The following is a 115,343-nucleotide window of genomic DNA, read 5'->3' as shown; positions in this document are numbered from 1 at the left end:
TCGCAGACGAATATCCAAATAGCGACCACTGACCGTGCGCTCAGCGTAAACCGATGTTGTCCCGGGTACATCCGTCATCAGTGTTTCTAGCTGCTGGCCTATGGCCTGAATCTGATTTAAATCATCGCCGGCTATCTTAATGCCGACCGGGGTTTTGATACCGGTGGCGAGCATATCAATGCGAGTTCGAATCGGCATGACCCAGGCGTTACTCAACCCCGGGAAATGCACCTTACGATCCAGCTCTTGTTTAATATCATCCAGGGTAACGCCTTCTCGCCACTGCTCCCTTGGCTTAAGCTGAATAAAGCTTTCGATCATGGTCAAAGGTGCAGGATCGGTAGCGCTATCGGCGCGGCCAATTTTACCCAGCACATTTTCGACCTCTGGTACTGAACCAATTAAGCGGTCGGTTTGCTGCAATATTTGCCGCGCTTCAGCCACCGATAAGCCCGGATAGGTGGTGGGCATATACATTAAGTCGCCTTCATCCAGGGGCGGCATAAATTCCGACCCTAATTGTTTCATTGGCCACCAGGCTGACAGAGCCATAACGATCACCAGCAACAAGGTGGTTTTAGGAAAATGTAATGCTTGTTTTAACACCGGCGTATAAAGTGCCGTTAATAGCCGATTCAGCGGATTACTTTTTTCTGCCTTAATCGGCCCGCGCACTAAATAGCCTATTAATACCGGCACTAAGGTAATGGCCAACATTGCCGCAGCGGCCATGGCATAGGTTTTGGTATAGGCCAAGGGGGCAAACAAACGCCCTTCTTGGGCTTCCAGCATAAATACCGGAATAAAACTTAAGGTAATAATCAGCAAGCTGAAAAACAGCGCTGGGCCTACTTGTTGTGCACTGCTAATCACGCCTTGCCAACGATCAGCGTCCGTTTTGGGCGGGTAGCGCTCCAGGTACTTGTGATAGTTTTCAATCATCACAATGGCACCATCCACCATGGCACCGATGGCTATGGCAATCCCCCCAAGAGACATAATATTGGCATTAATGCCTTGCCAGCGCATAAACACAAAGGCCGCCAAAATTCCCAGTGGCAAACTCAATACAATCACCAATGACGAACGCAGATGAAATAAAAACAGCGCGCACACCAGCGCCACCATCACAAATTCCATGCTGAGTTTGTTCCATAAGTTATTCACCGCCCGATCGATAAGCGCAGTGCGATCGTACACTGGCACAACCTCTACGCCCTCTGGCAAAGACGATTTAAGCTGCAGCAGCTTGTCTTTTACCGCGCTAATAACGGCCCTAGCATTTTCACCCGAACGCATCACAATAATGCCGCCAACCACTTCGCCATGGCCGTTTAGTTCAGCAATGCCACGGCGCATTTGCGGCACTTCCAACACGTCGGCAATATCACGCACCAGCACTGGTAAACCCTGGTTATTGTGGCTGACACCGATATTTAATAAGTCGTCGGCAGTGCGAATCAGACCATGGCTGCGCAACATGTATTCTGCTTCGGCCAGCTCAACAACAGACGCCCCAGTATCCTGATTGGCCTGCTGTAATGCGGTAATGACCTTAGCCACCGACAAACCGTGGGCCATTAGCCGCTGTGGTTTGAGTCGCAATTGAAACTGGCGTTGCATACCACCCAGAGCCGCCACTTCAGAAACTCCCGCCACGGTTTGCAGCTCGTAGCGTAAAAACCAATCTTGTAAATCGCGCAAATCGGCCAGGTCATGCTGACCACTGGTGTCTTGCAGTGCATATAAATACACCCAACCGACACCACTGGCATCCGGACCTAAGGCCGGTTTTACCCCTTCAGGCAAAGCATCGTTAGCTTGGTTTAAATACTCCAGCACCCGCGAACGCGCCCAATACAAATCGGTATTGTCATCAAAAATAACGTAAACAAAGGAGTCACCAAAAAACGAATAGCCGCGTACAGTTTTGGCACCCGGCACCGACATTAATGCTGAGGTTAACGGGTAAGTCACCTGCTCCTGCACCACCTCGGGAGCTTGCCCTGGATATGGCGTGCGCACTATGACCTGCACGTCGGATAAATCAGGAATGGCATCCACCGGTGTGGTGCGCAGCGCCTGTAAGCCAATCACCACCAAAATCGCACTTAACAGCAGTACCAATACCCGTTGCTGCACCGAGGCTTCAATGATGCGCTGAATCATGCTTTGCTCCTTGATCTTTTGCTGGCTGAGCCGCGTGATTCATATTGGAGTGATCCATGTTCGAGTGATCCATGCCCGAATGATCCATGTTCGAATGATCCATGTTCGAATGATCCATGTTCGAATGATCCATGTTCGAGTGATCCATGTTCGAGTGATCCATGTTCGAGTGATCCATGTTCGAGTGATCCATGTTCGAATGATCCATGTTCGAATGATCCATATTCGAATGATCCATGCCCGAATGATCCATGCCCGAATGATCCATGCCCGAATGATCCATGTTCGAATGATCCATCTTCGAGTGATCCATATTCGAGTGATCCATGCCTGAGTGATCCTGCTTGGCGTAGCGCAATAAATCCGAATCAATCATGGATTCTGAATCAATCAGGAACTGCGCCGAGGTCACCACCACATCGTTAGCACCGAGGCCTTGCAGCACCTCCACGGCCGTATGGCTGCGCCGGCCAGCCACTACAGCCACCGATTTAAAGGTATCGTCAGCCAGCCTCACCACAGCGCGCGTTTGCACACCGTCGTCAATCAATGCCTGGGCCGGAATTTGCAACACTGGCTCACTCTCAGAAACCCAACGTGCCTCAACCCAATCGCCGGGCATCAAACCATGCTCGCCGGAAATACTGGCTTGAATGCGTTGCCGTCCTTGCTGGTTGGCCAGCGGCGCAAGGGAGTGCAGCTCGGTATTTTGCCAATCGCCCGATGCGCTGCGTACCTGCAACTCGGCTTGGCTCAAGTCCGTTGCCAATGCTTGGCCAGCCACCTGAACCTGCAGCCACACCCGGCTCGGGTCGGTAATACGCAGTAAGGTTTGACCCGGGCGAATTTGCTGCCCTAACGCCAGCGGCATATCCAGCAGCAAACCCGCTTGCGGCGCTGTAATGGCGACCTGCTGCTGAATCTTGCCTGCGCGGCGTACGTTTTGAATCCATTCGCTGCTCATGCCCAACGCCCGCAGGCGTTCACGCGCGCCTTTCAGCATGGCTCCGCGCGCACTCAACAGCTCCTGTTGGGCGGTGACCAACTCAGGGCTATAAATGCTCAGCAGTGGCTGACCTTCGCTAACGCCATCGCCGGCAGCATTGACCGATAGCGACTCAACCCAACCAGAAAAGCGCACCTGCACCGCTTGGGTGGCTTGCGGATGGGGCAATACTTCCGCCGCGAATAAGCGTTCGTCGCGCCAAGGTGCGCGTTTAACGGGCTGCTGCGTCAGTGCCAACTGATTGGCCAGCTGAGCAGAGATCTTTACGCTACCAGCAGAGTTAGAGGCCGCATCATCTGGGTACACAGGCACCAACTCCATGCCCATCGGCGATAAGCCCGGCTGATCGCGGCGGAAGTTTGGATCCATGGGGGCCACCCAATACAAAGGCTGCGGCTCCGATGGAGCACTGTCGGCTTGGGTCGTGGGTTGTGGATAAAAGCGCTGCACCGTCATGGCTAAGGCAGCTCCCACCGCCATGGCTAACATGGTGCGCACAAGGGTACGTTTTTTCATGGCAAGCGCTCCTTATTAGCGTCAGTCGATGGCCGGGCAAACGAAAGGGGGTGGGCATCAAACAACGTCTGAGCCGATGCAATGGGATAGTTATTGTGGAAGTAATTGAGATCGTTGCGACTGAGCCAGAGATCGCGCAATAAGGCCAACGACTGCAATTCGGTATTACTTAACTCCAGTGCTGATTGCACCAGTTCAGCCAGCTCGCTGCGGCCCTGACCATAGCTCGCTAAGTGCAGCTGATATTGCTGCCGCAAACTCGGCAACAACTGTTGCTGCAGATGCTGCCAGCGTTGCGTGAAACCACGAGCGTCGGCCTGACGCGTGGCATAGGCCAAACTTAGGCTGCGCTCACTGTCTTGCAAGGCTGCACTGTCAGCAGCTTGGCGAGCGATGGCGGCGCGCACTTGTCGACTGCTGCGCTCGCCCATCGGCAAGGCCAAGGCCACACCGACGGAGGCAAAGTCACTGCGTGCCATATCCTTGTTGCTGCGCCAGCCGTAGCTAGCATCCAAACGCCAACGCGGCCCTTGCTGTTGCTGTTCAAAAGCCACTCGATTGGCACTGCTGCGCTCAGCCAACTGTGCCAGTTGCCACTGTGGATGCTGACGCCAATCAGGCTGTTCTGCCTCGCGCTTAGAGCCCTCAGATAAGCGCTCTAGCGGCGCTAGCTCAGCCACGTCGGCTTGCAGCCAGTTAGCCAGCTGCGCCTGCAACTGTTGCTGCTGTTGGCGCAAGGTCAATAACCGCTGCTGCAAACGCTGCAATTGCACATCAATGGCCACCACATCCTGCTGACGTGCTTGGCTGCGACCACTTTCATAACGCTGCAGCACCACTTGACGTAATTGCTGCCAACTTTGCTTCTGCTCAGTCAGCTGTTGCTGGGCTTGCCACGCCCAACTGGCTTTGATCCATAAACGTCCTACTTCGCGGCTTAGCCATAGCCGCCGCAACTGTTGCTGCCACTGGGCTTGCTCGGACTGAAGCTGAAAAAACTGTTGCTGCAAGCTGAAGCTATCGCCGCGCGGTAACCATTGCTGCACACCGAGCATAACTTGTGTCATGGGCTCTTGATCTAACGCCCAATCATCCACCGGCACATTGGCCAGTTTGAGTGACAGTATGGGGTCGTCCCATGTGTCTGCGCCGTGCGCCTGTTGCGACGCCGCATCGCTGAGCGCCTGCCAGCGCTGCGCTTGAAAATCTTGTTGCTGGGCACGGTTAAGTGCCTGCTCATAGCTCAAAGGAGCGGCCTGAGCGCTTAAAGCGCTCAGCAATAGCCAGGCAGTCGTTAGCCACCGGCTGATATCTTGAAGTGTCATCATTGGTCTCTGACCCGTTTGAATTCAAACTGAAATAAAACAAACAGGCAGGCGTATAAGCACTATAACAACGGCCTGTACCGACAGACACGAGTCACGGCAAAAAACGCCTGCAGCAGGTCAGAGAATCGGAGGTCGGTAAAGGCTGGCTAAGGCGCCTTTGGGCATCGCTTGAGAATGAAACAAGGGAGACATGCGTTTGCCTGGCCAGTTTGAAGACAGTGGCATGGCGGTGGCCATCGCGCTGGAGCATAAACCATTGCAATGGGGGCAGTCAGACTGGCAATCATGGTCACTGCCGCAGTGATCAGACATCATAGCAATGTCTGCTTGCTGCTCCATGTTGTGACAAGGAGCGACGTCATCGTTGCTTTGCACGCCACTACTGAGATCAGCAACAGGCAATAGCGGCATAGACCAAGCCGCCAACGCCTGAACGTTAAACGCCAGCGCCAGCAAGGTCAGTAGCAGCAACTGCATGCCTGTCTGTCTGAAATGGGCACAGTGCAAAGCACAGTCTCCGATATGAAGTCGTTATAGGATACGCAACGGCTGCATTAAGTTCCAGCCAGTTGCGAGACCCACTATGACGTAATCCAAGGCGCCAGCCATGACAGTGCCGAGTGCATTTTTGCTGCACCAAAGATGTAGGCAAACACCAATATTGCTAAACCGTAAGCCACCAGGCGCTGGCGCTTAATGGCCACGGTGGCGATGCCAATGTAGGCGATCAAACCCAGTACTTTGGCCGTTAACCAGTGCTGCTGCAAAGGATACTGATCGATCACAAAGCACAGCCAGATAGCAAATACCAACAGCGCACTGTCGATCAGGTGCGGCGGAATGCGCAGCCACAGCTTGTGCGCCAACGAAGGTCGCCAATAAAACAACCAAAAGCGCAGGTTAAATAGAATAAAACTCAAATACGCCAAGCCCATATGGCTGGCTTTAATCGCGGTGTAATCCATAAGAAAACGTGTAAACCTTGTGTTGTTGCAATAACAGATGCTTGAGCGACCAAGTGTAAACCCTGATGCTGAGCAACCCTATCGCTGCGACGTTTTTTACACTTCCAGCCAAAACGTGACTGGGCCGTCGTTGGTGAGTGAGACTTTCATATCAGCACCAAAGCGCCCGCTGGCAGTGCTCACTTCATGCTTAGCTAGCTCAACAAATTCATCGTATAGGGCTTCTGCTAAAGCAGGCGCTGCACCTTTGGAAAAGCCTGGACGTGTGCCTTTACGGGTATCCGCCGCCAAAGTGAACTGGGACACTACCAGTAGCTCGCCGTTAATATCCCGCAGGCTGCGATTCATACGTCCTTCATCATCAGAGAAAATGCGATAGCTCAGAACTTTATCCAACAGCTTTTTGGCCTTATCACCGTCATCATCTTTTTGCACCCCTAACAACAGCAAGATGCCATGGCCAATAGCACCGACGGTTTCATTGTCTACCACCACTTGCGCGCTACTAACGCGTTGAATCAATGCAATCATCTAACTTCTCCTGATCTAGTGTCCTGTTGTTGAAAAGATCCCGATATTTCCTGTAAACAGCGCCTTGTACTGACGCTTGTCATTCGCGCTGAACCTATACGAACTTCTGACTCAGGACACTCGGCAGCATAAAGAAACGTCGCTCAACAGCAAAGAAGGTGATGAGTAGTTAATTGATGGCGATGTGTACCAGTTACTAGAGGCTGACCTAAGATATGTGACACACTGAAGGAATCAGTTTTAGGAGCATTTTCATGGCCATCAAGGCATGCTATCGGTTTTTGCTAATCGGACTTCTCACCTGCAGCTGGCAGCCCGTCAGCGCAGAGACCGAGGTGTTTGTGTCACGAGACAAAAACGGTAATCTCATTTTCAGTGATCGTCCCAGCAAAAACTCCGAAAAACACAAGGTAAAAGAATTACCGACCATGCCCGCTCTAGTGGTACCAGAGAAGTCTGCAGAAACGCCTAAGACCCCAAAAGAAGATATTTTCGAATACACCAGTCTGGCAGTGGTGACACCAACGGATGGCGCCGTCTTACCGCGCGGTTCTGCCGGAAATTTGACCATCAGTGGTGTCTTGAGCCCAGGGCTACAGCCCAAACACTCCGTGGTGCTGGTCAGCAAAGGCGACGTAAAGCAACGTGGCAGGCAGACATCTTTTACACTAAGCAATCTGCCTCGCGGCGAGCACACCTATCAGCTGCAAGTTCGGGATGCAAAAAACAAGGTGCTGATTTCCAGTCAGGAGATAACGGTACACGTACAGCGAACCTCTGCACGCTAACTTGCACCAATATAGACCCGAAGGGTTTCTGAATAGCACCACATTGGTGCAGAAAACATAATAAATAGGTGCTACTGTTCCGCTCTGTGGCATCAAGCAGGCCAACGAGCGCTACAATTGTGCATGACTCTTACTGAGCTGGCTTGGTTTTTGCTGATGCCCTTTAACAGAGGGAGAAACATTCATGCTAGCCAGTCCAGTCATCAGCCAGCGTTTGTTAGAACATTTAAACACCGGCGTGCTACTGCTGGATGCTGAGCTGACCGTTACTTATATGAATCCGGCGGCCGAGGCCCTACTGGAGATGAGCGGAAAGCGGGGGCTTGGCGTGCCCTTTTGGGAGCTGGCCGTCGAAGCTGACAAAGATCGTGAGGCCCTGGAAGAGGCCATTACCACGGGCCACAGCTACACCAAACGTGAAGCCACCATCATGTTGCACAATCAGCAGCAGATCACCCTCGATTACAGCGTCAGTCCGGTCTCTCATCCAGAGACGCGCCTGCCAACATTATTGATTGAACTGCAAGGCCGCGATCGCTTAATGCGCATCAGCCGCGAAGAGCAATTGATTGCCAAGCAAGAAACCACACGCTCACTGGTACGCGGCTTAGCCCATGAAATTAAAAATCCGTTGGGTGGTATTCGCGGAGCTGCCCAGTTATTAGAACGCGAGTTACCCTCAGAAAGCTTGCGTGAATACACCCAAATTATTATTGAAGAAGCCGACCGTTTGCGCGATTTGGTCGATCGTCTGTTAGGGCCAAGACAAATACCTAAACAAGAAGACGTCAACGTACACGAAGTGTTAGAGCGCGTGTGCCAGCTGATTGATGTTGAGTCCCATAACCGCATTCGACTGAAACGAGATTACGACCCCTCGATTCCGGAACTGTTAGCCGATAAAGATCAAATGATTCAGGCGTTGCTCAATATTTGTCGCAATGCCATGCAGGCCATGCTGGAAAACCATGTTGACCAGCCCACTTTGAGTTTGCGTACCCGAACCGTGCGCCAATTTACCATCGGCCATAATCGCCATCGGTTAGTGGCGCAGATTGATATACAAGACAATGGTCCTGGCATCCCTGAGCCACTGCAAGAAAACCTGTTTTACCCTATGGTCAGCGGCCGTGCCGATGGTACTGGATTAGGCTTATCCATTGCCCAATCCATCATCAATCAATGCAACGGCATTATCGAATTTGAAAGCCAGCCCCATAACACCACCTTCTCCATTTACCTACCGTTGGAAAATCTATGAGCACTGTCTGGATAATTGACGACGATAAATCTATCCGCTGGGTATTGGAAAAAGCCTTATCCCAGGCCAATCTAACTACCCGAGTGTTTGAGCAAGCCGAACCGGCTTTAAAACAGCTGCAACACGAACATCCAGACGCCATTATTTCTGATATACGAATGCCTGGTATGGATGGCCTTGAATTGCTGCGCCGGGCACACGAGGCGCATCCGGACTTACCGGTGATTATTATGACGGCACATTCAGACCTAGAAAGTGCCGTATCTTCCTACCGCCAGGGGGCTTTTGAGTATTTGCCAAAGCCCTTTGATGTAGACGATGCCGTTGAATTAATCCAACGTGCCATCGCCCACTTTGCCGAGCTCAATGCGCAGCAACCTCACACGATTGATGACGATGATAATCCTGAAATCATTGGTGAAGCCCCAGCCATGCAGGAGGTTTTCCGAGCCATCGGCAGACTGTCGCAGTCGAACATCACTGTATTAATTAACGGTGAATCGGGCACAGGTAAAGAACTGGTGGCCCATGCGCTGCATAAACACAGCCCACGCTCTGCCAATCCCTTTATTGCTCTCAATATGGCCGCGATCCCCAAGGACTTGATTGAATCCGAATTATTTGGCCACGAAAAAGGCTCGTTTACCGGCGCTGGCGGACAACGTCGTGGGCGATTTGAGCAAGCCGACGGCGGCACGCTGTTTTTAGATGAAATTGGCGATATGCCGGCAGAAACCCAAACCCGGCTGCTGCGTGTATTGGCTGATGGTGAGTTTTACCGAGTGGGCGGCACTACGCCGATCAAGGTCAATGTGCGCATTATTGCCGCGACCCATCAAAACCTTGAAGGTCTAGTAAAAGAAGGTCGTTTTCGTGAAGACTTGTTCCACCGGTTAAACGTGATTCGTGTGCATTTGCCACGTTTGGCCGATCGGCGGGAAGACATTCCACGTTTATTAAGCCATTTTCTCAAACGCGCCGCCGAAGAATTGGATACCGAGGTTAAAAACCTTAAGCCAGATACTGAAGAGTTTTTGTCGTCTCTCGATTGGCCTGGCAACGTGCGCCAGTTAGAAAATACCTGCCGCTGGATCACAGTCATGGCCTCTGGGCGCGATGTGATGGTTAGTGATTTACCGCCCGAGTTACTGGAGCAAAAAAGCACCACTCAAACTTCGGGCAACTGGGAGCAAGCACTGCGCTACTGGGCTGATCAACAATTGGCCCAAGGCACCACTCAGCTGCTGGATTCTGCCGTGCCGGCATTTGAGCGCATTATGATAGAAACCGCATTAAAACATACCGCAGGCCGTCGCCGCGATGCGGCTAATTTATTGGGCTGGGGGCGCAATACCCTGACGCGCAAAATTAAAGAGCTGGATATGGATCACTCTACCCACGAAGAGGAAGAACACGAGCAATAACCTACAGAATCTCAAAATAATTCTGCCCGGCCCTGCACGAGAGCAACGGCTTTTTTCTCATCCAGAGCGGGCATAGAATTATTCAGAGCTTTCCTACGGAGTTTCTCGCCAATAAATAATCCGATCGTGGCCACGATAAATGCCAACCGTGGCCGTACCGGTTGGGTCATCCAGGCTGCCATCACCGTTATAATCATCTTGCAGCCACAAAGGCGCATCGTAGGTCACCAACACATTGCCAGTATTGGGACTTGGCGCATTGAGTATCAATGCACTCGCATCTCGGCCAGTGTTTAAAACGCCTGCGGTATTTTGCAACGAGGTAAAAGCAGCCGGTATTAAAGAAGCATTACTGGATACGTAAGCCGTACAGCTATCATCGGTATTTTGCTCAAAGATCCCAGCAGCACTAAAAAATTCACTGCGCATTGGCATGGCCAAATTTTGGGTTTCTGGGCCATAGGTGTCTTCCAGCCATAAGCGGCCATAGCGCATTTCAAAATTGGCTTGCGGATTAAAGCTTAAATCCGATATTGGCCTTGTATGGCCGACACCATCTGAATCGTCAAAGTCAGCAATAGTTACCGTGAGATCTGGATTAAAGGGGGCTACTCTAGCTAACAGGATTTTTGTGTAGCTAATGGTGTCGGTATTTGAGAACACATTTTCGAACTGTCCGGATGGCACGGTTCCGGTAGCATTTAAAACACCAGCATTAAATGTCTCACTCACAGCCAGGGCATTGCCATCAGTGCCCAAGTTGGAATTATCAGTGCCGATAGATTGAGGTAAGAAATCGCTCACCGTCAACTTGTTAAAACCACTCAATGAATAATTCCGTGTGGTATCACCCTCAGCATTCACTGCAGTTAAGTCGATGCGGGGTTGCGTTAACCAGGACAGTGATTCGCCAATATAACTAAAACCTCCGCAGGTCGCTGCCAGCTCACCTGGCGTAACGGAAGTCACAAAGCGATGGGGTATTTGCCGGCCAAAAGGCAAACTGGTAACGCCAGGCTCAAAACTGCTGCCGGAAGACACATCGACACCTAGATAGCTGCCTCCATCAATTGCCGTGTCCAATTGGAAAACACCCACCTCGGAAATGCGCACATCATTTAATGTCAGGGCTCCACCCAAGCTATGACCATAGCTGGTAGGTGATAGTGTTCCAGGTACGCCGCCATCAGACACACTGGGGGCGATTACAGAATGATTAATCGTCATAAAGGAAGCAAAGTTATCGGTAACACTATTACCGCTGCAGTAGTCACTATCGCCATCATATGCTACAGGGGTAATCGTGACTGGGAAGTTTTCGCCTGCGATGCCAAATACCGGGCAACTACTATCCGCATCGATACAGCTGGTGCTGGTAGCTACACAAAAACCGGCTGGCACACTGACAAACTGATCACTACCATCCATTACTAATCCAGCATCGTCGCCGCTGCCGGTATAGCGCGCCGATAAACTCATCAAGCCAGCATCCTGATAATTCAGCGGAATTTGCGCCTCCCCTGAGCCATCAAAACTTAAGGTAATATCGGCGGCCGTCGCAAAACTTTTGCCTATATTGCTAAAGCCAGAGCCATCATCCAGTTGAACCGCTAAGGTGCCGCTATTCGGGTTCACATAACCCGACCACAGCGCCACGGTTTTATCGACGTTGGCAAAAGCTGGCACGCAAGCTTTGGTATCTGTGGCTGTTTCTACTGCAGCAATAGTCGCCGTCACCGGCAAATTGGCGGTCATATTCGGCACAGTGACCAGCAGGCCCGAATCTAAAAACGATAGCGAACAATCAGTACTTAATGCGCCGCCGTTAATACTGCATAAATTCTGAGTAAAGGCTTGGGTCGTTGGGTCTGAGCTAATGACTTCTAAATCTACCGTAGCGGCCGTCGTCACAGCCAAGCTCACCGTGGCCTCTCCACCTGTGATGGTAAAGGTATCGCCTCCTACCCAACCACTCGGGCCTAAGGTCACCTCCACCGGGTCGGTGAATAACGTACTGCAATCGGCGTTAGCACAGGCACGAATAAGGATGTTCTCTTTCGGAGTGCAGGTCAGGCCACTCCCTGAATAATAGAACTCAAAGTGATGCACTAAGGCTCCCACCGGCTCTAAATCAGCTGCACAAACCTCTAAATTGTCCAATTCATGCACGTTGCGTGAGCCACCGGTTGAGCCTGTAAACGACAGCAACAAATTTTGAGGTATTGCTGCTTGGCCCGGCTGGGTTTCAACATCCACCGGCCCAATAATATTATTAAAACCCGTGCCAGTATTGCGCTGTACCGTCACCCAAGTTTGGCCTGCATTGCGCGCATCAATAACAAAGCGATAGCGATGATTAGGGCCACCAACGTTGGCAGGTGCATTACGCTGATCGATGCCCGGGGTGAGTCCACCACTGTTATCAATAAAGCGATAGCCACTTTGGCCAGAGCCACTGCCACGCAAGGTCACGCTGTCAGGAACTGGGCCACTGCCGCCCTGACGGCCTTCGGTGGGATTGGCAAAGTTGCCGTATTCATCAATACCAATACCGACCCAGCCGCCGGCAAAACCGGCATTCGTTCCCAACAGCTGGGAGTACCCCAAAGAACCGCCAAAGCCGCCGGCTTGCGGGGTAATAGATGCATCGGAAAACACCACGGCAATACCGTCAGCCCCAGACCCACCCAAGGTGGACCAGGCGTAATGATCGTATTCGATGGTGACAATATTATTGTCAGCGGGAAATAATCGCTGCAGCGATGCCGCTGTAGATTGGTTATTTAAATCCTGAGTTAAACGCAAACGGCTGTTAACAATACGTGGCGCAAAACCTCCCGATACCGCCGAGGTAATCCAGTCAGCCCCCAATGCACCACGGTTAAAATCATCAAAAAAACACTCCAGCGCTTGACCGGCCACTAAACGCACATCGTCTATATGATAATAATCGAAGGAGCCTGTGTTGCCGTTGGTTTGGCGAAAGCGCAACTGAAAACTCGCCGCCAGCGCCGCCGCTGGCAAGTTTAACTGACGACTTTCACTGAATCCCTGTGGATTACCCCCCGGCAGTCGTGCCAGCTCAATCCAGCTGCCAAAACCAGTGCGATACTCTAATACCAGATCTTCATTGACTTCAGGGTTTTCGCTGGGTGTCCAAGCATCGTTGCCGCGGGCCCACCAAAAGTCTACGGTCACACTGGCATAGCTGCTTAAATCCAGAGTCTTTAGGGTCGATTCCGGACGCCCACCAAAGGTGCTCATGGAAGAACTACCACTGTTCGCCGTCGCTGTGGTAATCACGACACTGCCGGTACCACTGACGGTCCAATCGGAACCTAATAATGGGCGCTCAAATTCATCACAAAAAATTACCCCAGCTTCGGAGCAATACGCTGATGGAGGTGTTCCGGTTTCGGTAATAACGACATCGTCTACATGCCAATAATCAAAATCTTGACCACTGCCACCGCTAAAACGAAAGCGAATGGCGCCGCCTAAAAATAATGCGGCTGCAGGTAAGGTATAGGTTTCTGTAGCGGATTCACCGTCCGCTCCGCTCCCCGGAAACTGGTCTAACTGCACCCAGGTGTTGCCGGCGGTTAGATATTCAACAAATAAGTCTTCATTGGTTTCTGGACGATTATTAAAGGTATTAGAGCCGCGTCGCCACCAAAAGCTCAGCTCAGCTTCGGGCACGTTTAAATCTAACGCTAATGTGCGCACACTCACCGCTTGCCAGCGTAAAAACATGCTGCGAGTACCGGAGCTGGAGGTATCTGTGTTGATACCTGCAGCAAAAGCATCGGTGGTGCTCCAGTTGGGCGATAAGCTGCCACTTTCAAAGTTGTCACTGAAAATAATATCGCCTGGCGCAGCCACTACAGACAGAGATAAACAACACAGTAATTGAAATATCAGCCCCTTCATTGTGCCCGCACCTCTATGATCCGCCGCGCCTGATCGGCACCGCTGCCACAACGACCGGTTGAGCGCAGAGTAAACACGGTCTGCACGCCATCGGTGACTGAGCTGCAATCAACGCTGGCCTGACAACTGCGCAAACCATTAACGTTATAGTTTTGGCTGTAAAAAGGTGATGTGGCACAAGCACGACCGGCACTGCCATCAGGGGGAAATAAAAGATTCATCGCCACTTGAGCGCCCGACTCGGCGGCATAAAAAGCGCGTTGAGAATTCACCTGTACCGATACCGTGGCACTGGAGCTTGATTGCAACTGAGATAAAGCCGCAATAATTAGCGCCAAAGCAGTAATGACAAAAATCGCCAGCGGTAAGGCTATCCCTTTCTGTAGCTGCAGTTTAAGGTACATTGCGAAATTGCACCTCCTGCACCACATCCAGAGTTTCCTGATTGGCGCCATCTTGCAACTGGTATTCAAAGGTCGCTACGCCATTGCGTAGCAGCGTCGGAGGGGTCACGCGAAAGGTCAAAGAGTTATTGCTTAATCCGGCACCCATCACTAGCCGCCCGGCAGCCTCAGTGGCGGGTAAAGCCGCTACCACAGTGCCGCTATTCGACAGGGTGCCATAATTTTTGAAGTGATATAAAAAATCACCTTGCTGACAAAACGCCTCGGGGGTATCCACCAAGAAAAAACGCCGACTGGGTGAATCCACAGGAAAAGTATGACTCGCCGCTAAATTAACCGTCACGCTATTGCCAGCGGGTAAAGTAGCGACCCCAGCCGTTAATGGCCCTGGGTTTGCTAATGCATATAAATTGCCACCCGGAAGCGGATACACCGCAACGCGCCCACTTTGCGCACTACCATAGGACAACGCTGTAAAAGAGTTGCTCGCCGCGCCCACGGTTAAATTGGTATAGCGGCTGGCGGCGACGATGGGCATCCATTCAATACATCTGCCGCCTGAAAATACCCGCACACTGCCCGGCAAGGCATCCCGCAAAGCGCGACTAATTTGATGATTAATTAATGCCGCATTGGCTGCCAGTCGCTGACGAGCACCACTGTCGACCAGGGTTTGCACCGACTGCTGAATAATGGTCACGCTGATGGCCGCCACTATACCTAAAATCATCAGCACAATCACAAACTCAACCAGCGTAAAACCACGGCGCATTAGAAATTCCCCCGATACACGCTGAAGGGGCTTTGCTGACCATTTGGCGCCGTGACGGTAACGGTAATACGTTTGGCGCTGCCATTGCTGCCAACGGAGTTATCGCATACCACAGTTACAGCCACGGCAAACCGGTTGTAGTTAGTGTCGGCAGGTAAATCAATTAACGAAGGCGGTGACTCATTTAAGCCGTGAAAATCATCGACATCGTCAAACTGGCCACGACTTTCACCGTCGTCGGTAATACGACAAGCACCGTTATAGGGGGGAACGCCGGTAGGATCACTGGCTTCATCAAAACGGCGAGCAAGAATTTCATCTAAATACAGCTGTGCCAGCTCTAACGAGCGACTTTGCACCATAGCATCGGCACTGCGACCGGCGAGTAAGGAAAAACTGGAAACACCAGCCAATAAGGCGATGCTGATGACGACAATGGCAATGACTAGCTCCACCAGAGTCACACCCTGATGGCTAAAACTACTGGCCTTTAAGCTGCTCATTTAAGCCACCGCTTAAGGCTGACAATTGCCGGAATATGCATAACCAGAAGAGGCCAAGCACAATCCATGACTGGACCCTGAGTTAAATACCAGTTGCTCACGCGACGGTACACTGCCTTGGGCAGAAAAGTTCTGTACCCAGCTAGCACCATTGCCCAGGTTAGCGCCATTAACGGATAAACTGGCCTGATCACGATCATACTGCTGCCGTTGCACCTCTTGCTCTTGAGCTGTGCCCGGTGCTAATACCGTCACCAGCTGCCAGTCAGTTGCTGTTTGACTGAGCGTCAGCCTGACCGGTAAGCCATTGGATAGCGCCGTCAGCTGTGCCTGCTGCACTACAGCCAACAGCTGATCACGCACCGCCAGCGCCGATAGCGCTGACGGATTTAAAAACAAGGCACTGGCAGAGAGGGTTAATAGGCCGATTAAAATAATCGTCATTACCAGCTCTACCAAGGTAAAGCCTTGTGAATTCACTGCTATTAGCAACCAGTAGTCGTAACTGCCACCACGGGAGCGCCACCATTAGCGGCGGTATAAGTTGCAACACAGTTCGCTTGTAGCGTGTAGGTGATGGTATCACCGGCCGCAGCACCACCACCGCTTGCAGTGTAATCACCGGCAGCGACTTGAGAAGCCAAGGTAATACCCGCGGCATCAGCAGTAGGGTAACCTCCCACCATGGTGATCGCTTGGCCTTCTAATGTCACATTGGCATTCGCTGCTAGGTTACCAGCCAGCTGTGCCGCATGGGCAATATTGGCAGCTGAGCGCAACGCACCGGCTAAGCCCTGAATGCTGGCACGGCGGGCATCACCACCCAGATCCGCAAAGCGTGGCAACGCAAAGGCAGCCAGAACACCGAGAATCACAATCACCATGATCAGTTCGATCAAAGTAAAACCTGCTTGCTTTTTCATATAGTCCGACTCCTATGTTATCGGAATTGCCATGATATGCGCCCAGTATGGACGCTGTAATGTAAAAAACTTTGCTTCCCTGATTGCTGCAGCCAAGCTTCTCCTACCTTGGCTAACTCTACCGAGCCGGCTGCTATCGGCTGAGTGGCGCCGGACTTTACGCTGGGCAGTGGTAAGTTATCTACGGCCAATAAATACAAACAGCCTTGCTGATCGGCCAACACATGTTGCACCCGAACCACAGAACTCACCCCTAAATCCACCAACCAGCCTTCCATCACCGGCGCATCGGCAAGTAGGCCCTGCCATACATGAAGACAGCTCTGCGGGCTCAGGCCGGGCTCTCTGTTTGCCGACGTGGCCAGCTGATCAGGCCAGGTCGAGTTCACGCCTGTGTGCTCTAACAATTGCCAATCTATTGGCCAACCCGCCGGCGACATACGTACCGCGTCTAGTTTTGACGCTTTTGGCCAGTTATCTAAAGCCTGCTGTTGTGATTTGGCAACAGCAACTGTCGTATTAGGTCTAATCCTACCAGCCCCCGTATCTACCGCGCTATACAGATCGACCAGCGGTAATATCAGCCAGCTTGGGCGGTCAGCTTGGGCCCACCAGCTAGCACGCAGCGTCAAAATTACGGCGCGAAAACGACTGGCCATAGCCAGTACTTGCAAGCGCTGTGCCTCTTCCAATAAAACCAGGGTACGGGGGACAAATATGGCCAGTATTAACGCCAACACAATCAGCCCTATCATTAGCTTTAACTGGCTATATCCACGACGTAGACGCCCTAAATAACGGCTCATACCAGCATAACGGCCTGAATGATGGCCATATTGATCACCATCAAACAGCCGTGGCATTAGCCCCGCCCCATAGCAGCGCCAGCTAAGTCCCAAATTGGCAAGAACACCCCAAGGGCCAATACCAAGACCATGGCGCCCAAAAATATTAATAAAATCGGTTCTATGGCATCGGCCAAACGCTTCAGTTCGTAGTCGACTTCCTGCTCATAAAAGTCAGCGACTTCGTTTAGTAACCTCTCGATGGCACCGGTTTCTTCACCCACCGCCAGCATTTGCAACACCAATGGAGTAAACATACCAGTGGTGGCGGCCGTGCTGGTTAAACGTTCACCGCGTTCTATTCCGCTTCGCATATTGCGAATGGCAACGGCAATATAGCGATTACCAACACTGTCGGCGACCACCGACATGCACTGCAAAATCGGCACACCCGCGCCCATCATCATGGCAAACGAACGAGAAAAACGTCCCAAGGCAATACGCTCAAAAATACTGCCCACCAAGGGAATGCGCAGACGGACTTTATCCCACCAAATACCGCCATCATCGCTACGCACATAGATACGCAACCCAACAATAGTGACAAAAAGACCGACCAACATATGTGGCCAGTAGTTGAGGAAAAAGCTCGACGTTGCCATTAGGATGCGAGTGGCAAATGGCAAATCGGCACCAAACTTTGCAAACACGTTGGCAAAGGCAGGTATCACAAACAAGTTAATCACCACCATGGCAATAGAAATGGCACTGATCACCATAATCGGATAACGCAATGCCGATTTCATTCGTTTGCGCGTTTCTCGTTCTAATTCTAAGTGATCAATCAGCCGCAATAACGCATCGTCCAGCTGACCGGTATTTTCTCCGACTTGAATCAGGTTGACGTAAATGGGGGAAAATATCTGTGGATGGCGGCGAAATGCTGTCGACAGCTCGGTGCCTGATACCAGTGATTGACTGATATCACGCAGCGTTTGCTGCAAAAATGGGTTATGAGAAGACTCTGCCAGGCCATTTAATGCACGAATAATAGGGATACCGGCTTTGGTTAACGCATACAGCTGACGCGTGAACAAAATCAGTTCATCAATGCTCAAGTTGCCCTGCCACCAGCGCGATTGGCCTGGCTCAGATTTTTCTACCACGCGTTGTTCAGTCAGTGCCGTGATGACAATGCCACGATCGCTCAGCGTATTGAGCGCCACACTCTCGCTCGGCGCCTGAAGCTGACCTTCAACTTTATTACCGCTGGCATCACGCCCCTGATACTGAAAATCCATAGTCAGTCATCCAAGGTTGCTGAAACACGGAAGACCTCATCTAATGAAGTCACACCCTGGCGAGCGTAATCTAATGCACATAACGCCAGAGAACGAAAATGTGGTGCCCGACTGGCGGCCTCGGCAAAGCCATGACTGTCTTGTTTACGCAACGCGGCGATTAACTCTGGTGACATTTCCAACAGTTCGTAAATACCGATCCGCCCTTGGTAACCGGTATTGTGGCAATGATGGCAGCCACGCCCTTCAATATAAGTATGTTCTGGCGCACTGCTATCTAACGCCATTAACCAGGTCTTTTCTTGCTCACTCAATTGGTGTGGTTGCTGACAATTAGGGCATAAACGTTTGACCAAACGCTGAGCCAGTACAGCACGCAGCGATGACGCCACTAAATAGTGATCCAGGCCCATATCCAGCAAACGATCAGCAGCCGAGATAGCATCATTGGTGTGCAGAGTCGATAACACCATATGGCCAGTCATGGAAGCACGTAGGCCAATTTCTGCTGTTTCTTGGTCACGCATCTCGCCCACCAGCACAATGTCTGGGTCTTGGCGCAACGCCGAGCGCAATACCGTCGCAAAATCCAACCCAACACGGCTGTTAATTTGCACCTGGTTAATACGTGGTAAACGGTACTCGATCGGATCTTCTGCGGTAATAATTTTCTTTTGCGGCTGATTTAGCCGTGTCAGTGCCGCATAAAGTGTGGTGGTTTTACCACTACCGGTTGGCCCCGTCACCAAAATTAAACCATGGGGCCGGGTAATTAATTGCTCAAAGTGACGACGAATAACGTCTGGCATGCCCAGGGCTGACATTTCCAAAATACCGGCACTTTGATCCAACAGCCGCATAACCACGGACTCGCCAAACTGCACTGGCATGGTCGATAAACGCACATCAATATTGCGATTTTTCACTCGAATATTAAAGCGTCCATCTTGCGGCAAACGTTTTTCCGAAATATCCAAGCCCGACATAATTTTCAGCCTGGATACCAGTGCCGAGGCCACGCGTTTTTCCTTCATGACCTGCTCTTGCAGCTCACCATCGACCCGTAAGCGAATTCGTAACAGGCTTTCTTCCGGTTCAATATGAACGTCAGACGCTTTAATCTGCACGGCATCTTCAAACAGGCTTTGCAATAGCCGCACCACAGGTGCGTCACTGGTGTCTGGACCTACACCCAGCTCATTGATATCAAAATCGCTGCTGCTCAGTTCACCTTCTAATTCACCGGCAATGCTGGCCATTTGCTCCTGGCGCCGATAAGTCATATCCAGCACCGACAGCAACTCACGCTCACGCACAAAGGCGGGATAGATAGTGCGCTTTAAAATACGCTGCAGATCATCGATAACCATCAAATCGGTGGGATCGGACATACCCACCAATAAACCATCCTGCTCCTCTGCCAACACCAAGCAGCGATAACGTCGGGCCTGGGATTCTGGCAGTAGATGAATTAAATCGTTGCTTAATCGAAAGCGTGCCAAATCCACAAATGGATAAGAAAAGTAGTCCGCTAGGGTCTGCAACAACTGCTCTTCGCTAACGTAACCTAAATCCGACAGCGCCCGGCCCAATTTTTTGCCGGTACGTTTTTGCTCAGATAACGCCGTTTTTAATTGTTCTTCACTAATCAGCTGCTTTTCCAGCAGCAAATCCCCGACCCGTACACGCTTTCTTGGGTTGGCTGGTTGAATATCCTGGCTCATGGTGACGTCAGCTCCTTAGCCTGCTGTTGCAGCCAGCGCCTTTGCTGCTGACTCAGGCCACTATACTGCTGCAGCTGCAGTAGCAACTGGCGGGCAGCCTGGGGTTGATTGGTTTGTCGGTATAAGTACAGCAGCGCCATGGGCCAGCTTGGCTGCTGTGGCTGGCGCTGCATTAACTGCCGATAAACAGGCAATGCCAGCTGATACTCACCGCTCATATGCAGGCCGGGTGCCGCCACAGACAACCAGGATACGGCGTTAATATGTCGGTATTGCAAGTACAGCGCTTTTACGTCTGACCACAGCTGCTGCTCGACCAAAGTGCGCAGATAGGCACTGCGATAACGAACCAACTGCGCCGCCGAATCGTCGGCTTGTAGCAAGGGTTGTAACTGCTGCTGGGCGTCGCTCCACTGCTGTTGCTGCATTAAATCCAACGCTTGGCGAAAACGCTGCTGATAAATATTGTTTGTCGGGGTGACTGCTACGGATGCCACCGCCTCCGGGCGGCTAGCAGTGTTATTTGAGCGGGTTTCATTGAGCGCGAGATTTTGCTGATGGGCGCTGTGGTTATTAACCATTAAATCTGCGGTGATGGGTGCTGGCTGTTCTAAATCTTCACTGTTCGCCACCTCATCAAAGGCCACGTGAGGTTGCTCGCCAGCTCCAGCATTAGCATCAGGCATGACCCTAATCACCTCGGGTCTGGCCTGGACATCATTCACAACCACAGGCTGTTCAATACTCAAAGCTTGAACCGTCTCAGTTGAGTTCGTTCTAGCCGGCTTATCTGCAGGAACATGCTCAGGGTTTTGCGGTTGAAGCGATAAATCTGAACCAGCCTGACCTGATGTACTCTCAACTGTTGCCTTAACGCTACTCACCGGCGCCGCGTCAGCGACGCTAACATCATTCACCTTGTCTGCGACAATAACGGCTGCTGCAGGCGCGGGGGATTTATCCGCCTGCAAAGGCAACTGCTGCAACGCCAATATCATCAGCAATGCCACCACCAACACAGTTAAAGCGATCACCCATGGCAACATAGGCTGTGCTGCGCGGGTCGATGGCGCGGTCAATCCCGCAGGCAACGGCGCAGCTTGCGCGTCACGCTGATCAATATCACGCAATACCTGATGCACCAGACTCATAACACCACCGCACAAGCCAACAGCACTAACAGCGCCCACCAAATAGGAGCGGGCGCGACACGTTTAGCCGATTCCGTATCCGCCGCCGCTAATGCAATATGGTGGCGCTCAATCAGATCAGCGCCCTGGCCATAGCCTGCTAATAGAGATTTGGCCGCCAGTACGTTGACTAGCCGTGGAATACCGCCACTGACTTGCCATAAATACTCCAATGCATCGCGAGCAAAGAGTTGCATGCCACGATAACCGGCTTGAGACATACGCTGGGCGATGTAATCTGCCAGCATGTCGGTTGAAGCCAGCGCGCTTAAACGGGCACTGGTGGTAATGCGCTGCAGTAATTGGCGCAGCTGTGGCTTTTGCAACACTTGATCCAGTTCGGGCTGACCAAACAGCACGATTTGCAGCAGTTTTTGCTGCTCGGTTTCTAAATTGGACACCAAGCGTAATGCTTCCAAAGTAGCCAGCGGCATGCTTTGCGCTTCATCCACTAATAGCACCACAGATTTGCGTTGCTGAGCCCAGTTTAATAAGCACTGCTGTACCGCCTGTTGTAACGCAGGCAAGGACATGTCTTGTGCCTCTAGCGCCAATTCTGCAGCCAGTGCATGCCATAAACCGTCGGCCGTTAACTGCGGATTAGGCAGATATAAAGTAATGCAGCCCTGCTGATGCAAATCGTTTAACAAGCGCCTGCATAATAAGGTTTTACCCGTTCCCACTTCGCCGGTAACTTTGACAAAACCCTCACCGGAGGCCAGTGCGTACAGTACCAATTCATAAGCCTGACGCTGTGACGGCAGGTCAACATAAAAATCGGTATTGGGCGTCAGCGTAAAAGGCGCCTGCTGTAAGCCAAAATGTTGCTGACACGATTGATTCAGCTGAACTAAGGCCGTCATCATTCCTCCGGCAGCATCATGCCCGAATAGCGACGATTAAAATATTCCACTTGCTCAGGTCGCATAGCACCGCCGACAATGCGCGGCTGCAATAAAATAACGAGCTCACTTTGACGCATTTCGGTGCGGTTTTGGCGAAACAGCCAGCCCAACACCGGAATATCACCGAGCAGCGGCACGCTGGCCACGGTTTCTATTTTTCGGTTTTGCATCAGACCACCAATAATCACCACCTGGCCAGACTGGGCACGAATAATAGAGTCTGTTTCCCGCACTGTGCTGTAAGCCAGCGGCAGCTTGTATTCATCCTGGCGCAGTTCAACAATTTTGGTGCGCTGCTCAACCTCGGTAATGGTTGGATGCACATGAAGAATAATGTCTTCTTGCTCACCGATTTGCGGCGTCACATCCAATGCCACCCCAGAAAAGAACGGAGTTAATTCAATTTCTGGAGTTTCTGTATTGCCGGTGGTGGTGGTGGTGGTTGAGTTGGTAATGCCGGTAACAAAATATTCGTCACTGCCCACTTTAATCACGGCTTTTTGATTGTTGACCGTCGCAATGCGAGGACTGGACAAAACGTTGACATCTCCCTGGGTTTCTAACAGCTGCAAGGTTCCAGAAAAATCACCAACATCCAGGTTTAAAGAAAAAATACCTTCGATAAAATCTGGATTGCTAAGGGCGGCGGAACTGAGCGAGCCAGCCCAAGAATCACTATTGCCCTGCGAGGCAATGGTCGACCAATTAATGCCCGATTGAAAACCGTCGTCGAGGGTGACTTCCACCACCTTGGCTTCGATCAGCACCTGTTTACGTACACTTAATTCGGCTTTTTCCAGGTACTGTTGAATGTGCGTTAAGGTCGCTGGCATGGCATTGACGACCACCATGCCGGCATGGGCATCGACCACGACCCGGGCGTTGTCTTCCTGCGCCACCAGAAGCTCAAGGGTGGTGCGTAAATTGTTCCAGAAGCTACTGCCACTGACGGTTTCCACCTCGGTGCTGTTAACCGTGCTAGTGCGCGTTTCAGTGGTGGTGGAGTCGTCATCCTCGGTGGTATCAATTGAGGTCACTTGGCCGCTGCTGACGTTCATACCCGAACGCCCCATACGCTGCACGTTCAAATAATTAATGGGAAAAATTCGGGTTTGCGGCCGCGGTGGCAAAATACGAATGCCATAATCACTGCGCACAAAATCGTAGCCATAAACATCACGTACCGCAGCCAAAGCCTGCTCCAGCGTGACATTGCTTAGGTTAAGTGTGATTTCACCATCCACTTGCGGATGTACGATCAGGTTTTCGCCACTGCCATCAATCAAGCTGTTAAAAAATGCACGTGCCGGAACCGAAGTCGCGACCACATCAAAGCGAGCACTGTCTTCTTCAAGAGACTGTAATGGCGGCAATAACTGCTGCAGCGGCAGAGGCTCAGTCGCCTCCTTTGAGGCAGGCTCAGGCACCGACAGTAGCGGTGGTCGTACTGGCTCAGATTCCGATTGAGGTTCCAGCGGCTGCATGGCACAGCCGGTTAGCAAGGTGCCTAACAACACGCTGGTCAAAGAATAAGTAGAGTTCATCACCGTTGCTGTCATGCGTTACTGCACCTTCATTTTGGTGGTGGCGAGCAGTTCCAGTCGCTGTGACTGCCCAGCCTGTTGAAGTATCACGTGGGTACGCCCGATATGCGCCAAGGTCGCTCCCGCGACCCGATCGCCTAGACGCAGCACTTGCTCATTAATAACGGCTTTGGGATTATCGTCACGCCAGATAATTTGCTGCAGTACCAACGCATCAGTAGAACTGGGCGCACCAGAATACGCCTGCCATGAGGGCGGCCGAGTAGGATCCAGCGCCAAGGCTGGCATGACCAGCAGTCCTAACAAACACCACAATCTAGCCACCGAGCACCTCCTCTTGGGAGCTTAGGGTATACACCTTCAGTGTTACCTGACCTTTAGGGTAGTCACTCACCTTATAATCCAGCATTTGCCAGTACAGGCGCCATGGCGATTGATCTAAGCGCTCTAAGTAGGCTAGCAAGCCTGGGTAAGTCGCCGTCAGAGTGAGCTGTAAACCATGGCGATAGAGGTGCACATCTTCATACTGTTGACCTAAATCCACACGCTCACGAGTGCTATTGCTTAGCGCCAATAGCTGCAACCTCGGGTCGGCCTCAAGCAAATCACGCAACACCGACAGCATTTGTTGCGGACTTACCAGAGCGTCGGTCAGTTGCTCAATGCGCTGACGCATTTGTGCCAGTGACTGCTGTTGCTGTTCGATATCTAGCCGGAGCGCATCATTGGGGTCGATGCGTGGTCGCTCTTTTAATTCCTGCAATTGTTGCTGCAGTTGCTCAGCTTCACTTTGCAGCAACTGTTGATCGGCACTTAGGCGCTGATAATCACGCCACGATGGTTCGATAAATAACCACAATAAAAAAATAATCAGCAGGGTATGCAGCGTCACTTGCAGCAAACGTTTTTCGCGCAAGGACAGCGCCAGATAAGCCTGGATCAGACGATCGACCTTTGGATGCTGCCACCAGGTCATCCGTTATCTCCTTCTACATCTATTGCGTCACTGGCCAGTTCAAACTGCAACCAGGGCTGCTGCTCGACCTCTTCAATCTGAATATGGCGAAATGCTTTACCGCGATAGCCTGGTTGCTTCAGTAATGCCGCAACGTAAGCCGACAGCTGCTGCGGTTGCTGCAAATAACCGCTTAATGCTAACGATTCACCGCCTTCGGCAATACGCACCGTTTGCAGCCACACTCCCTGATTGGCCACTGCTCCTAAGCCATGCAATAAGCGGGTAAAACTCTGACTTTCTTCCAACTCACCCCGACTGAGGTAATTAAGCACCGCCTGAGCGGCGATGGCTTGTTGCTGCAATTGCTGCTGTTGATTTAATAAATCCTTGTCTTCAGTCAACGGCGGCAAACTGTCTTCTAGCTGCTGCAGCTGCTCGGATAACTGCAACCTTTGTTGCTGCCAGTGCTCTAGCTGCTGCTGTTGTGAACTCGCTAGCCACCACATCAAAATCGCCAGCAGCAGCGACACCGCAGCGCTAACGGCAAGGCTAACCAACAAGCGTTGTACTGGCCGTGGCAAGGTCGGTGGATGAAACTCTGCCACATAAAAGTTGATCCGTTGCTTGACCTCAGGCGTCATGCTGCAAGCACCCTCCCAAAGCCGTGAGCAAAGATGCCGACAATGCGCTGTTGTCGGCCAGCTGGTTGTATTGACTGTCAAGGGACAGCTGTCGCACTGGAATATTTACCGCGGCCTCTAACAAGGGCAAGGTTTCTTCCAACGCGCCCTGGTCTGGCCTCAATACCCAGATTTGCCCGATACTGCCCATGCCAATCTGACTTTCGTAAAAATCCATCGAGCGCTGCAGCTCCAACGACAAACGATCGAGCTGACTGTCGGTTTCTAACGCAAACTCTCCAGGTGCCGTCACCTGTTGCAAATCAGCGTAACCAATCGCCAGTGGCCGCACTAAATACAAGGCACCGTCGTAATAAACGTACAAAGCACCGTCGTGGGCATCGAGACGCAGTAGCGCCACACTTTGCTCAGGCAGCTGGCCAGCCACTAGCTGTAGCAAGGTAAATTCCGGAATCGATATGGCCTGCAGCTCAAGTTCATGATGCAAGCACCAATCAACCATATTACGCACATAATCACGACGCACGGCACTGACAAACGCCATATCCAATCGGCCACGATAAGCATCGGCCGGTAGCCTTGTGGCTTGGATCACCATGTCTTCAACCGGCGTGGCAAGCATATCCTTGATGCGAAAACGCATGGCATCACTGAGTTCTTCATCGGGAACCTGTGCGGATTCCAGCAAATGCAACTCGTAGTCTTGATGATCAAGGCTGATGTAGGTATCACAGCCCTGCCAGCCGTGCTGTCGCAGCCAGGCTGCTAATCCATCAAGGCCTACCTCGCCGGCTTCCGGCCGGTAGCAATGGGTCACGGCTTCACCATCAAAGCGCACGCAATGGGCCTGCCCCTGATGCAGTTCAATGCCAAGACAGCCCGTTGTTGCTGATCGTTTACCCGACCAGGGCCAGAGTTTTTTCCAAGTCACTCAGTACCTGCTGCGTTCAAAATCGCCTTACGGCTTGTCAAGAGTGCTATCGAGACACCCTCAGTGTTATAACCATTCAGTCTGTCAGTTTAGACCAGACAACTCACGCCATATGGTCTTATATCTAGAACATGACTATTGTGTCAGGCACACAGATCAAGACTAAGCCTTACAATGTGTTTTTTTGTGTAACCTCTTCACCGACTTTTGCTAACAAACCGTTTCCTGAGTATTCAACACCATGTTCAACATCGTCTTGTTTGAGCCCGAAATCCCGCCTAATACCGGCAACATTATTCGCCTATGCGCTAACACCGGCTGTAGCTTACATCTGATTGAGCCGTTGGGCTTTTCCCTGGAAGAAAAAGCGCTGCGCCGCGCAGGACTGGATTACCACGAATGGGCTCAGGTAAAGGTGCACAGCAACTGGCAAACATTTATTGAACAGCAACAGCCGCAACGCATTTATGCGCTAACCACCAAAGGCCAGCGCTGCCATGCTGAGGTGCAATTTAACCCCGGGGACTATTTGGTTTTTGGCCCAGAAACACGCGGCTTGCCATTGGATATTCGCCAACAGCTGCCCGCTGAGCAATGGCTGCGACTGCCCATGCTGGGCAATAGCCGCAGTATGAATCTGTCCAATTGTGTGGCGGTTATGGTCTATGAGGCTTGGCGTCAAAACGGGTTCGATGGTGCCAGTTTTACCCCTAATCCAGAGAGTTAAGCTGATGCGTGCTACCTGCTTGATGTTGTGCTGCGTTGCACTGTCGCTGCAGGCAGCGCCCCAGCCCATCGCCTCGGGTTTTGGCGTCGTTTGGTCACTGTTACCATTGGATGATCACAACGTGTTAGTCGCCGAACGAGCGGGAAAGTTAACTCTGCTGAATATCAGCTCAGGCCGGCGCCAGGCTATTGCCGGACTGCCGGAAATACATGCACAGGGCCAAGGTGGACTGATGGATCTAGCGCTGCTAACGACCGCAGCCAAGCCAAATACCACTGCCAAGCTGTGGTTGTATTTCACCTTCAGTCAGCCGCATCCCCAGGGAGCAGCCACCGCCCTAGCCCGTGCTCGTCTTGATCTCACAGGGTTAACGCTGATCAATCTGCAGCGGTTATTAATCAGCGACTCCGTTAGCGATAGCAATCGGCATTTTGGCAGTCGCATTGCACTGACCGATCAACATGTGTTTTTTTCCATCGGTGATCGTGGTGAGCGCGCCAATGGCCAACGCCTCGACACTCATGCCGGTAAGATTCTCAGGCTGAATCTGGATGGCAGCATTCCGCCAGACAACCCGTTTGTTGCCAACCCAAAGGCTCTGGACGAGATCTGGAGTTATGGCCACCGTAATCCGCAAGGGCTGGTTTATGACAGCCAACAACAGACGTTATGGTCGATAGAGCATGGGCCACGTGGCGGCGATGAATTAAATCGCATAGAAAAAGCCGGCAACTATGGCTGGGCTCGGGTGTCGTTTGGGAAAGAGTATTGGAATCCTAGCTATGTCGGTGAGTACCGCCAGCACCCCGATATGCTTGACCCTGTGTACAGTTTTACCCCATCTATCGCGCCAGGGTCTCTGTTGCTGTGGCACAGCTCCAACGAACGCACCCTGTTATTGTCCGGTGCATTAAAATTGCGCCATCTAAACCAACTCACTGTCGAGCACGAATCGTCATCGGTTACCGAGCAGCGCTGGTTGGAAACACTCGAGCTGAGAATTCGTGCCCTCGCCAAACACCCGAGTGGTGATTTGCTGTTCGCCAGTGATGAAGGCATTCTTTATCGCTGGCAGCTGCCGTCAAACAAACTGCCGTTAACAAGCCATAACGGCGATTCAGAACATTCCTTGCGCTAAGTTATTGAGGCGAATTTGCCGCACAGTCACAGTCGCTGCGCCGTTGCAGCTGCCAACGACGCCAATCGCTGTTGAGGGCATCGTAGCTAAACAGATGGCCAACCGGCGCAGGCAGCCCCAGTAGCAGCTTCAGCGTTTCCACTGCTTGCATGCAACCAACCACCCCGACGACGGGCGATAAAATACCACTGGTTGCACAGCTGGCCGTATTGTCATCTAGCTGTGGATAAAGACAGCGATAGCAAGGAGACTGCGCATCGCGTGGATCAAACACCGCCAACTGACCGCTCAGGCCGATGGCAGCCCCTGATACCCAAGGAATTTTCTTTTGCCGACAAGCGCTGTTAATGGCGTAGCGCACAGCGGCGTTATCGCTGCAATCAACCAGCACATCGACCTCCGACAGCTGCTGCAGTAGCCAGGGCAGGTCCGCTGCGATTGGGTGGGTGATTACCTCAACATCGGCATTTATACGCTTAAGTTCTAACCTGGCGGAATCCACTTTGGGTTGGCCTAGTGTGGCATCACTGTGGGCCAGCTGGCGCTGTAAATTCGACAACTCGACACTATCTGGGTCTACCAGGCTCAAGCGACCGACACCACTGGCGGCTAAATATTGCGCTACCGGACAACCCAATCCGCCGATGCCAATCACCATGACATGGGCATCCAATAAAGCTTGCTGTCCATCTACATCCACCTGGGGCAATAACAGTTGGCGAGCGTAGCGCAGTAATTGCTGATCATTCATGCGAATGTTGCTGCCATTGGCCGCCACTGATGCGATCCTGACCTGCCAAATCACAACGCGTTTGCAGCGCTTTAAATCCACCCTGCTGCAGTAACTGTTTAACCGACTCGGCCTGCTGCCAGCCATGTTCCAGTAACAGCCAGCCCTGGGCAGATAAAAATTCCGGAGCCTGGCGAATGATCTGCTGCAAGTCAGCTAGGCCGTGCTGCTCTGCGACCAACGCGGAACGTGGCTCAAAGCGCACATCACCTTGCTGCAAATGGGGATCATCGGCATCGATATAAGGAGGGTTACTCACGATCAGATCAAAGCGTCCACTGAGCGCCGCAAACCAGTTGGATTGCAGCACAGTCACGTTCAAATCGAGCCGCTTAGCATTGCTTGCCGCCAAAGCCACCGCATCGGCCTGGGCATCGACGGCGCTAATTTGCCACTGCGGCCGCTCACTGGCCAATGCCAACGCTATAGCCCCGGTTCCAGTACCCAGATCCAACACCCTGGCATTGTCTGGCAGGGCCAGTTGCAGCGCCCACTCCACCAAAGTTTCGGTATCTGGGCGCGGAATCAGAGTACTGGCATTGACCTGCAACGGCAGCGACCAAAATTCGCGTTCGCCGAGTAAGTGTGCCACCGGTGCACCTTGCTGGCGCTGCTGCAAGAGCTGCTGGGCTTGCTGTTGTTGTTGCTCAGTTAACTCACGATCCGACCAGGTATACAGCCAGGTGCGATCGCGCTTTAACACATGGGCCAGCAGCAGTTCACTGTCCAGCCGAGCACTGTCAGATTGCACTAGCTGGTCACGAGCCCAACGCAGCCATTGCTCGATCTGCATCAGTGATTGCCAGCCATTTCTGCCAATAAGTTCGCCTGATGTTCCTGAATAAGCGGCTGCAGCACAGGGTTCAAATCGCCCTGCATAATTTCATCCAGCTTATACAGGGTCAGGTTGATGCGATGGTCCGTTACCCGCCCCTGTGGATAGTTGTAGGTGCGAATGCGCTCGGAACGATCGCCTGAGCCGACCAAACTTTTACGCGTCGCCGCTTGCTCGGCTTGGGCTGCTTGCAGCTGAGCATCGCGCAGGCGAGTGGCCAACAACGCCATCGCCTTAGCACGGTTTTTATGCTGCGAACGTTCGTCCTGACATTCAACCACCAACCCCGTGGGTAAATGGGTAATACGGATGGCCGAGTCGGTTTTGTTAACGTGCTGACCACCGGCACCCGAGGCGCGAAAGGTGTCGACGCGCAGATCGTTTTTGTTGATATCGATTTCTTCTTCTTCGCCCACTTCAGGCATGACAGCCACGGTACAAGCTGAGGTATGAATGCGCCCCTGGCTTTCGGTTTCAGGCACCCGCTGAACACGATGGGCACCGGACTCAAACTTCAGCTGTGAATACACATCGGTGCCAGAAATGCGGCTGATAATTTCTTTATAACCACCATGCTCACCGTCGCTGGTGCTGACAATCTCTACCCGCCAGCCACGCAGTTCGGCATAGCGGCTGTACATACGATACAGGTCGCCGGCAAAAATGGCAGCTTCATCACCACCGGTACCAGCGCGGATTTCGACAATCACGTTGCGACTGTCGTCCGGGTCTTTTGGCAACAGCAGGATCTCGATGTCCTGGGACAACTTCTCTAACGCTTGTTCCGCCGCTTGTTGCTCTTCGACACCCATCGCGCGCATATCGGGATCGCTGTCGCTGGCCAGCAGTTTGGCTTCTTCTAGGTCAGCTTGGGCCTGCTGGTAGGCATCAAAGGTTTGAGCCACGGTTTCCAGCTCGGCGTATTCCTTTGACAGGCTACGAAAACGGTCCTGATTGCTGGCCGCTTCCGGCTCTGACAGCAGGTGTCCAACTTCTTCGTAGCGATCACGCAGGTGTTCGAGCTTACTGATTATGGAGCTTTTCATGATGTTATTTGTCTTCCACGGAGGTAACGGGACGATCGAGGCGGTACAGCTCACGGGTCCAGTCGAGAACTTCAAGCCGACCTTCTGCGCCGGCTTTGCGCAGCGCCACCGTCGGCGCATGCAACATTTTATTGGTATAGCTGTGGGCAAACTGGCGCAACACACGTTCCGGATCGGCACCGGTTTGCAGTTGCGCCAATGCTTTTTCTAACAGCGCCTGCTGCACATCGACCGCTTGCTCACGCAATTCACGCACCGTCGTCACCGCATCCAGCGTCTTGAGCTCACGCATGAAGTGATCGACACCCGATAAAATTAGCTCTTCGGCTTGCTGAGCGGCGTCTTCACGAGAGCGCACATTTTCTTCGATGATGTCGCGTAAATCATCCACGGTATATAAGTAGACATCGGCTAACTCAGCGACTTCTGCTTCAATATCACGCGGCACCGCGATATCGACCATAAACATCGGACGATGACGGCGCTGGCGCTGCGCCTTTTCCACCGCGCCTTTGCCCAGAATTGGCAACGGGCTAGCAGTCGACGAAATGACAATATCCGCTGCCGATAACACCACCGGAATATCTTCCAGCAGCACGGCGTCGGCGTGAAACTCTTCTGCTAAGTGCTGGGCACGAGCCAAGGTACGGTTGGCCACGGTAATCTGCTTAACGCCAGCCTGTACTAGATGGCGCGCCACTAATTCTATGGTTTCACCGGCGCCAATCAGCAATGCATGACTGCGAGATAAATCAGCAAAGATATGCTGCGCCATGCGCACGGCAGCAAAAGCCACCGACACGGGATTTTGGCCAATGGCGGTATCGGTGCGGACCCGTTTGGCAATGGTAAAGGTTTGCCGAAACAGCCGGCCTAACTCGGTACCGACGGTGCCTTGTTCTTGAGCCACGGCATAAGCAGACTTCATTTGACCAAGAATTTGCGGTTCGCCCAGCACCAATGAATCTAATCCACTGGCCACCCGCATGGTGTGCTGAACCGCCTGCTCGTGCTGCAAGCAATAACAAGCAGGGTGCAACTCCTGTGACGAAATGCCGTGATATTGCGCCAACCAATGCACAATGTCGTCGGCCTGCAGCTGCTCTGCACTACAATAAAGTTCGGTGCGGTTACAGGTCGACAAGACGACGACTTCGTCGACGGCCGGCATGTCAGATAGCTGCTGCAGCACCTCCGGCATCCGTGCAGGATCAAACGCCACCTGCTCGCGCACCGATACCGGTGCGGTCTTGTGATTGATGCCCACTGCCCAGATCGCCATACTGCTGCCAGTTGCTCCACGGTAAAAGGCGCCGATTATAAAGTAGCCGTGCGTCCTTGCCCACGACGAAAACTTTGACTTGAATCGGCATCTAACTGTAAATACACCCACTTTCTAAATAATGCGAATGTCTATGGCCAATTTGTTCTACCGCTCTACCCGCCACCTATTGCGATGGGTCGCTACCCTAGCGGCACCCGTGTGGATTGCAGGTTGCGCCAGTGTTGCTCCGGTCAGTGAAGCGCCCAGCGCAGAAACAAAGCCTGACAAGGTAGTACCGGTAGAGGTTCAGTATCGTCCTATTCCTGCCAATACCTTATATGCCTTATTAGTGGCCGAGTTCGCCGGTCAGCGACAACGCTTTGATATCTCTCTGCACAACTATATGTTGCAGGCTCGGCAAACTCGTGACCCGGATATTGCCGAACGCGCCAGTCGCATTGCCAGCTATGTTGGCGCTAACGAGCTGGCAGCTGAAGCCACTGAGATTTGGCTGACGAGCGCTCCAGATGATCCTTCAGCCCATCACGCCGCCGCCCAAGCGGCCATAGAACAAGGCCGTCATCAAGCAGCACTACAGCATTTACAAGACTTGCAACGTTTGGCCGGCATTAGCCAGTTTGACTACCTGGCAGCCAATGCCAACCAGCTACCGGCAGAAGAGCAAAAGCTGTTATTAGGACAATTACAGCAACTGCATCAACAGTGGCCTAACAATGCCAACCTGACCTACGCCATCGCCATTATGCATCAGCATCTAAAGGATTATGAGCAAGCGCTAAGCAGTATGGATAAGGCGCTAAAGCTGCAGCCAGATTACTCCAGTGCAGCCATGCAAAAAGCCCGTCTATTGGCACAAATCCAACGCACCGACGAGGCAGTTACTTGGTTAGAGCAACAGTTACCTCAGTTTCCAAACAATAAAGGCATGTCGGTATTGTATGCACGGCTGCTGCTAGAGCAACGGCGTATGGAAGAAGCACGGTCGGCTTTTCGTGACTTACACCAGCGCTATCCAGATGACGAAGCCTTGACCTTATCCTTGGGTTTGATCGAGCAAGAATTGCTGGCGTTAGATGAAGCCACAGCGTTACTGCAAAGCTTGCTTAATAGTCGTCGCTACAACAACGAAGCGCACTTTTATCTCGGCAAGCTGGCCCTTGACCAGCAAGACGTTGACAGCGCCTATGAGCATTTCAGCCAGGTAAAGGACGGCCGTGAGTTTTTGCCAGCACAATTGCAAGCAGCAGAAATCAAACAACAGCTGCATGGCCTCGACCAAGCCCGTGCTTATCTAGATCAGCGCCGCGCTCAGTGGCCAGATAAAACCGTCGATTTGGTGCGCATAGAAGCTGAGTTGTTATCTCAACATGGCGATATTGATGAAGCCATTGCTCTGCTGGGCCAAGCCTTAACCCTGCAGCCTGATCACATCGATCTGCGTTATACCCGCGCCATGCTGGCCGGACAGCTGGATGATATTGCCCTGTTGGAGCAAGATTTGCGGTTTATTATCGCGCACCAACCAGATCATGCCGAAGCGCTGAACGCCCTAGGCTACACCCTAGCCGATAAAACCGAGCGTTGGGAAGAGGCTTACCAACTGATTAAACAAGCCATGGCGCTGTCAGAAAACAATCCAGCCATTATCGATAGCCTGGGTTGGGTGTACTTCCGCATGGGGCAGCTGGACAAAGCCCGACACTATTTGCAGCAAGCCTTTGATCTGATGCCAGACCATGAAATTGCCGCTCACTTAGGCGAGCTATTGTGGATCAGTGGCGAAAAAGAACAGGCCATTGATGTCTGGCGTCAAGGTCTGGAGCAAACGCCAGACAGTTCCTTTATTGAAGAAACCCTGTTGCGATTAAACGTCGAGCTGTAAGTATGTTGCGCTGTATTGTCATTCTGACCCTGCTATTAAGCGGCTGTGCCAGCCTGTCTCCCTCTGCCAGCAACGATGGATCAGCAAGCTGGCACGTGCGCGGCAAGCTATCCGTCACCACGCCACAAGACTCTGTGACCGGTTATTTAACCTGGGAGCAGCAACAAGATGCTTATGACTTATTTATTTCTGGGCCGTTAGGACAAGGGGCCTCGCGCCTGACCGGCAACCAGCATAAAGCCGAACTGACCTTACCAGGTTGGAAACAGCCGCAACGCGCCGCCTCGGCGGAGCAGTTGCTAAAACACTATATGGGTTGGTCGTTTCCCGTCAGTGATGTGCGCTATTGGGTGCAAGGCCAAGCTAGCCCAGCAAGCGACGCCGATGCGCAGCGTGATGAGCAAGGCCGGCTGATCACATTGAAGCAGCACGGCTGGTCAATTCGATTTAGCCGCTATAGCCGCTATGGCCAGCGCTGGCTGCCAGGACTCATCAAGGTCAGTGGTCATCAGCATAAATTTATCTTTGCCATCAAGGAGTGGACGTTGCGTGGCTGACTGGTTATCTGTGCCGGCTCCGGCCAAGTTAAATTTGATGCTACATATACTGGGGCGTCGCGACGATGGTTACCATGAGCTACAGACCCTGTTCCAGTTTCTTGATTACGGCGACGAGCTAGAGTTTCGCCGACGCGATGATGACCAGATCACCCTGACACCTGCCATTGATGGCGTCGATTTTGAAGACAACCTTATCGTTCGAGCTGCTCGGGCTCTGCAAGGGCTGAGTGACAAACCCTGCGGTGCCGATATTCACCTGCACAAAGTATTACCGATGGGCGGCGGACTGGGAGGTGGCAGTTCAGATGCGGCCACAACCTTGCTGACACTAAACAAATTGTGGCAATTACAGCTGTCATTAGAACAACTGGCAGAGCTGGGTTTGCGTTTGGGCGCTGACGTACCTGTGTTTGTTCATGGCCAAGCGGCCTTCGCGGAAGGGGTGGGCGAAATTCTCACACCCACGCCTGAGCTCGATGAACCCTGGTATTTGGTGGTGGTTCCGCAAGTCCATGTTAATACAGGGAAAATTTTTTCAAATAAATGTTTGACACGTGATACGCCCGCCATTAATATTCGCACCGCGCTGAGGCGAGAGGGAAACAACGACTGCCAAGCAGTTGTTTCAATGCTCCACCCTGAAATAGGTAAAGCATTGAATTTGCTAAATATTTTCTCTCCTGCTAAGCTAACCGGAACTGGAGCTTGCATCTTTTCAAGGTTCAGATCCGAGCTAGAAGCCATCAAGGTTTCTAAGCAACTGCCGGCCGAGTATTCGACCTTTGTTGCGAAAGGTATTAACCATTCGCCAACACACAAGGTACTGTTCGGACCGTCTTAAAAGTTGGGGTGTCGCCAAGTGGTAAGGCAACGGGTTTTGATCCCGTCATTCGCAGGTTCGAGTCCTGCCACCCCAGCCACCTTCTTCTATGCTTTCCATCATTGATTCATTACATCGAAGAGGCTGCTTGTGTCTAAGTTGATGGTCTTTACCGGTAATGCCAACCCGGAGCTCGCTAAACTCGTCGTTGAACGTCTGGATATTCCGCTGGGTGAAGCCACTGTTGGCAAATTCAGTGACGGCGAAACGACGGTCGAGCTGGATGAAAACGTTCGTGGTAAGGATGTCTTCATTCTGCAACCTACCTGCGCCCCTACCAATGACAATCTGATGGAAGTGCTGCTGTTGTCTGACGCACTGCGTCGCGCATCAGCCAGTCGTATCACCGCCGTTGTGCCTTATTTTGGTTACGCTCGCCAGGATCGTCGTCCACGTTCTGCCCGTGTACCTATCAGTGCTCGCGCAGTAGCCGACATGATGTCAGGCGCTGGCATTGACCGCGTACTGACGGTGGATCTGCACGCTGACCAGATTCAGGGTTTCTTCGACATTCCGGTAGATAACGTTTACGGCTCACCTGTGCTGCTGGATGACCTGGAGCGCCAGAACTACGACAACATGACCATCGTTTCTCCGGATATTGGTGGCGTTGTTCGCGCTCGTGCATTTGCAAAGCAACTGAATGTTGACCTGGCCATCATCGACAAACGTCGCCCTAAGGCCAATGTGTCAGAAGTTATGAACATCATCGGTGATGTCAACGATCGTACCTGTGTACTGGTTGATGACATGGTCGATACCGCTGGTACCTTGTGCCAGGCCGCCAAAGCCCTGAAGAACTTTGGTGCGAAAAAAGTTGTCGCCTACTGTACACATCCTGTACTATCCGGCCCCGCTGTTGAGCGTCTGTCTGATACCGAACTGGACGAACTGGTGGTCAGCGATACCATCCCGTTGTCCGAAGCCGCCAAGGCAACCGGCGTTATTCGTCAATTGACGATCGCTGGACTGCTGGCTGAGTCAATTCGACGCGTCAACAATGAGGAATCCATCAGCGCCATGTTCCGCTGATCGACCTCGAAAGATTTTTTGAAACCGCCTGAACTGGTCGCAAGTTCAGGCGGTTTTGTATTCAACCTAGAGGAAAACACCATGTCAGAATTTACTCTGAATGCAGAAATTCGCGAAGACTCAGGGAAAGGTGCGAGCCGCCGCCTGCGTCGCGAAAACGGCGTACCAGCCATCGTTTACGGCGGCAAAGCCGGCAGCAACGATCGCAAGCCACAATCGATCACTTTGAAAGCCAACGAACTGGCTCGCGCTTTGGAAGAAGAAGCGTTCTACAGCTCTATCATTACCCTGACTGTGGGTGACAAGTCTGAGCAAGTGATCCTGAAAGATCTGCAACGTCACCCTGCTAAAGACCTGATCTGGCACGCTGACTTCTTGCGTGTGACTAAGTCCACCAAGATCAAAGCACACGTTCCACTGCACTTCATCAACGAAGAAAGCTGTGTTGGCGTGAAAATGGGCGGCGGTAAGATTGCTCACCAGCTGACCAACCTGGACATCATCTGTTCAGCCGGCGACCTGCCTGAGTTCATCGAAATCGACATGGCAAACGTTGAAGTGGGTACTGTTATCCACTTGAGCGACCTGAAACTGCCTAAAGGTGTTGAGTCTCTGGCGCTGTCACACGGTGCAGATCACGACACCTCTGTGGTAACTGTTATCGCTCCTAAAGGCAGCGCAGCAGAAGAAGAAGGTGAAGAAGCGGCTGAATAAGCCCCATCTCACTGACAAAAAGCGGGGCTGGTCCCCGCTTTTTTGTGTCTGAAATAAAGGTAACACTCTGATGGCAAATTCGATTCAGCTGATCGTTGGCCTCGGCAATCCTGGCGCAGAATACGAGCACACCCGCCATAATGCCGGTGCTTGGATGGTAGAACGCTTGGCCCGCGCCAACGGTATTACTCTAGCTGCCGACAAAAAATTCTTTGGCTTATGTGGTAAAGGGCGCATTGGCAATCAAGATTGTTTTCTGCTGCTGCCCACCACCTTCATGAATCGCAGCGGTCAGGCGGTAGCGGCGCTGGCCAATTTTTATAAGCTAAAGCCCGAACACATACTGGTCGTTCACGATGAACTCGACCTGCCACCCGGCGTAGCCCGCTTTAAGCAAGGCGGCGGACACGGTGGTCAAAATGGCTTACGTGACATCATCTCTAGCCTAGGAAACAGCAAAGACTTTCATCGTTTACGCATTGGCATCGGCCACCCTGGCGATAAGAGCCGCGTCACCGGCTATGTACTCGGCCGCGCCAGTAAAGCGGAGCAGCAGAGCATGGATAACGCCATTGAAGAAGCCATGTGCGTGCTTCCCGACGCCATGACAGGTGATATGGCCAAAGCCATGAATCGACTTCACTCCTATAAAGGGTAAAATACCCGCAATTTTTTCGCCGTAACGCAGTTTCGACACAGGATACAACTATGGGTTTTAAATGTGGCATCGTTGGTTTACCCAACGTCGGCAAGTCCACCTTGTTTAACGCACTGACGAAAGCGGGCATTGATGCAGAAAACTTCCCTTTCTGCACCATTGAACCCAATGCTGGCGTGGTGAACATGCCAGACAAACGCCTGGATGAACTGGCGGCCATCGTCAATCCTGAGCGCGTGGTTCCGACGGCGATGGAATTTGTCGATATTGCGGGTTTGGTAGCCGGTGCCTCCAAAGGTGAAGGTCTGGGCAACCAGTTCCTGGCCAACATTCGTGAAACCGACGCCATTGCCCACGTGGTGCGCTGCTTTGAAAACGATCAGGTGATTCACGTCGCTAACCATGTCGACCCAGCCGCCGATATTGATGTCATCAATACCGAGCTGATTCTGGCCGACCTAGAATCGTGTGAGAAGCAGTTGCAACGAGTAGTCCGCGTTGCCAAAGGCGGCGATAAAGACGCCATTGCCCAAAAAGCCCTGCTAGAACGCCTGATTCCGCACTTTGAGGAAGGCAAAACTGCTCGCATGCTGGACATGAGCGATGATGAACTGAAACTATCACGTCAGTTCCACCTGCTCACCACCAAGCCCACCATGTACATTGCCAACGTTGATGAAGACGGCCTAGAAGGCAATGCCTACGTCGATAAAGTGCGTGAGATCGCCGACAGCGAAGGCGCTTCCGTGGTGGTGGTGTGTAATAAAATCGAGGCCGAAATCGCCGAATTAGACGACGAAGACAAAGACGAATTCCTGGCCGATATGGGCATGGATGAAGCCGGTTTGGATCGTGTTATTCGCGCTGGCTACGAGCTGCTGGGTTTGCAAACCTACTTCACCGCCGGGGTGAAAGAAGTACGTGCCTGGACCATTAAAATTGGCTCCACCGCGCCACGTGCAGCAGCAGCCATTCATACCGACTTCGAGCGTGGCTTTATTCGCGCTGAAGTGATTGCCTACGACGACTTCGTCAGCTGCAAAGGTGAAGCCGGTGCCCGTGATGCTGGCAAATGGCGCTTGGAAGGCAAAGACTACATCGTTAAAGACGGAGATGTCATTCACTTCCGCTTTAACGTCTAACCGCCAGGCGCAGTGCGGCTGGCCTGCACTGCGCTTTGCTGCAACACCCTGTTGCTAAAAGCACGCTCGATCCACTCTGCAAAGCCCGTTATCATGCGGCTTTTGCGTACCTACCATGCCCCTCGCTCTATTACTTGCCCTGCTGACGGCCATCGCCCCTTTGGCCATCGATATGTACCTGCCGGCCATTGCCGCCATGGCCACCGATCTCAACAGCGATATTCATCAGGTTGAACTGTCTGTCAGTGCTTTTCTACTGGGCTACGCCGCTGGTCAATTACTCGGCGGGCCACTGTCTGATCGTTATGGCCGCAAACCCATTATTTTGCTTGGCCTGATGCTGTATTTGCTCGCCTCCATCTACTTGGTGAGCGTTACCGACCTTACCACGCTACTCTGGTGGCGCGCGGTACAAGCCATCGGCGGCGGCCTGGCCACGGTCAATAGCCCAGCGGTGGTGAGAGATCGATGCCAAGGTGACGACATCGCCCGTACTTTGTCCATGGTGGCGATGATCATGATGTTGGCTCCACTACTGGCACCGGCCTTGGGCTCCGTCATTATTCATCTCGGCGATTGGCGAGATATTTTTGTCGTACTGGCAGTGTATGCTGCGGTAGTGATGGTGATTGTGGCTGCCACGCTGGAAGAAAGCCATCCAAAGGATCAGCGCGTTCGGCAATCGCCTTGGCAAAATTATTGGCAAGTGATCAGCGAGCCATCGTCACGGCCTTATATTTTGGCCCTGGCATTTGCTTTTGCCACCATGTTTGTATTCATTACCGCCGCCCCCTTTCTGTACCTGGAGTACTATCAGCAACCCCCGGCTCAGTTCGCCTGGCTGTTTGGCGCCAATATCATCGTGATGATGACGCTAAACCGCTTGAACGTTTGGTTGCTGCCCAGACTGGGTAGTCATCGTTTATTACAAGCAGGCACCGCCTTGCAACTGAGCACCACCACCCTATTGGCACTGCTCAGCTGGCTCACCACCCCGCCACTGTGGCTGGTATTGCCATTGATTATGCTCAGCGTCGGATCTCTCGGACTCATTGCCGCCAATGCCATTGGCATAGTGCTTCACAACTTCCGTGCCATCAGTGGCTCAGCCACGGCACTGATTGGTGTTACTGAGTTTGTAATAGGCGCGCTATTCGGTTGGATCTGGGCTCTGCTGCATGATGGCAGTGCTCGTCCCATGATGAGCATGATGATGCTCTCTGCTGCCCTGGCCTGTGGATTGGTCTGGCTTGGCAATCGGCGCCAGCATTATTCCACTAACGCAACAAACTGATCCTAATGCTTGGGACTGATTTGTTTTGCATCTCTCCTAGCTCAGGAGCAGAATGAACATTCAGTCACAACTAAGCAGTATGGAATGGATAAACGCCAGTGCATTCTGGAAGCCACCGCCGAGCTAATCGCCGAGCATGGCCTTCAGGCTTGCCCCATGTCCGCCGTGGCCCGCCAGGCCGGCTGTGGTGCAGGTACCATCTATCGTTACTTTGAAACCAAGGACGAACTGGTACAGGAGTTATATCTTGAGTTGGTGAGGCGCATGACTCAGCGCTGCCTTGATCCATACGACGCCAGTGCTTGCGTAAAACTGCGGTTTTTCCAGTTCTGGGGCAACTTTTACCGCTATATGCGCACCAGCCCCAGAGACTGTGCACTGTTAGAGCAGATGTCAGCGTGTCCAGCCATTACTGAGGCCACCATAGAGCGTGCCAGCAGTGAGCTACACCAAACGGTCTATAGCATTCTGCACGATGGCCGACAGCAGCAAGTGCTAAAAGCACTGCCAGAAAAGGTACTCAGCACCTTTGTCTACGGCGCCCTGTCGACCTTAGCGAAGAAGTACCACACAGCGCCCAATCTGATGGGCGAAGAGCTGGAAGTGGAACAGCTATTGACCATGTGCTGGGACGGCATTAAAGGCTGAGCACACCTTGGGACCAATTGGTCTCATACTAAAAATAGAATGAACATTCACTCAAGCAAGGTAGGATACAACATGGCAACAACTCAGACTGCCCAACTGCACGCACCCACTGCTGCACATCCTGCAGCCTCTGCGCAAACAGCCGCTCGTCGTCTTAATACTGGGTATTTTGATGTGCTGGCCGGTCTGGCATTGTCACAAAAGCGTGAACGCCAGCGCCAGCAGCAAGACAGCTAACACTATTTAAGCTAGCGTCCCCCTTTTCCCTGAGCAACGACTAACGCCACTCGGGGAAAACGGGCGCAAGCTTTTTGTTGACCGCCCCCTCAATCAGGGGGGCTCATCCGTCCCTTAACGCGTTAACCATCCATCTTCACGCCTGCAGTGAGCACTATTCAACTCATAACAGCGTGATCGAAACAGTGTTAATGCCTGACCTCAGAGTCGCCCTGGTCTGAGCTGGCAAAATAGGACGGTAAAACGTTCAGCCGGCTCATCACTAGAACGCTGTGGTCAGGAATGGTGTCACCGCTGTCGGTATCTATGCCATCCAGCAAAATGCAGGTGGCATCGATCGAATCGAGAGCGACCACCACCGCCAGCGGAAAGCCATTTTTGGTATTCAGTGCCACTAGATCGCCGATTTCCAATTCGTGGCGCTCGGTATTGAAATCATCGGCTTCCAGCTCTTCACCTGGTCTTGGCGTGCGAAAGCGTGCCAGAGCCACCAAGTGAATAATGCCTTGCACCACATCATCGGTCAGGTCGAGCACGAGCTCTGACTCGTCTGATAGGTCCATGACCCTATCCACGAGTGTCATAAATAAATCGTTATCGTCATCAGACCAGCGCAAATCCACCGGATCTGGGGAGCGCCGTTTGGCTTGAATGGTAACGTCGGTGGGGAATTCGGCCGATACTTGGCCATCATCGTCAGGCATCAACAAACTGATGACATCGAAGTCGTTGGTCTGTCCACTGATGCGCCAAAATAGTGGTTGCATCGCTGTAGTCATGAGCAGGCTCCTTGTCCATAGTCGGAATGCTGGGGTGGCCTGGTTGGCCGCGATGATCGACCTCCTCGCAACGAATGCATGCCCGATGTATAGCAGGGCCATGCAGGCATGACAAGGCATTCCTGCTTGAATGGTCTACAAACCATGGACAAGCGAGGCAAATACTGGCGAAGAAGTAGTCAGCAATCGTATAATGTTGCGCCTTTTTACCGGCTCTGCCGTGATTCACCGAACTACGCAATGACAGGTGTTATGACAACAGTGAGCAAAAAACTCTACATTAAGACCCATGGCTGCCAGATGAACGAATACGATTCATCACGTATGGCCGATATGCTGGGCGAAAGCCATGCCATGGAGATCACGGATAATCCCGATGAAGCGGACGTGATCCTGCTCAACACCTGCTCTATCCGCGAAAAAGCGCAGGAAAAGGTGTTTCATGAGCTGGGCCGCTGGAAGCACCTGAAAAGCAAGAATCCGGATCTCAAAATCGGCGTGGGCGGCTGTGTTGCCAGCCAAGAAGGCGATGCCATTATTCAGCGCGCGCCCCATGTTGATATGGTGTTTGGTCCACAAACCCTGCATCGCCTGCCAGACATGGTCAATAAAGCCAGCAATGCTATTCAGGTGGTGGACGTTACCTTCCCAGAAATCGAAAAATTCGATCATCTACCCAAACCTAAGGTTGAAGGCTGCAGCGCCTTTGTTTCGGTGATGGAAGGATGTTCCAAGTACTGCACCTTCTGCGTGGTGCCTTACACTCGCGGTGAAGAAGTCAGCCGGCCATTAGCCGATGTACTGGCCGAAGTCGAAGCACTGGCTGAGCAAGGAGTACGTGAGATCAACTTACTCGGTCAGAACGTTAACGCCTACCAAGGTGATACCTTAGACGGCGATATGGCGGACCTGGCTGAGCTGATCACTCAGGTAGCCGAGATAGAAGGCATTGACCGTATTCGCTTTACCACCTCACATCCACTTGAGTTCAGTGACAGCCTGGTTGATGTGTACGCTGAGGTGCCTGAGCTGGTCAGCCACTTGCACCTGCCGGTACAAAGTGGCTCCAACCGTATTCTGGCAGCGATGAAACGTGGCCATGAAATCGATCTGTATATCGACAAGATCGAGCGTCTGCGCAAACTGCGCCCGGATATCTCCATTTCATCGGACTTCATTATCGGCTTCCCCGGTGAAAGCGAAGAAGACTTTGCTGACACCATGAGTCTGATTGAACGCATTGGCTTTGATACTTCCTTTAGTTTTATCTACAGCCCTCGTCCTGGCACACCAGCGTCCAATCTTGACGATGACACGCCAGAAGAAGTTAAAAAGCAGCGTCTGCAAATTCTGCAAAGCCGTATTGTGCAGCACGCTCAGCAAATCAGCCGCCGCATGGTAGGCCGTGAAGAAGTCATCTTGGTCAATGGCGTATCGAAGAAGGACCTCGGTGATTTGCAAGGTCGGACCGAAAACAATCGCGTGGTCAACTTCCCATGCACCGACCACAGTCTGATCGGCAAGTTTGTCAAAGTCCGTATATTGGACGCTTATGCGAATAGTTTGCGCGGTGAAATCATCGACGCTAACAGCGCCTACTAACCAGTCATACCGAGGATACCCTTGAGTCAGCAACCCGCGAATGAAGCCGCTGTCACCCGGTTCACCTTAGAGCCGGATGACGCGCTGCGCTTGTCCAATCTGTGTGGCCATCTGGATGGTCACCTGCATCAGATTGCTCAGCATTTTCATCTGGAAATTTACAACCGTGGCAATCAGTTCAGTCTGGAAGGACCAGCTGGCGCCGCTAAGCGCGCAGCTCGGCTGATACAACGACTGTACAAAGAGACCCACAAGGGAACTGAGATCACGCCTGATTTGATCCACCTGTTTTTGCAAGAAGATGCCAGCCACCAGGCTCAAGCGCGCAGCGGTCGTCAGCAATTGGGCAATAGCATTCGTACGCCCCAGCTGGAAGTGAAAGCCAGAAGCCCCTCGCAAATCGATTATCTCGATCGCATTCGCCAGCACGACCTTAATTTTGGCATCGGCCCAGCCGGTACCGGTAAAACCTTTATGGCCGTTGCCGCTGCGGTCGAGGCACTGACCCGCGACGAAGTGAAACGCATCTTGCTGGTGAGGCCGGCGGTTGAAGCCGGCGAAAAACTGGGTTTTTTGCCCGGCGATTTGGCGCAAAAGATCGACCCTTACCTGCGTCCTTTGTACGACGCTCTGTACGAAATGTTAGGGTTTGATCAGGTCGCCAAACTGATGGAGCGTAACGTCATTGAAGTCGCGCCGCTGGCATATATGCGAGGCCGCACTCTGAGTCACTCGTTTGTCATTCTCGACGAGAGCCAGAACACCACCAAAGAACAAATGAAGATGTTCTTAACCCGTATCGGCTTTGGCTCTAAAGCAGTGATTACCGGTGATGTTACTCAGGTGGACTTACCGCGTGGTGTTTACTCTGGCTTAAAGCACGGCCTTAACGTGCTAGACGGCGTCGAAGGCATCGGTATCACCCGCTTTGGTAATCAGGATGTCGTGCGCCATCCGCTGGTACAACGTATCGTCGATGCCTATGACCGTCACGAGGCTGAAGAGCAACAACAACAGCGTGAACGTCGCCGCCAAGAGGATGACTCATGAAGGCGATGCTAGATCTGCAACTGGCAGATAACCTCAGTTCACGCTACCCACTGCCCAGCGAGGACGACATTCAACGCTGGGTAGAAGCTGCTTTACAGCAGGATTGCCAGCTTGAGCAGCCGGAGCTAACGGTGCGTTTAGTGGATGCCGATGAGAGTCAGCAACTTAACCACCAATACCGTGGCAAGGACAAGCCAACCAACGTGTTGTCTTTTCCTTTCGAAGCACCACCTGAGGTGCCCATACCACTACTGGGCGACCTGATTGTTTGCGTTTCTGTGGTAGAAGATGAAGCAGATGAGCAAGGCAAAGCCTGCGCTGCTCATTGGGCACATATGATAGTGCATGGCTGCTTGCATTTACTGGGGTACGACCATATAAAGGATGATGAAGCGGAGATAATGGAAGGCCTGGAACGCCAGATTATGGCAACACTGGGTTTTTCCGATCCATACCCTGATGAGGCCTCATGAGCGAAGACCGATCGAGCAGCCAGCCTAAGAGCTGGCTGGAAAAACTGACCGACCTGTTCTCTGACGACCCACAAAGTCGTCAGGACATCAAAGAAATTGTTCGCGAAGCTGCCAAACGCAGCATTGTCGACACTGAAACGCTGACCATTGTTGAAGGTGCCCTGCAGGTTTCTGACATGCAGGTGCGCGACATCATGATTCCACGGGCGCAAATGACGTCTATTGGCATCGATGAAGCATTGGCCGATGCGTTGCAGAAAATCACTGAATCGGCGCATTCACGTTTTCCTGTACTGGGCGATGACCATGACGAAGTGGTCGGTATTCTGCTGGCCAAAGACCTGCTGCCGCTCATTTTGAATGATCAGCGTGATGACTTTCACCTACGTGACGTGTTACGCCCCGCGACCTTTGTGCCAGAAAGCAAACGACTCAATGTATTGCTGCAAGAGTTTCGCGCGACCCGCAATCATATGGCGCTGGTGGTGGATGAATTTGGCGGCGTTGCAGGCCTGGTCACCATCGAAGATGTGCTGGAGCAGATCGTCGGTGAAATCGAAGACGAACATGACTTTGACGATGACGACAGTCTGATCAAGGTGATGGACGATGGCACCTGCATGGTTAAAGCGCTGACGCCGATCGACGATTTTAATGAGCACTTTAAGGCAGACTTTGCCAACAGTGAGTTCGATACTATTGGCGGCATAGTAGTGCATCATTTTGGCCGCGTGCCAGAGTGCAACGAAGCCATCAATATTGATCGCTGGCAGTTTAAAGTGGTCAACGGCTGCAGTCGTCGCATCAACCTGATGCAAGTGACAGCCTTAGAACCCGCCGACGAATCCGAAAGCGAATAACCCTCCTTAGCCCTGGAATAGCAACATGATGCGCCGCTGGAGCGACACCTCCTGGTTAAACTATTTGGTGTTAGCCGCTGCCGGCGCACTGTTTCCCTTAGCCCTAGCCCCGCTGTTTTGGTGGCCGCTGGGCATGGTCAGTGTGGCCGTGCTGTACCTGCAGCTGAACCGCTGTAGCTCTGCCCGCCAGGCTTTTAACCATACCTGGTGGTATGGACTGGGCCAATTTGGCGCTGGTGTGTCCTGGATCTACGTCAGCATGCATGACCACGGCGGCACCCCCGCCTGGCTTGCTATACCTTTGGTCGGGCTATTTGCTGGCTTCCTTGCCACCTTTCCTGCCATTTGGATGGCTGCAAGACAACGCTGGTTAGGCCAGACGTTCGCCTGGCTCACCTTTCCCGTGTTCTGGTTTCTGCATGAATGGTTTCGCAGCTGGTTTTTGACCGGCTTTCCCTGGTTATTTGTCGGTGATGGCCACCTATATAGCTGGCTTGCTGGCTGGGCTCCTGTCATCGGTAGCTATGGCTTGTCAGTTATTCTGATAGTGACAACCACCGGATTAGTGAGCGCTATTCAACGGCGTCAGCCAGCCTACGCCCTGGTACTGGTGTTATGGCCGATAGGGCTATGGCTGCAGGGTCAGCAATGGACTGACATCAGTGGTGAGCTCAAAGTCAGCGCGGTACAGGGTAATATTCCACAGCAACAAAAGTGGAAGCGTGAACAAGTGGCTCCAACGATGGAGACTTATTTTTCGCAAACCCGGCAACACTGGCAATCAGATGTCATCTTATGGCCAGAAACTGCGATGACGGTGCTCTATGACCACTTCACGCCCTATATGGAAGCTCTGGCTAACGAGGCGAGGCACCACAACAGCACGATTATTACCGGTATTCCCTATCGCTATCCGGTGGGAAGCTCGTTGGCCGGTGAGTATCACAACAGTGTGATAGCGATAGGCAACGGCGAAGGCATGTACCATAAACAGCGACTGGTGCCATTTGGCGAATACGTGCCGCTGGAGCAATTGATTCGCGGCTTAATTCCATTTTTTGATTTAGAAATGTCGAGCTTTCTGGCGGGCGCGCCCAATCAGGCACCGTTGCGAGTGCAAAAGCAGCAGGGCAATGAAGAGCAGCTGTTTTTGTTAGCACCCTATATTTGTTATGAAATTGCTTACCCAGACTTGGTCAACCGCAGCGCACGCCAAGCCGATATGCTGATTACTGTCAGCAACGATGCTTGGTTTGGCGACTCATTAGGGCCCAAACAACACCTGGCATTGGCGCAAATGCGCGCTATAGAAACACAACGTTATGTACTGCGCGCAACCAATACCGGCATCACCGCCTTGATCGACCACCATGGCAAGGTACTGCAACGCTTGCCTTATGAGCAAACGGCAACGTTAACGGCGACGGCACAGATGCGTCAGGGCACGACGCCTTACATGATGCTGGGCCTGTGGCCGCTGTTTGGATTTAGCGCGCTGATCATCATGCTGGCAGCATGGCAGAGGCGCTCTCCGGCTCACTCAGCAGTGCTTTCAAACTGACAATATTGCGCCCATTTTTTAACGGTGACTGCAGCAGCAGAGGCTTTGCTGGACGCGAGGCCAAATCCTTACGCAGTGGTTGGGTCAGCTCATCGATGTAGAGCTGATAATCATCAATCAGGCTATTGAGCTGCATGCAATCGGCTCCTGAGCGCATTAAAAAACCCACCATACGTTGCATATGGGCAGTGACATCAATCAGCTCATACATGCGGCTCACCAGCTGCAATCGAATACGACGTGAACTGATGGCTGAGGCTTGCAACACTTGGTTGCCAGTCGCAGCCATTAATTGATCAATAATGGCCACTTCCTGCTGAGCCAACTCATTGAGCGGTTTGGCCGCTTGTACATCCTCATGGAGCTGGCGAATCATCTCCATCATGCGCTCATCCTGCTCAGAGGGGCCTACCATAGCGCGCTTTTCCAGTGCTAACTGCACTGCGGTTGGTATCGCCCGATTAAACAGCTCCAGCCCCGCTAACAATAATTCGCTGCCCAATTCCAGCTCTGGAATACGGTACAGATTATCAAGAAAATCCAGCCCCACCTCGGTGCGATAATCGGCGACGATAATTCCTGACCCTTGGGTGCTACGCAATGCGTTCATACGCCCTAACATCCGCAGTGCCATGCGCAGTGAGGTTCGGTCGACATCCAGAAGCTGAGCCAGCTGACGCTCGGGTGGGAGTTTGTCTCCAGCGTGCAAGTCTTCAATAAAAATCAGTGCAATCAACAGATCGGCGATTTGGTCCGGCAGTGTTTTAGCCATGGCGAGATTAATCTTTTATTATTGTAATTGCCTGCTAGTGTCGAAAATTGCCGGCATCAGCGCAAGCTTTGCAATGAGAACAATAGCGAACTATTTGCTCAGAGACCTTGTTACCAACTGGAGATAAGTGTGGCCCGACTGCTATTCAGACTCAACGATGTCGAGCAAGAAGAAGCCGATGCGGTACGCGAGCTAGTGGCCGATTTCGATACTTATGAAACCCATGCGGGTCGCTATGGGCTGTCGGTGGCGGCCATTTGGCTGAGAGACGAAGCTGAATATAATGCCGCGCGAGCCCTGATCGATGAGTACCAGCAACAACGAGAAGAGCAACAGCGCGCATTGTTCGAACAACAGCCCTACCAGCCCTGGTGGCAACGTCTGCAACAACGGCCAGCAGAACATATCGCAGTGCTGGTTGCGATTGCATGCGTACTGGCCATTATGCTGTGGCCGTTTAGGGGTTGGTAATCGCCAACCGCTGTTGAATGGCCTTCACTATATCCACATTCGCGGCGGGAAATTGATAGTCGGCAAGCTTTTCAGCTTGCACCCAACGCACTTCCTGTCCCTCAGCACCATGAGCCAATAACGCGTCATTAACGCCCACCTCGACCCAATAAACATCCAGTAATACATGTTTATCCGGATACTGATGGGGTATCTGCAACAAAGGAGTCATAGCTTCTGGCCGCACGGGCAAAGCCATTTCCTCGTCCAGCTCACGTACCAGCGCCGCTGCAACGCTTTCACCAGACTCAACCTTGCCGCCAGGAAACTCCCACAAGCCGCCCTGATGTTTATCATCAGGACGCTTAGCGATGAGAATTTCGCTGCCATTCACACAAGCCACGGCGACCGCAACATGAACTTCTTTCATTAGGAGCGATAATCCGCGTTGATGGAAACATACTCATGGGATAAGTCCGACGTCCATAAGGTGTCGCTGTACTGCCCACGTCCCAACTCGATGCGCACACAGAATTCAGCACCAGCTAACACTGCCGCGCCAGCTTCTTCGGTGTATTCAGCACAGCGGCCGCCATCGGCGACAATTTGCACATCTTCCAGGAAGATTTGGATGTAACTGACATCCAAATCCTTCAAACCAGCACGGCCAACCGCAGCCAATATGCGCCCCCAGTTGGCATCCGAGGCATACCAAGCCGTTTTCACCAGCGGTGAATGGGCAACACAATAGGCCACATCCAAGGCTTCCTGCGGCTCCGCTGCGCCATTTACCTGCAAGGTGACAAACTTAGTCGCGCCTTCACCATCACGCACTATGGCCTGGGCTAACTGCTGAAATGCCGCCTTTAACGCTGCAAATAGCTCATCAGCGCCAGCAGCCTTATCATCATCAATGCGTAACCCCGACTTGCCGGTGGCAATCAGCATGCAACAGTCGTTAGTTGAGGTGTCGCCATCAATGGTGATGCGGTTAAAGGAACTATCAGCCAGCTGCCGACACCAACGCTGCAACACAGGTGCTGCAATATCAGCATCGGTGGCGATAAAGCCCAGCATGGTCGCCATATCCGGCTTGATCATGCCGGCACCTTTGGAGATGCCGGTGATACGCACGCTGTGCCCTTCAACCATCAGCTCACGGCTATAACCTTTGGGGATGGTATCTGTGGTCATGATGCCAGCCGCCGCACGATGCCAGTGACCTTCATCCAGATCAGCTAACGCCAGCGGAATACCGCGTTCAAACGCCGACATATTTAGCGGCTCGCCAATCACACCGGTCGAAAAAGGCAGCACCTGGGCCGGTTCGCACTGCCCCTGAGCGGCCAGCAGATGACAGCTATCCACCGCATTGTCATAGCCTGCTTGGCCAGTACCGGCATTGGCATTGCCGGTATTGATCATCAAGTAACGCGGTGAGCTGTCCTGCAAGTGCTGGCGACAAATAGAAACCGGCGCGGCACAAAATGCATTGCGAGTGAATACCCCAGCGCATTGGCTTCCTTCGGCCAGCTCAATGATCACTAAGTCATCGCGGTTTTGATAGCGCATTGCCGATTGGGCAACACCCAAGCGAACCCCTGCCACTGGCAGGAATTCGCTAAAGCGACTGAGATTAACAGCCATGTATGCTTCCTATGACAAACTGCCGTGGCAGTGCTTGTATTTTTTCCCTGAGCCACATGGGCAAGGCTCATTGCGCCCCACTTTAGGCTCGTCCCGGACAAAGGTTTGAGCTTCTTCGGCTTCAGCTTCAACCGGCTGTTCAGCTCCTAACCCGCTGGCGCTATCGTGCTGGTATTGAGCAGCGGCCGCTTGCGCCTCAGCCTCTGCGCGACGGCGCTCTTCCATTTCACGCACTTCATCTTCCTGGCGCACCTTAACGTGGGACAAGACTCGAATGGTGTCGTGCTTGATGTTATTCAGCAGCTCCTGAAACAGTTCAAACGACTCGCGCTTATATTCCTGCTTAGGATTCTTCTGGCCGTAACCACGCAGGTGAATCCCCTGACGCAAGTGATCCATGGTAGCCAGGTGCTCTTTCCACAAGTTGTCGACAATCTGCAACATGACTTGCTTTTCAAAGGTGCGAATTACGTCGCTGCCCACTGCCGCTTCTTTTTCTTCATAAGATTGAGAAATAGCCGCCAGAATACGCTCACGCAGCGTTTCTTCGTACAGTTTGTCTTCACTGTCGAGCCACTGTTGCAGCGGCAATTCAACATCAAACTCGGCGTGTAAGTGCGCTTCCAACCCGGCAATATCCCACTGATCTTCCAAACTTTGCGGTGGAATATACGAATCAATTGCACGCTGAACAACGTCACTACGAACGTTTTTAATCACATCAGAAATATCGTCTGCTGCCATCAGCTCATTACGCTGATCGTAAATCACGCGGCGCTGATCATTGGCGACATCATCGTATTCGAGCAACTGTTTACGAATATCAAAGTTGCGTCCTTCGACTTTGCGCTGTGCCTTCTCTACGGCATTGGTAACCATCTTGTGCTCGATGGACTCACCGTCTTTCATGCCCAAGGCTTGCATCATGTTGCGCATACGCTCAGACATGAAGATACGCATCAGGTTATCTTCCAGCGATAGGAAAAACCGGGTAGAACCGGCATCGCCCTGACGACCAGCACGGCCACGTAACTGGTTGTCGATACGCCGAGATTCGTGGCGCTCGGTACCAATGATGTGCAAACCGCCGGCTTCTAGTACAGCATCGTGGCGCTGTTGCCAGTCAGTTTTAATGCCTGCAATTTGCTCTTCTGTGGGATTTTCCAGCGCGGCTATTTCCGCTTCCCAGCTACCGCCCAGTACGATGTCGGTACCACGGCCCGCCATGTTAGTGGCAATGGTGACCGTTCCTGGACGACCGGCTTCAGCAATAATTTGAGCCTCGCGATCGTTTTCTTTGGCGTTCAGAACATTGTGAGGCACCTTGGCCTTACTCAATACCTGAGAAATATATTCCGACGACTCAATCGATGCCGTACCGACCAATACCGGACGTTTTTCGGCAATGACTTGGCGAATTTCTTCCACCACCGCATCGTATTTTTCGCGTTGCGTTGCAAAAATCACATCGTTGTAGTCGATACGTTGCACTGGCTTGTTGGTCGGAATGACCACCACATCGAGGCCGTAAATTTGGCGAAATTCGAAGGCTTCGGTATCAGCAGTACCCGTCATACCGGCAAGTTTGCCGTACAGACGGAAATAGTTTTGGAATGTGGTTGATGCCAGGGTCTGACTTTCAGCCTGAATATTCACACCTTCTTTGGCTTCAATAGCCTGGTGCAGACCTTCGCTCCAACGACGACCCGGCATAGTACGACCAGTGTGCTCATCAACGATCACAATCTGACCGTTTTGCACAATGTAATCGACGTTCTTTTGATACACAGCGTGTGCTTTCAGCGCCGCATGTACATGGTGCAGCATGTTTAGATTGCTGGTGGCATATAAGCTTTCACCATCTTTCAGAGCGCCGGCCTCAGTCAGTAGTTCTTCGACGAACTCATGACCTTCTTCGGTTAACTCGATCGAGCGCTGTTTTTCATCAACGATAAAGTGGCCACTGACGGTTTCATCTTCTTCGTTGCGTACACCCTGCTCTAATCGCGGCACCAGCTGGTTTATCAAACGATATAGCTCAGAGCTGTCTTCCGCAGGACCAGAAATAATCAACGGTGTACGCGCTTCGTCGATCAGAATGGAGTCAACTTCATCGACGATGGCAAAGCTGAGGTCACGCTGCATCTTGTCGTCGATGGAAAAGGCCATGTTGTCACGCAGATAATCAAAGCCAAACTCGTTGTTGGTACCATAAACAATGTCACAACGATAAGCATCGCGCTTTTCTTCGGCGCCCTGGCCTGGTACGACGATACCCACGGTCATGCCTAAAAATTCAAACAGCGGGCGCATCCAGTTGGCGTCACGGCGCGCCAGGTAATCGTTAACAGTGACCACATGCACGCTATTGCCCGTCAGAGCATTCAGATAAGTTGGCAAGGTCGCTACTAGGGTTTTACCTTCACCGGTGCGCATTTCTGAAATACGCCCCTCGTGCAAGGTGATACCACCGATCAGCTGCACGTCAAAGTGGCGCATGCTCATCACTCGACGGCTGGCTTCGCGACAGACAGCAAATGCTTCTGGCAACAAACTATCTACGGTTTCGCCACTTTGCAGACGTTGTTTAAACTCAGAGGTTTTAGCTGCCAGCGCCTGATCATCTAGGCCTTTCAGCCCCTCTTCCAAATCGCCAATGCGGGCAACCAGCTTGCCCATACGTTTCAATTCGCGGTTGTTCTTGCTGCCAACCAGCTTACGAAAAAAGTTACCTATCATGGTGTTGTTATAGTCCAAACAAAATAGTGCGAGCCGGGTCGACAGACACAAGGTCAGTCAATCAGCGCCAAGCCGAAAAGTCGGTAAAGGCTACTTATAACCCAGAATGATGACAAGCGTATTGAACCGGCTCACGTCAGCGAGGACGGCGGTGAATATAAGCGGCAGGATCGACCGTACGGCCGTTTTTATAAACTTCAAAATGAACGTGAGGACCGGTGGAGCGACCGGTACTGCCCATTAAGGCAACAACATCGCCTTTACGGACGACATCGCCCACCTCAACCTTGAGTTCCTTGCAGTGCGCATAGCGAGTTTTGTAGCCATTGCCATGGTTGACTTCAACCAGGTTGCCATAGCCATAGCGGTCACCCGACCAGGTCACCACTCCAGCGGCAACGGAGACAATGTCGGAACCTTCTTTGCCAGCAAAGTCGACACCACCGTGCCAAGCTGGTCGACCAGTGAATGGATCGGTACGCTGACCGTAACGGGAGGACATCCAGCCACGCGTGATAGGACGACCGGCAACAAAGGTATCTTTACTGAGCTTGTCAGCCGACATCAAATCATCCAGCACTTCCAGCTGCTGTTCACGACTGTCAATGCTGGCGGCCAGCTGATCCAGAACATCGTTGATCTCGGGCGCGCGATAGGCTTGCCCTAACTCACCAGGGCCACCAACGGCTGGTGCCACACCAAAATCAAACTCTTCACCCTGCAAGTCAGCTACATCGATGAGCCGCTCACCGAGGGCATCAAGTCGAACCAACCGAGCCTGCAACTCGGCTAGGCGTAACGTGAGTGCGTCTAGTTCCTGCCCAGTTTGCTGACGAATTTGTTGTAGCTGCTGGCGCTGATGATCGAGGTCACGCTCCCAGGCCTTGGCGGTATTGAGGTCAAGGATGCCTTCATCTGCCAAATGCTGAGCCAGCCAATAGCCTCCCGCGCCCATGGCGAAGGGAAGGGCGAACAACAACCCCAGCATCACCGTCTTTGCCGATGTACTCAGGGTTAATGTTTTTGATTCACCGTGCCGGCGTCCGACAATAATGATGTTCATAACATCCGGGTCAGGGCTGCTGACGCTTCCTCACTGCTGACGAGTGTTAGTCACTCAAATACGACAAAGGCCATCTAATAGTATGGCCTTTGTAGGAGAATACTCAATTCAGCGTTGAATGCAACGCATTAACCCGCTGCAGCTGGGCGCATATAAGCAATAGGAGCGTCTTGCTCACTAAATTCAACGAATTCCCAAGCATCTTCACAGGCCAACAACTCACGCAACAAGCAGTTGTTCAGACCATGGCCAGATTTATAACCTACAAACTCGCCAATCAGGCTATGCCCCAGAAGATACAGATCACCTACCGCATCAAGAATCTTGTGCTTAACAAATTCATCATCGCTGCGCAGGCCGTCTTCGTTAAGAACTCGATAGTCATCCACCACGATGGCACATTTAACGCTGCCTCCCAGTGCCAGATTCTGCGAACGCATGTACTCCAGATCTTTGGTGAAACCAAACGTTCTAGCACGACTCACTTCTTTTACATAGGATGTTGAAGAGAAATCCAAGCTGGCCTTTTGCACACTTTGGCGTAATACCGGGTGGTCAAAGTCAATTTCAAAGCTGACCTTGAAGCCATCATAGGGCATAAAGCTGGCTATTTTATCCCCATCTCGTACTTCAACCTTCTTCTTAATGCGGATAAAGCGCTTCGGTGCATCCTGTTCCTGAATACCGGCAGATTGAAGCAAAAATACGAATGGGCCTGAGCTGCCATCCATAATTGGCACTTCTTCAGCACTCAATTCGACCACGGCATTATCAATGCCAAGGCCAGCTATGGCTGACAATAGATGCTCTACGGTATCAACCCGCACGCCATCCTTTACTAATGTGGTAGACATGGTTGTGTCACCGACATTCAATGCATGCGCTGGGATATCCACGACAGGGTCAACATCGACACGGCGAAACACGATACCGCTGTTCACTGGCGCAGGCTTGAGTGTCAGGTACACTTTTTCCCCTGAGTGCAAGCCAACGCCAGTCGCGCGGATCGTATTTTTTAGGGTTCGCTGTCGGATCATACGGACATTCCTGCCATTCCTGAGTATTTTTTAAACAATTTCAAAACGGCTGGCATTATAACAACTCTTGCGCCTGACGCTAGTGCGCCAAATTAGTCTGCCTGACGGCGCAAGAATGCCGGAATATCCAAATAATCCATGTCTGGCTTGGAGTTAACCTCTGCCTGACGTGCCGCATTACCACTGGTCTGATTGTGTGCAACAGTGCGTTCCGCTCTGCGAGACTCACTAACAGTTTCGCTCTGACGCTGGGTATTGTCGACTACCACTTCTGTTTTAGGCGGTTCTGACACCGCTTCGTTAACGCTACCCAAGCCAGTCGCCACCACCGTAACACGCAATTCGTCTGACAGCTCAGGATCAATTACAGTTCCTACGACAACTGTTGCATTTTCTGAAGCAAACTCTTCAACCACGCTACCGACTTCAGAGAACTCTCCCAGCGACAAATCAAAGCCTGCAGTGACGTTCACCAAAATGCCACGCGCACCTTGCAGATCCACATCTTCTAATAGTGGGCTACCTATAGCCGCTTCTGCCGCTTCTCGCGCACGATTATCGCCCGTTGCAGAACCGGTGCCCATCATGGCTTGACCCATTTCAGACATCACAGTACGAACGTCAGCAAAATCGACGTTGATCATCCCTGGGCGAGTTATTAAATCAGCTATACCTTGTACCGCTCCGTGCAGCACATTGTTCGCTTCTTTAAACGCATCGAGCAGTGAGGTATTTTTGCCAAGCACTGCCAACAATTTTTCGTTGGGAATGGTGATCAAAGAATCAACATGCTCGCTGAGCTGCTTTAACCCCTGATCCGCAATGCTCATGCGCTTACGGCCTTCAAAAGGAAATGGCTTAGTGACAACAGCTACGGTCAAAATACCGAGTTCTTTTGCAACTTCTGCCACCACCGGCGCACCACCGGTACCAGTACCACCGCCCATGCCTGCGGTAATGAAAACCATATCAGCGCCGCTAATCGCCTCAACTATGCGCTCGCGGTCTTCGATAGCCGCTTGACGACCGATATCCGGGTTGGCTCCTGCACCTAACCCTTTGGTCAGATCGCCACCCAGTTGAATAATCGACCGTGAATGCACATTACGAAGAGCCTGCGCATCTGTATTGGCACAAATAAAATCAACGCCATCGATGTGATTATCGACCATGTGCTGAACGGCATTACCACCACCGCCACCGACACCGACGACTTTGATCACTGCTGATTGTTGAATGTCGTCCGCTAATTCGAACATATCCCCTTCTCTCTGAGACATTGCCAGACCTCCTCGCCGTGCGTTTCTAATTTAATCTCAAAAATTCACTTTTATCCATTCTTTCAGGCGGCCAAAGGCGCCTTTTTCGTTGTCTTCCGGTTGACTATTTGCTATGGGTATTTGTTGTTGTTTTGCCGCATACAATAATAGTCCGACAGCCGTCGAATAAATGGGATTATTGATAACATCCGTCAAGCCACTCACTCCTTGTGGACGGGACAAACGCACCGGCATATGGAAAATCTCTTCAGCCAGCTCCACGACACCTTCCATTTTTGCGGTGCCACCAGTTAAAACAATACCTGCTGCGACCAAATCCTCATAGCCACTGCGTCGCAATTCTGCCTGAATTAAGGTAAATAATTCGTCATAACGTGGTTCCACCACCTCTGCTAGCGCTTGTCTGGACAAATCGCGTGGTGGCCGGTCGCCTACGTCTGGGACTTTGATCATCTCGTCGGCTTTTGCCAGTTGAGTTAAAGCACAGGCATACTTGATTTTTATTTTTTCGGCATGTTGCGTCGGTGTACGCACCGCCATCGCAATATCGTTGGTTACTTGATCACCTGCGATAGGAATGACGGCGGTATGACGTATTGCGCCTTCTGTAAAAATAGCGATATCAGTGGTACCACCACCAATGTCGACCATACACACACCCAATTCACGCTCATCATCCGTTAATACAGCATAGCTGGATGCTAGCTGCTCAAGGATGACTGCATCGGTTTGAAGCTCACATTTATTGATGCAACGTTCGATGTTTTGCACAGCATTCTGCGAACCGGTGACTAGGTGTACTTTTGCTTCCAGGCGCACTCCCGACATTCCCACTGGCTCTTTAATGCCTTCTTGATTATCTACCACATATTCCTGCGGCAGTACGTGCAAGATGCGCTGATCTCTGGGAATGGCGACCGCTTGCGCAGCTTCAATAACACGCTCAATATCCGTCTCGGTAACTTCACGATCACGGATAGCAACGATGCCATTGGAGTTCATCGACTGAATATGAGAGCCTGCGACACCGGCAAAAACGCTGTGGATACGGCAGCCAGCCATCAATTCCGCCTCTTCCACTGCACGGCGAATCGACTGCACAGTGGAATCGATATTAACCACCACACCTTTTTTTAATCCACGGCTAGGGCTGGTTCCCAACCCCACAATCTCAATACCGCCACTACTATCTAGCTGCCCTACGATGGCAACAATCTTAGAGGTGCCTATATCTAAACCAACGAGCATATTATTGTCTGTTGCCTGACTCATGATCCATTCTCCTGCTGGCGCCAGCCAATGGCTGCCCCTTTGCCATAACGCAAATCCAATCGGGCCACCTGCTGCTCGGGCAAGTTATCTAATAACCGCACCATGCGTTGTAATCGCTGCTCCAGATAGTCTTGCCCCAATGCGACATTCCAACCGTTACTTAAATACGCAGCTATCGAACCGCTGCTGCTAACACTTAAGTGCTCAATTTTTATTTTCCGCCCCTGCAGTACTTGCTGTACCAGCCTGTAACTCCGTGCTGCGCGATCAGCATAACGCTGATGAGCGCTAATTTTTGGCAAACGGGTGCTGTTGTAGTTCTCTGGTTTAATACTAATCCGCCCGTTTGAATCTAATAACGAATCATCATTCCAGCGGGCAACCGGCAGCGCTTCCTGCACTCGTACAATGACGCTGGATGGCCATTTTTTATGCACAGAGACGGCAGCCACCAATGGCAACTGCAGCAATTCTGCTCGTACCTGTGACAGGTTTGCGGTAAAAAACGATTCCTGTTTCAGCCACAAAAGCTGCGTAGCAATGTCCTGAGCAGAATGAATTGCCATGCGTCCTTCAACAATAACCTCGGTAATCGGCCAATAGCGGTAACTAATATGTGCAAACACCACCACCACCGCTAGCATGACCAGCATACTTAACGCCTTCCACGGCACAGTAACATCTGGCAACTGCGGCCATGTCCATTGTCGTTTTTCTGCTTTTACCAATGGCGTCGCTCCCCTTTTGGGAGGATCAGTCTTACGCGTTGACCAACGTTTGGAGTCAGACATATTGTCTCTCCAGCGCCAGGGCTAATATATTTTCTGCCAACTCGCCAAAACTCCAACCCAAAGCAGCCGCCGCCATAGGGACCAAGCTGTGATCTGTCATACCAGGGCTGGTATTGGCTTCTAATAGCCAAAACTTTCCTTGTTCATCTTGCATCACATCGATGCGGCCCCAACCTTCGCAACCCAGCAATTCAAACGCGGTTAAACATAATTGCTGCAAGGCCGCTTCATCTTCTTTGCTTAATCCGCACGGCAACAAATATTGTGTATCGTTTGCCTGATACTTAGCATCGTAGTCGTAAAAATCATGTGGTGTTTTTAATTGGATAACCGGCAAGGCCTGTGAACCCACAATGGCGACGGTAAATTCACGCCCCGTCACCCACTGTTCGGCAATGACCATGGCATCGTATTCACAAGCAAATTGATAGCTCTGCTGCAATGATGTCGCATCACTGACCCGACGCATACCAATGCTAGAGCCTTCGCGTGATGGTTTAACGATGGCATTACCATTCAACTGCTCAATTATTTGGTGCCAATCACAGTCGGTGGTTAATATTTGTGCTGGCGGTGTTGGCAAACCAGCTGCTTGCCACAATAATTTTGTCCGCCATTTGTCCATAGCAATTGCAGAAGCCATAACACCGCTGCCGGTGTAGGGCTTATCCAGCCATTCCAACACACCTTGAATTGTTCCGTCTTCACCACCACGGCCATGCAATGCAATAAATGCGACGTCAAATTCCAATTCTGCCAGCTGAGCAATAACATGACGTTGAATATCGACTTCAACAACATCGTGCCCACGCTGTCGCAGCGCTTCGGCTACCGCAGTGCCGCTATTCAGTGACACTTCACGTTCGGCCGACATTCCGCCTTTAATAACTGCAATCCTTCCCAACGACTTCATGCTTGCACCTCTTGCAACCATAGTGGAAGTTGTTGAGTCAGCTGCTGGGCAATGGCTCCGATATCTCCCGCTCCTTGGGTTAACAAAATATCACCTGCTTGCAAATGGGTGGTTAAAATGGGTTGCAATGACTCGCCACGATCAATAAATACCGGGTCTAACTGTCCACGCTGGCGAACGCTACCACACAAAGAGCGACCATCCGCCCCCGGAATGGCTTTTTCACCTGCGGGATACACTTCCATCAGTAGCAAAACATCGGCGCGCGATAATACCCGTACAAAATCTTCATACAAGTCGCGCGTACGGCTATAGCGATGGGGCTGAAACAACATCACTAGGCGGCGCTCAGGAAAACCGGATCGAATTGCATCAATGGTAACGTCAAGTTCTTTAGGGTGATGACCATAATCATCCACCAACATAACGTCACCTTGAGCCAATGGCACCTCTGCACACACAGTAAAACGACGGCCAACACCGGCAAAATTTTCCAGTGCGGTTTGGATAGCGTTATCAGCAACACCTTCATCATCTGCAACAGCAATGGCAGCCAGAGCATTTAGTACATTATGTTTGCCTGGCATGCGCATACGAATTGCTAAGTCTGCGCGGCTACCCGGACGACGCACTTTAAACTGGGTATACATGCCCTGTTGCGACAAGTCATAAGCCTGATAATCCGCGTCTTTTGCAAAACCATAGGTCACAAATTGACGGCTGACATCAGGCAAAATCGAGCGTACATGATCGTCATCAACGCACAAAACCGCTAGACCATAAAATGGCAGGTTGTGCAGGAACTCAATAAAGGTGCTCTTTAATCGTTCAAAGTCGCCATCATAGGTGGACATATGATCGGCATCGATGTTGGTGACAACAGCGACCATGGGCTGTAAATGCAAAAAGCTGGCATCACTTTCGTCTGCCTCAGCCACCAAATATCGACTTCCACCTAAACGCGCATTAGCTCCGGCACTGTTAAGCTTGCCACCAATAACAAAGGTCGGATCTAGATCAGCCTGAGCCAGAATGCTGGTTACCAGACTGGTGGTGGTGGTTTTACCATGGGTGCCAGCGATGGCGATACCATGGCGAAAGCGCATCAGCTCAGCCAACATTTCTGCCCGGCGCACAATGGGTAAACGACGCTGAGTCGCGGCTTGAATTTCCGGGTTAGTGTTATCCACAGCAGATGAAATGACCAATACATCAGCGGCATCCACATTCGACGCCTGGTGGCCATGGTAAATCGTCGCCCCCAATTGCTGTAAACGTTCCGTGACCGCGCTGGATTTAAGATCCGAGCCACTAATACAGTAACCTTGGTTCAGCAGTACTTCAGCGATGCCACACATACCAACGCCACCAATTCCAACAAAATGAATGGTGCGAACCCGGCGCATCTCAGGCACCGCAAAATGGCTGGCAGTGGTTACAAGGTTGGATTCACCCACGAATCATTTTCTCCAGATGTTCTACTACTTGGCTGGTCGCATTGGCTGCGGATTTATTTTTTGCCTGCTGGGCTAGGTTTATCAACTGCTCACGGTGCTGCTGAAAATACTGCAAACGTTGTCGTAACAAGGTTACGGTTAAGTCTTTTTCAGCTATCAGTTCCGCCGCTCCCTGCTTAGCCAAGCTATTGGCATTGGCCGTTTGGTGATCATCAACGGCATAAGGGAATGGAACAAAAATCGCGGCGCGCCCTGCTGCAGCAACTTCCGACACCGTAAGGGCTCCAGCACGACACACAATTAAATCGGCATCAGCGTATGCACCAGGCATGTCGTTAATAAAGTCACAGACTTTGGCTTCAATTCCGGCCTGGCGGTACTGTTCAGCTAACATCGCCAAATGATTTTTGCCGACTTGATGCACCAGCACAGGCCGGTCTTCGGCTGACAGACTTTGCATCGTTTCAAACACCACTTTATTTAGCGCCATGGCACCTAGGCTGCCGCCGACAACCAACACATGCAGTCGCTGTCTTTCAAGTGGCGGAGGCTGAATATGGTGAAATGCTTCTCGCACCGGATTTCCACAGGTAATCGCACCAGGCAATGCACCTGGAAATGCCTGCAGCGTTAGCTGAGACAGAGGTCTAAGCCATTTGTTGGTCATGCCAGGAAAAGCGTTTTGTTCGTGAATCGCCAACGGGCAGCCTGATAGCTTAGCAGCGACGCCAGCAGGCCCGGTAACATAGCCACCAAAGCCAATCAGCGCCCGCGGTTTCAGCTTTTTAATAACTTTACGCGCTTGCCAAGTCGCTTTAATAATTCGCCAAGGTGCACTCAGCAAACCGCGTATGCCTTTACCACGTAACCCAGTAATCGAAATACTGTGCAAATGAATGCCATGTTCGGCCACCAGTTGCTGCTCGATACCATGTGGTGTGCCCAGCCAATGTACTTCGTAGCCTTTATGCACTAACTCATGAGCAACACTTAACGCCGGAATGACATGGCCACCGGTACCCGCCGCACTGATTAAAATACGATTAGTCATGCTGCCACCTCCTGAGTAGAAGGTGTCTCATAAGCCACACGTAAAACGATTCCCACCATGGCGCAGCACACCAGTAGGCTACTGCCACCGTAACTAAAAAACGGCAAAGTTAGCCCTTTAGTTGGCAGCAATCCGGTATTTACCCCCAGGTTAATAATCATTTGCAGTGCCAACAGAGAGGCAATACCGGCAACGATATAGGCCCCATACAACTGCCCCTGCTGTTGCGCTTTCCAGGAAACCCGCCAAACCAAGGCAATAAATACCGCCAACAAAAGTAGTGCGAGGGAAGCACCGAGCAAGCCGGTCTCCTCTGCCCAGATGGCAAATACAAAGTCTGTATGCGCTTCAGGCAGGTAAAATAGCTTTTGAATGCTCTCGCCTAAACCAACACCTAGCCAATCACCACGACCAAATGCAATCAGTGACTGAGTTAATTGGTAACCGCTGCCATACACATGCTCAGGTGCCCACGGGTCCATGTAAGCGGTCAGTCGCTCTACCCGGTAGGGTTCCATCATAACCACAACGACACTAATAAAACCGACACCCAGCACCAGCAGAAAAAACTGGCCAGCTTTGACGCCACCCAGGAATAACAAAATCAAGGCCGTTCCCATCAACACCACCACCGCACCAAAGTCCGGCTCCATTAGCAGTAACGACACCATCAGCCCTAAAATAATGAAAGGCTTCATAAAACCTTTCCAGCTTTGCTGCACTTCGTCCTGGCGACGAATCAAATAGCCAGAGATGTAGAATACCGCGGCGAGCTTAGCAATTTCCGACGCCTGAATTTTAATAATTCCCAAGTTTAACCACCGGCGGCTACCGTTCACTTCGTGACCAATGCCGGGCACAAACACCAGCATCAGCGCCAATACACCCAGTAATAAAAATAAAGGCTCTATACGCGACCAAAAAGCCAACGGTATCTGACTCACCAAGGCCACGGCGGACACGCCCAAAATAACGTAAGCAGCGTGGCGAATACTGAAGTAGGCGGCATTGCCAGTGTAATAATCCGCTATCCCCGTCGATGCCGACGCCACCATGATCCAGCCCAGCAACAACAGTCCGAGCCACGGCCAAAAAAGCGGTTGCTGCCATTGCCAATTCCAGCGCGCTGAAAATAACTCGTTGCTCATGGTGTTAGCTCCAAAGACCGAACAGCATGAACAAACGCATCACCGCGCTCACTGTAGTTTTTATACTGATCAAAACTTGCACACGCCGGAGAAAACAATACACAGTCGAATGGACGCAAGTCTGCAACAATAATCTGCAGCGCTTCATCCAATGTCGAAACCACCTGAGCATCGCACAACGGCTTGATTTGCTGCGCGATCAGCGTCGCATCGCGACCAAACAATACGCTTTTATACACATATTGCTGGCAAGTTTGTGCCAGCTCAGAAAAGTCCTGTTCTTTACCAACGCCGCCACCAATCCAGAACAATCGGCCCTGGCCACTCAGCCCTTCAATAGCCGCTTTGGTGGAACCGATATTGGTCCCCTTGGAGTCATTGATATAACGCACACCTGCAATATCCGCCACAACCTGACAGCGATGTTCAAGGCCAGCGAATTGACGCAAAAAGTCTTTGCTAGGCCAAGGGTCAATATCAGTAGCTACCACGAGTGCCAGCGCTGCCAAAACATTGGACAAATTATGTTGACCACTGACACCCAACTCTGACACTGACATCAAAGGCTTATTGCACACCTGTATCCAGCTTTCACCGTCGTGCTCAACCACGGTAATATCGCCAGCTTGCTGTAGCGAAAAAGAAATACAGGGCAACTTAGAATTTGGCGTGCTGGCTGGGTCGTCTAAATTCACCACTGCTTTATTAGCACTAGCAAAAATTCGCTGCTTGGCGGCAGCATAAGCGGCCATATCAGGATAGCGATCCAGATGGTCCGGGCTCAGATTCAGCAACACTGCCGCGCGAGAGGGCAATTGATGACACGTTTCCAATTGAAAACTGGATAATTCCACCACATACCAGTCAGGCTGATCGGGTTCTAACAATGCCTCTAATACGGGGATGCCGATATTACCGACCGCACGCGCGCTGGCTCCAGTAGCCTGTAACATGCCTGCCACCAAGCTTGTGACCGTGCTTTTTCCGTTGGAGCCTGTAATAGCAATAAATGGTGTTTTCACGGCATCGGCAAACACCTGCACATCGCTACTGACTTCAACTCCCGCTGCTATTGCCGCTTGTATTTGAGGCGTCGCCAAAGCGACACCAGGGCTTAGCAATATACGCTGATACTGGCGCATATCTAATGCGCTCCAATCTGCTAATAGCAAGTGCGAGTCAGTAAAGGCCTGCCATTGTTCCAGTTCTGGTGGCTGTTGGCGGCTGTCGCACGCATCAAATGGCCAGCCTTGGGCACGGCAATAGCGTGCACAGGACAGTCCAGTCTGTCCCATGCCTACGATTAACTGTTTGCCGTTATGCATACGCGCCATAGTTGCTACCGGATTTTTAAGGTGGCTAATCCCACCAACACAAGAATGATGGTAACGATCCAAAAACGCACAATCACACGCGGTTCTGGCCAGCCTTTTAATTCAAAGTGGTGATGCAGTGGTGCCATACGAAAGATGCGTTTGCCGGTCATTTTGAAAGAAGCCACCTGTAAAATAACCGACACGGTTTCGGCCACAAAAACACCGCCCATAATAAAGAGTACGATTTCCTGACGCACAATCACCGCCACAACACCCAGCGCAGCACCTAACGCCAGCGAGCCAACATCACCCATAAACACTTGCGCGGGATAGGTGTTGAACCATAAAAAACCAACACCAGCGCCAACGATAGCGGCACAAAACACCACCAACTCACCGGCTCCGGCTACATAGGGAATATGCAGGTAGTCGGCAAAATTAACGTTACCTGCCAGGTATGCACAGACACCTAAAGCGGCGCCAACCATCACCGTTGGCATAATCGCCAAGCCATCCAAACCATCGGTTAAATTCACCGCGTTACTGGAGCCTACGATGACAAAGTAGGTTAAAACGATAAACATCAGCCCCAGCTGCGGCATAACGTCTTTAAAAAATGGCACCACCAACTGTGTTTCTTGTGGACTTTGAGCGCTGTAAAACAAGAAGCCAGCAGCCAATAACGCCATCACCGACTGCCAGAAGTATTTCCAACGCCCTGGCAAACCACGGGAGTTTTTCTCCACCACTTTGCGATAGTCATCAACCCAGCCAATGGCACCAAACAACAGCGTCACCAACAGCACTAGCCAGACAAACCGGTTATCCAGATTACCCCACAGCAAGGTACTGATAGTGATGGATAATAAAATCAATACACCGCCCATGGTCGGCGTACCCGCTTTACTTAAATGAGATTTTGGCCCGACTTCTCTGATTGCCTGTCCAATTTGATATTCACGCAATTTGCGAATTATCCAAGGCCCTAACATCAGCGATACCATTAATGCGGTAATCACCGACAAAATAGCGCGCAACGTAAGGTAACTGACTACGCCAAAACCCGATTCAAATTGTGCTAGCCATTCACCCAGCCACAAAAGCATGTCAGTTGTCCTCGTTTTCTAACTGCAGCGCACGAACGACTTGGTCCATTTTTGCACTGCGAGAGCCCTTGACCAGCACCACATCGCCAGGCTGGGCATGTTGTTGTAAATACGTCACTAAAGCTTCCTGATCGGAAAAAACATGGCCTCCCTGGCCGTCATTATCCTGATTAAATGCTGCAACGGCGTGTACTGATAATTCGCCGCAAGCCAGCAATGAATAAATGCCGCGTTGCTGTGCATAACGCCCGACTTGCTGATGAGCCTCTTTCGCTCGCTCACCCAGCTCACCCATATCACCCATCACCAAAAAACCACGCCCGGCATCCGCTAATACATCGATGGCAGCACACATAGAGGCGGGATTGGCGTTATAGCTATCATCCAACAGGCGAATACCTGCGCTGGCGCTACGCCACTGCAAGCGCCCGGAAAATGCTTGGGCCAGATTTAAACCGCGCTGGATGTCCGCTAATGAGATATCAAGAGCCACTGCCGCTGCCGCCACGGCCAATGCATTTAGCACATTGTGACGTCCTAACAACGGCAGCTGTATATCACATTCACCCAGCGGACAATGCAGGCGGAAACTTACACCATCCAAGCTGCTAACAACTTGGCTGGCGTACACATCAGCATTGGCACTCAGGCCAAAGGTTAAATGCCCATGCTGTGCAGCGCGCTGTAGCCACTGGCTGCAATGGGGGTCGTCATAATTTAATACCGCACAGCCATCGTCGGCGAGGTAATCTAATAACTCGCCTTTGGTTTGCACTATGCCTTGTAACGAACCAAAGCCTTGTAAATGGGATTCGCTGGCATTGGTAATAATGGCGACATCGGCAGCCACTAAATTGGCGGTATAAGCTATTTCACCGACCGCACTGGCGCCCATTTCAATAACGGCAGCTTGATGCTCCGGTTGCAACGACAGCAGGGTTAATGGCACACCGATATGATTATTGAGGTTGCCTTGGGTCATCCAAGTCACGGCTGTTTGCTGCAACACCGACGCCATTAATTGTTTAACCGTCGTTTTACCGCTACTGCCGGTGATACCGACCACGGGACCTTCAAACTGTCGACGCTGCCAAGCAGCTAACTGGGCCAACGCAGTCAAGCTATTTTCCACCAGTAATTGGGGGATATCAGCCTCTATTTCGCGCTCCACCAGCGCCGCCACAGCACCGGCTGTTGCTGCTGCCACGACAAAATCGTGACCATCAAAGCGTTCACCACAAAGGGCCAAATACACATCGCCCGCTTGCAGTTTGCGACTATCGGTGCAGATGCTGCAGGCAATAACAGAGGATTTTTCTGCAGGCAAACGTACGATTTTTGCCTGCACAATATCAGCCAATTGCTGCAATGACAGGTCACGATACATCCGTCACCTCCGCTACGGGTTTAAAGCCCAACTCCGCTAATACCTCGGCATCGCTGTAAGGGCGTTTTTCACCACGGATATCCTGATACGGCTCATGTCCTTTGCCGGCAATAATGACGCCGTCACCTAGCTCAAGTTCGGCAATGGCGGCGGCAATGGCGGCGCGACGATCATGTTGCTGAATAAATGGCTGCGCTGCTGGCTCCTGCAGTACATCGGCAAAAATCTGCTGCGGGTCTTCAAAGCGCGGATTATCGTCTGTCAGCCAAACCTGATCTGCACCTGTCGCCGCTGCCCGAGCCATAGGTGCACGCTTGCTTCGATCGCGATCACCACCACAACCAAACACCAATAACAAACGCTTAAATTGCCCTCGACTGGCATTTAATACCGTCACCAACGCCTCTGGCGTATGGGCAAAATCTATAATGGCTTCTCGGCCAGCAGCATCGCGATAGCGTTCCATACGGCCAGACACCGGCTGTAACTGACATGCCGCGTGTACCAGTTGCTGCCAGTCATAACCACGACTCGCTAGGGCCACCATGGCCAACAAGGCATTGCTGACATTAAAATCGCCCGCTAACGGTAACCACAATTCAACATCACCCCAAGGCGAGCAAACCATTGCCGCCATACCACTGTCACAGGGCAAAATTTCAAAACACACATCGGCGCCAGAACGACCGACAGTCATCACTTTATTAGCCGCTAACGGCGAAGCAGCCAAACGACGTCCATAATCATCGTCGACACAAATCACCGCGGTATTGACCACATAGTCGGTAAATAATCGTTGCTTAGCCTGAAAATAGCTTTGCATGTCGCCGTGATAGTCGAGATGGTCTTGGGTCAGATTGGTCATGATGGCAACGTCAAAGCGCAATCCGGCCACACGCCCCTGATCCAATCCATGTGACGATACTTCCATCGCCGCCAGCGACGCACAGTGCGACAGCTCAGCTAAGCCGCGCATAATCACACTTAAATCTGCCGTGGTATTACGACTGGCAACCAGATCCGGCCACACGCCATTACCCAAAGTGCCGAGCACCGCACAAGGTTTGTGCAGCAAGGTGCTGAGCTGAGCAATGTAATGGCTTACTGAGCTTTTACCATTGGTGCCCGTCACGCCAATAAGGTCGACCTGGTGCACCTCGGGATAACGACGCCTGAGCCAATCGGGTAACGCCTGCAAATGGCCAATGCCAAACACCGGCACGCCCTCAATACATTGAAAGGCAGCGCCTTGCTCGACGATCACCGCTACGGCACCCTGTTTGATCGCCGCTTGCACATAATCTTGGCCATGACCGCTAGATCCCTGGCGGGCAATAAAAACGTCTCCCGCCGCGACGTCACGACTATCAACCAGCAGGTGATTGACCTCTCGATCCCACTCTGGCGGTACAAATAACTCTGGGCCTACCAGCTCACTTAACTTCATGCCGGCCCTCCGCCACTAAGGTTTCTATCCAATCCGGATCACGCTCATCCGGCAGCACTTGGCGCAAACGCAGCGCCTGGCCCATGATGCGCGAAAATACCGGAGCGGCGACTTCGCCGCCGTAATACTCTTGTCCTTGTGGTGCATCGACCACCACCACCAACACCAGCTCGGGGTCGGATACCGGGGCAACCCCTGCAAATACCGCGGTGTACTCAGAATCTTCATAACCAGCTTTACCCACCTTATGGGCAGTACCGGTTTTGCCTCCAACCCGATAGCCATCCACCCGGGCACGACGCCCGGTGCCTTTGGCCGAGGTAACGGTTTCCATCATGTCGATAACTTGGCGGGCAACGCGATCTGACATAACGCGCTTGCATTCGCCATCACGCTGCTCTGGCATAATTAAATGCACCGGCAGACGACAGCCCTGTTCGGTAAAGGTGGTATAGGCCTGGGCCAGTTGTAGAGGTGTAACCGATAAGCCGTAGCCATAGGACACAGTGGCCAGCCGCAAATCGTCTAATTGTTCAGGATATGGCAGTCGCCCTACCGCTTCGCCAGGAAACCCCAGAACGGTGGTTTCACCGACACCAGCGTCAGCAAAAAATGACCAGATGGATTCAGGCCCAAGATGGTGGGCTAGTTTGACCACACCAACATTGCTCGATTTAGTGATGATGCCGGTAATATCGAGTACGCCATAATTGCGATGATCGCGTATGGCTTTGCGTTTGACGCGGATATAACCGGGCGAGGTATCAATTTGACTGCTGCTACGGTATTGACCCGATTCCAATGCTGCCGCTACGGTAAAAGGCTTCATGGTTGAGCCTGGCTCAATCAGGTCGGCAATGGCGCGGTTGCGCATATGCTCGGCTTTCAAGGTGGCGCGGTTATTGGGGTTATAAGACGGCTGATTCACCAATGCCAAAATGTCGCCATTGCGCGCATCCAGCAGCACGGCAGCACCGGCTTTGGCGTTATGAGCCGCCACCGCCGCTTTTAATTCACGATAAGCGATGTATTGCAGACGCAGATCTAAGGTCAGGCGTAAATCAGAGCCTGGTTTAGGCACCTGGGTCACCTGCACTTGTTTGACCACATTGCCAAACAGATCTTTGACCACTTCTCTAGCGCCATCTTCGCCGCGCAGGTATTCATCGTACGCCAGCTCTAAGCCTTCTTGGCCTCGGCCATCAATGTTAACAATGCCCAATAACTGAGCTGTGACTTCGGCAGCTGGATAAAAACGACGAAAGGCGTCATCGCCGTAAATACCGGCGATGCCTAAATCCAATACTTGCTGTGCTTGCTCAGGCGGCATTTGACGTTGCAAGTACATGAATTCACGGCGCTTATTGATGGCGGCCTGCACTTGCTGACGCAGGTCCTTAGCCGACATATCTAACGCTTTGGCAATCTCACCAATCCGCGAAGGATCAACTTGCTGCGGGTTGAGCCACAAGGTCACAACCGGGGTGCTGACGGCTAACGGCCGACCATGACGGTCAACAATAGAACCACGCGTCGCCGGCTGGGTTTCATGACGAACCGTGCGCTGTTCACCTTGCTCAAATAAAAATGGCTGACTGACGGTATGCAACATCACCAGACGTGCCTGAATCACAGCCAACAGCAGCACAAAAGCGCCCAGCACCAGCGCCATGCGCCAGCGAGCAATATGATGCGGTTTCGACTGTGGCTCTGAGCTCATGGCATCAGCACCTGTATTTGTTGCGGATCTGTCATGTTCAACTGTTCTCTGGCTAAACGATCAATGCGCCCATGGGCGGTCAATGTGCTTTTTTCCAGTACTAAGCGGGTATGTTCCTGTAGCAGCTGCAAACGCAAGGCATCCTGTTGCTGCCAAACCACCAGCCACTGGCGGTGGTTATGGGCGCTGACCACCTGTGCCACGGCACTGATCAGCACCAACAGCCACACTGCCATTGCCGCCACCGGCAAACGCATCAGGGCAAACGCTCAGCAATACGCAGCACCGCACTGCGGGCACGACTGTTGATCGCCACCTCGTCATCAGTGGGCATAATGGCTTTGCCAACCCGTTTCATAGTGCGACCCAGCTGGTCATCGGGCAGCGGGATACCGGGTGGCAATTCACGGCCTTTTTCCTGGCGACGAATAAAACGCTTCACCATACGGTCTTCCAACGAATGGAAGCTGATCACCGCCAAGCGCCCCTTGGCCGTCAATAGATCAACACTGTCGGCCAGCACCTGTTCGAGATCGCCCAGTTCGTTATTAACGGCAATGCGAATGGCCTGAAACGCCCGAGTAGCCGGATGTTTATGCTTTTCCCAGGCCGGATTGGCCGCTTTGATCAGCTCAGCCAGTTGATGGGTGGTGGTAATTTCCTCTTCCGCACGGGCTTTGAGCAGCGCTCTGGCCATGCGTTTGGCAAAGCGCTCTTCACCGTATTCCTTCAACACCCGCACAATCTCGGCTTCATCCGTGCTGGCCACCCACTCAGCGGCACTGATGCCGGACGTCGGGTCCATGCGCATGTCCAAAGGGCCATCGCGCAAGAAGCTAAACCCTCGACTGGCATCATCCAGCTGCGGCGACGACACTCCCAAATCGAGTAAAATTCCGTCGACCTGCTCGATACCAAGTCGTGCCAGCTCCGACTTCATATCAGCAAAGCTGGCTTTAACGATGGAAAAGCGGGCATCTTCCTGTGCCAGCTCTTCACCGGTGGCAATAGCTTGCGGATCTTTATCGAAGCCGATTAAACGACCGCCAGCAGACAGTTTGCTGAGCAATAAACGGCTGTGACCACCACGACCGAACGTGCCATCGACGTACACACCGTCATCACGCCACACGCAACCCTCAACGGTTGGCTCCAGCAGCACTGTGGTGTGTTTAAATTCATCCAAATTCATAATGACAGGCTCAGTATCTCTTCCGGCAGCTGCTCTGGCTGGCTGACCATTTCTAAATATTCATCGCGCCGGCTGTGCCACAGAGCTTTGCTCCACAGTTCGAGCTTCTTGCCCTGGCCGACCAGCACGGTCTCTTTGTCCAGTTGTGCGTATTCACGCAAGTGTTGTGGCAACAGCACACGGCCGTTATTGTCCGGTTCCAAGTCCGTAGCGTGCCCTAACAGCAAGCGCTGAATGCGTCGCGCCGCCGGGTTAAAGCTTGGCAAGGCTTCAATTTTGGCCTGAATGACATCCCACTCCGGCAAGGGGTACAGCAACAAGCAGCGTTCTTCGGTATCTATGGTGGCCACCAATTGTCCAGCACAAAGCTCCGACAATGGCTGCCGATACTTAGTCGGCACTGCCAGTCGGCCCTTGGCGTCCAGATTTATGGTGTGCAGCCCCCGGAACATGTGCCATTCCTGTGTTGAGGTGGGTGTTCACTAACCACGCTAAAACCACAATTACCCACAATTACCCACTGAGCGACACTATAGGAAGGGGTCAGGCCTTTTGCAAGCTGCCATCAGGCCCGTAGCCATGGGATTTTTGTTAGGTGCGACAAGGACTTAGCTAGGTTTCAAGCAATCGTGGGGAAAAGTGGCAGGTAAAAAATGATGTGTCTTTTATGAACTGCAGCACAAAGTTAAAGTAAGTTGTGAAGTTAGTACCCACCAACCTAAAGAAACATCAGCTTTTGTAAAAAGTGATCACTAACTCACATATCAACAGATATAGGCAAGGCAATCACAGCCGGAGTAGAATCGCGCCGTTCGAAATATTCAGCAGTGAGACCGTATGACCATTCAGCAACTTCAGGATGCCTCGCAACGATTGCGCGACAACAAAGCGTTTGAGCTCTTTGTTGTTACCATCATCATTTTGTCGGCCCTTCTGATCGGCGCCAAGACTTACCGCATTCCAAACTCGTTGATGACACTGATACGATGGATGGATGTCGGTATCACCTTGATTTTCCTGTTTGAAATCGTGGTTCGCTTTATTGCCGAGCCCAATAAAAAACGCTTTTTTCACAGCGGCTGGAACGTCTTTGACACCCTAGTGGTGGTCATCAGCCTGATTCCTGTCGACGATACTGAAATGGCGCTGATTGGCCGTCTGGTACGGATTTTCCGGGTACTGAGGATGGTCTCTATCATTCCAGAGCTGCGCACCCTGCTGAACTCACTATTACGAGCACTGCCGCAGCTAGGCTATGTGCTGCTGCTGATGTTTATCATCTTTTATATCTATGCCGCGGTAGGAGCGACCTTCTTCGCCCATATCAACCCAGAACTGTGGGACGATATTTCCATTTCCATGCTGACACTGTTTAGGGTCATGACCTTTGAAGACTGGACCGACGTCATGTACGAAACCATGGCAGTGTATCCGTTGTCGTGGATTTATTACCTCACCTTTATCTTCCTGACGGCCTTCGCTTTCCTCAACATGGTGATCGGTATTGTCGTCAATGTATTAGAAGACGAGCACGCCCGTGAACGTGCCGAGCAGGACGAGGCCGACGGCAAAGTCACCTTAGAAGACCTGCAGGAAGAAATTAAGGAGCTAAAGGCCTTGCTACAATCCAAGCCGCACTAAGGTGCGACTGGATTACAGCTGGCCGGTGCATCCGGCATGGCACAGGCGCTGCGAGTCAGCGCCAGAAAACCACCTAGGGATAACAGCAACACGGCACAGGCTGCCAAAATGGCCACCGGATAATATAAGTTACCGGCTAAATCCAACTGGCTGTATTTGATAATCATAATTAAGGCTTCCAGCACCAAAGCAATGCACACGGTGCCGACAAAGCGCGAAATCGTACGGCGAATATTCTCAAAAATACTCTCACCGGCCTCTTCTGCGGTGTATTCCTTACTCACCCCTAAGCCAAGCTCATACATCGCCAACGCTATTACCAGCGTATTAATCGACTTGACCACCAGGGTGACAAACTCGGTATCACCAGCCCATGCCCCGTCAATAAAGGACCACAGCGACCAACCCACCAACATCACAGCCAAGCAATGGAACAAAGCTGAAAACAATAACGCAAAGCCAATTCGGTAATTATGAAACATCTTCCCCTCCTGTCGTCGTGCTGCTACGACGAAGCAAACAGACAGAAGTTCGATTGGCTAAACTTATCCTTACACAGTCATTTGCCTAAGCGCTGCCAGTATTCCGTTGGTTAACTGCTGCAGCTGTTCATCCTCAATGACAAAGGGCGGCATCACATAGACCAGTCGGCCAAATGGCCGAATCCAGATACCTTGTTCAACACAGGCCGGCTGCAAGCGTGCCATGTCGACATCCTGCTGCATTTCAATCACACCGATAGCACCGCGTACCCGCACATCGGCCACCTCGGGCAAGGATTGCGCTGCAGCGAGCCCTTGCAATAAGCCTTGTTGCAGACGCTCAACTTGCTGCTGCCAATTGTTTTCAAGCAGCAGGTCGATGCTTTCACAGGCCACCCGGCACGCCAGTGGATTGGCCATAAAGGTTGGCCCGTGCATAAAGCAGCCAGCCTCACCAGCAGAAATGGTATCGGCAACCTGTTGCGTGGTCAGCGTTGCCGCCAGAGTCATATAGCCGCCGGTTAAGGCTTTACCCAAGCACATAATGTCAGGCGCAATCTCGGCATGTTCGCAGGCAAACAACTTACCACTGCGACCAAAACCGGTAGCGATTTCATCGGCGATTAACAGCACATCGTACTGATCACACAGCTCACGAGCACGGCGCAAATAATTTGGGTGGTAAAAGCGCATACCACCCGCCCCTTGAACAATGGGTTCAAGTATCAAGGCGGCTATCTGCTGATGCTGCTGCTCCAGCATGGTCGCCAATGGCATGATGTCTGCCTCATCCCAGTCGTCATCAAAACGGCATTGCGGTGCTGGTACAAATAACTGCTGTGGCAACAAACCAGTAAATAAACTGTGCATACCGCGGGTGGGATCGCACACCGACATAGCCCCCAGGGTATCGCCATGATAGCCACGCTCTAATGCCAGCAGTCGGGTTTTGCCGGTTAAGCCGCGCGCCTGCTGATATTGAATGGCCATTTTGATCGCCACTTCCACCGACACGGAACCAGAGTCGGCAAGAAACACTTTGTCCAGCGGTTCAGGGGTTAAAGCCACCAAACGCTTGCTCAGCTCCACCGCTGGCGCATGGGTCAGACCACCGAACATGACATGACTCATATGCTGCAGTTGCGACATAGCCGCCTGATTTAAACGCGGATGATTGTAACCGTGTACCGCGCACCACCAAGACGCCATGCCATCGATCAACTCACGGCCATCGGCTAAACGAATATGAACACCCGCAGCCGCAGCCACCGGCCACACAGGTGCGGGTTCAGTCATGGAACTGTAAGGGTGCCAGATATGCTGACGATCAAACTCCAGATCGACCTGATCAGCGACGGGGGCAGTAAACGACATAGTTGCTCCTTTATCTCCGGCCAGTAAACTTGTAAACCTGATTGCCATTGACCGGTTAACAGCGCTCATTATGATGAGCCACTACGCAGCTGTCGATGAACCCGAGAGGCGACAGTTTACCAACGGTTAGGCGACAACTTCATGATCTGGCAGCAACGCATCGACACTGCCCTGCAGCAACGACGACAACAACATCTGTGGCGGCAAAACGCGCAAATCGACAGCGCCCAAGGGGTCTTGGTTAAGCGCGATGGCCGTACACTGCTGAATTTTTGCTCAAATGATTACCTTGGTCTGGCCGGCATGGGTGGCCCTGCCCTGGCACAGGCGGCCCAGCAATGGCAGCTGGGCAGTGGTGCATCGCATCTGGTGTGCGGCCACAGCCGCGCCCATGATGAGTTAGAACAAGCCCTGGCAGCTCACACTGGCTACCAGCGTGCACTGTTGTTTTCTACTGGCTATATGGCCAATCTCGGCGTCATCAGTGCGCTGGCACAACGTGGTGATCATATCTGGCAAGACAAACTCAATCATGCCTCGTTACTGGACGGTGCCCAGCTCAGTCGCGGCCGTTTGCATCGCTACCGTCACAACGATGTCGAACACCTGCAGCAGCTACTGGATGTCCACCAGCAACATACCGGTGCTCATTTGATCGTCAGCGACAGCATTTTCAGCATGGACGGTGACTGCGCTGACCTAACAGGCCTGGTCAACATGGCTCAGCAGCATGACGCTTTATTGATGATCGATGACGCTCACGGCTTTGGGACATTAGGCAATCATGGCGAGGGGGCCAAGGTGGCCTTCAATATCAGTAGCACTGAACTGCCCGTCTACGTTGGCACACTAGGTAAAGCGCTGGGCGGCTTTGGCGCTTTTGTCGCCTGTGATCACCATCTAGCCGATTATCTTGTGCAATTTGCCCGCTCTTACATTTACACCACCGCCCTGCCGCCCGCTCTAGCCGAGGCCATGCACAGCCAGCTTCAGCGCTTGCAGCAGGGCGATTTACAACAACAATTGAATGCCAATATCGCGCTTTTTCAGCGCCTGGCTCAAGCCGCCGAATTACCTTTAATGCCATCGCAATCGGCCATACAACCACTGGCGGTGGGCGATAGCGAGCGCGCCTTGTGGCTAAGCCAACAGCTGTTGCGACAAGGCTTTTGGGTCAGTGCTATCCGGCCTCCGACCGTGCCGGTTGGCAGCGCGCGTTTACGTATCACCCTCAGTGCCGCACATCAGCCAGAACACATCAGCCAACTGGTGGACCGTTTGCAGCTGTTGCTGGAGAGCCATCCATGAGCTGGCAGTGTCTACAGCACAACCCTGGCCAGCAGCAATGGTTATGGTGGCCCGGATGGGGCTTTAAACCGCAAGTATTTGAACACCTGTATCAGCAGCTACCTGGTCAGCACTGGGGTTTGCACTACCCAGCTGGCGATATCAGTGCCGCTGATTTTATTTCCCAGGCAGTGGCCGAGTTACCGGCACAGGGCATCTGGGTCGGCTGGTCGTTGGGCGGGGCTTTAGCCTGTCAGGCTGCCACTGTTGCCAGACCAGAACACTCGCCTCAGCAACTCATTAGCTTGGCGACGGGCCGTCGGTTTGTTGGCACTGGTATGTCGGTCGATGACTACCAAGCGTTTACTCACAGCCTGCAGCAACAACCGGCGCGCACGGCACAGCGCTTCTTAGCTCTGGCCTGTCGCGGTGCTAGCGATGCCCGCCAACGCGCCCGCCAGTTAGCCAACTATCAAATCGACGATAGCGCTATTTTGTTGCACACCCTGCCTTGGCTCGAATACCCGGAACTGGCCAATGTCATCCAAGCACAGCATTGGTGTGGCCAAGACGATGCCTTGGCACCGACGGGTTTTGACTACCAGTTATGCGGCTCCAGCCATGCCTTCTTTGCCGGCAGTGATCAAGCGCAGGTGTTAGCAAGGCTCAAAGCACTGATCGAGGGCCATCATGAGTCGTGATAAGCGCCTGGTGGCGCTTCAATTCAGCCGTGCCGCGACCAGCTACGATGCGGCAGCTGAGGTCCAGCAGTTCGCGTTAAATCAACTGCTGCAGTTATTGCCAGCTCAGCTGTCTGGTCATTGGTTGGATATGGGCTGTGGCACCGGTGCCGCGGTAGCACCATTACTAGAAAAAGGCACCATCCAGCTAACCGGCATCGATATGGCAGCCGGTATGCTGCAACAAGCGCAGCAAAAATATCAAAACTCACAGCTGAGTTGGCTACAGGCCGATGCCGATCAGCTGCCGCTGGCAGATGCCACGGTGGAAGGCGTTGTTTCCAGCTTGATGCTGCAGTGGAGCGAAACACCGGCATCAACGTTAAGGGAATGGCAGAGGGTGCTAAAACCCGGTGGAGTGCTCGCTGTCGCCAGTTTACTGCCCGGCACTCACCAGGAGCTGCAACAAGCTTGGCAAGCCATTGATCAACGTCCCCACGTCAATCGTTTCTCCAGCCAAGAGGATATCTTTCGTGCTATCAATGACGCAGGGCTTATATTGGAGCAACAGCAGCAGCGCTGTTATACCCAGTGGTTTGCTGGCCTGACGCCACTGCTGCGAAGCCTGAAGGCGATTGGTGCAACCAATGTTAACCCTGGCCGGGCCAGCGGTTTAGGCGGCAGGCTAGCCCTGCAGCAACTGCAACATCACTACCCCAAAGACTCACAGGATCAGTACCCGCTGAGCTATCAGCTGCATTGGTGGCTGGCCCGCAAACCACTCGAGTAACCCATCATGGCCCGTTATTTTGTTACCGGCACCGATACCGACGCCGGCAAAACCTTGATTTCTGCCGCCTTGTTGTACAAAGCCCAACGACAAGGCCTGAGCACCTTTGGCCTAAAGCCAATCGCCGCCGGCTGCGAGCAACGCCAGGGCGAATGGCAAAATGACGATGCCCGCCTGCTACGCCACTACAGCAGCCAAAGGCACGACTATCACGTGCACAACCCCATTGCTTTGCCCGCCGCCATCGCACCTCATATTGCCGCCGCTCAGCAGCAACGTTCATTATCGGTAAGCCAGCTGCTCAGTGCCTGTCAGCCTTCACTGGCGGTGGATGCCGACTTTACTCTGGTGGAAGGCGCCGGCGGTTGGCTGGTGCCGTTAAACGATGGCAGCCAAGGTGATATTGAAACCCTGGCCGACTTTGCCATACGCCTGGATATGCCTGTCATACTGGTGGTGGGACTAAAACTCGGTGCCATCAACCATGCTTTGCTAACAGCGCAAATGCTGCTCGCTCATGGCCGCCATGTCTGTGGCTGGGTCGCCAATGCAATACAGCCCAATATGACGGCACAAACCGAGAATATTGCCTTTCTGCACCGTTGGTTTAGCCAACACAATATCCCCTGCCTAGGACAAGTGCCGCACTGTGAAGCGATCGATGCATTCCAGCCCGATCAGCTCAGCGTCGTGGCCAATGCCCTGAGTTTGCCGGGCTAGCCCTGTATGTGACTGCCAGTCCTGACATTGCTTTGCTATGCTGTTAGAGAACCAACCATGCGAGTCGGGACCCCATGGCGGCAACAGCAAACGATACTTCCCCGGCGCCTCTGATTTCGCGCCTGCAACAGTTTGTGCCCTTTGACGAACTGTCTCCCGATGCGGTCAATGAACTGCTGCCGCATTTTCGTATCCAGGAACTGCCGCCTAAAAAAATGTTATTTAAACGTGGGCAGCAGGACCCTGAGTGTCATTTTTTACTCAATGGTGGTGTCGATTTAGCAGACGAGCAGTTTCATATTGAGGAGCTAAACGCCGACGATGACGAGAACTTTCTCGCCTTAGATGGCAGTCATCCCATTCATCGCTGTGCCGGTATCACCCGCTGCACCTGCACCATCGCCTCAGTTCCTCGTCAGTATCTGGATCTGATCACCACCTGGTCTGACCTGAGGCAATCCTACGAACAACTTGAAGATGACGATGGTGACTGGCTAGAAACCTTGCTGACTTCGGCGCTGTTTAATCGCATTCCTCCTGCCAATATTCAGCAACTGCTATGCCGTTTTGAAGAGCGCCAGGTGCAACTGGGCGACGTCATCGTGCGCGAAGGCGATGAAGGTGACAGCTGTTATGTCATTAAACAGGGCAAAGCCATCGTCAGTCGGGGCACTGAGCCTCATGTGGAAGTGCTGGCGGCGCTGGAACACGGCGCCTTGTTTGGCGAAGATGCGCTGATCAGCGATTTACCCCGTAACGCCACCGTCACCATGAGTTCGGCCGGCGAATTGATGGTCCTTAGCAAAGAAGATTTCACCACCTTGTTAAAACAGCCGGTGCTCGACTACATCGATGAGCACGAACTGGCAGACCTGATGGAAAATAGCGATACCGGCGTAGTGATGCTGGATGTGCGCAGTGAACGCGAAGCCACCACCAACCCCATTCAAAAAGCCAAGGTAATGCCGCTGAGCCAGCTGCGCAATCAGGTGTCGAAGCTGTCCGATGAGTTTGTTTATTTGCTGCAAGATGACAGTCGTGGAGAGGCCGCCGCTTATATACTGAGCGAAGCGGGACTGAAGACCTGCATCGTCAGGCACAAAGAAGCAGCCAACTGACATAAAAAAAGCCCGCTGCTAGCGGGCTTTTTTTATTGCGTCAAAGCCTGTTACAGCTTGTCGCTTTCGGTCGCCAGGTAGCTAGCCACACCTTCAGGAGATGCGTCCATACCTTTGTCACCTTTGTTCCAACCCGCTGGGCAAACTTCGCCATGCTGCTCGTGGAATTGCAGTGCTTCAACCAAACGTACCAGCTCATCAATGTTACGACCCAGCGGCAAGTCGTTGATGTTCGCCGCACGTACCAGGCCTTCTTTGTCGATCAGGAAAGCGCCACGCAGAGCAACACCGCCAGCTGTTTCAACGTCGTAGGCTTTACAGATGCTGTGATCAACGTCTGCTGCCATGGTGTACTTAACTTGGCCGATACCGCCTTTTTCTACTGGCGTGTTGCGCCATGCGTTGTGAGTGAAGTGCGAGTCAATCGACACAGAAATCACTTCTACGCCCAGATCTTTGAACTGCGCCATGCGGTGATCCAGAGCAATCAGCTCAGATGGGCAGACAAAGGTGAAGTCCAGTGGGTAGAAAAATACCAAAGCGTACTTGCCTTTGGTCGCTTCAGAGAAGTTGTACGAATCAACGATGGTGCCATCGCCCAATACCGCTGGTACGGTGAAATCTGGGGCTTGCTTACCGACTAATACGCTCATATCAATAGCTCCTTGTGGGGTTTACTCAATGCTCGTCATCCGGTAACACATCGACCGGGAATTTCAGAGGAGGGCATCATACAATGCTCATTTGGCTAATCCCACCATCACTATCAGAATCATGGGAAACGATTAGTTTTGCCAATACATGTCATAGCAAAGAGCTATAGCCAGCCGTGGCGAGGCTCACGGTGAAAGTGACCACACAGCGTCGGCGCCAGGCGCTGGTATTGCTGCTGTCCATTGCCGTGCACGGTGCACTGCTCGGTTGGCTAAGCCAACACTTGCAACGCCCTGCCACTGTCATTCAGGCCTCACTGTCGCCATTGACGGTAATACGCCAACAACAGGGTCTAGCCCAGCATGATCAGGCCCGCAATGCTGGCATTCAGTCACCAAAACAACCCGCCGTACCGAAACAGCCAGCCACACCACCACAGCCAGCTAGGCCCAAACAAACTGCGGTACCCAACCCTATCGCCAATACCAAGTCGCCACCCGTGCCTGCAGCCCCTGCGGCCAGCAACAACATCGCTAAGAGTCGGCGCCCTAGGCCGATCAGCACTGCAGCCAATGCCCTATCGCCGGCGATACCCGCACAACCCGCAGCGCCAATGACAACGCCCACAACAAGCGTGTTAACTGCTCCTACTGAGGTGCAAATCGCCACCCAAGGCCAACAACCATGGAGCAGTGATCCCCACGAGCGCCACTACCAACAGCAGTTAATGGCACATTTACGGTCGCGTTTAATCGCCCCAGCGGGTTTGCGTGGAGAAGTCAGATTAGAGCTGGTGATCCGCTATGGCAGCATGGCAACCGAAGTCAGAGTGATCGTCAGCTCGGGCTCACGACAAGTCGATGATTGGGCCATACGCGCGGTATTGGCTGCTAATCCGTTTCCGCCTGTGCCTGATCATCTGCCGCAGCCCTTTGTATTTCGTCCGACGCTGAACATCAGTCCAACGCCGGGTAAGGATCGCGGATAATGTGGTAAGGATTGCCCTGACCACAAATCGCCGCCCATTCTTCTGCCGACAGCCAACCGAGTGGATCCTGTCCGCTCAAGCGCGCCAGTGCCGCCACTGCATCAGCCCAGGTGCAGCGATTGGCAAATAACATAGCGTCGCTATCCAAGGTGCCACCTTGATTGACGTAACCCAAGGCAATCGAGTGCTGCGGACCTAAATCCAGCCAACGAGCGTGACCAAGCAGTACTTCCGGGCGGATATGGCTAAGGAAAACGCGCTGCTTGACCCTGGCCGGGAACAAGGACTCATATACGGATTCACTGGCCAGAACTTGCGCTTCAAACTCATCCCGCGGCGAGCGAAAACGACCTGGCTCTAACAAATAAATAACAGAGTGCGGCACTTGTCGCTGCCGTAAACGATCACTGGCCAGCAAGGCTTGCTGCAGCTGATACGCACCGCAAGCCACCAATTGCAGCTCAGCACCGCAATGGCCGCGCACACAGATGGCACCATCTTGCACCAGCGCTTCTGCCTGGCGCGCATCAAACACGCACGGCATCGACGATTTAGGCACCACCAAATTCCATACGCTGCCCAGATCGCCATAACAAGCCTTTAACGCCGCCATGGCGGAATTTGCATCGGCTGGAAAAACCACCCGCGCCATATCAGACATCTCCCCCAGCAAGCTTTCGGCCAGGGAGGGGTCTTGATGGCTTTGCTCGTTTTTGCCGTTTTCCCACACATGGGACGTCGATACTACCGGCAGTCCTAGCCAACTCGCTGGGTCATCGGCCTCTTTTTGCTGTCGAGCAAAGATAATCGCTTGCCGCAGTGCGCCCAGCATCTTGTTGGCAAACGCCTCGTATGACACCACCAGATTTAACCCCGACTGATTGGCCAGACAGGCACTGACCACCGCCTCTTCATTTAACGCCGTAATCACCGCACCATCGACGGACTCAGACACACCAGGCTCTGGCTCAGTCACCCTGTGGTGCAGATGATCAAGGGTCTGGTTCATACGATTTGAGCGCAGCTCATCAGGGTTGCCGACGCGCACTCGCAGCTGCGGATTGACCTCAATCAGATCGACAAAATACTGATCCAATGCCGCCATCGGCGAGCCGGCTTTATCGCGCCAATGTGGCTCGTGACGGTTAATGGTCACCGCTGCCGCCCGCCACTGTGCTTTCGGTTGCTGTAACTCTTGTACCGCCTGTTGCCATACCTGAATGGGTTGATACAGCGCCCGAGCACCTTGATGGAAATAGTGCAGTGCTTCTTTATCCTGGCGCGGATTGCTGCCCAGCGGTAAACCATGGGCAGCATTGGTGCCGGCACCAGGAAAACCAAAGCCTTTAATGGTATCGGCAATGCAATAAGGCAGTGATACCGGATAAGACGCGAGTCCGGCCTGCACGGCGTCACCGGCGTGCAGCAAATGTTGCTCCATGGCATAAATGGCGCAAACAAAGGCAGCCGGGTCACGGCCATCAATGACAAAAGGATTAAATCCCTGATGACGTAAATGCTGCACAAACCAATCCACCCCACCTTGCTGAGCAACGGTGGTGCGTTGATCAATGCGCCGACCATTGGCGATCATGATAGGGCTAACCAGGCCGCTGTCCTCTGCCCGCCACCAACGTGCCGCCCAATCACTGCCACGCTGCTCTTCAAAAGCGCCGTCACTTAAAAAGGCCACCAGCCGCTCGCCCGGCAGCGGCTGATGCACATACTGCAAGCCAGCAAAGCCCAAATAACCGCCCTCTATACGTGCCCCGGCGGTGTTCACATTGACGTGGGAGCCGAGCGGAGACAGCGGCTTGCCATCGGGTTGCACTCGATAATTGTAAAAGTCGGCGACAAACTCACTGAGCCCGTCATCATCGAGGGCATAGCGCTGTCGACGCTCTGCCAGTGCGGTGCCGGTCAATAATTGCAAGGCATCAACCGCCGCCACACAGTGGCCCTGGCCCATCAGCCAGTCACGGTGGGTCTGGGTTAAATGATTAATCGCCAACATGCCTGCATAGGCCGGCACCATATTCAACGAGCCGCCAGTATGGCCTTGAGGGTCTCGTTTAAAATGTTCAGCGGCCAAATCACGGCCATCGAGAAACACCTGCTTGGCATAGGTCATATGCACCACCAGCCACATGGCTTGATTACACAGCTGATCCAAGGCAATCAGCTTGCGATAACAGTCGCTGCGACTGGCGATATGGCCGGCTTCTAATAATGCCGTTGCCAGCTCATACACTTGCAATTGGGTGCTGTCACTGTGCTCTATCACGCCACAACCGCCAGCCCAACGAGCAAAGTCGGCGTCATACTGACGGTGCTGCAAAGCAGTCGCAGCAATGTCTTGCTGCGGATAACTCTGCCCGGCATCCAGGCTAAACGGCAAGTGTGCATGCTCAGTCATAATGAACTCCTGATCTGTTCCATCAGATCGCTGATCGCCGGCGCAAGCAGTTCGGCGGTGGCTATACGGTTAGTGGGATGGGGAATGCAATCACAGCTGATGATGTCGGCAATGGGCCCCTGACGCATTTCCTGCTCCGCGCCATCGGCAAAGACCGCGTGCACAGCAATGCACAACGGCTTAGCCAAACCCTGCTGAACTAACTGCTCGGCGGTACGCAACATGGTGCGGCCAGTGGATACAATGTCGTCCACCAACACCGGAGTGTGCTGTTGATAGTGGCGAATATCGGGCACCTCGATGGCCACTTCCCGATCACCACTGCGCTGTTTATTCAGCACTAAATAATCGCAGTCAGCGGCCTTGGCGACCGCCGTGGCCCATTGCTCACTTTCCGCATCTGGGCCGATCACCAAAGGTTTCGTCACTGAATGCAGAAAGTCGCCAATTGCCTCGGTGGCATGCAATGCCCGGCTTGGGATCTGATAAATTTCATCCAGACTGTTGTAACGATGCAGATGAGGATCAATGGTCACCAGTCCGTCAACCGCCTGGCTCAGTAACTCAGCAAAGTACTTAGAGGTCAGACACTCGCCCGGATGGAAACGAATGTCCTGGCGCATATAGGCCAGATAAGGCGCCACCAGAACAATGTGACGAGCGCCCATATCACGTAAATGTCTGGCCATAAACCAGATTGCCATGGCCGGATCATTGGGCTGATGCAAGTGACACAGCAGCACAATGTCTTCACCGGTCACGTCCGCTGGCAGGTTAAAATAATGCTCACCATCAGGAAAATGCCGCTGCTGCAAACTCAACAGCTCGGCATCGAGAGACACGGCCAGCGTTTCAGCCATGGCCTGATGCTGATCCAGGCAAATCAGTTTCATCACACCCACTCCTCTTCAATCCTCACCACATCGTTATGACCGTCGAGAAAATCTAATGCATAAGCCAACTCGCCTGGTGCTTCAGCGTGCAGGGTAAATAACGGCGCCCCTGCTCTAACCTCATCGCCCAATCGCACATGCAGTTCAATGCCGGCTGCAGCGGCATTGGGTGCGCCTGCCAGAGAAGCCAAACGCGCCAGAAAGCGATTATTAAAATACGCCACCACGCCGCTGTTCCTTGCTTCGATACAGTGACTAAAGGCTGCTACCGGCGGTGTTTTAAGGCCGCCTTGGGCCATGCAAATACGCTCAAATTGCGCCCAGGCAGCACCGCTTAACAAGGTTCGCTCCGCCAGCTCAAAGCCTTTGCCAGGTTCTGCCACGGCGCCCATTTCCAGCAATACAGCCGCCAGTTGCAGCGATTTTTGCCGTAGATCCTGCGGTGCATGTAGATCGTTTTGCAGCACCTGCAGCACATCTCTAGCTTCCAGTGCCGGACCTATACCGCGACCAATAGGCTGGCTGCCATCACTGATGATGGTGCGCACATCCAGCTCCAACGCGGCTCCGGTTCTCTCTAACAGCTGTCTAAGTTTATGGGCTTTTTCTTCGCTGCGAACCTTAGCGGTAGGCCCGACGGGAATATCGATCAGCACATGGGTGGCACCCGCGGCGACTTTTTTTGATATCACTGAAGCGACCAGCTGCCCTTCACTGTCCAAATCTAACGCTCGTTCTATGCGGATGATGACATCATCGGTTGGGCTAAGACTGACCGAGCCTCCCCAGGCCAAACAAGCGCCGCTGCCTTGAACCACTTGCAGCATTTGTTCAAAGCCCAGTTTCACTTCGGTCAGCGTTTCCATGGTGTCGGCGGTTCCGGCCGGTGAGGTAATGGCCCGGCTTGAGGTTTTTGGCATTAGCAAGCCATTGGCCGAGACGATTGCGACCACAATTGGCGTGGTGCGGTTGCCCGGCAAGCCACCCACACAGTGCTTGTCTAACACGTGATCGCTGCGCCAATTAAAACGTTTGCCACTGTCGACCATGGCGCGGGTGATGGCGATGGTTTCATCCAGATCGAGGCGATCACCAGCACAAGCGGTGACATAAGCCGACAGCTGAATATCACTGTAAAGGCCGGCATGAATGTCATTGATGATGGCGCGGGCACGCTGACGATCAAAACGCTCACCATAGAGCTTGCCGCGCACAAAGGACATGGATTCCACTGGATGGGCATGATGCAGCCAACACTTTTCACCATCTTCCGGACAGCCAAGACGCTGCCATGCGGCCTCAGACAAAGCTGCCTGCTCACACGGCAAGCGATCATTGCTGACCAACACCAGCTGCGCGATAACGGATTGCTCAGCGGTGCGCACTTCGACCTGAGCATGGGCATTAAACCCTTCGGCGATGGCCACATGGCAATCACTGCGAATGTACACCACCGGCTGTTGATGGGTATCGATACCCATACGGCTTAGGTACAGATAATCGGGTGTATGTGAAGCGTGCTGGTCCATGACATCCCATTCAGACTGACAAATCATGATTCAGTGTAGGGACTGACTCAGACGCAGACCTTGCTGTGCATCAACACTCAGTCACCTGTGCTCACCTATGCTGAAAGCATCTGCCAAGGAGGTTGCCGTGAGTGATCAGCTGAGTGTGCAATTTATCGGTGCGACCGGAACCGTTACCGGATCGAAGTACCTGGTTCGCTACGGCAACCATCGCCTTTTGATTGACTGTGGATTGTTTCAGGGCATCAAAAACGTACGCCGACGCAACTGGGCGGAGTTGCCGTTTCAAGCGTCCGAGCTGGATGCCGTGTTACTCACCCACGCTCATATCGATCACTCCGGCTATTTACCTGCGTTAATGAAGCAGGGCTATCACAAGAGCATTTATTGTTCAGAGGGCACTAAAGCACTGTGCAAAGTATTGCTGCCCGATGCCGGCTACTTGCAGGAAGAGGATGCCAAGTACGCCAACAAAAAAAAATTCAGTCGCCATGAGCCGGCTGAGCCTTTGTATACCGAAGACGATGCGCGTAAGGTGTTGCGCCAGTTTAAAGCTCAGGCCTTGGCTGAACCGTTGCAGTTAGCCGGTGGTATGACGGCTGAGTTTTTGCCAGTGGGGCATATTCTGGGGGCCTGCGCCATTCGCCTCACTTACCAAGGCAAACGCATTATCTTTAGCGGCGATGTCGGCCGCAGCGACGATTTGATTATGTATCCGCCACCACCCTTGCCGGAAACTGACTATCTGGTGGTGGAATCGACCTATGGCGATCGCCGTCATGAAGACGTCGATGAGCACCAAGTCATCGCCGATATTATCAATCGCACGGCTGCTCGCGGCGGCATTGTGTTGATGCCAGCGTTTGCCGTCGGCCGGGCGCAAATGGTGCTGCACATTTTGGCCCAGCTACGCCAGCAGCAGCGCATTCCCACCATGCCGATTTACCTGAATAGCCCCATGGCCATTCGCGCCACCGAGATATTTTTTGATCTGCATGAGCAGCACAAGCTCAGCCGTGAAGACTGCCAACGCATGGATGACATCACCACCTATGTGAAGACGGTGGAAGAGTCGATTGAACTGAATAACCGCAAGTATCCAGCGGTGATTATTTCTGCCAGTGGCATGGCCAGCGGTGGTCGGGTATTGCACCACTTGAAAACCCTGATCGGAGACCCTCGCAACAGCGTATTGTTTCTTGGTTATCAGGCCGCCGGTACACGTGGTGATGCCCTCACCCACGGCGCCGATCACGTTAAAATCCACGGCCAATACTTTCCCGTGCGGGCGGAGGTGCACAACCTGCAAGCGCTGTCCAGTCATGGTGACTATGTAGAAATTATTGATTGGCTAAAACGCTCGCCGTGTCAGCCCAAGCAGGTGTTTGTTACCCACGGTGAAGACTGCGCCGCCGATGCGATGCGGTTAAAAATCGAAGATGAGCTGGGCTGGCATGCTCAGGTTCCTGAGTATCTGCAAAGCATCGACTTGTAAGCGCTACCTGCCAAAGGTAGCGTTCTGTAACCAATGGCTTCGCAGGCTTAGATACCGGCTTCTATAGTAGCCAAACAACCCTTGTGAAGTGCCGTTATGGATGCGTCGAACCTGACCTATTTGCCCACCATACCCAGCCGGCCGAATAGCCCCAGCGGCGCTATTGCACCTTCTTCCAATTCCAATAACACTCCTCCAAACAGTGACAGCCGCGTCGGTGCGGTGGAGTACATTGCCAAAACTGACCCGGACCAGACTCCGCCGCAGCGACAACGTGGCCGCAATGCCGTTGAGGATACCTTTTTACAAGTCGAACAAGGCGACAGCGCCCCCCGTCCCGGCCAGCTACTCAATATCCAGGCATAAAAAAACCGCTGCTAAGCAGCGGTTTTTTTGAGCTATTAATCAGGCTAGAGAGATTGTCCCCTGCCTAGTTGATTGCTCTAAGGCCAGTCGAACTTATTGCTCAACGCCTTTCATCGTCAGCTTAACGCGACCTTTAGGATCAACGTCCATCACGTGAACCTTAACTTTCTGGCCTTCGCTCAGGTGGTCGGCCACATTCTCAACACGCTCGTCGCTGATTTGAGAAATATGCAGCAGGCCATCTTTGCCTGGCAGAACGTTAATGAAGGCACCGAAGTCAACGATCTTGCTAACAGTACCGTCATAGGTCACACCCACTTCAATCTCAGCCGTGATGGCTTCGATCATGGCCTTAGCGGCATCGGAACCGGCCTTGTCGGCAGCAAAGATTTTGATTTCGCCGTTGTCGTTGATGTCGACAGAAGCACCGGTTTTGTCGGTGATGTCACGGATGGTGGCACCGCCTTTACCAATCACGTCACGAATCTTGTCTGAATCGATCTTCATGGTGGTCATGGTCGGTGCGTTGTCAGACAGCTCTTTGCGTGGTTCAGCAATGATCTGGTTCATACCTTCCAGAATGTGCAGACGCGCAGCTTTAGCTTTCTCCAGCGCGATCTCCATGATCTGCTCGGTGATGCCTTCAATCTTGATGTCCATTTGCAGTGCGGTGATACCTTCGTCGGTACCCGCGACTTTAAAGTCCATATCACCCAAGTGATCTTCATCACCCAGGATATCGGTCAGCACAGCAAACTTGTCGGCTTCTTTCACCAGACCCATGGCAATACCAGCCACCGGGGCTTTGATCGGTACACCAGCATCCATCAGCGCCAAAGACGCACCACACACAGACGCCATAGACGACGAACCGTTTGATTCAGTGATCTCAGAAACCACGCGAATGGTGTATGGGAACTCATCTTGGGTTGGCATCATGGCTTGGATACCACGACGAGCCAGACGACCGTGACCAATTTCACGACGACCTGGAGAACCCATGCGGCCGGCTTCACCGACAGAGAATGGAGGGAAGTTGTAGTGGAACAGGAACGGATCGTCTTTAGTGCCGTGCAGGAAGTCGATCATTTGCGCGTCACGGCTAGAGCCCAGCGTGGTGGCTACGATGGCCTGAGTTTCACCACGGGTGAACAAAGCAGAACCGTGTGCGCTGGTCAGTACGCCAGTTTCAATGGTCAAAGGACGCACGGTGTCGTTGTCACGACCGTCGATACGAGGCTGGCCGTCGATCACGCGCTGACGTACCACTTCGTACTTCAGCTCACCGACCATAGAAGCCACTTCGTCTGCCGTTGGGCCTTCTTCGCCTTCTGCGGCAGCCAATTTCTCAACCGCTGCAGCTTTGATTTCATCAACGCGGCCGTAACGAGCCATCTTGTCAGAGATGGTGTACGCCTCGCTCAGCGCGTCAAATACTTCGCCTTTAACGGCGTTGTACAGAGTTTCGTTACGTGGCTCGGCTTGCCAATCCCATTTTTCAACACCCAGCTCTGCGGTCCACTCATTGATGGCATCAATGGCCGACTGGAATGCTTTGTGGGCAAACAGTACCGCACCCAGCATTTCGTCTTCGGTCATTTCGTCGGCTTCGGATTCAACCATCAGTACCGCATCTTTGGTACCGGCAACCACCATGTCCAGCAAAGAGTCTTCCAGCTGGCTGTAAGTTGGGTTCAGCATGTAGCCGTCTTCATCGGTGAATGCAACGCGCGCCGCACCAATTGGACCGTTAAACGGTACGCCAGAAATCGCTAATGCCGCAGATACAGCGATCATCGCCAGAATATCGGGATCCACGTCTTTTTCAGAACCGATCACCGTTGGAATGACCTGAACTTCGTTCATAAAGCCATTAGCAAACAGTGGGCGAATAGGACGGTCAATCAGACGTGACGTCAGGGTTTCTTTTTCAGAAGGGCGACCTTCGCGCTTCAGGTAACCACCAGGAATTCGACCAGCGGCATACATTTTTTCTTGGTAATGAACCGACAGCGGGAAGAAGTCCTGGCCTGGCTTAGTGCTCTTGGCAGCGACCACAGTGGCCAACACCTGGGTTTTACCCATAGTTGCCAATACTGCACCGTCGGCCTGACGGGCAACACGGCCGGTTTCTAAAGTGACGGTCTGACCGCCGAAATCGAAAGTTTTGGTTTTAGCAGCAGGAATGATGCTCATAATCTATTGGTTTCCTTAACAAATTAACGTCCTGCATACTGCCGGTGCTTCTAAGCATTAGCCTTCACTGCGAGGCAAAGACACATGCTTAGAAGCACCACCGCTAACAACGCGGGGTTGGCACCACAGTAGGGGCAGGGAATGGAAAAACGAACGGCGGGTAGTGCTCAGATACAACAAAAGCCCCGAAGGGCTTTTGCTGCACAGCGAGATCTTAGCGACGCAGACCCAGGCGCTTGATCAGCTCCAGGTAACGGTTTGCATCTTTACGCTTCAGGTAGTCCAGCAGCTTACGACGCTGGTTAACCATGCGAATCAGACCACGACGAGAGTGGTGATCTTTACCGTGTGCTTTGAAGTGGTCTTGCAAGCCAACGATGTTATGAGTCAGCAGGGCAACCTGTACTTCTGGAGAACCGGTATCGCCTTCAGCGGTTTGGTACTCTTTTACGATCTCAGCTTTTTGAGCAGCTGTTAATGCCATTGTTATTACTCCACAATGAATGTGCATGACAAATTTGGCATCACCACCGTGCACATTAACAGTGGCATGCGTCGTCACCGACGGTGACGGTTAATCGTCGAACTGCAACAGGCGCTGCGGGCGTATGCCCCGGCGTTCGATCCGGCCAATGCCGATCAGCTGTCGCTGTCCTGAATTAACGGCCCACAATTGTACTGAAGGACAATCGGCAAGACCAGTGCTGATCGCTTGTCCGTGGCGGATTTTTGCACACTCATGCTGATCCAACTCCACCACCGGCCAACTGTTCGGTAACGCCAGTGCCATCGGCAGCAATAACGCATCTAATGCATTAGTGTCAGATTGCTCTGCCAATTGCTCCAACTGCTCGAGGGTGACCGCTTGCGTCAGGTTAAAAGGGCCTGAATGAGTACGGCGTAAATGGCCAACGTAAGCACCACAGCCAAGGCCGTTGCCTATGTCTTCTACCAGGCTGCGAATGTAGGTGCCTTTAGAGCAGCGCACCGACAACTCCAACTCAGCGGCATGCTGGGCATTAAGAGTGAGCTCATGGATAGTGACGGTACGACGCTTTTTATCGGCAATGGCTTGCGCTTGCTCAGCCGTCATGCCCTGACGAGCCAGCTCATACAGAGGCTTGCCATCCAGCTTAAGCGCGGAAAACATCGGCGGGACCTGTTCAATCGGCCCGCGCCATTGCTCTAACACCTGTTCTACCTGGACCTCACTCAGCTCAGGGACAGGATGTGTTTCCACTACCTCGCCTTCCACATCACCGGTGGAGCGAATTTCGCCCAATACGGCGGTGGTGTCGTAGGCTTTGTCAGCGTCTAACAATAACTGCGAAAACTTAGTGGCTTCGCCTAAGCAAATGGGCAACACACCACTGGCTTGGGGGTCTAGGGCACCGGTATGGCCCGCTTTGCGCGCATTGTAAAAGCGCTTCACCCACTGCAACACCTGGTTTGAGGTCAGCCCCAGCGGTTTATCAACCACCACAATGCCGTGCACCGCACGGCCTTTGTTACGTCGCGCCAAGGTTAGTCCTCGTCGCTGCCGTCTTGGTGACGAGCGTCATCTTGCTGACGCGCTTGACGAATCAGGCCAGTCAGGTGATGACCACGGTCAAGGGTTTCGTCGTAATGGAAGCGCAGCATTGGCGTCACGCGGGTGGTCAAAATACGCGCCAATTCAGAGCGCAAATACCCCGCTGCATCGTTAAGAATCTGCGCAGTTTGGCGACGAATATCAGCATCGGTTTCGCCTTTAGCGCCCATCACGGTGAAATAAATATCTGCATAGCCAAGGTCTTTGGCCACTTTTACCTGGTTCAGGGTCACCATGCCCAGGCGTGGGTCTTTCATTTCGAACTGAATCATTTGTGCCAGTTCACGCTGGATTTGCTCACCCAAGCGTGAGGTACGGCTGTAGTCTTTTGGCATAACATGCTCCTCAAAAACAGGCCGCCCAGAGACGGCAAAGCCCGACCATCAAGGCCGGGCTTCGGGTCGACACGCGACTGTGGTTACAGCGTACGTGCGACTTCGCGAACGTCGAACACTTCGATCTGATCGCCTGGGCGAACATCCTGATAGTTCTTCACACCGATACCACACTCGATGCCTTGGCGAACGTCTTGTACGTCATCTTTAAAGCGACGCAGAGATTCCAGCTCACCTTCGTAAACAACCACGTTTTCGCGCAGTACACGGATCTTCTTGTTACGGTAAACCGTACCGTCGATCACCATACAACCAGCGATCTGACCAAACTTCGGCGACTTAAATACGTCACGAACTTCAGCCACACCGACGATTTCTTCACGCAGTTCAGGTGCCAGTAGACCGGCCATGGCTTGCTTAACATCGTCGATCAGATCGTAGATCACGCTGTAGTAGCGCATATCAACGTCATTGGACTCAACCACGCGCTTAGCAGCGTTGTCGGCACGAACGTTAAAGCCAAACACGACCGCACCCGATGCAACGGCCAGAGTGGTGTCGGTCTCGGTGATACCACCGACGCCAGACGATACCACGTTAACTTTCACTTCATCGGTAGCCAGCTTCTGCAATGATGCAACAATGGCTTCCAATGAGCCGCGCACGTCGGCTTTCAGAACCACGTTGAGGTTAGATACCTGACCTTCCGCCATGTTGTTAAACAGCGCGTCCAGCTTCGCCGCTTGCTGGCGCTGCTGTACTTGCTCTTTTAACTTGGTTTCGCGGAACTCAGCCACTTCACGGGCTTTCTTCTCGCTCTCCACCACCATGAAGTTATCACCAGCATCCGGCGTACCGTTAAGGCCGAGGATTTCAACTGGGATAGACGGACCGGCGTTGTCAGCCTGCTTACCGTTTTCATCTAACAGAGCACGGGCACGACCATAACAAGTACCTGCCAGCACGATATCGCCTTTATTCAGCATACCGTTTTGTACCAGCAAGGTAGCCACTGGGCCACGACCTTTATCCAGACGCGATTCCACCACCACACCTTGTGCAGGGCCTTCGAAGTGCGCTTTCAGCTCCAACAGTTCGGCTTGCAACAATACCGCTTCGAGCAGTTCGTTGATGCCTTGACCTGTATGGGCAGACACTGGGATAAACGGCACATCACCACCCCAATCTTCCGGGATTACATCACGAGCTGACAGCTCGTTCTTAACCCGATCAGGATCTGCGGTTTCTTTATCCATTTTGTTAACAGCGACGACGATCGGTACGCCGGCCGCTTTAGCGTGTTGTACCGCTTCTTCGGTTTGTGGCATCACACCATCGTCGGCAGCGACTACCAGAATAACCACGTCCGTCGATTGCGCACCACGAGCACGCATAGAGGTAAAGGCTGCGTGTCCAGGAGTATCCAGGAAAGACACCATACCGTGGTCGGTATCAACGTGATAAGCACCAATATGCTGGGTAATACCACCCGCTTCACCCGACACGACGCGTGATTTACGGATGTAGTCCAGCAACGAGGTTTTACCATGGTCAACGTGACCCATCACAGTCACGACCGGCGCACGTGTGGTTTCATCACCATCGTAATTAACCGCTTCCGTCACCGCTTCTTCCAGCGCGTTGTCAGAAATCAGTTTCGATACTTTATGGCCCATTTCTTCAACGACTAAGGTTGCAGTGTCCTGATCCAGAGTCTGGTTAATGGTCGCCATCACGCCCATTTTCATCAGCTCTTTAATCACTTCACCGGCCTTAACAGCCATTTTTTGTGCCAGATCACCAACGGTAATCGCTTCTGGCAACTCAATATCTTTAATCACTGGCGCCGTAGGCTTAGTGAAAGCATGCTCATTCGCCTGCTTAGACGCACGACGATTGCCACCTTTCAGTTTAACCTTGGCTTTGCGGTTGCCACGGTTACGATCGTTTGAGCCGGCATCACGATCCATAAAGCGGCTGTCGTCATCGCGCTCGCGCTTTTTGTCATTTTTGCCTTTTTTACGACCAGCGCCTTCTTCCTGACGCTGCGCAGCCACTTCGGCTTCGGCACGTTTTTGTGCCACGTCTTCTTCAGGCTTAGCTTTGGCTGGCTCTTTTTTAGCAACGGTAGCCGCAGGCTTAGCAGCACTGGCAGGTTTTGCCGGCGCTTTATCGCTGCTTTTCGCAGTTTTTTCCGCTGCCACTTTATCGGCAGCGGCTTTTTCTGCTGCAGCTTTTTCAGCGGCTGCTTTTTCTGCTGCTTCACGCTCAGCTGCCAGACGAGCTTCCTCTTCCTGGCGAGCTTTTTCAGCGCCAGTATCAACTTCGTCACGCTTCACATAAGTGCGCTTTTTACGCACTTCAATGGTCACGGCTTTTTTACCACCTTGACCAGTTTTCAGCGTGGTAGTCGCTTTACGCTTTAAAGTAATTTTTTTCGGCGCTTCCGCCGATTCGCCGTGGCTCTTTTTCAAGAAGCTCAGCAGCGTGTGTTTTTGTTCATCGGATACTGTCTGTTCCGCAGCTGTCTGAGGCAGGCCGGCCTCTTTCATCTGCGACAACAACCGATCAACACTGGTTTTGACCACGTCGGCGAGTTCTTTAACTGTTACATCTGCCATACGTTTCTCCTATGCCGAGCGAATGGTTTACTGAGAACCCTCAAACCAGGGCTTGCGGGCCGTCATAATCAACTCGGCCGCTTTCTCTTCTGTCATGTCGTCAATGTCGAGCAAGTCATCCACCGACTGTTCTGCAAGGTCTTCCATGGTGCAAATACCTTTACTGGCTAATACCAGCGCCAGGTGCTTGTCCATGCCTTCCATTCCTAACAGATCATCAGCAGGCTGAGCTTCCTCGAGCTGCTCTTCGGAAGCAATTGCCTGAGTCAGCAACACGTCTTTCGCACGGTCGCGCAGCTCAGCAGCCACTTCTTCGTCCAGCCCCTCAATCGACAGCAGTTCTTCCATCGGCACGTAGGCAATTTCTTCCAGCGTGGTAAAGCCCTCTTCCACCAGCAAGGTGGCAAAGTCTTCATCGATATCGAGGCTTTTAATAAAGCTGTCAATAAAACCTGATGCTTCAGCGTTTTGCTTTTCAGCAGCGTCGGCTTCGGTCATGACATTAATTTCCCAACCCGTCAGCTCTGATGCCAGACGAACATTTTGTCCGCCACGGCCAATCGCTTGGGCCAGGTTATCCTCCACCACGGCTACGTCCATGGTGTTGGTTTCTTCGTCCATAATAATGGAGGCGACTTCTGCAGGTGCCATGGCGTTGATCACCAACTGTGCCGGATTGTCATCCCACAGCACGATGTCGATACGCTCATTGCCACCTAATTCGTTGGTCACTGCCTGTACTCGGGCACCGCGCATACCAACACACGCACCCACAGGGTCGATGCGCTTATCGCTGGTTTTGACTGCAATTTTTGCACGTGAACCTGGATCACGAGCAGCACCTTTAATTTCAATAACGTCTTCGGCAATTTCCGGCACTTCGATGCGGAACAGCTCGATCAGCATTTCCGGACGGGCACGACTCATCATCAGTTGTGGGCCACGATTTTCCGGGCGCACATCAAACAAAATGGCTCGTACACGATCGCCCATGCGCATGATTTCGCGACCGATCAGTTCTTCTTTAGGCAACAGACCTTCGGCGTTATTACCTAAATCAACGATGACATTGTCACGTGTAACTTTTTTGACGGTGCCGCCCAGCAACTCGCCAACGCGATGCTGATATTGATCAACAATCTGCGCTCGCTCTGCTTCACGGACTTTCTGCACAATGATTTGCTTGGCCGCCTGGGCTGCAATACGACCAAACTCAGGGTTTTCAATTTGAGTTTCGTAAGTATCACCAGGCTGCAGGTTGGTATCGATTTCATGCGCTTCTTCCAGCGTCAGTTCATCGCCCAAACCTGGCACCACATCATTACTGACTACCAGCCAGCTGCGGAAGGTTTCGTAATCACCGGTTCTACGATCAATGTCGACACGAATAGTCGCGTTTTCATCTTCGTAACGTTTTTTCGCTGCCGCGGCCAAGGCTGATTCGATGGCTTCAAAGATTATTTCTTTGGAGACGCCTTTTTCGTTGGATACCGCTTCTGCGACCAGGAGAATTTCTTTGCTCATCTTCTAGCCTCGCTGTGCAACTTAGTCCTTAAACTGTGGAACGACTCGCGCCTTATCGATCAGTTCAATGGGCAATAAATATTCATGCCCATCGACGAACAGCACGACATCTTCCTGCTCCGTACCAATCAATTGGCCCTTGAATTTACGACGACCGTCGAACGGCATACGCAGACGCACATCAATAATGTGGTTGGCATAGGCCTGAAACTGCTCCAGGGTGAACAAGGGTCTGTCCATACCTGGTGACGATACTTCGAGGGTGTAATCCTGCGATATTGGGTCTTCTACATCCAGCACACTGCTGAGCTGGCGACTGACAGAAGCACAGTGATCGACCGTGATGCCATCGGCATGATCGATATAGACACATAACACCGTATGCTTGCCTTGAGCTATATATTCCAGCCCCCAGAAAACAAATCCCATGGATTCCACCACAGGTGCCAGCATCTCAGTTAACTGTGTGTCTTTTGCCAACCGTTTACCCTCGTCACAAACAAAAACTGGGCAACAAATGCCCAGTCCGCTAAAGATTTCTGCAGACCAAAGACCCTAAGGTCTTTGTCAGGAACCGCCAGCATACCTAGCGGTATCAGACAGCTACTAAAAAGCCCCTGACTGGAGGGGCTTTCAACTCACTCAGCGTTAACAACACTGAACTGCCTGATCAAAGCGCGCACATTATAGGCATGTCGAATAAAAATTGCGAGCAGCACAGTCGCGCTAAGACTATAAAGAGAGTTGGTGCGGATGGCGAGACTCGAACTCGCACGAGCTTAGCTCACCACCCCCTCAAGATGGCGTGTCTACCAATTCCACCACATCCGCACTACAAGGGCTCAGGCCCAGCCGTCAGCCTTATTCTTCGATAACAGGTTCATCTGTTACAGAAGCATCCAGCTCAGGTACGTCAGAGGGCGCGGAGTTTGCCACACCTTCACCACCTTGCTCAAGTGTTTTTAATGCTTCTTGGCTGGGAATGCCCAAATCCAGTGCAGACGTGGCTTTATCTTTGGCAAATACCGCCAATCCCAAGCTGGTAACAAAAAAAGCCGTCGCCAAAATCGCGGTACTGCGACTCAGGAAACTCGCATTGCCCTGGCTACCAAAGACAGTCTGAGAAGCACCGCCACCAAAAGACGCGCCGGCATCAGCACCCTTACCTTGTTGCAGCATCACAAAACCGACGATGCCTACTGCAAGCAGGATGTGTACGATTAAAATTGCTTGTTCCATATGAATGACAACCTATGAATGACAAATGGCCAAAAATTCTTCGGCGTCCAAAGAGGCGCCTCCTACTAGGCCGCCATCGATATCTGGCTGACCAAATAATTCTGCCGCATTAGCAGCTTTAACACTGCCGCCATACAGAATACGCGTATTTTGCGCGACGGCTGCGCTGACTTGCTGCAGTTCAGCACGAATAAACGCATGCATCGCCTGCGCCTGCTCCGGTGTTGCTGTTTCGCCGGTACCAATGGCCCACACAGGCTCATAAGCAATCACCAGCTGCTGCCAATCCGACTCAGCCAGCTCATCCACCAACGCCTTCAGTTGCGAGGCAACCACTTGCTGTTCCTGCCCTTGCTGACGCTGCGCTAGCGTCTCGCCGACACAGACGTAGGCGAGCAACCCTGCAGCCAGAGCCTGACGTGTTTTGGCCAGCACAGTGGCATCATCTTCAGCAAACAATGCCCGCCGTTCCGAGTGGCCAATCAGCACCTGTTGGCAGCCAATGTCTGCCAGCATGCCAGCAGACACTTCACCTGTGAATGCGCCAGCGTCGTACGCTGCGCAGTTTTGTGCACCGGTGCTCAGTTGGGTGTTTTGATTGAGTTCAACCGCCTGCGACAAATAAGGCGCAGGAGGAAAAACCACCACGTCTTTATCGTCATCACGAAAGTCCGCTAGAGCCTGTAACAACTGCTGAGTGGACGCTTTAGAGGCGTTCATTTTCCAGTTGCCGGCAATCAGACGACGCCGCATAAGTTATCCCCAAAATCAAAGAGCGCAGATACTATCCAAGTTGCGCCGTTGGCACAACCGCCAGATCAGCTCAGAGCCTGCTCCACCACAGCCGCCAGCTCAGTCGCCAAGCGCTCCACTTGCTCGCCGTCTTCGCCCTCAACCATCACTCGCACCACAGGTTCGGTGCCCGATGGTCGCAACAGTACCCGACCGCGTTCAGCCAATTGGCTTTCAGCCTGTTGAACGGCCTGCTGTATCTGCTGATTCGTTTCAATATCGTCATCACGCTGGCGTTTTACGTTGATCATGGTCTGCGGCATTTTGCTCATACGCTGCGCCCAATCGTGCAGACATACACCACTATCACGCAATGCCACCATCACTTGTAATGCCGATACGATGCCATCACCGGTGGTATTGGCATCCAAACACAACAAGTGGCCTGATGATTCGCCGCCAAAACGCCAACCTAACTCGCTCAGCATCTGCATCACATAGCGGTCGCCAACCTTGGCGCGGCGGAATTCAATACCCTGCTGCTGCAGTGCTAACTGCAATCCAAGGTTGCTCATCAAGGTACCGACCACACCGCCGTTCAATCGCTGTTGCTGCTGGGCGTGACTGGCCACGATGTAGAGCAACTGATCACCATCCACTAACTGGCCTATATGATCCACCATCATCACCCGATCGCCATCGCCATCAAAGGCAATGCCCAGATCGGCGCCTTCGGACAACACCCTCTGACGCAAGGCCTCAGGCTCAGTGGAACCGACCGCGGCATTGATGTTCAGACCATCAGGTTGATTGCCAATAGCAATAACATCCGCTCCCAGCTCTCGGAATACCGCGGGTGCAATCTGATAGGTAGCACCATGAGCACAATCCAGTACCACTTTGATGCCACGCAATGTGAGCGAATTCGCCGTCGCTTTACAAAATTCGATATAACGACCAGCAGCATCGTCGATACGCTTGGCTTTACCTAGCTGGTCTGATTCAACACAGGTCATATCACGATCGAGCCAGGCTTCGATGGCCAACTCGGTTTCATCCGGTAGCTTCTGACCATCGGCAGAGAAAAACTTGATGCCGTTGTCATAAAACGGGTTATGTGACGCACTGATAACAATGCCAGCTTGAGCGCGAAAAGTTCGGGTTAAATACGCGATACCCGGAGTTGGGATTGGCCCTAATAAACCACTGTCGACACCCGCCGCTGACAACCCCGCCTCTAACGCTGATTCAAACATGTAGCCCGAGATGCGCGTGTCCTTGCCGATTAAAATGCGACTTTTACCCTGTTGGGCAAATACCTTTCCCGCCGCCCAACCCAGCTTCATCACAAACTCTGGGGTAATTGGACTTTCTCCTACACGACCACGAATGCCGTCGGTGCCAAAATAACGTCTAGACATGAAATATCCTGTTATTCAATTCCCGCGCCTGGACGTTCACTCACCATCCAGACCGCCAGTGCATCCACCGTCGGACGCACATCATGTACTCGCACAATTCGCGCACCTTTCATAGCGCACAAAAGGGCACCTGCAATGCTTCCAGCCAGGCGCTCTGCGGCATCGGCCTGGCCCGTTACATCGGCGATCATACGCTTGCGCGATAACCCCGTCAGTAAAGGCAACTGCAATCTTCGCTGCAGCTCGGGCAACTGCCTTAGTAGCTCATAGTTATGCTGTTTGGATTTTCCAAAACCAAAACCAGGATCCACCAACAACCGCGAGCGCTCAATACCAGCCTGCTCACAGGCATCAATGCGCTGTTGCAAAAACTCAGCGACATCATTCACCACAGCGTTATAGCTGGGATTAGATTGCATGGTCTGCGGATCACCTTGCATGTGCATCAAACACACCGACAAATTACTCTGCGCTGCGGCTTGCAATGCCCCGTCGCGCTGCAAGGCACGCACATCATTAATCATATGAGCACCTAAAGAGCTGGCTTCGCGCATCACACTAGCAGTACTGGTATCTACCGACAGCTGCGCGTCGGTGTTATTCAACAAGGCTTCAATCACAGGCACTACCCGATCCAGCTCTTGCTGCTCAGATACCGGCTCGGCACCAGGGCGCGTGGATTCACCACCCACATCGATCCAAATCGCCCCATCTTGCAACATTTGCTCAGCATGACGAATGGCGGCGTCACGCTGCTGAAAACGACCACCATCGGAAAACGAATCTGGCGTAACATTTAAGATACCCATCACCTGCACCGGCCAGGCAGATCGTGTATCAGGCTTTGAAATCGACATAGCCTTAGTCCCAATGATTTAAATGACCAAACAAAAAAGGCGGCTTGCAGCCGCCTTATGGGAAGGATGGCGATTAACGCTGCTCGCCAGCCGGATCGCCCAACAAGCCATCGTCTTCGTTCTGTGCCATATCACGACTATCCTGTGCCGGAGCCGCTGGACCCGATGAATCATCGCCACTCCAGGATTTAGGCGGACGAGGTTTACGGCCTTCCATTATGTCGTCGATCTGGTCAGCATCGATGGTCTCGAACTCCATCAAGGCGTCTTTCATCAACTCTAGTTTGTCGCGGTTATCTTCCAGAATTTGATAAGCACGCTGATAGCAGCCGTCCAGCAACTGTTTAACTTCAGCATCAATTAAGCGCGCCGTATCATCGGATAAGTGCGACATCTGGCCACCACCAGCAGAGCCCAAGTAGCTTTGCTGTTCTTCTTCCGAATACAGCTGCGGGCCAAGCTTTTCTGACAAGCCCCACTTAGTCACATAATTACGCGCATACTTAGTAGCACGTTCGATGTCATTAGAAGCACCAGTGGTGACACCGTCTTTGCCTAACGTCATCTCTTCAGCGATGCGGCCACCATACAAGGAGCAGATATTGCTCTCGATGCCACGCTTACTGATCGAGTTACGATCTTCTTCAGGCAGGAACATGGTGACACCTAAGGCACGGCCACGCGGAATAATAGAAACCTTGTAAACCGGATCATGTTCCGGCACCAAGCGGCCGACAATAGCGTGACCAGCTTCGTGGTATGCCGTGTTGGTCTTCTCTTTTTCCGACATCACCATGGTTTTACGCTCGGCGCCCATCAGGATCTTATCCTTGGCCTGCTCAAACTCTTCCATGGTGACTAGGTTTTTGTTGGCACGCGCGGCAAACAAAGAAGCTTCATTCACCAAATTGGCCAGATCGGCACCTGAGAACCCAGGCGTACCACGCGCAATCAGCGATGGCTTCACGTCATCGGCAATCGGTACTTTACGCATGTGAACTTTAAGGATCTGCTCACGGCCACGAATATCGGGCAAACCAACGGTCACCTGGCGGTCAAAACGGCCAGGACGCAGCAATGCGGGGTCCAGCACATCAGGGCGGTTGGTCGCGGCAATGACAATAATGCCATCGTTGACTTCAAAACCGTCCATCTCTACCAGCAGCTGGTTTAGGGTTTGCTCACGCTCATCGTTACCGCCACCGATGCCAACGCCACGGGAGCGACCAACGGCATCAATTTCGTCGATAAAGATGATACAAGGTGCCTGTTTTTTGGCTTGATCAAACATATCGCGCACCCGCGATGCACCCACACCAACAAACATTTCGACGAAATCCGAGCCAGAGATGGAGAAGTACGGCACCTTGGCCTCACCGGCAATGGCTTTCGCTAACAAGGTTTTACCGGTACCTGGCTGGCCAACCATTAGCACACCACGTGGAATCTTGCCGCCCAAACGCTGATACTTACCCGGGTCACGCAAAAACTCCACTAGCTCTTTAACGTCTTCTTTGGCCTCATCACAGCCAGCAACGTCTTCGAAGGTGGTTTTAATTTGGTCTTCACTCAGCAATTTGGCTTTGCTTTTGCCAAATGCCATGGGGCCACCACGACCGCCGCTACCGCCTTGCATCTGCCGCATGAACAGCATAAACACAGCGATAATGATCAAAATGGGTAACGATGCCAGCAGCAGTTGCGACAAGAAGCCTTGTTTCTCTGGCTTCTCACCGATCACCTGTACGCGATTCTCCAGCAAGGTATCCATCAATTTGTCGTCATAGACCGGCAATACGGTTTCAAAGGCCTCGCCGCTCGAACCGATCCCCTTGATGGATTGGCCAGAGATAGTCACTTTCTCTACCTGGCCATTTTGAACCGCTGTAATAAACTCGGAATACGAATATTGCGTCCCTTTTCCAACATTCTGGAAGTTGTTGAACACCATCATTAAGACAGCTGCAATGACTGCCCACAGAATGAAATTTTTGGCCATGTCGGCACCACCTCAATTAACTGCCAATCCCACAGGGACGCTCGCCAGAGGCTTAAGCTTAGCAAGCTAGCCTAAGCGCGGAAACCTTTTGCCACTAGGTACACCTCGCGAGATCGGGCACGAGAGGCCTTGGGCTTTCGGATCAGGACTTTTGTAAAGGATTGTTTGACGTCCGCTAAATAGTCGTCAAATCCCTCGCCCTGGAATACTTTGGCCACAAATTCACCTTTCGGTTTCAGCGTCTGCCGGGCCATATCCAACGCCAATTCAACCAGATACATAGCTCCGGGCTGATCTATTGACGCCATCCCACTCATGTTGGGGGCCATATCTGAAATTACAAGGTCAACGGGTTTACCATCAACAGCCGCCATCAGCTCATCAAAGACACTTTGCTCAGTAAAGTCACCCTGAATAAACTGAACGTCGGCAATATTGTCCATCGGCAAAATATCCGACGCGATCACCGTTCCTTGACCATTCAGACGTTGTGCTACCACCTGCGACCAGCCACCGGGAGCGCTGCCCAGGTCGATGACGGTCATACCAGGGCGTAATAATTTGTCTTTTTCATCCAGCTCCAGCAACTTGTAGCTGGCACGTGTTCGGTATCCATCTTGCTGGGCACGCTGAACGTATTCGTCCTCAACGTGTTCTTTCAGCCATCCGGCACTGCTTTTCGAGCGCGCCATAGGGGTTTTTCTCCTCATTCGGGTATACTAGTGCCCTGACTCAGAAGTTCGCATGCTTTCAGCGAGCTATCCAAGTTCTCTGGCGAGGCGTGCCTCACAGGCAATGGTGGTTCCATTAGCAAGAGGCAGAACGAAGCCAGAGGGCTTGAAGGGCGCGCCCTACGGGAACGAATGGAAAGTCCCATTACGGCGTTGCTGCTCTTGAAAAGATCCCGATATTTCCTGCGAACAGCGCCTTGTACTAGCGCTTTCCATTCGCTCTGAAAATATACGAACTTCTGACTCAGGACACTAAGTTTACCATCGAAAACCTGAGTAGCCGACTCCGCATGACACTGAGCAACGAACAAAAGAAGGCCTATCGCGCCATTGGCCACGGCCTTAACCCCATCGTCACCATCGCCGGCAACGGTTTATCAGAAGGTGTACTGGAAGAGCTGAACCGCGCCCTCGATGATCACGAGCTGATCAAGGTCAAATTGGCCGTTGGCGATCGCGACATCAAGAAGGCTGTGATTGCTGAGATGGTGAAAATCTGCTCAGCCACACTGGTACAGCAAATTGGCAACACCGCCTTATTGCTGCGCCGTAATCCTAAGGCCAAAGCCAACTTGTCTAATCTGAATCGCTGATCACATCAGTACGGCGGCACTGCACGACGTTTTGCGGTGCCAGCCACAGCCATGCCAAACCAATAACACACAAGGCATGCAACACCATCATTTGCAGCTTCCACCAGGGCAGCAACGCGAAATAGCCAGCCGATAACAACAACATCACCAACAACAAACGTGACGCCAAACCACGCCAGTCAACTATTTTACGCGCCAGCGCCATGATCAATAAGATGCCGCCAGCCACCGCGCCGATCCCTACGGCAGCATGCATCACTTCCAGTCCATGGTGCGGGAAGTAGCCTTTGTGCTCCAATAACGGCCGCACCACATAAGCGCTAAACCACAGTCCACCGAGCCAAAAGGTTCGCAGCAATATCAGGTATCGGCGCATCACTTTGTCCTCAGTATCGATGTCAGTGCACTGCTATTTAACCCATTGTCATATACGGTCATAACGGTTTGCGTATCTGCCACTAAAGGGGTGTTGGAAGGGAGCAGCGTTACGGGGATAATGGACGACTTTATCGTCTTTGGCATTGATCAGAAATAAGGTTGCGCAGCGCATGTCAGATATTGTTATTTCCGGTACCGGCTTATTTATCCCTCCTCACCAGATCACCAACGATGAACTGGTCACCGCGTTTAATGCCTATGTTGAACGTCATAACGAACTGCATGCTGATGAAATCGCTGCCGGCACTCGGGAGCCCTTATCACCTTCGAGCTCTGAGTTCATTGAAAAGGCCTCTGGCATCAAGGCGCGTTATGCCATGTATAAAGACGGCATCATCGACCCAAACGTCATGCATCCGGTGTTTGAGCCAACCAGAGAAGGCCGCACGCCTGAGATGGTCACTATGGGTATCGCTGCCGCCAAAGAAGCCATGGCACAAGCCAATAAAAAGCCTGAAGATATCGACCTGGTTATTGTCTCTAGCACCTTTCGCCAGCGCGACTACCCAGGCATGGCGGTAGAGATTCAGCGTGACTTAGGTATAGAAGGCGCGGCTTACGATATGGGCATCGCTTGTTCATCAGCCACCTTTGGCATGATCAACGCTTTTGCTTCACTGAAAGCCGGATTGGCACGCTGCGTACTGTTTGTGAACCCAGAATTCACCACCCCAGGGCTAAACTTTAAATCCCGCGATAGCCACTTTATTTTTGGCGACGTAGCAACTGCCGCCATTTTAGAGCCGGCGGAAACCTGTACCAGTGATCAGGCGTTTCGTGTGCTCAATACCAAACAGTTCACCCAGTACTCAGACAATATTCGCAGCGATGCTTCCTACGCCGATTATTGCTTTGCAAACCTGCCAGACGATCGTCCATTTTTTAAACAAGAAGGTCGCAAGGTCTTTAAAGAATTACTGCCGCTGGTGACCCGTTTTATCACAGAACAATTAGCCGACAATCAGCTGGAACCACAATCGCTGAAACGCATGTGGTTACATCAGGCCAATATTAATATGAATAACTTTGCCGTTAAGAAGTTGCTCGGTCGCGATCCTGAAGGCAACGAAGCGCCCATTGTATTAGATGAATTCGCCAATACTGCGTCGTCAGGCTCGGTAATCGCCTTCCATCGTTTCAAAGATGACTTCAATCATGGCGATAAGGGTCTGATTTGTTCCTTTGGTGCTGGCTATTCAATCGGTAGCCTACTGGTAGAAAAAGTCTGATCTGATCGCATTTGGCCACGCTGGCAAGCCCAGTAGTCGTTTTATTGCTTTTTTTTCAAAAAACCTTCATTAGTCAAGCAACCCCTTGTGTGTCAGTCTGTCAGCAAAACTGACACTCAAGGAGTCTCCATGACCCAGTCTGCTTCCTTCGATCGCGAACAATTGCTGGCTTGTGGCCACGGCGAGATGTTCGGAGAAGGCAACGCACGTTTGCCATTACCCAACATGCTGATGATGGACCGCATCGTACATATCAGCTCAGAAGGCGGAGCCTACGGCAAAGGCGAAATCGTCGCTGAACTCGATATCAACCCTGACTTGTGGTTTTTTGACTGCCACTTCGAAGGCGACCCGGTAATGCCAGGCTGCTTAGGGTTAGACGCCATGTGGCAACTGGTTGGCTTTTTTCTCGGCTGGCGCGGCAACCCAGGCCGTGGACGCGCACTGGGCTGCGGTGAAGTAAAATTCCGAGGCCAGGTACTACCCAAAGCCAAAACCGTCACCTATCGCATCGACGTCAAACGCGTGATGGAACAAAAGCTGGTGATGGGTATTGCCGATGCACGCATGGAAGTGGATGGCCGTGAAATCTATCAAGCCAAAGATTTGCGCGTCGGTTTGTTCACTTCAACCGAAGATTTCTGAACAGTGGCAACACTGCTTAAGCAATAAAAAAGCCGGCGATGCCGGCTTTTTTGTCATTCGAGTTAACACTCAACAGACATTACAGGTGTTTCACCTCGTCAATTTCGTACTCAACCGCGCCGGCTGGCACTTGCACGACGACGATATCACCTTCTTCCTTGCCAATCAGCGCACGAGCAATGGGCGACGAAATTGAGATACGGTTATTCTTAATATCTGCTTCGTCATCACCAACAATCTTGTACTGCACGTCTTCATCGGTATCACAGTTAATGATACGAACCGTAGTACCGAACAACACTTTGCCCGAGTGAGGAATCGAGGTGATATCGATTACCTGAGCATTGGACAATTTGCCTTCAATATCCTGAATGCGTCCTTCAATAAAGCCCTGCTGCTCACGTGCGGCATGGTACTCTGCATTTTCCTTCAGATCGCCATGTTCACGAGCTTCTGCAATGGCTTCAATGACCTTAGGGCGCTCAACACTCTTCAGTTGCTGCAGCTCATCACGCAGCGCCTGTTCGCCTTCTTTGGTCATGGGATACTTTTGCATACATCACTCCTTCATCATGCGCCCATTAAATGGACGCATGCAGTTCTTGTAGACGACGAACTTCACTTAACCCAGGAGAGCGCAGCGCCTCAACGACCGCTTCGGCACCGGCCAGCGTGGTGGTGTAATACACCTTATGCTGCAGTGCACTGCGGCGAATATCGGCAGAATCAATAATGGCCTGCGCGCCTTCCGTGGTATTCACAATCAATGCAATTTCGTCATTTTTGATCATATCAACAATATGAGGGCGACCCTCAGTTACTTTGTTGACATGCTTAACCTCAACGCCCGCCTGCTGCAGCGCATTACAGGTACCCGACGTCGATACCAGCTCAAAACCACAGGCGATCAATCCTTTAGCGACCTCAACAACGCCGTCTTTATCAGCATCGCGCACCGAGACAAAAGCCGTACCGGCTTGTGGCAAGCTAGCGCCCGCACCCAACTGAGCTTTGTAGAAAGCCTCACCGAAGGTAGCACCCGCACCCATCACTTCACCCGTCGACTTCATTTCAGGGCCGAGAATTGGATCAACACCCTGGAACTTATTGAACGGGAAAACCGCTTCTTTGACCGAGAAATAAGGCGGAATAATTTCCTCAGTGAAACCCAATTCAGCCAAGGTTTTGCCTGCCATCACTTTAGCCGCAATGGCTGCCAAAGAAGTACCAATGCATTTAGACACAAAAGGTACGGTACGTGACGCACGAGGATTCACTTCGATCACGTAGATGTCGCCATCCTGCCATGCCAGCTGGGTATTCATCAATCCAACGACACCCAGTTCCAACGCCATCTTGCGGACCATGTCACGCATTTCGTCCTGAACATCGGCAGGCAGGCTATAAGGCGGCAACGAACAGGCCGAGTCACCTGAGTGAATACCGGCTTGCTCGATATGCTGCATAATGCCGCCGATCACCACTTGCTCGCCATCGCATACCGCATCGATATCCACTTCCACCGCACGGTTAAGGAAATAGTCGAGCAATACCGGAGAATCATTCGATACCTGCACGGCTTCGCGCATGTAGCGACGCAGCGATTTTTCGTTGCTAACAATTTCCATGGCACGGCCACCCAACACGTAGGAAGGACGAACCACCAGCGGATAACCAATATCGTTAGCACGAGCAACGGCTTCTTCTGCCGACGTCACGGTCGCATTTACCGGCTGCTTGAGACCCAAACGCTGGATCATCTGCTGGAAACGCTCACGGTCTTCGGCACGGTCAATGGCTTCCGGCGAAGTACCAATAATCGGCACACCCGCTGCTTCTAACTCATTCGCCAGCTTCAACGGTGTTTGACCACCGTATTGTACAATAACGCCTTTAGGCTGCTCTTTATCGACAATTTCCAGCACGTCTTCTAGCGTCAGTGGCTCAAAGTACAGGCGGTCTGAAGTGTCATAGTCGGTAGAAACCGTCTCTGGGTTGCAGTTGACCATGATGGCTTCAAAGCCTTCTTCTTTGGCAGCCAACGCGGCATGCACACAGCAATAGTCAAACTCGATGCCCTGACCAATACGGTTAGGACCACCACCAAGAACGATGATCTTGTCACGCTCGCTTGGATTCGCTTCGCACTCTTCTTCATAAGTCGAGTACATGTACGCAGTGTCGGTTGAGAATTCCGCCGCACAGGTATCAACGCGCTTATAAACCGGACGCACGCCCAGCTTTTGACGCTGCTTGCGGAACGCTTTTTCACTCACGCCCAGAAGCGTTGCCAAACGCGCGTCAGAGAAGCCCTTACGCTTTAAGCGATAAATGCGATCGGCGTCCAATGAGGTCAGACTGCTGGCAGCCACCGCCGCTTCTTCTTTGATCAGATCTTCAATTTGCACCAGGAACCAAGGGTCGACAGCACAATGGTTGAATATTTCTTCCACTGTCATGCCCATACGGAAGGCATCGGCAATGTACCAAATACGCTCCGCCCCCGGCGTGTTCAGCTCAGACAGTACTTTTTCGCGCGCGTTTTCATCGTCCAGATCCACTTTAGGATCAAAGCCAGCGGCACCAACTTCCAAACCACGCAGTGCTTTTTGCAGCGACTCTTGCTGCGTGCGGCCCATGGCCATCACTTCACCCACCGACTTCATTTGAGTGGTCAAACGTGCGTCAGCTTGGGGGAATTTTTCAAAGGTAAAGCGTGGAATCTTGGTCACGACATAGTCGATAGACGGCTCAAATGATGCCGGCGTGGCGCCACCGGTAATGTCGTTTTGCAGCTCATCGAGGGTGTAACCCACCGCCAACTTGGCAGCGACTTTAGCAATTGGAAAGCCCGTCGCTTTTGAGGCCAGTGCTGATGAGCGCGACACCCGTGGGTTCATCTCAATCACCACCACGCGGCCGGTTTTGGGATCAACACCAAACTGCACGTTAGAGCCACCGGTTTCTACGCCAATCTCACGCAGTACCGCCAGTGATGCATCACGCATCAGCTGATATTCTTTATCCGTTAAGGTTTGTGCTGGCGCTACGGTAATGGAGTCACCAGTATGCACACCCATAGGGTCAAAGTTTTCAATTGAGCAAACGATGATGCAGTTGTCGTTTTTATCACGTACCACTTCCATCTCGTACTCTTTCCAACCAATCAGCGACTCATCGATCAGCAGCTCATTGGTGGGTGATAAATCCAGACCACGCTGGCAAATTTCTTCAAACTCTTCCTTGTTGTAAGCGATGCCACCACCGCTGCCGCCCATGGTAAAAGACGGGCGAATAATACAAGGGAAGCCCAAGTCTTTTTGCACTTCACGCGCTTCTTCCAGCGAGTGGGCAATACCGGCTCGCGGACATTCCAGACCGATATTTTTCATCGCTTGGTCAAAACGATCGCGGTCTTCGGCTTTATCGATGGTATCAGCATTGGCGCCAATCATTTCAACGCCAAATTTTTCCAGTACGCCTGCCTTTTCCAGACCCAGCGCACAGTTCAGTGCCGTCTGGCCACCCATGGTCGGCAACAGCGCATCGGGGCGCTCTTTTTCAATAATTTTCGCAACCGCCTCGACCGTGATTGGCTCGATGTAGGTCGCATCGGCCATAACGGGGTCGGTCATAATGGTGGCTGGGTTAGAGTTCACCAGAATGACGCGATAGCCTTCTTCGCGCAGAGCTTTACAAGCCTGGGCGCCAGAATAGTCAAATTCACAGGCCTGGCCGATTACAATCGGACCAGCGCCAATAATCAAAATACTGCTGATGTCGCTACGTTTTGGCATGGCGGAGTCCTTAGCTGCGGGCTTTTTCAATCAGATCAATAAACTGGTCAAACAGCGGTGCCACGTCATGTGGACCCGGACTGGCTTCAGGGTGACCCTGGAAGCTGAACGCAGGCTTATCAGTACGGGCAATGCCTTGCAGCGTGCCATCAAACAGCGATTTGTGAGTCGCTTTCAGGTTGGCCGGCAGGGAGTCTTCATCAACGGCAAAACCATGGTTTTGCGAAGTGATCATCACCACACCAGAATCCAAATCTTGCACCGGATGGTTACCACCATGATGACCATGACCCATTTTCACTGTCTTAGCACCAGATGCCAGCGCGAGCAGCTGGTGTCCTAAGCAAATACCAAACACGGGGATATGGGTTTCCAGGATTTCTTTAATAGCAGCAATGGCGTAGTCACAAGGCTCTGGGTCACCCGGGCCATTTGACAGGAAGATGCCATCTGGATTCATCGCCAGTACGTCGCTGGCTGGCGTTTGTGCTGGCACTACGGTCAGTTCACAGCCGCGCTCCGCCAGCATGCGCAAAATGTTACGTTTCACACCAAAGTCATACGCCACCACTTTGTATTTGGGTGACGTTTGCTCTCCGTAGCCTTGACCTAAAGTCCAGTCAGCTTCGGTCCAGGCGTAACTTTCTGTGGTAGTGACTTCTTTGGCCAGATCCATGCCTTTCAGGCCGGGGAATGCCTGAGCCTGGGCAATGGCTTGTTCGATACGAGCGCTGTCATAGGCATCATCAGCCGCCAACAGGCAACCATTGAGAGAGCCTTTTTCACGCAGCACACGGGTCAGACGACGAGTATCGATATCAGCGATACCAAGAATGTTATGTTGTTGCAGGTATTCGTCCAGCGCTTGTTCGCTGCGGAAGTTAGACGCTACCAGAGGCAGATCACGAATGACTAATCCCTTGGCAAAAATGCCACGAGATTCTTCGTCTTCGCGGTTAGTGCCGTAGTTACCAATATGTGGATAAGTAAGTGTAACAATCTGGTTGGCGTAGGATGGGTCAGTTAGAATTTCCTGATAACCCGTCATGGAGGTGTTAAACACCACCTCTCCCACCGACAGCCCGGTAGCACCAAAACTGGTGCCTTTAAACAGGCTGCCGTCCTCAAGAGCAAGAATAGCTGGCGTAGGCAAGGCTCGATCCCCGAAAGATACATTGAACAAGATGTGGTCAGCACATACTAAGACTCAATCGCTGGCCGACGACTGGTCGTAAAAAAGCGGAATGGCGACGCTGACGACCCCATTCCGCTTTTAACTAATTCTGTGTATGCCCTGTATTCGACAGGTGCATTCTGTACATGCTGGACTTAACCCTAAATGATACTAAAAAGGTCTTAACTTGTCCACGCAGAGGATGACGACTTCGACACAGATAGGACTATCAGCACTACCCAGATCAATTACACAATGTTACATTCCAGACAAACAAACTTACACTCGATTCTGCTTCCCAATAGTAGTAGGTCGTCCTTTATTATTATTGAGCGCTTTAACTACTAACACCGTGTTAACTAGCGCCCTAGTCTGACTATAAAAAATGCAGCGCTCATTTAGCTGAAAGTGAGCGTCAAGCCTACAACAACAGCACCCGAGGAAGATGTGAGGACCTGTATATGCCTGTAGCCGTTGACGGCCGTCGCCGCCTGCAACCCGAAGAGCGAAAACGTTTGTTGTTAACCCACGCGGTCGAAGTATTCGCCCAGCGCGGTATTGGCCGTGGTGGCCATACTGAAATTGCGGAACATGGTGGCGTCTCTGTCGCCACGGTTTTCAATTATTTCAAGACCCGTGAAGCGTTAGTCAATGATGTATTAATTGAGGTCGAGCAGTTTTTGCTGCAACTGGCTGAAGACGTATACAGCAACTGTGAAGATCCGGTGGAAGCCATTCGCAATCACATCAAGGCTTTTTTACAAGCTTGCGAAGAAAACCCCGATTACATCAAAGTGTGGCTGGAATGGAGTGCATCGGTACGCGAGGACATTTGGCCTGCTTATTTGGAATTCCAAAACAAGCTATTAAGCATGATCGCCAAGCAAATTGACAAAGGCATCAAAAAAGGCCAACTGGAGCCTGGATTGTCACCCAAAGAACGGGCACGCTGGGCCTTAGGTAATGCACAAATGCTGGTGTCTATGGTGTTTGACCCGAATGGCAGACCGAGAGGCATGGACAGCATGGTCGAGCGCGGCTTTGATCATCTACTGGGCGTTAAAGCATAACGCCAGACAAATAAAAAACGGGCCAACGGCCCGTTTTTTATTTACGCTTGGCAGCAATTAAAATCCCAACACGTCCGACATATCGTATAAGCCGTTAGGCTGCTCAACCACCCACAATGCAGCTCTCACTGCCCCCTTGGCAAAGGTCATACGGCTCTGCGCTTTATGGGTAATTTCCACTCGCTCGCCTTCACTGGCAAACATTACGGTATGATCACCCACCACGTCACCGCCACGAATGGTTTCAAAGCCAATTTGCTTATGTGGACGAGCGCCGGTGTAGCCATCACGGCCATATACAGCGACTTCGTTTAAATCCCAGCCCATGGTTTCGGCCAACACCTCACCCATACGCAAGGCGGTACCTGACGGCGCATCAACCTTATGGCGATGATGCATTTCGATCACTTCAATATCACTGTCATCGCCCATCACCGCTGCCGCCATACGCAACAGATTCAGGCACAGGTTAACACCGACCGAATAATTGGCTGCAAATACAATCGACTGCCCGGCAGCAGCCTGCTGCAGAACCGCTCTTTGCTCATCCGACAAGCCAGTTGTGCCAATTACAATCGACTTACCCGCAGCACCACACACTGCCACATTGGCAATGCTAGCAGCAGGTGAGGTGAAATCGATCAGCACATCAAAATCGTCGAGATGATCGGCAATAGAGGCACTGGTTGGTAACTCCAACACCTTGCCTAAGCCTGCCAATGCGCCGGCATCAACCCCCAACATAGGGTCTTCAGGCAAAACAAAGGCAGCCCCCAACGACGCCTGCTGATGTTGATCAACGGCTTCAATCAGCACCCGCCCCATACGACCGGCAGCCCCGGCAATTGCAATTCGTGTCATAAGGTGTCCTAAAAGCTGGCGCTAAGCACAAAGCCGCGCCAGAGACTGGTCAGATTTCTTCGAAGAATTTTTTCACGCCATCAAACCAGCCGGTTTTCTTCGGCGAATGCTTTTCACCGTTAAGCGATGCCTGGAACTGACGCAACAGCTCTTTTTGCTCGTTGGTCAAATTGACCGGTGTTTCAACCTGTACCCGGCACAACAAGTCACCCGGTGCACCACCGCGCACTGGCGTTACCCCCTTATTGCGCAAACGGAACAGCTTGCCACTTTGTGTTTCTGCCGGAATTTTCAGCTTAACGCGACCATCCAAGGTCGGCACTTCAAGCTCGCCGCCCAAGGCAGCATCGACAATGCTGATCGGCACATCGCAGTACAGGTTGCGACCATCGCGATGGAACAGCTCATGCTCACGCACGCTGACCTGCACATACAGATCGCCAGCAGGACCGCCCATTGCACCCGCCTCGCCTTCACCGGATAAGCGAATACGATCGCCGGTATCGACACCCGGTGGAATTTTCACCGATAGGGTTTTGGTTTCTTCTTTAACACCGCGACCATGACAACTATCACAAGGATCATCGATGATGGTGCCCTGACCACGACAGGTCGGGCAAGTTTGCTGCACCGAGAAAAAACCCTGCTGCATACGCACCTGACCCTGGCCACCACAGGTGTTACAGGACTTCGGTGAGGTACCTGGCTTGGCACCGCTGCCATTACAAGGCTCACAACCCACCAACGTAGGCACACGAATGGTTTTTTCCACACCACGCACAGCTTCTTCCAGCGTCAGCTCCATGGTGTAACGCAAGTCAGATCCACGCTGTGGACCACCACGTCCGCCACGACCACCGCCGCCGAAAATATCGCCAAATACATCGCCGAAAATGTCGCTGAAGTTAGCGCCACCACCACCAAAGCCACCACCGGCGCTGGAGTCCACACCGGCATGACCATACTGATCATAAGCGGCGCGTTTTTGCTCGTCGCCCAATACTTCATAAGCCTCGGTGGCTTCTTTGAATTTGGCGTCGGCATCCGGGTCATCCGGATTACGGTCCGGATGGTACTTCATCGCCAGCTTGCGATAAGCGCGCTTAAGCTCTTTGCTATCGACGTCGCGGGCAACCCCCAGAACTTCGTAAAAATCTCGTTTTGACATACGTTCCGTATCCTGTAGATACACAAAAAACGCGGGCCCCAGGAGACCTGTGGCGCCGCGTCACATCATCAGAGCGGGCCCTGATTATTTGTCTTTCACTTCTTCAAACTCAGCATCAACAACGTCATCATCCTGAGCGGATGACTGCTCGCCGTCGGCACCCTGTGCCTGCTGCGCTTGCTCGGCGTACAGTTTTTGAGCCAGTGAGCTAGAAGCTTCAGTCAGTGCCTGAGTCTTTTGCTCGATGGCTTCTTTGTCGTCGCCTTTCAACGCTTCTTCCAGATCAGCAATGGCTTTTTCAATCGCCTGCTTCTCGTCGTCGGTCGCCTTATCACCGGCTTCTTCCAACGTCTTCTTAGTGGCGTGAATCAGACCATCTGCGGTGTTGCGCACCTGGATCATTTCTTCAAACTTCTTATCCGCTTCGGCATTGGCTTCGGCATCAGCCACCATTTTCTCGATTTCATCATCGCTCAGACCAGAAGACGCTTTAATCACGATCGACTGCTCTTTGCCAGTAGCCTTGTCTTTGGCGCTAACGTTCAAAATACCGTTGGCATCAATATCAAAGGTTACTTCGATCTGCGGTACACCACGAGCTGCCGGCGGAATATCGCTCAAGTCAAAACGACCCAAAGACTTGTTCTGCGCGGCTTGCTTACGTTCGCCCTGGACCACGTGAATGGTCACGGCAGTTTGGTTGTCGTCCGCGGTTGAGAACACCTGCGACTTTTTCGTCGGGATGGTGGTGTTTTTATCAATCAGCGGCGTCGCCACGCCACCCATGGTTTCAATACCCAGGGTCAGTGGAGTCACGTCCAGCAGCAGTACGTCTTTTACATCACCAGACAGAACCGCACCTTGAATCGCTGCGCCTACCGCGACAGCTTCATCTGGGTTGACATCCTTACGTGGGTCTTTGCCAAAGAACGCAGCGACTTTCTGCTGCACCATAGGCATACGGGTCTGACCACCCACCAGGATAACTTCATCCACTTCACCTGAGCTAATGCCCGCATCTTTCAGCGCAATGCGACATGGCTCCAGAGAGCGCTCAACCAGATCTTCAACCAGGCTTTCCAACTTGGCACGAGTCACTTTGACATTTAAGTGCTTAGGACCACTGGCATCGGCCGTAATGTACGGCAGATTAACATCGGTTTGCTGCGCTGAAGACAGCTCCACTTTGGCCTTCTCTGCAGCTTCTTT

Annotated in this window: 108 protein-coding genes and 2 tRNA genes (2 of these 110 cut by a window edge); 34 read left to right on the top strand and 76 right to left on the bottom strand. The window is 52.4% G+C overall.

Annotated elements, in window-relative coordinates; genetic code table 11:
• The 6 genes from AC55FS_RS05885 to dtd form a co-directional block, all read right to left on the bottom strand.
• Positions 1 to 2,169, bottom strand: partial view of an efflux RND transporter permease subunit gene (locus AC55FS_RS05885; RefSeq protein WP_496935139.1) — the 5' portion only. The gene continues 990 nt to the left of window position 1, outside the view; 2,169 of the gene's 3,159 nt are visible here — the first part of the coding sequence; the start codon lies at positions 2,167 to 2,169; its stop codon lies beyond the left edge, outside the window.
• Positions 2,150 to 3,691: a pentapeptide repeat-containing protein gene (locus AC55FS_RS05880; RefSeq protein WP_496935138.1), complete on the bottom strand. Its 1,542-nt coding sequence runs from the start codon at positions 3,689 to 3,691 to the stop codon at positions 2,150 to 2,152. Before AC55FS_RS05880 ends, AC55FS_RS05885 begins: the two co-directional genes overlap by 20 nt.
• The gene (locus AC55FS_RS05875; RefSeq protein ID WP_496935137.1) at positions 3,688 to 5,019 is read right to left on the bottom strand and encodes a TolC family protein; all 1,332 of its coding nucleotides are present in this window, start codon (positions 5,017 to 5,019) and stop codon (positions 3,688 to 3,690) included. The genes AC55FS_RS05880 and AC55FS_RS05875 overlap by 4 nt, the downstream gene beginning before the upstream one ends.
• A 117-nt stretch (positions 5,020 to 5,136) precedes the next feature.
• Positions 5,137 to 5,496 (bottom strand): hypothetical protein, encoded by a 360-nt coding sequence (locus AC55FS_RS05870; RefSeq protein ID WP_496935136.1) that lies wholly within the window; start codon positions 5,494 to 5,496, stop codon positions 5,137 to 5,139.
• A gap of 104 nt (positions 5,497 to 5,600) precedes the next feature.
• A complete protein-coding gene (locus AC55FS_RS05865; RefSeq protein ID WP_496935135.1) occupies positions 5,601 to 5,984 on the bottom strand; it encodes a SirB2 family protein in 384 nt (127 codons plus the stop codon).
• A 96-nt stretch (positions 5,985 to 6,080) separates the two neighbouring features.
• Positions 6,081 to 6,515 (bottom strand): D-aminoacyl-tRNA deacylase, encoded by a 435-nt coding sequence (dtd, locus tag AC55FS_RS05860; RefSeq protein ID WP_496935134.1) that lies wholly within the window; start codon positions 6,513 to 6,515, stop codon positions 6,081 to 6,083.
• A gap of 254 nt (positions 6,516 to 6,769) precedes the next feature.
• Between dtd and AC55FS_RS05855 the strand changes: the two genes are divergently transcribed.
• From AC55FS_RS05855 to ntrC, 3 genes are all read left to right on the top strand, one after another.
• The gene (locus AC55FS_RS05855) at positions 6,770 to 7,303 is read left to right on the top strand and encodes a DUF4124 domain-containing protein (RefSeq protein ID WP_496935133.1); all 534 of its coding nucleotides are present in this window, start codon (positions 6,770 to 6,772) and stop codon (positions 7,301 to 7,303) included.
• Between the two features lie 184 nt (positions 7,304 to 7,487).
• Positions 7,488 to 8,564, top strand: coding sequence for a nitrogen regulation protein NR(II) (gene glnL, locus AC55FS_RS05850; protein WP_496935132.1), 1,077 nt, complete (start codon positions 7,488 to 7,490; stop codon positions 8,562 to 8,564).
• A complete protein-coding gene (ntrC, locus tag AC55FS_RS05845) occupies positions 8,561 to 9,988 on the top strand; it encodes a nitrogen regulation protein NR(I) (protein ID WP_496935131.1) in 1,428 nt (475 codons plus the stop codon). Before glnL ends, ntrC begins: the two co-directional genes overlap by 4 nt.
• 93 nt (positions 9,989 to 10,081) lie before the next feature.
• Here the strand turns inward: ntrC and AC55FS_RS05840 are convergent, their stop codons facing one another.
• The 16 genes from AC55FS_RS05840 to AC55FS_RS05765 are packed head-to-tail and all read right to left on the bottom strand — an operon-like array spanning position 10,082 to position 26,499.
• Complete coding sequence (locus AC55FS_RS05840) at positions 10,082 to 13,918, bottom strand: DUF6701 domain-containing protein (RefSeq protein ID WP_496935130.1); 3,837 nt, start codon at positions 13,916 to 13,918, stop codon at positions 10,082 to 10,084.
• Positions 13,915 to 14,322 carry a hypothetical protein gene (locus tag AC55FS_RS05835; RefSeq protein ID WP_496935129.1) on the bottom strand — a complete coding sequence of 136 codons (408 nt, stop codon included), beginning with the start codon at positions 14,320 to 14,322 and terminating at the stop codon, positions 13,915 to 13,917. Before AC55FS_RS05835 ends, AC55FS_RS05840 begins: the two co-directional genes overlap by 4 nt.
• Positions 14,312 to 15,094: a prepilin-type N-terminal cleavage/methylation domain-containing protein gene (locus AC55FS_RS05830; RefSeq protein WP_496935128.1), complete on the bottom strand. Its 783-nt coding sequence runs from the start codon at positions 15,092 to 15,094 to the stop codon at positions 14,312 to 14,314. The genes AC55FS_RS05835 and AC55FS_RS05830 overlap by 11 nt, the downstream gene beginning before the upstream one ends.
• Positions 15,094 to 15,597, bottom strand: a complete 504-nt coding sequence (locus AC55FS_RS05825) for a prepilin-type N-terminal cleavage/methylation domain-containing protein (RefSeq protein WP_496935127.1) — start codon at positions 15,595 to 15,597, stop codon at positions 15,094 to 15,096. Before AC55FS_RS05825 ends, AC55FS_RS05830 begins: the two co-directional genes overlap by 1 nt.
• 12 nt (positions 15,598 to 15,609) lie before the next feature.
• Complete coding sequence (locus tag AC55FS_RS05820) at positions 15,610 to 16,041, bottom strand: hypothetical protein (RefSeq protein WP_496935126.1); 432 nt, start codon at positions 16,039 to 16,041, stop codon at positions 15,610 to 15,612.
• A 41-nt stretch (positions 16,042 to 16,082) separates the two neighbouring features.
• Entirely contained in the window at positions 16,083 to 16,520 is a 438-nt protein-coding gene (locus AC55FS_RS05815) for a prepilin-type N-terminal cleavage/methylation domain-containing protein (RefSeq protein WP_496935125.1), read from the bottom strand.
• Between the two features lie 17 nt (positions 16,521 to 16,537).
• Positions 16,538 to 17,383 (bottom strand): type II secretion system protein, encoded by an 846-nt coding sequence (locus AC55FS_RS05810; protein ID WP_496935124.1) that lies wholly within the window; start codon positions 17,381 to 17,383, stop codon positions 16,538 to 16,540.
• The gene (locus AC55FS_RS05805; protein ID WP_496935123.1) at positions 17,383 to 18,606 is read right to left on the bottom strand and encodes a type II secretion system F family protein; all 1,224 of its coding nucleotides are present in this window, start codon (positions 18,604 to 18,606) and stop codon (positions 17,383 to 17,385) included. Before AC55FS_RS05805 ends, AC55FS_RS05810 begins: the two co-directional genes overlap by 1 nt.
• Positions 18,607 to 18,608: 2 nt before the next feature.
• Positions 18,609 to 20,330 (bottom strand): GspE/PulE family protein, encoded by a 1,722-nt coding sequence (locus AC55FS_RS05800; protein WP_496935122.1) that lies wholly within the window; start codon positions 20,328 to 20,330, stop codon positions 18,609 to 18,611.
• A complete protein-coding gene (locus AC55FS_RS05795) occupies positions 20,327 to 21,481 on the bottom strand; it encodes a hypothetical protein (RefSeq protein WP_496935121.1) in 1,155 nt (384 codons plus the stop codon). Before AC55FS_RS05795 ends, AC55FS_RS05800 begins: the two co-directional genes overlap by 4 nt.
• Complete coding sequence (locus AC55FS_RS05790) at positions 21,478 to 22,383, bottom strand: ExeA family protein (RefSeq protein ID WP_496935120.1); 906 nt, start codon at positions 22,381 to 22,383, stop codon at positions 21,478 to 21,480. Before AC55FS_RS05790 ends, AC55FS_RS05795 begins: the two co-directional genes overlap by 4 nt.
• Positions 22,383 to 23,984 (bottom strand): pilus (MSHA type) biogenesis protein MshL, encoded by a 1,602-nt coding sequence (gene mshL / locus AC55FS_RS05785; protein WP_496935119.1) that lies wholly within the window; start codon positions 23,982 to 23,984, stop codon positions 22,383 to 22,385. Before mshL ends, AC55FS_RS05790 begins: the two co-directional genes overlap by 1 nt.
• Positions 23,985 to 23,987: 3 nt before the next feature.
• The gene (locus AC55FS_RS05780; RefSeq protein WP_496935118.1) at positions 23,988 to 24,293 is read right to left on the bottom strand and encodes a hypothetical protein; all 306 of its coding nucleotides are present in this window, start codon (positions 24,291 to 24,293) and stop codon (positions 23,988 to 23,990) included.
• Positions 24,286 to 24,945: a hypothetical protein gene (locus AC55FS_RS05775; protein ID WP_496935117.1), complete on the bottom strand. Its 660-nt coding sequence runs from the start codon at positions 24,943 to 24,945 to the stop codon at positions 24,286 to 24,288. Before AC55FS_RS05775 ends, AC55FS_RS05780 begins: the two co-directional genes overlap by 8 nt.
• Positions 24,942 to 25,568: a hypothetical protein gene (locus AC55FS_RS05770; protein WP_496935116.1), complete on the bottom strand. Its 627-nt coding sequence runs from the start codon at positions 25,566 to 25,568 to the stop codon at positions 24,942 to 24,944. Before AC55FS_RS05770 ends, AC55FS_RS05775 begins: the two co-directional genes overlap by 4 nt.
• On the bottom strand, positions 25,558 to 26,499 hold the full coding sequence (locus AC55FS_RS05765) for a hypothetical protein (RefSeq protein ID WP_496935115.1): 942 nt from the start codon (positions 26,497 to 26,499) through the stop codon (positions 25,558 to 25,560). Before AC55FS_RS05765 ends, AC55FS_RS05770 begins: the two co-directional genes overlap by 11 nt.
• 241 nt (positions 26,500 to 26,740) lie before the next feature.
• On the opposite strand from AC55FS_RS05765, the gene trmL reads away from it, so the two are divergent.
• Both trmL and AC55FS_RS05755 read left to right on the top strand, forming a co-directional pair.
• Complete coding sequence (gene trmL / locus AC55FS_RS05760; protein WP_496935114.1) at positions 26,741 to 27,226, top strand: tRNA (uridine(34)/cytosine(34)/5-carboxymethylaminomethyluridine(34)-2'-O)-methyltransferase TrmL; 486 nt, start codon at positions 26,741 to 26,743, stop codon at positions 27,224 to 27,226.
• 4 nt (positions 27,227 to 27,230) lie between these two features.
• Positions 27,231 to 28,364, top strand: coding sequence for a PQQ-dependent sugar dehydrogenase (locus tag AC55FS_RS05755; protein ID WP_496935113.1), 1,134 nt, complete (start codon positions 27,231 to 27,233; stop codon positions 28,362 to 28,364).
• Position 28,365: 1 nt separating this feature from the next.
• Here the strand turns inward: AC55FS_RS05755 and AC55FS_RS05750 are convergent, their stop codons facing one another.
• Genes AC55FS_RS05750 through hemA form a run of 4 tightly spaced genes read right to left on the bottom strand, consistent with a single transcriptional unit; the run spans position 28,366 to position 32,317 of the window.
• Positions 28,366 to 29,115, bottom strand: a complete 750-nt coding sequence (locus tag AC55FS_RS05750) for a HesA/MoeB/ThiF family protein (RefSeq protein WP_496935112.1) — start codon at positions 29,113 to 29,115, stop codon at positions 28,366 to 28,368.
• Positions 29,108 to 29,947, bottom strand: coding sequence for a peptide chain release factor N(5)-glutamine methyltransferase (prmC, locus tag AC55FS_RS05745; RefSeq protein ID WP_496935111.1), 840 nt, complete (start codon positions 29,945 to 29,947; stop codon positions 29,108 to 29,110). The genes AC55FS_RS05750 and prmC overlap by 8 nt, the downstream gene beginning before the upstream one ends.
• Positions 29,947 to 31,035, bottom strand: a complete 1,089-nt coding sequence (gene prfA, locus AC55FS_RS05740; protein ID WP_496935110.1) for a peptide chain release factor 1 — start codon at positions 31,033 to 31,035, stop codon at positions 29,947 to 29,949. The genes prmC and prfA overlap by 1 nt, the downstream gene beginning before the upstream one ends.
• Before the next feature lie 4 nt (positions 31,036 to 31,039).
• Positions 31,040 to 32,317: a glutamyl-tRNA reductase gene (hemA, locus tag AC55FS_RS05735; RefSeq protein ID WP_496935109.1), complete on the bottom strand. Its 1,278-nt coding sequence runs from the start codon at positions 32,315 to 32,317 to the stop codon at positions 31,040 to 31,042.
• Positions 32,318 to 32,450: 133 nt separating this feature from the next.
• On the opposite strand from hemA, the gene AC55FS_RS05730 reads away from it, so the two are divergent.
• The 11 genes from AC55FS_RS05730 to AC55FS_RS05680 all read left to right on the top strand — a co-directional run bounded on the left by AC55FS_RS05730 (position 32,451) and on the right by AC55FS_RS05680 (position 41,367).
• Positions 32,451 to 34,202, top strand: coding sequence for a tetratricopeptide repeat protein (locus tag AC55FS_RS05730; RefSeq protein ID WP_496935108.1), 1,752 nt, complete (start codon positions 32,451 to 32,453; stop codon positions 34,200 to 34,202).
• A gap of 2 nt (positions 34,203 to 34,204) precedes the next feature.
• A complete protein-coding gene (gene lolB / locus AC55FS_RS05725) occupies positions 34,205 to 34,759 on the top strand; it encodes a lipoprotein insertase outer membrane protein LolB (RefSeq protein ID WP_496935107.1) in 555 nt (184 codons plus the stop codon).
• Between the two features lie 37 nt (positions 34,760 to 34,796).
• Positions 34,797 to 35,603: a 4-(cytidine 5'-diphospho)-2-C-methyl-D-erythritol kinase gene (ispE, locus tag AC55FS_RS05720; RefSeq protein ID WP_496935949.1), complete on the top strand. Its 807-nt coding sequence runs from the start codon at positions 34,797 to 34,799 to the stop codon at positions 35,601 to 35,603.
• Between the two features lie 4 nt (positions 35,604 to 35,607).
• A tRNA-Gln gene (locus tag AC55FS_RS05715) sits at positions 35,608 to 35,682 on the top strand.
• A gap of 50 nt (positions 35,683 to 35,732) precedes the next feature.
• Positions 35,733 to 36,674 carry a ribose-phosphate pyrophosphokinase gene (locus AC55FS_RS05710; RefSeq protein ID WP_094058414.1) on the top strand — a complete coding sequence of 314 codons (942 nt, stop codon included), beginning with the start codon at positions 35,733 to 35,735 and terminating at the stop codon, positions 36,672 to 36,674.
• 81 nt (positions 36,675 to 36,755) lie between these two features.
• Positions 36,756 to 37,388, top strand: coding sequence for a 50S ribosomal protein L25/general stress protein Ctc (locus AC55FS_RS05705; RefSeq protein ID WP_496935106.1), 633 nt, complete (start codon positions 36,756 to 36,758; stop codon positions 37,386 to 37,388).
• A gap of 70 nt (positions 37,389 to 37,458) precedes the next feature.
• On the top strand, positions 37,459 to 38,046 hold the full coding sequence (pth, locus tag AC55FS_RS05700) for an aminoacyl-tRNA hydrolase (RefSeq protein WP_496935105.1): 588 nt from the start codon (positions 37,459 to 37,461) through the stop codon (positions 38,044 to 38,046).
• Positions 38,047 to 38,096: 50 nt separating this feature from the next.
• The gene (gene ychF / locus AC55FS_RS05695; RefSeq protein ID WP_496935104.1) at positions 38,097 to 39,188 is read left to right on the top strand and encodes a redox-regulated ATPase YchF; all 1,092 of its coding nucleotides are present in this window, start codon (positions 38,097 to 38,099) and stop codon (positions 39,186 to 39,188) included.
• A 115-nt stretch (positions 39,189 to 39,303) separates the two neighbouring features.
• Positions 39,304 to 40,482, top strand: coding sequence for a multidrug effflux MFS transporter (locus AC55FS_RS05690; protein ID WP_496935103.1), 1,179 nt, complete (start codon positions 39,304 to 39,306; stop codon positions 40,480 to 40,482).
• Between the two features lie 84 nt (positions 40,483 to 40,566).
• On the top strand, positions 40,567 to 41,130 hold the full coding sequence (locus AC55FS_RS05685; protein ID WP_496935102.1) for a TetR/AcrR family transcriptional regulator: 564 nt from the start codon (positions 40,567 to 40,569) through the stop codon (positions 41,128 to 41,130).
• A 72-nt stretch (positions 41,131 to 41,202) separates the two neighbouring features.
• Positions 41,203 to 41,367, top strand: coding sequence for a hypothetical protein (locus tag AC55FS_RS05680; protein ID WP_496935101.1), 165 nt, complete (start codon positions 41,203 to 41,205; stop codon positions 41,365 to 41,367).
• A gap of 188 nt (positions 41,368 to 41,555) precedes the next feature.
• Here AC55FS_RS05680 and AC55FS_RS05675 read toward each other — a convergent pair whose 3' ends face one another.
• Positions 41,556 to 42,146 carry a hypothetical protein gene (locus AC55FS_RS05675; protein WP_496935100.1) on the bottom strand — a complete coding sequence of 197 codons (591 nt, stop codon included), beginning with the start codon at positions 42,144 to 42,146 and terminating at the stop codon, positions 41,556 to 41,558.
• A 261-nt stretch (positions 42,147 to 42,407) separates the two neighbouring features.
• Between AC55FS_RS05675 and miaB the strand changes: the two genes are divergently transcribed.
• The 5 genes from miaB to lnt are packed head-to-tail and all read left to right on the top strand — an operon-like array spanning position 42,408 to position 47,692.
• The gene (gene miaB / locus AC55FS_RS05670) at positions 42,408 to 43,748 is read left to right on the top strand and encodes a tRNA (N6-isopentenyl adenosine(37)-C2)-methylthiotransferase MiaB (RefSeq protein ID WP_496935948.1); all 1,341 of its coding nucleotides are present in this window, start codon (positions 42,408 to 42,410) and stop codon (positions 43,746 to 43,748) included.
• Positions 43,749 to 43,769: 21 nt separating this feature from the next.
• Complete coding sequence (locus AC55FS_RS05665; RefSeq protein WP_496935099.1) at positions 43,770 to 44,798, top strand: PhoH family protein; 1,029 nt, start codon at positions 43,770 to 43,772, stop codon at positions 44,796 to 44,798.
• Positions 44,795 to 45,271: an rRNA maturation RNase YbeY gene (ybeY, locus tag AC55FS_RS05660; protein WP_496935098.1), complete on the top strand. Its 477-nt coding sequence runs from the start codon at positions 44,795 to 44,797 to the stop codon at positions 45,269 to 45,271. The genes AC55FS_RS05665 and ybeY overlap by 4 nt, the downstream gene beginning before the upstream one ends.
• Entirely contained in the window at positions 45,268 to 46,131 is an 864-nt protein-coding gene (locus tag AC55FS_RS05655) for a CorC family transporter (RefSeq protein ID WP_496935097.1), read from the top strand. Before ybeY ends, AC55FS_RS05655 begins: the two co-directional genes overlap by 4 nt.
• 25 nt (positions 46,132 to 46,156) lie before the next feature.
• A complete protein-coding gene (lnt, locus tag AC55FS_RS05650; protein WP_496935096.1) occupies positions 46,157 to 47,692 on the top strand; it encodes an apolipoprotein N-acyltransferase in 1,536 nt (511 codons plus the stop codon).
• Here the strand turns inward: lnt and AC55FS_RS05645 are convergent.
• On the bottom strand, positions 47,634 to 48,464 hold the full coding sequence (locus AC55FS_RS05645; RefSeq protein WP_496935095.1) for a FadR/GntR family transcriptional regulator: 831 nt from the start codon (positions 48,462 to 48,464) through the stop codon (positions 47,634 to 47,636). The two genes, lnt and AC55FS_RS05645, sit on opposite strands and share 59 nt — an antisense overlap.
• A gap of 129 nt (positions 48,465 to 48,593) precedes the next feature.
• Here AC55FS_RS05645 and AC55FS_RS05640 point away from each other — a divergent pair, with 129 nt between their 5' ends.
• Positions 48,594 to 48,935 carry a DUF6164 family protein gene (locus AC55FS_RS05640; protein WP_496935094.1) on the top strand — a complete coding sequence of 114 codons (342 nt, stop codon included), beginning with the start codon at positions 48,594 to 48,596 and terminating at the stop codon, positions 48,933 to 48,935.
• Here AC55FS_RS05640 and mutT read toward each other — a convergent pair.
• From mutT to mraZ, 20 genes are all read right to left on the bottom strand, one after another.
• Positions 48,922 to 49,344, bottom strand: coding sequence for an 8-oxo-dGTP diphosphatase MutT (mutT, locus tag AC55FS_RS05635; protein ID WP_496935093.1), 423 nt, complete (start codon positions 49,342 to 49,344; stop codon positions 48,922 to 48,924). The genes AC55FS_RS05640 and mutT overlap by 14 nt on opposite strands.
• Positions 49,344 to 50,561, bottom strand: coding sequence for a bifunctional glutamate N-acetyltransferase/amino-acid acetyltransferase ArgJ (gene argJ, locus AC55FS_RS05630; RefSeq protein WP_496935092.1), 1,218 nt, complete (start codon positions 50,559 to 50,561; stop codon positions 49,344 to 49,346). The genes mutT and argJ overlap by 1 nt, the downstream gene beginning before the upstream one ends.
• A gap of 9 nt (positions 50,562 to 50,570) precedes the next feature.
• Positions 50,571 to 53,300 carry a preprotein translocase subunit SecA gene (gene secA / locus AC55FS_RS05625; RefSeq protein WP_496935091.1) on the bottom strand — a complete coding sequence of 910 codons (2,730 nt, stop codon included), beginning with the start codon at positions 53,298 to 53,300 and terminating at the stop codon, positions 50,571 to 50,573.
• Positions 53,301 to 53,436: 136 nt separating this feature from the next.
• Complete coding sequence (locus tag AC55FS_RS05620; protein ID WP_496935090.1) at positions 53,437 to 54,363, bottom strand: M23 family metallopeptidase; 927 nt, start codon at positions 54,361 to 54,363, stop codon at positions 53,437 to 53,439.
• 128 nt (positions 54,364 to 54,491) lie between these two features.
• Entirely contained in the window at positions 54,492 to 55,400 is a 909-nt protein-coding gene (gene lpxC / locus AC55FS_RS05615; RefSeq protein ID WP_496935089.1) for a UDP-3-O-acyl-N-acetylglucosamine deacetylase, read from the bottom strand.
• A 92-nt stretch (positions 55,401 to 55,492) separates the two neighbouring features.
• Entirely contained in the window at positions 55,493 to 56,659 is a 1,167-nt protein-coding gene (gene ftsZ / locus AC55FS_RS05610) for a cell division protein FtsZ (protein ID WP_496935947.1), read from the bottom strand.
• Between the two features lie 57 nt (positions 56,660 to 56,716).
• On the bottom strand, positions 56,717 to 57,952 hold the full coding sequence (gene ftsA, locus AC55FS_RS05605; RefSeq protein WP_496935088.1) for a cell division protein FtsA: 1,236 nt from the start codon (positions 57,950 to 57,952) through the stop codon (positions 56,717 to 56,719).
• Entirely contained in the window at positions 57,949 to 58,743 is a 795-nt protein-coding gene (locus tag AC55FS_RS05600) for a cell division protein FtsQ/DivIB (RefSeq protein ID WP_496935087.1), read from the bottom strand. The genes ftsA and AC55FS_RS05600 overlap by 4 nt, the downstream gene beginning before the upstream one ends.
• The gene (locus AC55FS_RS05595) at positions 58,736 to 59,656 is read right to left on the bottom strand and encodes a D-alanine--D-alanine ligase (protein ID WP_496935086.1); all 921 of its coding nucleotides are present in this window, start codon (positions 59,654 to 59,656) and stop codon (positions 58,736 to 58,738) included. The genes AC55FS_RS05600 and AC55FS_RS05595 overlap by 8 nt, the downstream gene beginning before the upstream one ends.
• The gene (gene murC, locus AC55FS_RS05590) at positions 59,653 to 61,062 is read right to left on the bottom strand and encodes a UDP-N-acetylmuramate--L-alanine ligase (RefSeq protein WP_496935946.1); all 1,410 of its coding nucleotides are present in this window, start codon (positions 61,060 to 61,062) and stop codon (positions 59,653 to 59,655) included. Before murC ends, AC55FS_RS05595 begins: the two co-directional genes overlap by 4 nt.
• Positions 61,063 to 61,105: 43 nt before the next feature.
• A complete protein-coding gene (gene murG / locus AC55FS_RS05585; RefSeq protein WP_496935085.1) occupies positions 61,106 to 62,164 on the bottom strand; it encodes an undecaprenyldiphospho-muramoylpentapeptide beta-N-acetylglucosaminyltransferase in 1,059 nt (352 codons plus the stop codon).
• A complete protein-coding gene (gene ftsW / locus AC55FS_RS05580) occupies positions 62,161 to 63,312 on the bottom strand; it encodes a putative lipid II flippase FtsW (protein WP_496935084.1) in 1,152 nt (383 codons plus the stop codon). The genes murG and ftsW overlap by 4 nt, the downstream gene beginning before the upstream one ends.
• Positions 63,309 to 64,646 carry a UDP-N-acetylmuramoyl-L-alanine--D-glutamate ligase gene (murD, locus tag AC55FS_RS05575; RefSeq protein ID WP_496935083.1) on the bottom strand — a complete coding sequence of 446 codons (1,338 nt, stop codon included), beginning with the start codon at positions 64,644 to 64,646 and terminating at the stop codon, positions 63,309 to 63,311. The genes ftsW and murD overlap by 4 nt, the downstream gene beginning before the upstream one ends.
• Positions 64,647 to 64,651: 5 nt before the next feature.
• Positions 64,652 to 65,734, bottom strand: a complete 1,083-nt coding sequence (gene mraY, locus AC55FS_RS05570) for a phospho-N-acetylmuramoyl-pentapeptide-transferase (protein WP_496935082.1) — start codon at positions 65,732 to 65,734, stop codon at positions 64,652 to 64,654.
• A 1-nt stretch (position 65,735) separates the two neighbouring features.
• Positions 65,736 to 67,121, bottom strand: a complete 1,386-nt coding sequence (locus tag AC55FS_RS05565) for a UDP-N-acetylmuramoyl-tripeptide--D-alanyl-D-alanine ligase (RefSeq protein ID WP_496935081.1) — start codon at positions 67,119 to 67,121, stop codon at positions 65,736 to 65,738.
• Positions 67,111 to 68,568, bottom strand: a complete 1,458-nt coding sequence (locus AC55FS_RS05560; protein WP_496935080.1) for a UDP-N-acetylmuramoyl-L-alanyl-D-glutamate--2,6-diaminopimelate ligase — start codon at positions 68,566 to 68,568, stop codon at positions 67,111 to 67,113. The genes AC55FS_RS05565 and AC55FS_RS05560 overlap by 11 nt, the downstream gene beginning before the upstream one ends.
• Positions 68,555 to 70,288 (bottom strand): peptidoglycan D,D-transpeptidase FtsI family protein, encoded by a 1,734-nt coding sequence (locus AC55FS_RS05555; protein WP_496935079.1) that lies wholly within the window; start codon positions 70,286 to 70,288, stop codon positions 68,555 to 68,557. The genes AC55FS_RS05560 and AC55FS_RS05555 overlap by 14 nt, the downstream gene beginning before the upstream one ends.
• Complete coding sequence (ftsL, locus tag AC55FS_RS05550) at positions 70,285 to 70,524, bottom strand: cell division protein FtsL (protein WP_496935078.1); 240 nt, start codon at positions 70,522 to 70,524, stop codon at positions 70,285 to 70,287. The genes AC55FS_RS05555 and ftsL overlap by 4 nt, the downstream gene beginning before the upstream one ends.
• Before the next feature lie 20 nt (positions 70,525 to 70,544).
• Positions 70,545 to 71,480, bottom strand: coding sequence for a 16S rRNA (cytosine(1402)-N(4))-methyltransferase RsmH (gene rsmH, locus AC55FS_RS05545; RefSeq protein WP_496935077.1), 936 nt, complete (start codon positions 71,478 to 71,480; stop codon positions 70,545 to 70,547).
• The gene (gene mraZ / locus AC55FS_RS05540) at positions 71,477 to 71,932 is read right to left on the bottom strand and encodes a division/cell wall cluster transcriptional repressor MraZ (RefSeq protein ID WP_496935076.1); all 456 of its coding nucleotides are present in this window, start codon (positions 71,930 to 71,932) and stop codon (positions 71,477 to 71,479) included. Before mraZ ends, rsmH begins: the two co-directional genes overlap by 4 nt.
• A gap of 385 nt (positions 71,933 to 72,317) precedes the next feature.
• Here mraZ and AC55FS_RS05535 point away from each other — a divergent pair, with 385 nt between their 5' ends.
• Positions 72,318 to 73,121, top strand: coding sequence for an ion transporter (locus AC55FS_RS05535; RefSeq protein ID WP_496935075.1), 804 nt, complete (start codon positions 72,318 to 72,320; stop codon positions 73,119 to 73,121).
• On the opposite strand, the gene AC55FS_RS05530 is transcribed toward AC55FS_RS05535, so the two are convergent.
• Positions 73,118 to 73,603: a hypothetical protein gene (locus tag AC55FS_RS05530; protein ID WP_496935074.1), complete on the bottom strand. Its 486-nt coding sequence runs from the start codon at positions 73,601 to 73,603 to the stop codon at positions 73,118 to 73,120. The genes AC55FS_RS05535 and AC55FS_RS05530 overlap by 4 nt on opposite strands.
• A 69-nt stretch (positions 73,604 to 73,672) precedes the next feature.
• Entirely contained in the window at positions 73,673 to 74,977 is a 1,305-nt protein-coding gene (gene bioA, locus AC55FS_RS05525) for an adenosylmethionine--8-amino-7-oxononanoate transaminase (protein WP_496935073.1), read from the bottom strand.
• 141 nt (positions 74,978 to 75,118) lie between these two features.
• On the opposite strand from bioA, the gene bioF reads away from it, so the two are divergent.
• From bioF to AC55FS_RS05500, 5 genes are all read left to right on the top strand, one after another.
• Entirely contained in the window at positions 75,119 to 76,285 is a 1,167-nt protein-coding gene (gene bioF / locus AC55FS_RS05520) for an 8-amino-7-oxononanoate synthase (RefSeq protein ID WP_496935072.1), read from the top strand.
• Positions 76,282 to 76,965, top strand: a complete 684-nt coding sequence (locus AC55FS_RS05515; RefSeq protein ID WP_496935071.1) for an alpha/beta fold hydrolase — start codon at positions 76,282 to 76,284, stop codon at positions 76,963 to 76,965. Before bioF ends, AC55FS_RS05515 begins: the two co-directional genes overlap by 4 nt.
• Entirely contained in the window at positions 76,955 to 77,734 is a 780-nt protein-coding gene (gene bioC, locus AC55FS_RS05510; protein WP_496935070.1) for a malonyl-ACP O-methyltransferase BioC, read from the top strand. Before AC55FS_RS05515 ends, bioC begins: the two co-directional genes overlap by 11 nt.
• A 6-nt stretch (positions 77,735 to 77,740) precedes the next feature.
• Positions 77,741 to 78,454, top strand: coding sequence for a dethiobiotin synthase (gene bioD, locus AC55FS_RS05505; RefSeq protein WP_496935069.1), 714 nt, complete (start codon positions 77,741 to 77,743; stop codon positions 78,452 to 78,454).
• A 74-nt stretch (positions 78,455 to 78,528) separates the two neighbouring features.
• Positions 78,529 to 79,572: a cyclic nucleotide-binding domain-containing protein gene (locus AC55FS_RS05500; protein ID WP_496935068.1), complete on the top strand. Its 1,044-nt coding sequence runs from the start codon at positions 78,529 to 78,531 to the stop codon at positions 79,570 to 79,572.
• A gap of 50 nt (positions 79,573 to 79,622) precedes the next feature.
• Here the strand turns inward: AC55FS_RS05500 and AC55FS_RS05495 are convergent, their stop codons facing one another.
• Positions 79,623 to 80,225, bottom strand: coding sequence for a peroxiredoxin (locus AC55FS_RS05495; protein ID WP_496935067.1), 603 nt, complete (start codon positions 80,223 to 80,225; stop codon positions 79,623 to 79,625).
• A 191-nt stretch (positions 80,226 to 80,416) separates the two neighbouring features.
• Here AC55FS_RS05495 and AC55FS_RS05490 point away from each other — a divergent pair, with 191 nt between their 5' ends.
• Entirely contained in the window at positions 80,417 to 81,214 is a 798-nt protein-coding gene (locus tag AC55FS_RS05490) for an energy transducer TonB family protein (RefSeq protein WP_496935066.1), read from the top strand.
• On the opposite strand, the gene AC55FS_RS05485 is transcribed toward AC55FS_RS05490, so the two are convergent.
• Genes AC55FS_RS05485 through AC55FS_RS05475 form a run of 3 tightly spaced genes read right to left on the bottom strand, consistent with a single transcriptional unit; the run spans position 81,183 to position 86,052 of the window.
• Complete coding sequence (locus AC55FS_RS05485) at positions 81,183 to 83,630, bottom strand: phosphoketolase family protein (protein ID WP_496935065.1); 2,448 nt, start codon at positions 83,628 to 83,630, stop codon at positions 81,183 to 81,185. The two genes, AC55FS_RS05490 and AC55FS_RS05485, sit on opposite strands and share 32 nt — an antisense overlap.
• Positions 83,627 to 84,523 (bottom strand): ribose-phosphate diphosphokinase, encoded by an 897-nt coding sequence (locus AC55FS_RS05480; RefSeq protein ID WP_496935945.1) that lies wholly within the window; start codon positions 84,521 to 84,523, stop codon positions 83,627 to 83,629. The genes AC55FS_RS05485 and AC55FS_RS05480 overlap by 4 nt, the downstream gene beginning before the upstream one ends.
• On the bottom strand, positions 84,523 to 86,052 hold the full coding sequence (locus tag AC55FS_RS05475) for a thymidine phosphorylase family protein (protein WP_496935064.1): 1,530 nt from the start codon (positions 86,050 to 86,052) through the stop codon (positions 84,523 to 84,525). Before AC55FS_RS05475 ends, AC55FS_RS05480 begins: the two co-directional genes overlap by 1 nt.
• A gap of 127 nt (positions 86,053 to 86,179) precedes the next feature.
• On the opposite strand from AC55FS_RS05475, the gene AC55FS_RS05470 reads away from it, so the two are divergent.
• Positions 86,180 to 87,547, top strand: coding sequence for an MBL fold metallo-hydrolase (locus tag AC55FS_RS05470; protein WP_496935063.1), 1,368 nt, complete (start codon positions 86,180 to 86,182; stop codon positions 87,545 to 87,547).
• 116 nt (positions 87,548 to 87,663) lie between these two features.
• On the opposite strand, the gene AC55FS_RS05465 is transcribed toward AC55FS_RS05470, so the two are convergent.
• The 15 genes from AC55FS_RS05465 to rlmE all read right to left on the bottom strand — a co-directional run bounded on the left by AC55FS_RS05465 (position 87,664) and on the right by rlmE (position 103,120).
• Positions 87,664 to 87,831, bottom strand: a complete 168-nt coding sequence (locus AC55FS_RS05465) for a hypothetical protein (RefSeq protein ID WP_496935062.1) — start codon at positions 87,829 to 87,831, stop codon at positions 87,664 to 87,666.
• A 175-nt stretch (positions 87,832 to 88,006) separates the two neighbouring features.
• Positions 88,007 to 90,109 carry a polyribonucleotide nucleotidyltransferase gene (gene pnp, locus AC55FS_RS05460; protein WP_496935061.1) on the bottom strand — a complete coding sequence of 701 codons (2,103 nt, stop codon included), beginning with the start codon at positions 90,107 to 90,109 and terminating at the stop codon, positions 88,007 to 88,009.
• Between the two features lie 214 nt (positions 90,110 to 90,323).
• Complete coding sequence (gene rpsO / locus AC55FS_RS05455) at positions 90,324 to 90,593, bottom strand: 30S ribosomal protein S15 (protein WP_094058461.1); 270 nt, start codon at positions 90,591 to 90,593, stop codon at positions 90,324 to 90,326.
• 90 nt (positions 90,594 to 90,683) lie between these two features.
• The gene (truB, locus tag AC55FS_RS05450; RefSeq protein WP_496935060.1) at positions 90,684 to 91,631 is read right to left on the bottom strand and encodes a tRNA pseudouridine(55) synthase TruB; all 948 of its coding nucleotides are present in this window, start codon (positions 91,629 to 91,631) and stop codon (positions 90,684 to 90,686) included.
• 2 nt (positions 91,632 to 91,633) lie between these two features.
• Positions 91,634 to 92,035 (bottom strand): 30S ribosome-binding factor RbfA, encoded by a 402-nt coding sequence (gene rbfA, locus AC55FS_RS05445; RefSeq protein ID WP_496935059.1) that lies wholly within the window; start codon positions 92,033 to 92,035, stop codon positions 91,634 to 91,636.
• Between the two features lie 83 nt (positions 92,036 to 92,118).
• The gene (gene infB / locus AC55FS_RS05440) at positions 92,119 to 94,656 is read right to left on the bottom strand and encodes a translation initiation factor IF-2 (protein WP_496935058.1); all 2,538 of its coding nucleotides are present in this window, start codon (positions 94,654 to 94,656) and stop codon (positions 92,119 to 92,121) included.
• A 27-nt stretch (positions 94,657 to 94,683) separates the two neighbouring features.
• On the bottom strand, positions 94,684 to 96,180 hold the full coding sequence (nusA, locus tag AC55FS_RS05435) for a transcription termination factor NusA (RefSeq protein WP_496935057.1): 1,497 nt from the start codon (positions 96,178 to 96,180) through the stop codon (positions 94,684 to 94,686).
• Positions 96,181 to 96,201: 21 nt separating this feature from the next.
• Positions 96,202 to 96,633 (bottom strand): ribosome maturation factor RimP, encoded by a 432-nt coding sequence (rimP, locus tag AC55FS_RS05430; RefSeq protein ID WP_496935944.1) that lies wholly within the window; start codon positions 96,631 to 96,633, stop codon positions 96,202 to 96,204.
• A gap of 292 nt (positions 96,634 to 96,925) precedes the next feature.
• Positions 96,926 to 97,011, bottom strand: a tRNA-Leu gene (locus AC55FS_RS05425).
• A gap of 30 nt (positions 97,012 to 97,041) precedes the next feature.
• Entirely contained in the window at positions 97,042 to 97,419 is a 378-nt protein-coding gene (gene secG, locus AC55FS_RS05420) for a preprotein translocase subunit SecG (RefSeq protein ID WP_496935056.1), read from the bottom strand.
• 12 nt (positions 97,420 to 97,431) lie between these two features.
• The gene (gene tpiA / locus AC55FS_RS05415) at positions 97,432 to 98,172 is read right to left on the bottom strand and encodes a triose-phosphate isomerase (protein ID WP_496935055.1); all 741 of its coding nucleotides are present in this window, start codon (positions 98,170 to 98,172) and stop codon (positions 97,432 to 97,434) included.
• Positions 98,173 to 98,237: 65 nt separating this feature from the next.
• Positions 98,238 to 99,572: a phosphoglucosamine mutase gene (glmM, locus tag AC55FS_RS05410; RefSeq protein ID WP_496935054.1), complete on the bottom strand. Its 1,335-nt coding sequence runs from the start codon at positions 99,570 to 99,572 to the stop codon at positions 98,238 to 98,240.
• Between the two features lie 11 nt (positions 99,573 to 99,583).
• Entirely contained in the window at positions 99,584 to 100,429 is an 846-nt protein-coding gene (gene folP / locus AC55FS_RS05405) for a dihydropteroate synthase (RefSeq protein WP_496935053.1), read from the bottom strand.
• Between the two features lie 73 nt (positions 100,430 to 100,502).
• Positions 100,503 to 102,428, bottom strand: coding sequence for an ATP-dependent zinc metalloprotease FtsH (gene ftsH, locus AC55FS_RS05400; RefSeq protein WP_496935052.1), 1,926 nt, complete (start codon positions 102,426 to 102,428; stop codon positions 100,503 to 100,505).
• Positions 102,429 to 102,499: 71 nt separating this feature from the next.
• Positions 102,500 to 103,120, bottom strand: coding sequence for a 23S rRNA (uridine(2552)-2'-O)-methyltransferase RlmE (gene rlmE, locus AC55FS_RS05395; RefSeq protein WP_496935051.1), 621 nt, complete (start codon positions 103,118 to 103,120; stop codon positions 102,500 to 102,502).
• Positions 103,121 to 103,449: 329 nt separating this feature from the next.
• On the opposite strand from rlmE, the gene AC55FS_RS05390 reads away from it, so the two are divergent.
• Positions 103,450 to 103,752: a YhbY family RNA-binding protein gene (locus tag AC55FS_RS05390; RefSeq protein WP_496935050.1), complete on the top strand. Its 303-nt coding sequence runs from the start codon at positions 103,450 to 103,452 to the stop codon at positions 103,750 to 103,752.
• Here AC55FS_RS05390 and AC55FS_RS05385 read toward each other — a convergent pair.
• The gene (locus tag AC55FS_RS05385; protein WP_496935049.1) at positions 103,736 to 104,128 is read right to left on the bottom strand and encodes a hypothetical protein; all 393 of its coding nucleotides are present in this window, start codon (positions 104,126 to 104,128) and stop codon (positions 103,736 to 103,738) included. The two genes, AC55FS_RS05390 and AC55FS_RS05385, sit on opposite strands and share 17 nt — an antisense overlap.
• Positions 104,129 to 104,300: 172 nt before the next feature.
• On the opposite strand from AC55FS_RS05385, the gene AC55FS_RS05380 reads away from it, so the two are divergent.
• Both AC55FS_RS05380 and fabA read left to right on the top strand, forming a co-directional pair.
• A complete protein-coding gene (locus AC55FS_RS05380; protein ID WP_496935048.1) occupies positions 104,301 to 105,419 on the top strand; it encodes a beta-ketoacyl-ACP synthase III in 1,119 nt (372 codons plus the stop codon).
• Positions 105,420 to 105,548: 129 nt separating this feature from the next.
• Positions 105,549 to 106,064, top strand: a complete 516-nt coding sequence (gene fabA, locus AC55FS_RS05375; protein ID WP_496935046.1) for a 3-hydroxyacyl-[acyl-carrier-protein] dehydratase FabA — start codon at positions 105,549 to 105,551, stop codon at positions 106,062 to 106,064.
• A gap of 79 nt (positions 106,065 to 106,143) precedes the next feature.
• Here the strand turns inward: fabA and greA are convergent, their stop codons facing one another.
• The 3 genes from greA to carA are packed head-to-tail and all read right to left on the bottom strand — an operon-like array spanning position 106,144 to position 111,014.
• The gene (greA, locus tag AC55FS_RS05370) at positions 106,144 to 106,620 is read right to left on the bottom strand and encodes a transcription elongation factor GreA (protein WP_496935045.1); all 477 of its coding nucleotides are present in this window, start codon (positions 106,618 to 106,620) and stop codon (positions 106,144 to 106,146) included.
• Positions 106,621 to 106,645: 25 nt separating this feature from the next.
• On the bottom strand, positions 106,646 to 109,861 hold the full coding sequence (gene carB / locus AC55FS_RS05365; RefSeq protein WP_496935044.1) for a carbamoyl-phosphate synthase large subunit: 3,216 nt from the start codon (positions 109,859 to 109,861) through the stop codon (positions 106,646 to 106,648).
• A 10-nt stretch (positions 109,862 to 109,871) separates the two neighbouring features.
• A complete protein-coding gene (carA, locus tag AC55FS_RS05360) occupies positions 109,872 to 111,014 on the bottom strand; it encodes a glutamine-hydrolyzing carbamoyl-phosphate synthase small subunit (RefSeq protein ID WP_496935043.1) in 1,143 nt (380 codons plus the stop codon).
• 482 nt (positions 111,015 to 111,496) lie between these two features.
• Here carA and AC55FS_RS05355 point away from each other — a divergent pair, with 482 nt between their 5' ends.
• Complete coding sequence (locus AC55FS_RS05355; RefSeq protein WP_496935042.1) at positions 111,497 to 112,105, top strand: TetR/AcrR family transcriptional regulator; 609 nt, start codon at positions 111,497 to 111,499, stop codon at positions 112,103 to 112,105.
• 57 nt (positions 112,106 to 112,162) lie between these two features.
• Here AC55FS_RS05355 and dapB read toward each other — a convergent pair whose 3' ends face one another.
• The 3 genes from dapB to dnaK all read right to left on the bottom strand — a co-directional run.
• A complete protein-coding gene (gene dapB / locus AC55FS_RS05350) occupies positions 112,163 to 112,966 on the bottom strand; it encodes a 4-hydroxy-tetrahydrodipicolinate reductase (RefSeq protein ID WP_496935041.1) in 804 nt (267 codons plus the stop codon).
• Positions 112,967 to 113,015: 49 nt separating this feature from the next.
• Positions 113,016 to 114,134, bottom strand: a complete 1,119-nt coding sequence (dnaJ, locus tag AC55FS_RS05345; RefSeq protein WP_496935040.1) for a molecular chaperone DnaJ — start codon at positions 114,132 to 114,134, stop codon at positions 113,016 to 113,018.
• 84 nt (positions 114,135 to 114,218) lie between these two features.
• On the bottom strand, positions 114,219 to 115,343 hold the 3' portion of the coding sequence (gene dnaK, locus AC55FS_RS05340; protein ID WP_496935039.1) for a molecular chaperone DnaK. It continues 783 nt past the right edge of the window; only the last 1,125 of its 1,908 coding nucleotides appear in the window; the start codon falls outside the window, past its right edge; its stop codon occupies positions 114,219 to 114,221.

The organism is Bacterioplanes sp. CLAM21 (assembly GCF_059641015.1).
This window is presented reverse-complemented; position numbering and strand designations above follow the sequence as displayed.

What these genes read in the sequence shown, in the direction of transcription:
- AC55FS_RS05880 (WP_496935138.1), bottom strand. Translation starts at nt 3,691, where the DNA reads ATGAAAAAACGTACCCTTGTGCGCACCATGTTAGCCATGGCGGTGGGA.
- AC55FS_RS05680 (WP_496935101.1), top strand. Translation starts at nt 41,203, where the DNA reads ATGGCAACAACTCAGACTGCCCAACTGCACGCACCCACTGCTGCACAT.
- hemA (WP_496935109.1), bottom strand. Translation starts at nt 32,317, where the DNA reads ATGGCGATCTGGGCAGTGGGCATCAATCACAAGACCGCACCGGTATCG.
- rsmH (WP_496935077.1), bottom strand. Translation starts at nt 71,480, where the DNA reads ATGAATTTGGATGAATTTAAACACACCACAGTGCTGCTGGAGCCAACC.
- AC55FS_RS05595 (WP_496935086.1), bottom strand. Translation starts at nt 59,656, where the DNA reads ATGAAGTCGTTGGGAAGGATTGCAGTTATTAAAGGCGGAATGTCGGCC.
- rpsO (WP_094058461.1), bottom strand. Translation starts at nt 90,593, where the DNA reads ATGGCATTAACAGCTGCTCAAAAAGCTGAGATCGTAAAAGAGTACCAA.
- bioD (WP_496935069.1), top strand. Translation starts at nt 77,741, where the DNA reads ATGGCCCGTTATTTTGTTACCGGCACCGATACCGACGCCGGCAAAACC.
- glmM (WP_496935054.1), bottom strand. Translation starts at nt 99,572, where the DNA reads ATGTCTAGACGTTATTTTGGCACCGACGGCATTCGTGGTCGTGTAGGA.
- AC55FS_RS05730 (WP_496935108.1), top strand. Translation starts at nt 32,451, where the DNA reads ATGGCCAATTTGTTCTACCGCTCTACCCGCCACCTATTGCGATGGGTC.
- murD (WP_496935083.1), bottom strand. Translation starts at nt 64,646, where the DNA reads ATGGCGCGTATGCATAACGGCAAACAGTTAATCGTAGGCATGGGACAG.
- AC55FS_RS05750 (WP_496935112.1), bottom strand. Translation starts at nt 29,115, where the DNA reads ATGAATGATCAGCAATTACTGCGCTACGCTCGCCAACTGTTATTGCCC.
- AC55FS_RS05385 (WP_496935049.1), bottom strand. Translation starts at nt 104,128, where the DNA reads ATGCGCCGATACCTGATATTGCTGCGAACCTTTTGGCTCGGTGGACTG.
- AC55FS_RS05790 (WP_496935120.1), bottom strand. Translation starts at nt 22,383, where the DNA reads ATGACGGCCTTAGTTCAGCTGAATCAATCGTGTCAGCAACATTTTGGC.
- AC55FS_RS05825 (WP_496935127.1), bottom strand. Translation starts at nt 15,597, where the DNA reads ATGAGCAGCTTAAAGGCCAGTAGTTTTAGCCATCAGGGTGTGACTCTG.
- AC55FS_RS05705 (WP_496935106.1), top strand. Translation starts at nt 36,756, where the DNA reads ATGTCAGAATTTACTCTGAATGCAGAAATTCGCGAAGACTCAGGGAAA.
- AC55FS_RS05795 (WP_496935121.1), bottom strand. Translation starts at nt 21,481, where the DNA reads ATGAGTCTGGTGCATCAGGTATTGCGTGATATTGATCAGCGTGACGCG.
- trmL (WP_496935114.1), top strand. Translation starts at nt 26,741, where the DNA reads ATGTTCAACATCGTCTTGTTTGAGCCCGAAATCCCGCCTAATACCGGC.
- AC55FS_RS05530 (WP_496935074.1), bottom strand. Translation starts at nt 73,603, where the DNA reads ATGTTTCATAATTACCGAATTGGCTTTGCGTTATTGTTTTCAGCTTTG.
- AC55FS_RS05565 (WP_496935081.1), bottom strand. Translation starts at nt 67,121, where the DNA reads ATGTATCGTGACCTGTCATTGCAGCAATTGGCTGATATTGTGCAGGCA.
- AC55FS_RS05770 (WP_496935116.1), bottom strand. Translation starts at nt 25,568, where the DNA reads ATGACGCCTGAGGTCAAGCAACGGATCAACTTTTATGTGGCAGAGTTT.
- infB (WP_496935058.1), bottom strand. Translation starts at nt 94,656, where the DNA reads ATGGCAGATGTAACAGTTAAAGAACTCGCCGACGTGGTCAAAACCAGT.
- ftsH (WP_496935052.1), bottom strand. Translation starts at nt 102,428, where the DNA reads ATGGCCAAAAATTTCATTCTGTGGGCAGTCATTGCAGCTGTCTTAATG.
- argJ (WP_496935092.1), bottom strand. Translation starts at nt 50,561, where the DNA reads ATGGCTGTTAATCTCAGTCGCTTTAGCGAATTCCTGCCAGTGGCAGGG.
- ychF (WP_496935104.1), top strand. Translation starts at nt 38,097, where the DNA reads ATGGGTTTTAAATGTGGCATCGTTGGTTTACCCAACGTCGGCAAGTCC.
- AC55FS_RS05485 (WP_496935065.1), bottom strand. Translation starts at nt 83,630, where the DNA reads ATGACTGAGCATGCACACTTGCCGTTTAGCCTGGATGCCGGGCAGAGT.
- bioA (WP_496935073.1), bottom strand. Translation starts at nt 74,977, where the DNA reads ATGTCGTTTACTGCCCCCGTCGCTGATCAGGTCGATCTGGAGTTTGAT.
- AC55FS_RS05755 (WP_496935113.1), top strand. Translation starts at nt 27,231, where the DNA reads ATGCGTGCTACCTGCTTGATGTTGTGCTGCGTTGCACTGTCGCTGCAG.
- mutT (WP_496935093.1), bottom strand. Translation starts at nt 49,344, where the DNA reads ATGAAAGAAGTTCATGTTGCGGTCGCCGTGGCTTGTGTGAATGGCAGC.
- AC55FS_RS05865 (WP_496935135.1), bottom strand. Translation starts at nt 5,984, where the DNA reads ATGGATTACACCGCGATTAAAGCCAGCCATATGGGCTTGGCGTATTTG.
- greA (WP_496935045.1), bottom strand. Translation starts at nt 106,620, where the DNA reads ATGCAAAAGTATCCCATGACCAAAGAAGGCGAACAGGCGCTGCGTGAT.
- murC (WP_496935946.1), bottom strand. Translation starts at nt 61,062, where the DNA reads ATGCGCCGGGTTCGCACCATTCATTTTGTTGGAATTGGTGGCGTTGGT.
- fabA (WP_496935046.1), top strand. Translation starts at nt 105,549, where the DNA reads ATGACCCAGTCTGCTTCCTTCGATCGCGAACAATTGCTGGCTTGTGGC.
- bioF (WP_496935072.1), top strand. Translation starts at nt 75,119, where the DNA reads ATGATCTGGCAGCAACGCATCGACACTGCCCTGCAGCAACGACGACAA.
- AC55FS_RS05675 (WP_496935100.1), bottom strand. Translation starts at nt 42,146, where the DNA reads ATGACTACAGCGATGCAACCACTATTTTGGCGCATCAGTGGACAGACC.
- AC55FS_RS05515 (WP_496935071.1), top strand. Translation starts at nt 76,282, where the DNA reads ATGAGCTGGCAGTGTCTACAGCACAACCCTGGCCAGCAGCAATGGTTA.
- AC55FS_RS05500 (WP_496935068.1), top strand. Translation starts at nt 78,529, where the DNA reads ATGGCGGCAACAGCAAACGATACTTCCCCGGCGCCTCTGATTTCGCGC.
- prmC (WP_496935111.1), bottom strand. Translation starts at nt 29,947, where the DNA reads ATGCAGATCGAGCAATGGCTGCGTTGGGCTCGTGACCAGCTAGTGCAA.
- AC55FS_RS05840 (WP_496935130.1), bottom strand. Translation starts at nt 13,918, where the DNA reads ATGAAGGGGCTGATATTTCAATTACTGTGTTGTTTATCTCTGTCTGTA.
- nusA (WP_496935057.1), bottom strand. Translation starts at nt 96,180, where the DNA reads ATGAGCAAAGAAATTCTCCTGGTCGCAGAAGCGGTATCCAACGAAAAA.
- murG (WP_496935085.1), bottom strand. Translation starts at nt 62,164, where the DNA reads ATGACTAATCGTATTTTAATCAGTGCGGCGGGTACCGGTGGCCATGTC.
- AC55FS_RS05830 (WP_496935128.1), bottom strand. Translation starts at nt 15,094, where the DNA reads ATGCGCCGTGGTTTTACGCTGGTTGAGTTTGTGATTGTGCTGATGATT.
- mshL (WP_496935119.1), bottom strand. Translation starts at nt 23,984, where the DNA reads ATGACAGCAACGGTGATGAACTCTACTTATTCTTTGACCAGCGTGTTG.
- glnL (WP_496935132.1), top strand. Translation starts at nt 7,488, where the DNA reads ATGCTAGCCAGTCCAGTCATCAGCCAGCGTTTGTTAGAACATTTAAAC.
- dnaJ (WP_496935040.1), bottom strand. Translation starts at nt 114,134, where the DNA reads ATGTCAAAACGAGATTTTTACGAAGTTCTGGGGGTTGCCCGCGACGTC.
- AC55FS_RS05555 (WP_496935079.1), bottom strand. Translation starts at nt 70,288, where the DNA reads ATGAGCTCAGAGCCACAGTCGAAACCGCATCATATTGCTCGCTGGCGC.
- AC55FS_RS05620 (WP_496935090.1), bottom strand. Translation starts at nt 54,363, where the DNA reads ATGAACATCATTATTGTCGGACGCCGGCACGGTGAATCAAAAACATTA.
- AC55FS_RS05475 (WP_496935064.1), bottom strand. Translation starts at nt 86,052, where the DNA reads ATGGACCAGCACGCTTCACATACACCCGATTATCTGTACCTAAGCCGT.
- AC55FS_RS05390 (WP_496935050.1), top strand. Translation starts at nt 103,450, where the DNA reads ATGACACTGAGCAACGAACAAAAGAAGGCCTATCGCGCCATTGGCCAC.
- AC55FS_RS05645 (WP_496935095.1), bottom strand. Translation starts at nt 48,464, where the DNA reads ATGGCTAAAACACTGCCGGACCAAATCGCCGATCTGTTGATTGCACTG.
- lpxC (WP_496935089.1), bottom strand. Translation starts at nt 55,400, where the DNA reads ATGATCCGACAGCGAACCCTAAAAAATACGATCCGCGCGACTGGCGTT.
- tpiA (WP_496935055.1), bottom strand. Translation starts at nt 98,172, where the DNA reads ATGCGGCGTCGTCTGATTGCCGGCAACTGGAAAATGAACGCCTCTAAA.
- folP (WP_496935053.1), bottom strand. Translation starts at nt 100,429, where the DNA reads ATGTCGATTTCAAAGCCTGATACACGATCTGCCTGGCCGGTGCAGGTG.
- bioC (WP_496935070.1), top strand. Translation starts at nt 76,955, where the DNA reads ATGAGTCGTGATAAGCGCCTGGTGGCGCTTCAATTCAGCCGTGCCGCG.
- AC55FS_RS05815 (WP_496935125.1), bottom strand. Translation starts at nt 16,520, where the DNA reads ATGAAAAAGCAAGCAGGTTTTACTTTGATCGAACTGATCATGGTGATT.
- AC55FS_RS05820 (WP_496935126.1), bottom strand. Translation starts at nt 16,041, where the DNA reads ATGACGATTATTTTAATCGGCCTATTAACCCTCTCTGCCAGTGCCTTG.
- dapB (WP_496935041.1), bottom strand. Translation starts at nt 112,966, where the DNA reads ATGACACGAATTGCAATTGCCGGGGCTGCCGGTCGTATGGGGCGGGTG.
- rlmE (WP_496935051.1), bottom strand. Translation starts at nt 103,120, where the DNA reads ATGGCGCGCTCGAAAAGCAGTGCCGGATGGCTGAAAGAACACGTTGAG.
- AC55FS_RS05535 (WP_496935075.1), top strand. Translation starts at nt 72,318, where the DNA reads ATGACCATTCAGCAACTTCAGGATGCCTCGCAACGATTGCGCGACAAC.
- ftsL (WP_496935078.1), bottom strand. Translation starts at nt 70,524, where the DNA reads ATGGCAGTGTGGCTGTTGGTGCTGATCAGTGCCGTGGCACAGGTGGTC.
- mraZ (WP_496935076.1), bottom strand. Translation starts at nt 71,932, where the DNA reads ATGTTCCGGGGGCTGCACACCATAAATCTGGACGCCAAGGGCCGACTG.
- ftsA (WP_496935088.1), bottom strand. Translation starts at nt 57,952, where the DNA reads ATGAGTCAGGCAACAGACAATAATATGCTCGTTGGTTTAGATATAGGC.
- AC55FS_RS05685 (WP_496935102.1), top strand. Translation starts at nt 40,567, where the DNA reads ATGGATAAACGCCAGTGCATTCTGGAAGCCACCGCCGAGCTAATCGCC.
- AC55FS_RS05775 (WP_496935117.1), bottom strand. Translation starts at nt 24,945, where the DNA reads ATGACCTGGTGGCAGCATCCAAAGGTCGATCGTCTGATCCAGGCTTAT.
- AC55FS_RS05600 (WP_496935087.1), bottom strand. Translation starts at nt 58,743, where the DNA reads ATGTCTGACTCCAAACGTTGGTCAACGCGTAAGACTGATCCTCCCAAA.
- secA (WP_496935091.1), bottom strand. Translation starts at nt 53,300, where the DNA reads ATGATAGGTAACTTTTTTCGTAAGCTGGTTGGCAGCAAGAACAACCGC.
- AC55FS_RS05810 (WP_496935124.1), bottom strand. Translation starts at nt 17,383, where the DNA reads ATGCCACGGCTGTTTGATGGTGATCAATATGGCCATCATTCAGGCCGT.
- AC55FS_RS05870 (WP_496935136.1), bottom strand. Translation starts at nt 5,496, where the DNA reads ATGCAGTTGCTGCTACTGACCTTGCTGGCGCTGGCGTTTAACGTTCAG.
- AC55FS_RS05855 (WP_496935133.1), top strand. Translation starts at nt 6,770, where the DNA reads ATGGCCATCAAGGCATGCTATCGGTTTTTGCTAATCGGACTTCTCACC.
- rimP (WP_496935944.1), bottom strand. Translation starts at nt 96,633, where the DNA reads ATGCTGGCACCTGTGGTGGAATCCATGGGATTTGTTTTCTGGGGGCTG.
- pnp (WP_496935061.1), bottom strand. Translation starts at nt 90,109, where the DNA reads ATGAGCATCATTCCTGCTGCTAAAACCAAAACTTTCGATTTCGGCGGT.
- carB (WP_496935044.1), bottom strand. Translation starts at nt 109,861, where the DNA reads ATGCCAAAACGTAGCGACATCAGCAGTATTTTGATTATTGGCGCTGGT.
- AC55FS_RS05875 (WP_496935137.1), bottom strand. Translation starts at nt 5,019, where the DNA reads ATGATGACACTTCAAGATATCAGCCGGTGGCTAACGACTGCCTGGCTA.
- dtd (WP_496935134.1), bottom strand. Translation starts at nt 6,515, where the DNA reads ATGATTGCATTGATTCAACGCGTTAGTAGCGCGCAAGTGGTGGTAGAC.
- AC55FS_RS05380 (WP_496935048.1), top strand. Translation starts at nt 104,301, where the DNA reads ATGTCAGATATTGTTATTTCCGGTACCGGCTTATTTATCCCTCCTCAC.
- lnt (WP_496935096.1), top strand. Translation starts at nt 46,157, where the DNA reads ATGATGCGCCGCTGGAGCGACACCTCCTGGTTAAACTATTTGGTGTTA.
- lolB (WP_496935107.1), top strand. Translation starts at nt 34,205, where the DNA reads ATGTTGCGCTGTATTGTCATTCTGACCCTGCTATTAAGCGGCTGTGCC.
- prfA (WP_496935110.1), bottom strand. Translation starts at nt 31,035, where the DNA reads ATGAAAAGCTCCATAATCAGTAAGCTCGAACACCTGCGTGATCGCTAC.
- AC55FS_RS05835 (WP_496935129.1), bottom strand. Translation starts at nt 14,322, where the DNA reads ATGTACCTTAAACTGCAGCTACAGAAAGGGATAGCCTTACCGCTGGCG.
- AC55FS_RS05690 (WP_496935103.1), top strand. Translation starts at nt 39,304, where the DNA reads ATGCCCCTCGCTCTATTACTTGCCCTGCTGACGGCCATCGCCCCTTTG.
- secG (WP_496935056.1), bottom strand. Translation starts at nt 97,419, where the DNA reads ATGGAACAAGCAATTTTAATCGTACACATCCTGCTTGCAGTAGGCATC.
- AC55FS_RS05560 (WP_496935080.1), bottom strand. Translation starts at nt 68,568, where the DNA reads ATGAAGTTAAGTGAGCTGGTAGGCCCAGAGTTATTTGTACCGCCAGAG.
- mraY (WP_496935082.1), bottom strand. Translation starts at nt 65,734, where the DNA reads ATGCTTTTGTGGCTGGGTGAATGGCTAGCACAATTTGAATCGGGTTTT.
- AC55FS_RS05480 (WP_496935945.1), bottom strand. Translation starts at nt 84,523, where the DNA reads ATGAAACTGATTTGCCTGGATCAGCATCAGGCCATGGCTGAAACGCTG.
- AC55FS_RS05355 (WP_496935042.1), top strand. Translation starts at nt 111,497, where the DNA reads ATGCCTGTAGCCGTTGACGGCCGTCGCCGCCTGCAACCCGAAGAGCGA.
- ybeY (WP_496935098.1), top strand. Translation starts at nt 44,795, where the DNA reads ATGAAGGCGATGCTAGATCTGCAACTGGCAGATAACCTCAGTTCACGC.
- ftsW (WP_496935084.1), bottom strand. Translation starts at nt 63,312, where the DNA reads ATGAGCAACGAGTTATTTTCAGCGCGCTGGAATTGGCAATGGCAGCAA.
- AC55FS_RS05655 (WP_496935097.1), top strand. Translation starts at nt 45,268, where the DNA reads ATGAGCGAAGACCGATCGAGCAGCCAGCCTAAGAGCTGGCTGGAAAAA.
- AC55FS_RS05805 (WP_496935123.1), bottom strand. Translation starts at nt 18,606, where the DNA reads ATGGATTTTCAGTATCAGGGGCGTGATGCCAGCGGTAATAAAGTTGAA.
- ispE (WP_496935949.1), top strand. Translation starts at nt 34,797, where the DNA reads ATGCTACATATACTGGGGCGTCGCGACGATGGTTACCATGAGCTACAG.
- ftsZ (WP_496935947.1), bottom strand. Translation starts at nt 56,659, where the DNA reads ATGTTCGAATTAGCGGACGACATTCAACAATCAGCAGTGATCAAAGTC.
- rbfA (WP_496935059.1), bottom strand. Translation starts at nt 92,035, where the DNA reads ATGCCAAAAGACTACAGCCGTACCTCACGCTTGGGTGAGCAAATCCAG.
- AC55FS_RS05495 (WP_496935067.1), bottom strand. Translation starts at nt 80,225, where the DNA reads ATGAGCGTATTAGTCGGTAAGCAAGCCCCAGATTTCACCGTACCAGCG.
- ntrC (WP_496935131.1), top strand. Translation starts at nt 8,561, where the DNA reads ATGAGCACTGTCTGGATAATTGACGACGATAAATCTATCCGCTGGGTA.
- AC55FS_RS05800 (WP_496935122.1), bottom strand. Translation starts at nt 20,330, where the DNA reads ATGAGCCAGGATATTCAACCAGCCAACCCAAGAAAGCGTGTACGGGTC.
- pth (WP_496935105.1), top strand. Translation starts at nt 37,459, where the DNA reads ATGGCAAATTCGATTCAGCTGATCGTTGGCCTCGGCAATCCTGGCGCA.